At 71.2% G+C, this 114038-nt stretch carries 94 protein-coding genes (2 of these 94 cut by a window edge); 45 read left to right on the forward strand and 49 right to left on the reverse strand.

Annotated elements, in window-relative coordinates; translation table 11 throughout:
- Positions 1-1402, forward strand: the 3' portion of a protein-coding gene (locus FFT10_RS10095) for a 4Fe-4S binding protein (RefSeq protein ID WP_137732694.1). The gene continues 749 nt to the left of window position 1, outside the view; the window shows 1402 of its 2151 coding nt (coding positions 750-2151); its start codon lies off the left edge, out of view; it ends in the stop codon at positions 1400-1402.
- The gene (locus FFT10_RS10100; RefSeq protein ID WP_228027047.1) at positions 1399-2379 is read left to right on the forward strand and encodes an FAD:protein FMN transferase; all 981 of its coding nucleotides are present in this window, start codon (positions 1399-1401) and stop codon (positions 2377-2379) included. Before FFT10_RS10095 ends, FFT10_RS10100 begins: the two co-directional genes overlap by 4 nt.
- Before the next feature lie 201 nt (positions 2380-2580).
- Here the strand turns inward: FFT10_RS10100 and FFT10_RS10105 are convergent, their stop codons facing one another.
- The 5 genes from FFT10_RS10105 to FFT10_RS10125 form a co-directional block, all read right to left on the reverse strand.
- Positions 2581-3159, reverse strand: coding sequence for a hypothetical protein (locus FFT10_RS10105; RefSeq protein WP_137732695.1), 579 nt, complete (start codon positions 3157-3159; stop codon positions 2581-2583).
- Between the two features lie 920 nt (positions 3160-4079).
- Positions 4080-4970 carry a metal ABC transporter solute-binding protein, Zn/Mn family gene (locus FFT10_RS10110; RefSeq protein ID WP_137732696.1) on the reverse strand — a complete coding sequence of 297 codons (891 nt, stop codon included), beginning with the start codon at positions 4968-4970 and terminating at the stop codon, positions 4080-4082.
- A complete protein-coding gene (locus tag FFT10_RS10115) occupies positions 4967-5851 on the reverse strand; it encodes a metal ABC transporter permease (RefSeq protein ID WP_373282501.1) in 885 nt (294 codons plus the stop codon). Before FFT10_RS10115 ends, FFT10_RS10110 begins: the two co-directional genes overlap by 4 nt.
- On the reverse strand, positions 5851-6618 hold the full coding sequence (locus FFT10_RS10120) for a metal ABC transporter ATP-binding protein (protein ID WP_137732698.1): 768 nt from the start codon (positions 6616-6618) through the stop codon (positions 5851-5853). Before FFT10_RS10120 ends, FFT10_RS10115 begins: the two co-directional genes overlap by 1 nt.
- Entirely contained in the window at positions 6615-6848 is a 234-nt protein-coding gene (locus FFT10_RS10125) for a hypothetical protein (RefSeq protein ID WP_137732699.1), read from the reverse strand. Before FFT10_RS10125 ends, FFT10_RS10120 begins: the two co-directional genes overlap by 4 nt.
- Positions 6849-6917: 69 nt before the next feature.
- Here FFT10_RS10125 and FFT10_RS10130 point away from each other — a divergent pair, with 69 nt between their 5' ends.
- Genes FFT10_RS10130 through FFT10_RS10150 form a run of 5 tightly spaced genes read left to right on the forward strand, consistent with a single transcriptional unit; the run spans position 6918 to position 12604 of the window.
- The gene (locus FFT10_RS10130) at positions 6918-7340 is read left to right on the forward strand and encodes a Fur family transcriptional regulator (protein ID WP_137732700.1); all 423 of its coding nucleotides are present in this window, start codon (positions 6918-6920) and stop codon (positions 7338-7340) included.
- Positions 7337-7909, forward strand: coding sequence for a ZrgA family zinc uptake protein (locus FFT10_RS10135; RefSeq protein ID WP_137732701.1), 573 nt, complete (start codon positions 7337-7339; stop codon positions 7907-7909). Before FFT10_RS10130 ends, FFT10_RS10135 begins: the two co-directional genes overlap by 4 nt.
- Before the next feature lie 7 nt (positions 7910-7916).
- Complete coding sequence (locus FFT10_RS10140) at positions 7917-8783, forward strand: sulfurtransferase (protein ID WP_162520749.1); 867 nt, start codon at positions 7917-7919, stop codon at positions 8781-8783.
- Between the two features lie 22 nt (positions 8784-8805).
- Positions 8806-10698 (forward strand): sensor histidine kinase, encoded by a 1893-nt coding sequence (locus FFT10_RS10145; protein ID WP_137732703.1) that lies wholly within the window; start codon positions 8806-8808, stop codon positions 10696-10698.
- A 7-nt stretch (positions 10699-10705) separates the two neighbouring features.
- On the forward strand, positions 10706-12604 hold the full coding sequence (locus FFT10_RS10150) for a hybrid sensor histidine kinase/response regulator (protein WP_162520750.1): 1899 nt from the start codon (positions 10706-10708) through the stop codon (positions 12602-12604).
- On the opposite strand, the gene FFT10_RS10155 is transcribed toward FFT10_RS10150, so the two are convergent.
- The 5 genes from FFT10_RS10155 to FFT10_RS10175 form a co-directional block, all read right to left on the reverse strand.
- On the reverse strand, positions 12582-14123 hold the full coding sequence (locus tag FFT10_RS10155) for a sensor histidine kinase (RefSeq protein WP_137732705.1): 1542 nt from the start codon (positions 14121-14123) through the stop codon (positions 12582-12584). The two genes, FFT10_RS10150 and FFT10_RS10155, sit on opposite strands and share 23 nt — an antisense overlap.
- A gap of 48 nt (positions 14124-14171) precedes the next feature.
- Complete coding sequence (locus FFT10_RS10160; protein WP_162520751.1) at positions 14172-17804, reverse strand: bifunctional diguanylate cyclase/phosphodiesterase; 3633 nt, start codon at positions 17802-17804, stop codon at positions 14172-14174.
- A gap of 34 nt (positions 17805-17838) precedes the next feature.
- A complete protein-coding gene (locus FFT10_RS10165; protein ID WP_137732707.1) occupies positions 17839-18642 on the reverse strand; it encodes an alpha/beta fold hydrolase in 804 nt (267 codons plus the stop codon).
- Between the two features lie 95 nt (positions 18643-18737).
- The gene (locus tag FFT10_RS10170) at positions 18738-19220 is read right to left on the reverse strand and encodes a CreA family protein (RefSeq protein WP_137732708.1); all 483 of its coding nucleotides are present in this window, start codon (positions 19218-19220) and stop codon (positions 18738-18740) included.
- Positions 19221-19230: 10 nt separating this feature from the next.
- Positions 19231-20034, reverse strand: coding sequence for an IclR family transcriptional regulator (locus tag FFT10_RS10175; RefSeq protein ID WP_137732709.1), 804 nt, complete (start codon positions 20032-20034; stop codon positions 19231-19233).
- A 113-nt stretch (positions 20035-20147) separates the two neighbouring features.
- On the opposite strand from FFT10_RS10175, the gene FFT10_RS10180 reads away from it, so the two are divergent.
- Complete coding sequence (locus tag FFT10_RS10180) at positions 20148-20567, forward strand: VOC family protein (protein WP_137732710.1); 420 nt, start codon at positions 20148-20150, stop codon at positions 20565-20567.
- Positions 20568-20576: 9 nt separating this feature from the next.
- On the forward strand, positions 20577-21569 hold the full coding sequence (locus FFT10_RS10185; protein ID WP_137732711.1) for a 2-dehydropantoate 2-reductase: 993 nt from the start codon (positions 20577-20579) through the stop codon (positions 21567-21569).
- Positions 21570-21572: 3 nt separating this feature from the next.
- On the opposite strand, the gene FFT10_RS10190 is transcribed toward FFT10_RS10185, so the two are convergent.
- Entirely contained in the window at positions 21573-22592 is a 1020-nt protein-coding gene (locus FFT10_RS10190) for a site-specific integrase (RefSeq protein ID WP_137732712.1), read from the reverse strand.
- Between the two features lie 193 nt (positions 22593-22785).
- On the opposite strand from FFT10_RS10190, the gene FFT10_RS10195 reads away from it, so the two are divergent.
- The gene (locus FFT10_RS10195; protein ID WP_373282497.1) at positions 22786-24231 is read left to right on the forward strand and encodes a CoA transferase; all 1446 of its coding nucleotides are present in this window, start codon (positions 22786-22788) and stop codon (positions 24229-24231) included.
- A gap of 25 nt (positions 24232-24256) precedes the next feature.
- On the opposite strand, the gene FFT10_RS10200 is transcribed toward FFT10_RS10195, so the two are convergent.
- Complete coding sequence (locus FFT10_RS10200; protein ID WP_162520752.1) at positions 24257-26614, reverse strand: sensor histidine kinase; 2358 nt, start codon at positions 26612-26614, stop codon at positions 24257-24259.
- Between the two features lie 167 nt (positions 26615-26781).
- Here FFT10_RS10200 and FFT10_RS10205 point away from each other — a divergent pair, with 167 nt between their 5' ends.
- Positions 26782-26964: a hypothetical protein gene (locus tag FFT10_RS10205; protein ID WP_228027048.1), complete on the forward strand. Its 183-nt coding sequence runs from the start codon at positions 26782-26784 to the stop codon at positions 26962-26964.
- 3 nt (positions 26965-26967) lie between these two features.
- Here the strand turns inward: FFT10_RS10205 and FFT10_RS10210 are convergent, their stop codons facing one another.
- A complete protein-coding gene (locus tag FFT10_RS10210; RefSeq protein WP_162520753.1) occupies positions 26968-27786 on the reverse strand; it encodes an SDR family NAD(P)-dependent oxidoreductase in 819 nt (272 codons plus the stop codon).
- A gap of 77 nt (positions 27787-27863) precedes the next feature.
- Between FFT10_RS10210 and FFT10_RS10215 the strand changes: the two genes are divergently transcribed.
- Positions 27864-29174, forward strand: coding sequence for a M20 family metallopeptidase (locus FFT10_RS10215; RefSeq protein ID WP_137732717.1), 1311 nt, complete (start codon positions 27864-27866; stop codon positions 29172-29174).
- Positions 29171-30424, forward strand: a complete 1254-nt coding sequence (locus FFT10_RS10220) for an MFS transporter (RefSeq protein ID WP_265575335.1) — start codon at positions 29171-29173, stop codon at positions 30422-30424. The genes FFT10_RS10215 and FFT10_RS10220 overlap by 4 nt, the downstream gene beginning before the upstream one ends.
- 16 nt (positions 30425-30440) lie before the next feature.
- Here the strand turns inward: FFT10_RS10220 and FFT10_RS10225 are convergent, their stop codons facing one another.
- Positions 30441-30722, reverse strand: a complete 282-nt coding sequence (locus FFT10_RS10225; RefSeq protein WP_137732719.1) for a hypothetical protein — start codon at positions 30720-30722, stop codon at positions 30441-30443.
- A gap of 121 nt (positions 30723-30843) precedes the next feature.
- Positions 30844-31614: an SDR family NAD(P)-dependent oxidoreductase gene (locus FFT10_RS10230; protein ID WP_137732720.1), complete on the reverse strand. Its 771-nt coding sequence runs from the start codon at positions 31612-31614 to the stop codon at positions 30844-30846.
- 115 nt (positions 31615-31729) lie between these two features.
- Here FFT10_RS10230 and FFT10_RS10235 point away from each other — a divergent pair, with 115 nt between their 5' ends.
- Positions 31730-32332 carry a 2-hydroxychromene-2-carboxylate isomerase gene (locus tag FFT10_RS10235; protein ID WP_137732721.1) on the forward strand — a complete coding sequence of 201 codons (603 nt, stop codon included), beginning with the start codon at positions 31730-31732 and terminating at the stop codon, positions 32330-32332.
- A 10-nt stretch (positions 32333-32342) separates the two neighbouring features.
- Here the strand turns inward: FFT10_RS10235 and FFT10_RS10240 are convergent, their stop codons facing one another.
- Complete coding sequence (locus FFT10_RS10240; protein WP_137732722.1) at positions 32343-34883, reverse strand: zinc-dependent metalloprotease; 2541 nt, start codon at positions 34881-34883, stop codon at positions 32343-32345.
- Positions 34884-34979: 96 nt separating this feature from the next.
- Between FFT10_RS10240 and FFT10_RS10245 the strand changes: the two genes are divergently transcribed.
- The 4 genes from FFT10_RS10245 to FFT10_RS10260 all read left to right on the forward strand — a co-directional run bounded on the left by FFT10_RS10245 (position 34980) and on the right by FFT10_RS10260 (position 38667).
- Positions 34980-35414, forward strand: a complete 435-nt coding sequence (locus FFT10_RS10245) for a 5-carboxymethyl-2-hydroxymuconate Delta-isomerase (protein ID WP_137732723.1) — start codon at positions 34980-34982, stop codon at positions 35412-35414.
- 177 nt (positions 35415-35591) lie between these two features.
- Positions 35592-37142 (forward strand): methyl-accepting chemotaxis protein, encoded by a 1551-nt coding sequence (locus FFT10_RS28735; RefSeq protein ID WP_137732724.1) that lies wholly within the window; start codon positions 35592-35594, stop codon positions 37140-37142.
- Positions 37143-37238: 96 nt separating this feature from the next.
- Positions 37239-38036, forward strand: a complete 798-nt coding sequence (hpaI, locus tag FFT10_RS10255) for a 4-hydroxy-2-oxoheptanedioate aldolase (RefSeq protein ID WP_137732725.1) — start codon at positions 37239-37241, stop codon at positions 38034-38036.
- A gap of 4 nt (positions 38037-38040) precedes the next feature.
- Positions 38041-38667 carry an ABC transporter ATP-binding protein gene (locus FFT10_RS10260; protein WP_162520754.1) on the forward strand — a complete coding sequence of 209 codons (627 nt, stop codon included), beginning with the start codon at positions 38041-38043 and terminating at the stop codon, positions 38665-38667.
- Here the strand turns inward: FFT10_RS10260 and FFT10_RS10265 are convergent.
- Complete coding sequence (locus FFT10_RS10265; protein WP_137732727.1) at positions 38606-39547, reverse strand: LysR family transcriptional regulator; 942 nt, start codon at positions 39545-39547, stop codon at positions 38606-38608. The genes FFT10_RS10260 and FFT10_RS10265 overlap by 62 nt on opposite strands.
- Positions 39548-39616: 69 nt before the next feature.
- Between FFT10_RS10265 and FFT10_RS10270 the strand changes: the two genes are divergently transcribed.
- Positions 39617-40291, forward strand: coding sequence for a class I SAM-dependent methyltransferase (locus tag FFT10_RS10270; RefSeq protein ID WP_137732728.1), 675 nt, complete (start codon positions 39617-39619; stop codon positions 40289-40291).
- A 16-nt stretch (positions 40292-40307) separates the two neighbouring features.
- Here FFT10_RS10270 and FFT10_RS10275 read toward each other — a convergent pair whose 3' ends face one another.
- A complete protein-coding gene (locus FFT10_RS10275) occupies positions 40308-41021 on the reverse strand; it encodes a response regulator transcription factor (protein WP_137732729.1) in 714 nt (237 codons plus the stop codon).
- On the reverse strand, positions 41018-42646 hold the full coding sequence (locus FFT10_RS10280; protein WP_137732730.1) for a sensor histidine kinase: 1629 nt from the start codon (positions 42644-42646) through the stop codon (positions 41018-41020). The genes FFT10_RS10275 and FFT10_RS10280 overlap by 4 nt, the downstream gene beginning before the upstream one ends.
- Positions 42647-42832: 186 nt before the next feature.
- Between FFT10_RS10280 and FFT10_RS10285 the strand changes: the two genes are divergently transcribed.
- Entirely contained in the window at positions 42833-43393 is a 561-nt protein-coding gene (locus FFT10_RS10285; RefSeq protein WP_137732731.1) for a metal-independent carbonic anhydrase family protein, read from the forward strand.
- On the opposite strand, the gene FFT10_RS10290 is transcribed toward FFT10_RS10285, so the two are convergent.
- Positions 43387-44223: an alpha/beta hydrolase gene (locus FFT10_RS10290; RefSeq protein WP_228027049.1), complete on the reverse strand. Its 837-nt coding sequence runs from the start codon at positions 44221-44223 to the stop codon at positions 43387-43389. The two genes, FFT10_RS10285 and FFT10_RS10290, sit on opposite strands and share 7 nt — an antisense overlap.
- A 197-nt stretch (positions 44224-44420) precedes the next feature.
- Here FFT10_RS10290 and FFT10_RS10295 point away from each other — a divergent pair, with 197 nt between their 5' ends.
- The 4 genes from FFT10_RS10295 to FFT10_RS10310 all read left to right on the forward strand — a co-directional run bounded on the left by FFT10_RS10295 (position 44421) and on the right by FFT10_RS10310 (position 48087).
- A complete protein-coding gene (locus tag FFT10_RS10295) occupies positions 44421-45650 on the forward strand; it encodes a HAMP domain-containing protein (protein ID WP_137732733.1) in 1230 nt (409 codons plus the stop codon).
- 77 nt (positions 45651-45727) lie between these two features.
- Entirely contained in the window at positions 45728-46708 is a 981-nt protein-coding gene (locus FFT10_RS10300; protein ID WP_162520755.1) for a Bug family tripartite tricarboxylate transporter substrate binding protein, read from the forward strand.
- On the forward strand, positions 46708-47166 hold the full coding sequence (locus FFT10_RS10305) for a nuclear transport factor 2 family protein (RefSeq protein ID WP_137732735.1): 459 nt from the start codon (positions 46708-46710) through the stop codon (positions 47164-47166). Before FFT10_RS10300 ends, FFT10_RS10305 begins: the two co-directional genes overlap by 1 nt.
- A gap of 3 nt (positions 47167-47169) precedes the next feature.
- The gene (locus FFT10_RS10310) at positions 47170-48087 is read left to right on the forward strand and encodes a polysaccharide deacetylase family protein (RefSeq protein ID WP_137732736.1); all 918 of its coding nucleotides are present in this window, start codon (positions 47170-47172) and stop codon (positions 48085-48087) included.
- A gap of 335 nt (positions 48088-48422) precedes the next feature.
- Here FFT10_RS10310 and FFT10_RS10315 read toward each other — a convergent pair whose 3' ends face one another.
- From FFT10_RS10315 to FFT10_RS10335, 5 genes are all read right to left on the reverse strand, one after another.
- A complete protein-coding gene (locus FFT10_RS10315; protein WP_162520756.1) occupies positions 48423-50318 on the reverse strand; it encodes a bifunctional acetyl-CoA hydrolase/transferase family protein/GNAT family N-acetyltransferase in 1896 nt (631 codons plus the stop codon).
- An 89-nt stretch (positions 50319-50407) separates the two neighbouring features.
- The gene (locus FFT10_RS10320; RefSeq protein ID WP_137732738.1) at positions 50408-52309 is read right to left on the reverse strand and encodes a patatin-like phospholipase family protein; all 1902 of its coding nucleotides are present in this window, start codon (positions 52307-52309) and stop codon (positions 50408-50410) included.
- A 33-nt stretch (positions 52310-52342) separates the two neighbouring features.
- Complete coding sequence (locus FFT10_RS10325) at positions 52343-55774, reverse strand: ATP-binding protein (protein ID WP_137732739.1); 3432 nt, start codon at positions 55772-55774, stop codon at positions 52343-52345.
- Positions 55775-56234: 460 nt separating this feature from the next.
- A complete protein-coding gene (locus FFT10_RS10330) occupies positions 56235-56417 on the reverse strand; it encodes a hypothetical protein (RefSeq protein WP_137732740.1) in 183 nt (60 codons plus the stop codon).
- Entirely contained in the window at positions 56396-59761 is a 3366-nt protein-coding gene (locus tag FFT10_RS10335; protein ID WP_137732741.1) for an ATP-binding protein, read from the reverse strand. Before FFT10_RS10335 ends, FFT10_RS10330 begins: the two co-directional genes overlap by 22 nt.
- Before the next feature lie 736 nt (positions 59762-60497).
- Between FFT10_RS10335 and FFT10_RS10340 the strand changes: the two genes are divergently transcribed.
- Positions 60498-61418, forward strand: a complete 921-nt coding sequence (locus FFT10_RS10340) for a transglutaminase-like domain-containing protein (protein WP_137732742.1) — start codon at positions 60498-60500, stop codon at positions 61416-61418.
- A gap of 16 nt (positions 61419-61434) precedes the next feature.
- Here FFT10_RS10340 and FFT10_RS10345 read toward each other — a convergent pair whose 3' ends face one another.
- The 7 genes from FFT10_RS10345 to FFT10_RS10375 form a co-directional block, all read right to left on the reverse strand.
- Entirely contained in the window at positions 61435-63651 is a 2217-nt protein-coding gene (locus tag FFT10_RS10345; RefSeq protein WP_137732743.1) for an ATP-binding protein, read from the reverse strand.
- Between the two features lie 129 nt (positions 63652-63780).
- Positions 63781-64635 (reverse strand): Crp/Fnr family transcriptional regulator, encoded by an 855-nt coding sequence (locus tag FFT10_RS10350; RefSeq protein WP_137732744.1) that lies wholly within the window; start codon positions 64633-64635, stop codon positions 63781-63783.
- Positions 64635-65612, reverse strand: coding sequence for a Bug family tripartite tricarboxylate transporter substrate binding protein (locus FFT10_RS10355; RefSeq protein WP_137732745.1), 978 nt, complete (start codon positions 65610-65612; stop codon positions 64635-64637). Before FFT10_RS10355 ends, FFT10_RS10350 begins: the two co-directional genes overlap by 1 nt.
- A 2-nt stretch (positions 65613-65614) precedes the next feature.
- Positions 65615-66793, reverse strand: coding sequence for an acetyl-CoA C-acyltransferase (locus tag FFT10_RS10360; RefSeq protein ID WP_137732746.1), 1179 nt, complete (start codon positions 66791-66793; stop codon positions 65615-65617).
- A gap of 26 nt (positions 66794-66819) precedes the next feature.
- Positions 66820-68922 (reverse strand): 3-hydroxyacyl-CoA dehydrogenase NAD-binding domain-containing protein, encoded by a 2103-nt coding sequence (locus FFT10_RS10365; protein WP_137732747.1) that lies wholly within the window; start codon positions 68920-68922, stop codon positions 66820-66822.
- A 54-nt stretch (positions 68923-68976) separates the two neighbouring features.
- Positions 68977-70101, reverse strand: coding sequence for an acyl-CoA dehydrogenase family protein (locus tag FFT10_RS10370; RefSeq protein WP_137732748.1), 1125 nt, complete (start codon positions 70099-70101; stop codon positions 68977-68979).
- Positions 70102-70103: 2 nt separating this feature from the next.
- Positions 70104-71333 carry an acyl-CoA dehydrogenase family protein gene (locus FFT10_RS10375; RefSeq protein ID WP_137732749.1) on the reverse strand — a complete coding sequence of 410 codons (1230 nt, stop codon included), beginning with the start codon at positions 71331-71333 and terminating at the stop codon, positions 70104-70106.
- 284 nt (positions 71334-71617) lie between these two features.
- On the opposite strand from FFT10_RS10375, the gene FFT10_RS10380 reads away from it, so the two are divergent.
- The 10 genes from FFT10_RS10380 (at position 71618) to FFT10_RS10425 (ending at position 83171) form a co-directional block, all read left to right on the forward strand.
- The gene (locus FFT10_RS10380) at positions 71618-72574 is read left to right on the forward strand and encodes an ABC transporter permease (RefSeq protein WP_137732750.1); all 957 of its coding nucleotides are present in this window, start codon (positions 71618-71620) and stop codon (positions 72572-72574) included.
- Positions 72574-73455, forward strand: coding sequence for an ABC transporter permease (locus FFT10_RS10385; RefSeq protein WP_137732751.1), 882 nt, complete (start codon positions 72574-72576; stop codon positions 73453-73455). The genes FFT10_RS10380 and FFT10_RS10385 overlap by 1 nt, the downstream gene beginning before the upstream one ends.
- A gap of 61 nt (positions 73456-73516) precedes the next feature.
- On the forward strand, positions 73517-75235 hold the full coding sequence (locus FFT10_RS10390) for an ABC transporter substrate-binding protein (protein ID WP_137732752.1): 1719 nt from the start codon (positions 73517-73519) through the stop codon (positions 75233-75235).
- A gap of 44 nt (positions 75236-75279) precedes the next feature.
- Positions 75280-76986 carry an ABC transporter substrate-binding protein gene (locus FFT10_RS10395; RefSeq protein ID WP_228027050.1) on the forward strand — a complete coding sequence of 569 codons (1707 nt, stop codon included), beginning with the start codon at positions 75280-75282 and terminating at the stop codon, positions 76984-76986.
- Between the two features lies 1 nt (position 76987).
- A complete protein-coding gene (locus tag FFT10_RS10400) occupies positions 76988-78001 on the forward strand; it encodes an ABC transporter ATP-binding protein (protein ID WP_137732753.1) in 1014 nt (337 codons plus the stop codon).
- On the forward strand, positions 77991-79034 hold the full coding sequence (locus FFT10_RS10405; RefSeq protein ID WP_137732754.1) for an ABC transporter ATP-binding protein: 1044 nt from the start codon (positions 77991-77993) through the stop codon (positions 79032-79034). The genes FFT10_RS10400 and FFT10_RS10405 overlap by 11 nt, the downstream gene beginning before the upstream one ends.
- Positions 79035-79068: 34 nt before the next feature.
- Positions 79069-80376 carry a TetR/AcrR family transcriptional regulator gene (locus FFT10_RS10410; protein WP_137732755.1) on the forward strand — a complete coding sequence of 436 codons (1308 nt, stop codon included), beginning with the start codon at positions 79069-79071 and terminating at the stop codon, positions 80374-80376.
- 151 nt (positions 80377-80527) lie between these two features.
- Complete coding sequence (locus FFT10_RS10415) at positions 80528-81694, forward strand: HDOD domain-containing protein (protein ID WP_162520757.1); 1167 nt, start codon at positions 80528-80530, stop codon at positions 81692-81694.
- Between the two features lie 75 nt (positions 81695-81769).
- Positions 81770-82753, forward strand: a complete 984-nt coding sequence (locus FFT10_RS10420; protein ID WP_137732757.1) for a hypothetical protein — start codon at positions 81770-81772, stop codon at positions 82751-82753.
- Positions 82754-82775: 22 nt separating this feature from the next.
- Positions 82776-83171 carry a VOC family protein gene (locus FFT10_RS10425; protein WP_137732758.1) on the forward strand — a complete coding sequence of 132 codons (396 nt, stop codon included), beginning with the start codon at positions 82776-82778 and terminating at the stop codon, positions 83169-83171.
- A gap of 27 nt (positions 83172-83198) precedes the next feature.
- Here FFT10_RS10425 and FFT10_RS28740 read toward each other — a convergent pair whose 3' ends face one another.
- A complete protein-coding gene (locus tag FFT10_RS28740; RefSeq protein ID WP_137732759.1) occupies positions 83199-84758 on the reverse strand; it encodes a methyl-accepting chemotaxis protein in 1560 nt (519 codons plus the stop codon).
- A 217-nt stretch (positions 84759-84975) separates the two neighbouring features.
- Here FFT10_RS28740 and FFT10_RS10435 point away from each other — a divergent pair, with 217 nt between their 5' ends.
- Complete coding sequence (locus FFT10_RS10435) at positions 84976-86046, forward strand: TauD/TfdA family dioxygenase (RefSeq protein ID WP_137732760.1); 1071 nt, start codon at positions 84976-84978, stop codon at positions 86044-86046.
- 26 nt (positions 86047-86072) lie between these two features.
- Positions 86073-87278 (forward strand): acyl-CoA dehydrogenase family protein, encoded by a 1206-nt coding sequence (locus FFT10_RS10440; protein WP_137732761.1) that lies wholly within the window; start codon positions 86073-86075, stop codon positions 87276-87278.
- A gap of 13 nt (positions 87279-87291) precedes the next feature.
- On the opposite strand, the gene FFT10_RS10445 is transcribed toward FFT10_RS10440, so the two are convergent.
- The 9 genes from FFT10_RS10445 to FFT10_RS10485 form a co-directional block, all read right to left on the reverse strand.
- Entirely contained in the window at positions 87292-87654 is a 363-nt protein-coding gene (locus tag FFT10_RS10445; RefSeq protein ID WP_137732762.1) for a Zn-ribbon domain-containing OB-fold protein, read from the reverse strand.
- Positions 87654-88799, reverse strand: a complete 1146-nt coding sequence (locus FFT10_RS10450; RefSeq protein ID WP_137732763.1) for a thiolase family protein — start codon at positions 88797-88799, stop codon at positions 87654-87656. Before FFT10_RS10450 ends, FFT10_RS10445 begins: the two co-directional genes overlap by 1 nt.
- 5 nt (positions 88800-88804) lie before the next feature.
- A complete protein-coding gene (locus tag FFT10_RS10455) occupies positions 88805-89845 on the reverse strand; it encodes an AI-2E family transporter (RefSeq protein WP_137732764.1) in 1041 nt (346 codons plus the stop codon).
- Between the two features lie 26 nt (positions 89846-89871).
- The gene (locus FFT10_RS10460; RefSeq protein WP_137732765.1) at positions 89872-91281 is read right to left on the reverse strand and encodes an amidase family protein; all 1410 of its coding nucleotides are present in this window, start codon (positions 91279-91281) and stop codon (positions 89872-89874) included.
- A 52-nt stretch (positions 91282-91333) separates the two neighbouring features.
- Positions 91334-92221, reverse strand: coding sequence for a hypothetical protein (locus FFT10_RS10465; protein ID WP_137732766.1), 888 nt, complete (start codon positions 92219-92221; stop codon positions 91334-91336).
- Positions 92222-92322: 101 nt separating this feature from the next.
- Positions 92323-93936, reverse strand: coding sequence for a flavin-containing monooxygenase (locus FFT10_RS10470; RefSeq protein WP_137732767.1), 1614 nt, complete (start codon positions 93934-93936; stop codon positions 92323-92325).
- A gap of 15 nt (positions 93937-93951) precedes the next feature.
- A complete protein-coding gene (locus FFT10_RS10475) occupies positions 93952-95067 on the reverse strand; it encodes an NADH:flavin oxidoreductase/NADH oxidase (protein ID WP_137732768.1) in 1116 nt (371 codons plus the stop codon).
- A gap of 302 nt (positions 95068-95369) precedes the next feature.
- Positions 95370-96398 (reverse strand): glutathione S-transferase N-terminal domain-containing protein, encoded by a 1029-nt coding sequence (locus tag FFT10_RS10480; protein ID WP_137732769.1) that lies wholly within the window; start codon positions 96396-96398, stop codon positions 95370-95372.
- Between the two features lie 33 nt (positions 96399-96431).
- Positions 96432-97343: a fatty acid desaturase family protein gene (locus FFT10_RS10485; RefSeq protein WP_137732770.1), complete on the reverse strand. Its 912-nt coding sequence runs from the start codon at positions 97341-97343 to the stop codon at positions 96432-96434.
- Positions 97344-97419: 76 nt separating this feature from the next.
- Here FFT10_RS10485 and FFT10_RS10490 point away from each other — a divergent pair, with 76 nt between their 5' ends.
- Complete coding sequence (locus tag FFT10_RS10490; protein ID WP_373282498.1) at positions 97420-98568, forward strand: alanine racemase; 1149 nt, start codon at positions 97420-97422, stop codon at positions 98566-98568.
- Between the two features lie 40 nt (positions 98569-98608).
- Positions 98609-99457, forward strand: coding sequence for a DUF4198 domain-containing protein (locus tag FFT10_RS10495; protein ID WP_162520758.1), 849 nt, complete (start codon positions 98609-98611; stop codon positions 99455-99457).
- A 24-nt stretch (positions 99458-99481) separates the two neighbouring features.
- Here the strand turns inward: FFT10_RS10495 and FFT10_RS10500 are convergent, their stop codons facing one another.
- From FFT10_RS10500 to FFT10_RS10520, 5 genes are all read right to left on the reverse strand, one after another.
- Complete coding sequence (locus tag FFT10_RS10500) at positions 99482-100810, reverse strand: lytic murein transglycosylase (RefSeq protein WP_137732773.1); 1329 nt, start codon at positions 100808-100810, stop codon at positions 99482-99484.
- 40 nt (positions 100811-100850) lie between these two features.
- The gene (locus FFT10_RS10505; protein ID WP_137732774.1) at positions 100851-101126 is read right to left on the reverse strand and encodes a hypothetical protein; all 276 of its coding nucleotides are present in this window, start codon (positions 101124-101126) and stop codon (positions 100851-100853) included.
- 23 nt (positions 101127-101149) lie between these two features.
- Complete coding sequence (locus FFT10_RS10510; RefSeq protein WP_137732775.1) at positions 101150-102694, reverse strand: DUF4331 domain-containing protein; 1545 nt, start codon at positions 102692-102694, stop codon at positions 101150-101152.
- Between the two features lie 198 nt (positions 102695-102892).
- Positions 102893-103168 carry a hypothetical protein gene (locus FFT10_RS10515; RefSeq protein WP_137732776.1) on the reverse strand — a complete coding sequence of 92 codons (276 nt, stop codon included), beginning with the start codon at positions 103166-103168 and terminating at the stop codon, positions 102893-102895.
- Between the two features lie 23 nt (positions 103169-103191).
- A complete protein-coding gene (locus FFT10_RS10520) occupies positions 103192-104727 on the reverse strand; it encodes a DUF4331 domain-containing protein (protein WP_137732777.1) in 1536 nt (511 codons plus the stop codon).
- A 175-nt stretch (positions 104728-104902) separates the two neighbouring features.
- Between FFT10_RS10520 and FFT10_RS10525 the strand changes: the two genes are divergently transcribed.
- The 3 genes from FFT10_RS10525 to FFT10_RS10535 all read left to right on the forward strand — a co-directional run bounded on the left by FFT10_RS10525 (position 104903) and on the right by FFT10_RS10535 (position 107916).
- On the forward strand, positions 104903-105508 hold the full coding sequence (locus tag FFT10_RS10525; protein WP_162520759.1) for a PEP-CTERM sorting domain-containing protein: 606 nt from the start codon (positions 104903-104905) through the stop codon (positions 105506-105508).
- 93 nt (positions 105509-105601) lie between these two features.
- Positions 105602-106381, forward strand: coding sequence for an enoyl-CoA hydratase-related protein (locus tag FFT10_RS10530; protein ID WP_137732779.1), 780 nt, complete (start codon positions 105602-105604; stop codon positions 106379-106381).
- On the forward strand, positions 106378-107916 hold the full coding sequence (locus tag FFT10_RS10535; RefSeq protein ID WP_137732780.1) for an acetyl-CoA acetyltransferase: 1539 nt from the start codon (positions 106378-106380) through the stop codon (positions 107914-107916). The genes FFT10_RS10530 and FFT10_RS10535 overlap by 4 nt, the downstream gene beginning before the upstream one ends.
- Here FFT10_RS10535 and FFT10_RS10540 read toward each other — a convergent pair.
- A complete protein-coding gene (locus FFT10_RS10540; protein ID WP_162520760.1) occupies positions 107903-109570 on the reverse strand; it encodes a diguanylate cyclase in 1668 nt (555 codons plus the stop codon). The two genes, FFT10_RS10535 and FFT10_RS10540, sit on opposite strands and share 14 nt — an antisense overlap.
- 286 nt (positions 109571-109856) lie before the next feature.
- Between FFT10_RS10540 and FFT10_RS10545 the strand changes: the two genes are divergently transcribed.
- On the forward strand, positions 109857-110786 hold the full coding sequence (locus FFT10_RS10545; RefSeq protein ID WP_174246094.1) for an SMP-30/gluconolactonase/LRE family protein: 930 nt from the start codon (positions 109857-109859) through the stop codon (positions 110784-110786).
- Positions 110783-111838, forward strand: a complete 1056-nt coding sequence (locus tag FFT10_RS10550) for a phosphotransferase family protein (protein WP_137732782.1) — start codon at positions 110783-110785, stop codon at positions 111836-111838. The genes FFT10_RS10545 and FFT10_RS10550 overlap by 4 nt, the downstream gene beginning before the upstream one ends.
- Before the next feature lie 11 nt (positions 111839-111849).
- Here the strand turns inward: FFT10_RS10550 and FFT10_RS10555 are convergent, their stop codons facing one another.
- Positions 111850-112992, reverse strand: a complete 1143-nt coding sequence (locus tag FFT10_RS10555; protein ID WP_137732783.1) for an ATP-binding protein — start codon at positions 112990-112992, stop codon at positions 111850-111852.
- A gap of 143 nt (positions 112993-113135) precedes the next feature.
- Between FFT10_RS10555 and FFT10_RS10560 the strand changes: the two genes are divergently transcribed.
- Positions 113136-114038 carry the 5' portion of an MFS transporter gene (locus FFT10_RS10560; RefSeq protein WP_137732784.1) on the forward strand. The gene runs 297 nt beyond the window's last position, so 903 of the gene's 1200 nt are visible here — the first part of the coding sequence; its start codon is at positions 113136-113138; the stop codon falls past the right edge of the window.

A 114038-nucleotide genomic window follows, 5' to 3' on the forward strand; every position in this document is an offset into this window, starting at 1 on the left:
GCGTGACCCCGGCGGCCGCAGCTGGCCCGACGGCCCGGCGGTGGACCTGTGGATCGCCCTGGCCGGCCTGCCGCAAGCGGGGCGCAACCTGTTCGATGCGGCAGGCTGGCAGCAGGTGCGCGCCGCCCGCCAGCAGGGCCACACCGTGCTGCTGCTGCTGGACGGCGGCCGCTATCCGGTGGCGGCGAGCGCCGCACCCGATGCCGCGCGCGCCGCGGTGCTGCAGCTGCGCCAGCAGGGCCGGCTGTTCACGCTGCAGCCGCTGGCCTGGACCGGCGGCATGGCCTTGTCGGGCAGCCGCTCGGGCGTGCCCCGCGATGCGGTGCCGCGGCTGTTCACCGTCGCCCCGGCGGCCGATGGCACCCGGCTGGATGCCGAGCAGCCGCTGGACCTGCTGCTGGCGGTGCAGCGTGGCGGCACCGAGCCGGGCAGCGCCGTGCAGGTGGCGGTGCAGCGGCCCTTCGCGGTGCCCGAGGTGGCCACCTGGCGGCCGCAGCCCGAGCGGCCGGCCTGGCAGGCCGGCTGGGCGCGGCGCACGGTCGATCTGGCGATCCTGGCCACCGGCCTGGTGGTGCTGGTGGTGGCGCTGGCCCGCCAGCGCTGGCTGACCGCGCGGCCGGGCCGGCTGGCGGTCTTCCGCACCGGCTACCTGCTGTTCACGCTGGGCTTCATCGGCTGGTGGGCGCAGGGGCAGCTCACCATCGTCTCGGTCACCGCCGCCATCGAGGCCGGCGTGGCCGGCCGCGCGCTGGACTTCCTGCTCACCGACCCGGTGGCCCTGTTGCTGTGGGCCTTCACCGGCGTCACGCTGCTGGTGTGGGGGCGCGGCACGTTCTGCGGCTGGCTCTGCCCCTTCGGCGCGCTGCAGGAGCTGGCCAGCCAGCTGGCGCGCCGGCTGGGCCTGCGCCAGCGCCCGCTGCACCGCCGGCTGGACCAGCGGTTGAAGTGGTTGAAATACGGCGTGCTGGCCGTGCTGTGCAGCGGCGCCGCGTTGGCCGCCGGCTGGACCGACACCGCGGTGGAGGTGGAGCCGTTCAAGACCGCGATCAGCCAGACCTTCCAGCGCGACTGGCCCTACGTGGCCTGGGCGCTGGCCTGCGTGGGCGCCAGCGTGCTGGTGTTCCGCGGCTACTGCCGCTACCTGTGCCCGCTGGGCGCGGCGTTGGCGCTGCTGGACGGGCTGCGGCGCTGGGCCTGGATCCCGCGGCGGGCCGAGTGCGGCACGCCCTGCCAGACCTGCCGCCACCGCTGCGGCTACCAGGCCATCACCCCGGCCGGCCAGGTGCAGTACGCCGAGTGCTTCCAGTGCCTGGACTGCGTGGCCATCCACCAGGACGCGCAGCAGTGCCTGCCGCTGTTGCAGCAGGCGCGGCGGGTGATCCCGATCGGGGTGGTGCGGTGAGCGGCACCCGGCGCCAGTGGCTGCGCTGCGCCTTCGGTCTCGGTGCGGCCCTGGGTGCCGGCCTGGGGATGGCGGCCACCGGCCTGCAGTGGCGCGAGCGCGCGTTGCTGGGCTTCGGCACCACGCTGTGGCTGCGCGCCGGCCATGCCGATGGCGGCCGGGCCGATGCCGCGCTGGATACCGCCGTGGCCCGTCTGCGCCACCTGGAGGCGCAGTGCAGCCTGTTCAATCCTGCCAGCGCGCTGTGCCGGCTGAACCACGACGGCCAGCTCGACGATCCCGACCCGGCGCTGGTCGACCTGCTGCGGCAGGCGCAGGCGGTGTCGGCGCGCTGCCAGGGCGCCTTCGACGTGACGGTGCAGCCGCTGTGGGCCGCCTGGCAGCAGGCCAGCGGCGCCGGCCGCGTGCCGACGCCAGCCGAGCTGGCCGCAGCGCGTGCCCGGGTGGACTGGCGCGCGCTGCAGGTGGCGCCTCGGCGCATCCGCTTGGTGCGGCCGGACATGGCGGTCACCCTCAACGGCATTGCCCAGGGCTACGCGGCCGACCTGGCGCGGCAGGTGCTGCAGCAGCACGGCATCGGCCACGCGCTGCTGGACACCGGCGAATGGGCGCCGCTGGGCCAGTCACCGGATGGCCAGCCGTGGCAGCTGGGCCTGGCCGACCCGCGTGACAGCGCCCGGCTGCTGCGCCAACTGCAGGCTGGCGGCCGCGGCATCGCGGTGTCGACCGATGCCACGCTGCGCTTCGGCGCCAGCCACCGTGACCACCACATCCTCGATCCGCGCAGCGGCCGATCGCCGCCGCACCTGGCGGCGGCGGTGGTGGCCGCGCCCAGCACCACGCTGGCCGATGCGCTGACCAAGGTGCTGTTCATGGGCACGCCAGCCCAGGCGCTGGCGCAGGCGCGCCGCTGGGGCGTGGACGTGGTGGTGGTCGACAAGGCCGGGCGGGTGCAGGCCAGCGCCGGCTGGGGGTGAATCAACGCGTCACGCTTGCGGGCGCTTCAGCTTCAAGTTGGGAGCATGTTTGGGGATGGTGCCGCCGGCTCGACGACGTTCCAGAGGCGCCGCTCGCCGGTGCCTGCAACCGGCCAACCGCTGACGTCTGGTGCGGCGGTCAGAGGCGGACACTTGATGTCTAGCAAGCGCGCGTCGCCTCCCGCAGCCCAAGGCAAGGCCTCAGCGCAGGCTTGTTTCCAGGGCGGCGTCCCACTCCGGCGGTGGTGAGGTCCGCTTGTTGTGCTTGGGCGTCCAATGGTTGATGCCCCAACTGTAGAGCCCGAGCGCGAAGGATGTCGGCGCACGGTCAGGCTCGTGGCTTTCCCACCCTTTCAGGCCGGACCAGACGAGCATTCGCAAGGCCCGTGCAATTCGCTCGGGCTTGTCCAGGAGTTGGCGATGCAGCTCATACGCCGCGCCATAGGCATGCCTGTTCGTGTAAACCCAACCCTCCGAGTCATGGGCAAAGCCATTGATGTCCATCCAGTGCAGAAAGATGGTTTTGCAGCAAATCGACACCTCAGAGTCAGTCCAGAGGGTCGCTGCTTGAGCAGCGGTAATGCTGGGCGGGCCACCATTCGTCTTCGATGCGGGGAAGTCGACCGGAAGCAGCCAGTCGAGCAATTCCGGCCGTTCAAGAAACTCCTGCGGCGGTGTCTCGAGCAACTGTCGGTAGGTCATCCCGCAGGCCAACGTCGCCCGCCCGCCCCAGAAGTCCCGGATAACCTTCAGATTGCAATCTTCGATGGCAAAGTTCATTGCGTGAGTCTTAGGTCAAGGTCAAGTCAGCATAGCCGCCGAAGCGGCCCGCCGCTCAGGCATCCCGTGTTGAACGAACTCGCCGCGCATTCCCCCGCCTGGTGCCGCCTGCCGCCCGGGGCGGCATCAAGGCAAAGCCGACGGCTCAGGCGGTGGGTCAAGCGACGCTGAAAAGGTCTGCTCGGGACAAAGAACCTGGACGCTTTCGGGGCAAATGTGCAGGTTCGGCTCAATTTCAGCCTGCCTTACCTTTCACGACTTGAAGCGCTGCCTCGGCAATATCGCATGCTCTCCGGCTACCGCCCCCGAGCCTACAGGCCTCAGTGTGCGCAATGAAGCCGGCCGCGTGCTTCTGCACCAGGCGGTACAGCGTGGTCTGCTTAGGGCGGTGGCGTTCGTAGTGCGGCGGGGCGCCGTCCGGCGCCCTCTGAGGCGTTCGGCCGACGGCTTGCACGCGAGGCTCCTGAGGTGGTGAGCTCGGAAGGTCTCAAGCTGCGCACGACGTCGCAATCGCCCTGTCGGGCGCCAATCTACTAGTGCCAACTTGCGGATGCCTACCTTCGGGTGGTTACCGCAATGCCGCCGCCGGCGTTAGTACCGACCAGGCGAGATACTCTGAAGCGGCTGGCCGTGTACGACCGGAACTGGCCCGGTCTGTGAGGTCACGAACGGCCGCTTCGGAGACGTTGAACCCGAAAAAGTGGGTCCGAGCGTCGGAGCTGCTTCGGAGAAGCTTGACGGGCAGGAATGGGTCGAATGCACGCATCGACCAGCGCAGTTGGCCTTCAAGAAAGCTGTCGCCTGCAAGCTGCAGTCAACGTCTGGGCCACCGCCGCGCACAAGCCAGGCTCAGACCACCAGCACCGTGCTGCACCTGCCAGGCAAGGCGCCTGCTGGCAGGTCAACTGCCCAGGGCCGGCTCAGCGGCCGGCCGTCAACGCCGCCAGCAGCGTGTCGGCGTTGTGCGCCATCAGCTTCAGGTAGGTGTCGGCGCGGCTGCCGGGCGGCGACAGCGCGTCGCTGTACAGCGTGCCGCCCACGGTGGCGCCGGCCTCGCGGGCGATGCGCTCGACCAGCCGCGGATCGCTGATGTTCTCGACGAACAGCGCACGCACCTTCTGCGCCTTCAGCTGGCGGATCAGCCGCGCCACGTCGGCGGCCGAGGCCTCGCCCGCGGTGGTCCAGCCCTGGGCGGCGCGCATGTCCAGGCCCCAGGCATCGGCCATGTAGCCGAAGGCATCGTGCGAGGTGACCAGCTTGCGCTCGCCCGGCGGGATGGCGGCCAGCCGGCCGCGCACGCTGGCGTCCAGCGTGGCCAGGCGGGTGGTGTAGTCGGCGGCGCGGGCATTGATGGCGCCGGCCTGGGCCGGCCGTGCCGCCACCAGCGCGGCGCGGATGTTCTCCACATAGCGCTGCGCCGCCTCCAGGCTCTGCCAGGCATGTGGATCGGTGGTCTTGCCGATGCGCCGCACGTTGATGCCCTGGCTGGCCACCACCACCGGCGCCTTGCTGCCGGAGGCCCGCACCAGCCGGTCGATCCAGCCCTCGAAGCCCAGGCCGTTGACGACGATCAGGTCGGCCTTGGCCAGCCGCTGCGCATCGGCCGGCGCCGGGGTGAAGGCATGGGCGTCGGCATCCGGGCCCACCAGGGCATGCACCGACACGGCGTCGCCGCCCACCTGCGCCACCATGTCGGCCAGCAGGCTGAAGCTGGCCACCACCTTCAGCGGCTCGGCAGCCCTGGCAACCGTGGCGAAGGCGGGCAGGGCGCAGGCGATCAGGGCCTGGCGGCGGGTCAGCAACGGGGTCATGCGGCGCGGTGGCGGTGGGCGGTGAAGAAGCGGGTGCGCAGGCTGTCACGCGTGCCGATGCACAGCGAGACCAGGTACACCGCGCCGGCCAGCAGCACGATGGCCGGGCCCGAGGGCAGGCCGAAGTGGTAAGACAGCAGCAGCCCGCCGTAGCCGCAGGCCGCGGCAATGCCGCAGGCGATGGCCGACAGCCGGGCCACGCTGTGCGCCCAGCAGCGCGCGGCGATGGCCGGCAGCATCAGCAGGCCCACGGCCATCAGCGTGCCCAGGGCCTGGAAGCCCGCCACCAGGTTGGCCACCAGCAGCACCAGGAACAGCTGGTGGTGCAGACCGCCATGGCCGCCCACCGCGCGCAGGAAGCCGGGGTCGAAGCACTCCACCAGCAGCGGCCGCCACACCAGGGCCAGCACCAGCAGGCTGGCGCTGGACACGCCGGCCACCAGCAGCAGCGCCGCGTCGTCCACCGCCAGGATGCTGCCGAACAGCACCCGCATCAGGTCGACGCTGTTGCCGCGCAGCGAGATCAGCATCACCCCGGCGGCCAGCGCGATCAGGTAGAAGCCGGCCAGGCTGGCGTCTTCACGCTGGGCGGTGAAGCGGGCCACGCCGCCGGCCAGCGCGGCCACCGCCAGCGCGGCGATGAAGGCGCCCAGGCTCATCGCCGGCAGGCTCAGACCCACCAGCAGGAAGGCCACCGCCGCGCCAGGCAGCAGGGCATGGGCCATCGCATCGCCGGCCAGGCTCATGCGGCGCAGCACCAGCAGCGTGCCCACCGGGCCGCAGCTCAGGCCCAGGGCCAGGCAGGCCACCAGGGCCCGGCGCATGAAGCCGAACTCGATGAAGGGCTGGACCAGCGCCCCATGGACAGCCGCGCCCAGCATCATGCGGCGATCCGCGGGCCGGGGAGGGCGGCTGCGCTGCCGGGCGCCTCGCACCAGGGCGCCTGCGCCTCCCAGTGCTCGGCCTGCAGGCGGGCGCGCTGCAGGTGCTGCGGCTGCAGCACCTCGGTGGTGGCGCCCCAGGCGATGGGTTCGCGGGCCAGCAGCAGGGTGTGCGGGAAATGCGCCCGCACCTGGGCCAGGTCGTGCAGCACCGCCACCACGGTGCGGCCCTCGGCATGCCAGCGGTGCAGCAGGGTCAGCAGATCGGCGGTGGTGCGCTCGTCGATGGCGTTGAATGGTTCGTCCAGCAGGAGTACCGGCGCGTCCTGCAGCAGCAAGCGGGCGAACAGCACCCGCTGGAACTGCCCGGCCGACAGCTCGCCGATGGCCCGCCGCTCCACGCCGGCCAGGCCCACGGCGGCCAGGGCCTCCAGTGCCTGGGTGCGGTGCGCGGCGCCGCCGGCACGCCAGGCACCCAGCCGGCCCCAGTGGCCCAGCATCACCACATCCAGCACGCTCACCGGAAAACTGCGGTCGATGTCGGCCTGCTGAGGCAGGTAGGCGATGCGGCCGGCCAGGCCGGCGGGCAGGCCGATGCGGCCGGTGCTGGGCGCGATGCGGCCCATCAGCCCGCCCAGCAGCGTGCTCTTGCCGGCGCCGTTGGGGCCGACGATGGCCGTCAGGCTGCCCGGCGCGAACTGGCCGCTGAGGTGGTGCACCGCAGGGCGGTCGCGGTAGCAGAGGGTGACGTTGTCCAGCGTGATCATGCGGGTTCGCCCAGGGCCCAGGCCACGGCCAGCCACAGCAGGGCCAGCAGGCCGGCCACGCCGAGCAGGCGGGTGCCGACGCCGGCCATCAGCAGGCTGGGCAGCATGGCGCGCAGCGGGGCAGCCGCGGGCGCAGGAGGGTGGTGGTGGTCGCCTTGGCCGGGCCCATGGGCATGCGCATGGGTGTGCACATGGGCCGCGGGCGTGGCCGAAGCCGCTGGACGTGACACGCGGGGCCTGTCTTGATGAAATCGCTTTCTCAATATCGTACCATGCAGGGCTGTTGCACACTGCTGCCCATGGAACGATCGACCCGCCAGCGCAGCGCCATCCGCGCCGCCATCGACGCTGCACAGCGCCCGCTGTCGCCGCAGGAAGTGCTGGCCGCCTCGCAGGCGGCCGTGGCCGGCCTGGGCCTGGCCACCGTCTACCGCAACCTGAAGCTGCTGGTCGAGGCCGGCGAGATCCAGCAGGTGACGCTGCCCGGCGACAGCGCCCGCTACGAGCCGGCGCGCCAGGCCCACCACCACCACTTCCAGTGCACCCGCTGCCAGCGGGTGTTCGACGTGCACCACTGCCCGGGCGACATGGCGCACATGGCACCGGCCGGCTTCCTGGTCGAGGCGCATGAGCTCACGCTCTACGGCTGCTGCCAGGACTGTGCGCCGCCGGTGCGCGGCAAGCCGGTGCGCGTGCCCATTCGATCAGGAGGCCCCGCATGACCCCCCGCCGCATCCGCCGCCACGCTGCCCTGGCGCTGGCCCTGTCCGCCCTGCTGGTGGGCGCCGCCCAGGCCGCCGGCGCCCACCAGCATGGCGTGGCCGCGCTGCAGGTGGTGGTCGACGGCAACAGCCTGACCGTCAGCCTCGACAGCCCGCTGGACAACCTGCTGGGCTTCGAGCGCGGCCCGCGCACCGAGGCCGAGCGCAAGGCGGTGCAGGCCATGGCCCAGCGGCTGCGCAACGCCGGCACGCTGCTGGTGCCGGCCGCCGCGGCCCAGTGCCAGCTGCAGGGCGTGGATCTGGCGTCCGACGTCATCGCCCCGGCCCTGCTGGCGGCCACGGCCGCAGCCACCACCGCCGCGGCACCGGCCGCCGCCGGCAGCGGTCATGCCGACCTGGAGGCGGGCTTCCGCTTCCAGTGTGCGCAGCCGCAGGCGCTGAAGGCGCTGGACGTGGCCGGGCTGTTCCAGGCCTTTCCGCGGCTGAAGCAGCTGGATGCCGCGCTGGCCGCACCCGGCGTGCAGCGCGGCGCCAAGCTGCGGCCGAAGCAGGCCACGCTGGCCTGGTGAGGTCGCGATGCATCCGCTGATCAGCACCCAGGCCCTGGCCGACCGCCTGGCCGCGGCGCCCGGTGGCCGGCCGCTGCGGCTGTTCGACGTCACCACCCACCTGCGCCCGGCCACGCCCGGGCCCTGGGCGGTGGAAAGCGGCCGGGCCGACTACCTGGCCGCCCACATCCCCGGCGCCGCCCACATCGATCTGCAGGCCGCGCTGTCGGACACCGCCTCGCCGCTGCGTTTCACCCAGCCAGGGCCGGCGCGGCTGGCCGCTGCCTTTGCCGCGGCCGGGCTGGGCGACGGCGACGACTGCGTGCTCTACAGCAGCACCAACGCCATGTGGGCCACGCGGGTGTGGTGGCTGCTGCAGTCCATCGGCGTGGCGGCGCAGGTGCTCGATGGCGGCCTGCCGCTGTGGCGTGCCGAAGGCCGGCCCGTCGTCACCGATGCCAGCACCTACCCGCCGGCGGCACCGTGGACACCGCGCCCGCAGCCGGCACGCTGGGCCGACAAGCAGGACCTGCTGCTGGCCATCGGCAACCAGCGGGTGTGCACGCTCAATGCGCTGTCCGAGGCACTGCATGCCGGCACCGCGCCCATCCACTACGGCCGGCCGGGCCACATCCTGGGCAGCGTGAACCTGCCCTACAGCGCGCTGCTGGATGGCCACGGCCGCTTCCTGCCGGCCGAGCAGCTGCGCACGGCGCTGGACGGTGTCGGCGCGCTGGGCGCCGCACGGGTGCTGTGTTATTGCGGCGGCGGCATCGCGGCCACGGTGGATGCGATGGCGCTGACGCTGGCGGGCCACGCCAACGTGGCGGTGTACGACGGCTCACTGCAGGAGTGGGCGGCCGATCCGGCGCTGCCGATGGACACGGTGCCGTGATGCGGGCAGAGCCCGACTGCCGATGATCCTGCGCCCGCGACTCCAACCGTATGCCATCGCCAGCCTCGCCTGCCTGACCCTGATCGGGTCGGCCGCCTACGACCTGTACCGGGAACGGATGCAGGCCGTCCAGACCGCCCGTGGCCAGACTGCGGCGCTGGTGCGTCTGCTGGAAGAGACCGCACACCAGCTGTTCCGGCGCGCCGATGCCGAGCTGGACCTTCTGGCGCAGAACCCGGCCCCCGCACGCGGCGTGCTCCCGTCCGACGGCTTCCTGCACTCGGCAGGTCCGGCCGGGGTGGGCGCCGGCACCGACGCTGCATGGCGCACACGCCTGGAACAAGGCCGCGCCGGCGTGCTCCAGGTCGACCGCCTGCGGCGGGATGCCGACGGCCGCTGGCGCCTGGCGATCGGCAAACGCGTGCCGCCGGCATCCGGCGCGGACGGCGTGGCCTGGCAGGCGCAGCTCGACCTGCAGCCATTGCAGCGCCTGCTGGACACGGCCGACACCCGCAACAACGGCTTTGCCACGCTCTTCACACGCGACGGCTGGCTGCTGGCCACGGCGCCGCGCAACGACGCCCTGCCGCTGCGCAATTGGGGCGACGCGCCCATGTTCACGCAGCACCTGCCGCGCGCACCGAACGACACCGTGCAGCAGGTCGTGGTGCGCGATGGCACCGAGCGCCTCTACAGCTACCGCACCGTGCGCGACTTCCCGCTGGTCATCTCGGCCGGCATCTCCCTGACCGACGCGCTGGCAGCCTGGCGCCAGCGGGTGGCCTGGCATGGCGTGCTGCTCGGGCTGGTGTCGGTGGCCTTCTTCGCCGGCGCCTTCGGCATGTCACGCACCATCCGTCGCCGCGAAGAAGTGCAGCAGGCGCTGGTCGATGCGCGTGTCGACGCCGAGCGCAGCGAAGCCTTCTTGCGCACCCTCACCGACAACCTGCCGCTGCGCATCGCCTACTTCGACACGTCGCTGCGCTACCGCTTCGCCAACCGCACGCAGTGCCAGGATCTCGGCCTGCCGCGCGAGCGCATCCTGGGGCACACGCACGAAGCGCTGACCGGGCACGCCGCGACGGACCCGCTGGCATCGGCCATCGCGCTGGCGCTGCAGGGCGAGGCGCAGAACCTCGAGATCGAGGAGACCGACGCACGCGGTCATCGGGCACTGGCCACCCTGCTGGTGCCCGAACGCGACGCCAGCGGCCGTGTCGCCGGGCTCTATGCCGCCAGCCTGGACATCACCGAACGCTTCGCGCAGCGCCGCCGGCTGGATGCCGCCCTGCAGGAGCGCGAGACCCTGCTGCGCGAGGTCTACCACCGGGTGAAGAACAACCTGCAGGTCATCCAGAGCCTGCTGCGCCTGCAGCGCCGCAACCTGGCCGACCGCGCGGCCCAGGAGGCGCTGGACGAGAGCGCCAGCCGCGTCCGGGCGATGGCGCTGGTGCATGAGCGGCTCTACCAGTCGGCATCGCTGGAGGCCGTGTCCCTGCGCGACTACACGCTGGAGCTGCTGCAGTACCTGGACGAGACGCTGGGTGCCAGCGCCCGCGGGGTGCGGTTGCAGGCCGATGTGGTGGTGTTCGAGGCCCGGATCGAGGCCGCCATCCCCTACGGCCTGCTGGTCAACGAACTGGTGAGCAACAGCCTGAAGCATGGCTTCGCCACCGGCGCCGGCGGCACCGTGCAGCTGACGGTGGAGCGCGCCGACCGCGGCCTGCGCCTGACGCTGCAGGACGATGGCGCCGGTCTCCCCGCAGGCTTCACGCTCGGCGCCGATGCGTCCATGGGCCTGCAGCTGGCCGCCAGCCTCGCCGCGCAGCTGGGCGGCAAGCTCACGGCGCACAATGACGGCGGCGCCGTCTTCACCACGGCCATGCCTGCGTTCGCCAAGCCCGACCACGACTGACCCACCTGTGAACCCGTCCATCCTGATCGTCGAAGACGAAGCCATCGTTGCGCTGGATCTCAAGCTCCAGCTCCAGGACCTGGGCTACCTGGTGGCCGGCATCGCAGGCAGTGCCGCCGAGGCGGTGGCTGCGGTGCAAGAACACCGACCGAGCCTGGTGCTGATGGATGTGCGCCTGCAGGGGCCGGGCGATGGCATCCAGGCGGCCGAACAGATCCAGCGCGAGCGGCCAACGCCCCTGATCTTCCTCACTTCGCACAGCGATGCCGACACCGTGCAGCGCGCGGCCCGCACGGCACCCTATGGCTACCTCACGAAGCCGTACCAGCTCAAGGAGCTGCGGGCAGGCATCGAAGTGGCGCTGACCAAGGCGCGGCTGGAACGGCAGCTGCGCGAGGCCGACCGCTGGTTTGCCAACACCTTGCAGTGCGTGGCCGATGGCGTGGTGGTCACCGATCTGGAGGGGCGGATCCGGTTCCTGAACCCGGCCGCCGAGAGCCTGACGGGCTGGCCCAGCGAAGATGCCGCCGGGCGCCAGGTGGAAGACGTCGTCCAGCTGCAAGGCAGCGACGACGGGCTGGCAGAGGCCGCGTCGGCCCTGGTGCGCGGCGTCATCGCGGAGGGCCGGCCCAGGCCGGTCGCGCATGGCCGGCGGCTGCAGCGCCGGGAAGGCTCCGAGCGGGTGGTGGACAACAGCGCCGGCCCCGTCCGCACGGACGATGGCCAGCCGCTGGGGGCGGTGCTGGTGCTGCGCGACGCGACCGAGCGCCTGGCGCACGAAGCCCAGCTGCGCGCCAGCGAGGAACGTTTCCGCAGTGCCTTCGACCTGGCGCCGCTGGGCATGGCGCTGGTGTCCTTCGACGGCCGCTTCCTCCAGGTCAACGATGCGCTGTGCCGCCTGCTGCGGCTGCCGCGCGAACAGCTGCAGAGCGGCAGCCAGGTCGACCTCACCTTCGCGGCCGACCGCGAGCACGAGGCCCGGCGCCTGCACGAGCTGGCGGCGGGCCAGGCCCTGGTGGTGCAGTTCGAGAAGCGCTACCTCCGGCCGGCACCGCAGGAGCCGGTGTGGACGCTGGTCAGCGTCTCCCAGCTCAACGACGGCCCGAATGCGACCTGCCACCTCTACCAGGTGCACGACCTGAGCGAGCAGAAGCAGGCCGCCGAGCACCTGGCCGAACTGGCGCAGGAGCGCATGCGCCGCGAAGCCAGCGAGCTGGCCAGCGCGCACAAGAGCGAGTTCCTGTCACGCGTCAGCCACGAGATGCGCACGCCGCTCAATGCGGTGATCGGCTTCGCGCAGCTGATGCAGATGGGCAACGCGGCGCTCGAACCCCAGCAGCTGCGGCTCTACGTCGACCACATCCGCAGCGCTGGCGAACATCTGCTCGGCCTGGTGACGGACCTGCTCGATCTGAACCGCGCCTCGCAGGGCTCGCTGCAGCTGGATCTGCAGCCCACGCCGGTGGTCCGCGCCGTCGAGGACACCCGCATGCTGCTCGAAGGTCTGGCGCAGTCGCATGGCATCACGCTGTCGGCCGCTGTCCCCGCCGGCCTGCAGGTGCTGGCCGATGCGCAGCGCCTGCGCCAGGTGTTGTTGAACCTGGGATCCAACGCCATCAAGTACAACCGGCAGGGCGGCCAGGTGCAGGTGGCGGCGCAGGCCGATGCCACCGGTGGCGTGACCATCACCGTGCAGGACACCGGGATCGGCATGACGCCGCAGCAGCTGGAGCGCCTGTTTCAGCCCTTCGACCGCCTGGGTGCCGAGCGCACGCGCGTGGAGGGCACCGGTCTCGGGATGGTGATCTGCAAGGCACTGGTGGCCGAGATGAACGGCACGCTGCGGTTGACGAGTCAGGCCCGCGTCGGCACCACGGTCACCGTCACCTTGCCTGCAGCGGGCTGACCACCGGCTGCGGCGCGGCCACCAGCCTCGGCAGGGCAGCGCTGAACCGCGCGCCCGGGGCCGATGTCGCTTGCAGCCGACCGCCGAGTTGCGTCACCAGGGCGCTGGCCAGCTGCAGGCCCATCGAGGACGGCGCCTGGACATCGAAGCCCGCCGGCAGGCCCAGGCCATCGTCGGCGATCGACAGCACCGGCACACCGTCCTGCAGCGTCAGCTCGATCTGCACCCGGCCGGTGGTCCGGCCGATGAACGCGTGCTCCATCGCATTGGTCACGAGTTCGGTCAGGATGAGGCCGTATGGAATGGCGCTGTCGGGCTGGCAGTGCAGGTCCAGCACCTCGGCCTGCAGCGACACGCCGTGCCGTGACGCGCCGGTGGCTTCGTCGATCTGCCGCAGCAGATCGGCCGTGTACCCGCGCAGCGGCAACGAGCCCAGGTCGCCGGCCTGGTACAGCCGCTCGTGCACCATGGCCATGGCCCGGACGCGGCGCGAGCTGTCCTGCAGAGCGCGCTGTGCCTGCGGATCGGCCAGGCCGCGCTGCTGCAGGCTGAGCAGGCTCTGCACCATCTGCAGGTTGTTCTTGACGCGGTGGTAGACCTCCTTGAGCAGCGTCTCGCGCTCGGCCACGGCCGTGCGCAGGCCGTCTTCGGCCAGGCGCTGCTCGGTGATGTCCCGGCCCACCGACTGGATCGCCTGCACCTCGCCGTCGGCCCCGAGCAGAGGGCGGTTGACCCACGACACCCAGCGCGCCTCGCCCGCCGCGGAGCGCATGCGGTTGACGCCGGACGCCGCCGCCCGGCTCTGCCGTGTCGCGGCCAGGTGCATGGCAACCGCGGGACGATCGGCATCGGCGACGAAGTCGAGCAGGTTGCGGCCCGCCATGTCCTGCGGCGCCAGGCCGAAGTGGTGCGCATAGGCCGCGTTGACGAAGCGCAAGGTGCCGTCCGGGTCGGCCACCGAGATCAGTTCGCTCTGATCCTCCACGATGGCGCGGTAGCGGGCCTCGCTGGTGGCCAGCGCCTGCACCGCTTCCAGGCGGGTACGCCGGTCGGCCAGCGCCAGGCTGGCGATGTGGGCCAGGCCGACCAGCACGCTGCGCTGGCCGGGCGTCAGCTGCCGCGGCTGGCGGTCGATCACGCACACCGTGCCGATGCGGTGGCCGCCGGCCACCTCGATGGGCGCGCCGGCGTAGAAGCGGATGTCCGGCCGGCCGGTCACCAGCGGGTTGTCGCAGAAGCGTGGGTCGGCCTGGGCGTCGGTCACCTCCAGCACGGCAGTCTGCTCGATGGCATGGTGGCAGAAGGCCACCTCGCGCGGCGTCTGGGTGACGCCGGGCAGCCCGATGTTGGACTTGAACCACTGGCGGTCCACGTCGACCAGCGACACCAGCGCGATCGGCACCTCGCACACCTGCGCCGCCAGCGCGGTGATGGCGTCGAACACCGGCTCGGGGGGCGTGTCCAGCACCGCCAGCGCGTTCAGCGCGACCAGGCGGCGTTCGTCGTCCAATGCGTCCATGGGGCGCGATTCTGGCCCCGCGTGCACGCCTTTGGCAGACCGGGCAGCTCAGGCGCCGGCCGGCATCAACGGCGACAGCAGGCCATCGAGCGGCTCCGGCCGGTGGATCAGGTTGCCCTGGGCGGCATCCACGCCCAGTTCGAGCAGGCGCAGGCGCACGTCGTCTCGCTCCACGTGCTCGGCCACGGTGGTCATGCCAACCACGCGCGCCACGTCGACGAAGCAGCGCACGGCCGCGTCGTCCAGCGGGTCCTCCAGCAAGTCGACCACGAACTGGCCGTCGATCTTCAGCACATCGACCGGCAGGCTCTTCAGGTGGCCGAAGGACGAGCCCGCGCCGCCAAAGTCCTCCAGCGCCACCTGGACGCCACGCGAACGCATGTGCGCGATGAACTGCGTCGCGTCGGCCAGCTGGGCCACGGCCGCGGTCTCGGTGATCTCCAGGCCGATGCAGCGGCAGATGGCCGGGCCGGCGCGGTCCAGCAGGTCGGCCATCCAGGCGTGGAAGGCGTGGTCGCCCACCGAGCGGCCTGACAGGTTCACGCTGAGGCGGTCGATCATGGCCAGCGACGGCAGCGCGCACAGCCGCAGCACCAGCGCCTCCAGCACCCAGCGGTCGATGCGGGTGGCCAGGTGCAGGCGCTCCGCAGCCGGCAGGAACAGCCCGGGCAGCGTGACCGAGCCGTCGCCGTTGTCCATGCGCAGCAGCACCTCGGCCCGCAGGCCTGGCTGCGCGCCCTTCCATGTCTGGATGCGCTGCGCATGGAGCAGGAAGCCGGTGTCGTCGAGCGCGCGCTCGATGCGCCTGGACCACTGCCCCTGGGCCTGGCGGGCCTGCAGCTCGGCATCGCTGTCGAACCAGGCGTGCACCCGGTTGCGGCCGGCCTCCTTGGCGGCGTAGCAGGCGCTGTCGGCCGCCTGCTGCAGGGCCGCCACGCTGGTCCAGCGCTGGTCGATCGGCACCAGGCCGATGCTGGTGCCGACGCGGAAGCGGCGCTCGCCGTGCACGAAGCGGAACTGGTCGACGCGTTCGCGGATCTTCTGCGCCACCTGCATGGCCTGGTCGTGGCTGCAGTGTTCCAGGATGACGGCGAATTCATCGCCACCCAGCCGTGCCACGGTGTCGCGCCCGCGGATGGCGTCGGCCAGCAGCTTGCTCACCTGTTGCAGCAGCCGGTCGCCCTCGGCGTGGCCGCAGGCATCGTTGACCTGCTTGAACTGGTCCAGGTCGATGTAGAGCAGTGCGTGGTGGCTGCCTTCTTCCTGCGCATGGCGCAGCGCGCGTTGCAGCCGGGCCTCGAATTCGGTGCGGTTGACCAGGCCGGTCAGCGCATCGTGCGTGGCGCGGTGGGTCAGTTCGCCGCGCAGGCGCCGCTGCTCGCTGACATCGTGGAAGACCAGAACCACGCCCAGCACGTCGTCCTGCGGGCCCAGGATGGGCGCCGCCGAGCCGTGCACGCCGACCTCGGTGCCGCTGCGCGCCAGCAACAAGGTGTGGTCGGCCAGGTCGACCGTGCGGTGCGAGGCCAGGCACGAGGCCACCGGGTCGCGCACCACTTCGCGCGTCTGCTCGTGCACGGTGTGGAAGACCTCGGGCATCGGCCGGCCCTGCGCCTGCGCCGATGCCCAGCCGGTCATGCGCTCTGCCGCCGGATTGAGCCAGCTGACCCGGCCTGCGGCATCGGTGGTGATCACCGCGTCGCCGATGGACTGCAGCGTCACCCGCATCAGCTCGTGCTGCCGCGCGAGCTGTGCGCTCAGCGCCTGCATGGCGGTCACGTCCCAGCTGACACCCACCAGCGCCAGTGCCTGGCCATGGTCGTCGCGGGTGATGCGGGCGGCCACGCGCATGTGGTGCGTGCCATCGCTGCGCACGACGCGGAACTCCGCCTCCAGCCGGCGCTGGCGTGCCAGTGCCAGCTCCACGGTCCGTGCCAGCGCCGCGCGGTCATCGGGATGCACGTGCAGCGACCACAGGTCGGTCGGCACATGCTCGCGGCCTGCCGGCAGCTCGTACTGGCGCACCAGCAGGCTGTCGGCCGTCAGCCGGCCCGCTGCCAGGTCGATCTCGAAGACGGCAATGCCGCCGCTGTCGGCCGCCAGGGCCATGCGCTGGTGGGCGGCCTGCAGCGCGCGGCGGTGCTCGACCGCCTCGGTGATGTCCTGCACGGCTCCCAGCAACCGGGAGGGGCGGCCGCCGTCGAGCTCGACCTGGCCCACCGTCCGCACGACGATGCGGCTGCCGTCGGTGCGGATGAGCGGTGCCTCGACATCCCAGCGGCGGCCGTCGCTGATGGCCGCCTCGAAGGCGCCGCGCATCATCGGCCGCGCCTGCGGGGCAAAGAAGGCGATGGCGGATTCCAGGTCGGGCAGGAAATCGTCGGGCACGCCATGGATGCGGCGGGTCTGCGGCGACCAGCTGAGCTGGCGCGTCGCCAGGTCCAGCTCCCAGCCGCCGACCCCGCCCACCTCGCCGGTGCGGTTGAGCAGGGCCTCGCTGCGGCGCAGGGCCTCGTCCCGGCGCTTGCGATCGCTGATGTCGATCTGCACGCCGAACATCCACTCGGGTCGGCCGTCGGGCGTGCGGGAGACGAGGCGCCCCCGGTCCTCCACCCAGATCCAGTGCCCGTCCCGGTGGCGCAGGCGCACGTCGGCGATGTAGGCATCGCTGTGCCCGGCGAAGTGCTCGCGCAACAGTTGCCGCGTGTGCGGCAGTTCGTCCGGATGCGCGAGCCCGGCCCGGAACTGGTTGTGCACCGGTCCCAGTTCCTCGGCGGTCCAGCCGATGATGGCGGCCCAGCGCGCATTGACGATGACCTCGCCGGTCTGGACGTTCCATTCCCAGGTGCCGGCCCGCGTGCTGTCGATGAGGTTGTGCAAGCGATCGCGTTCACGCTCCAGCGCGAACCGCGCCTGCTGCAGCGCCTGCTGGGTGGCCTTCATCTCGGTCACGTCGCTGGCATGCACGAAGAAGCCGACCACCTGGCCGTCGACAAGGTCAGGCAGGTAGTGCACGACGAGGTGGCCGATGCTGCCCCCGGGGCGGGCCAACTCGCGTTCGAACCGCTGCTCCTGGCCCGCCAGCACGCCTTCCACCCAGGGCCGGTACTGCGCGAACACCTCGTCTCCGAGCAAGTCCTGCAGCGTCGACCCGAGCAGGGCACCCGGCGCGCTGCTGAACCAGGCCTCGTAGGCCGGGTTGGCGAAGCGGCATCGCAGCGCCCGGTCCCAGTAGGCGACCAGTCCGGGAATGGCATCGGTGATGCCCTTGGTGAAGCGCTGGCTGGCTTCGAGGGCGATGACGGCCGACTCGGAGCGGTTGCGCTGGGCGACCAGTTCGGCTTCGAAGCGGTGCCGCTCGCGCGCCGGGAACAGCGTCCAGATGTAGGCGGCCGCGCCGTCGTGCGTGCCCAGGCGGCCGTTCAGCAGCACCGGCACGGCCTCGCCGGCCTCGGTCTTGACCGGCAGCTGGATCTCGACCACCTGCCCCGTGCGCAGCAGTGTCGGCCAGACATGGGTCTGGACGAAGATGCGGCTGGCCGGCGGCAGCAGGTCGTTCATCGGCGCGCCCAGCCAGCGGGCCCGGCTGTGGCCCACCAGCGCCACCAGTTCGGCGTTCAGGTCCAGCAGGCAGCCGCCTGCGTCCGTGACGACCACGGCGCAGGGCAGTTGGTCGAGCATGCGCATGGGCCTGGGGTCGTCCTGCATCGTCGGGTCAGGCTGGCGCCAGCAAGTCCTGCATGGCGTCGATGACCAGGTCGGGGTTGCTGAGGTGGGCGCAATGCCCGGCCACGTCGAGCACCCGCAGCCGGCTGCCCCGCAGATGGGCGTGCAGGTAGTCGCCCACGCCCAGGGGGGCCAGGCTGTCGCTGCGGTTCTGCAGGATCAGCGCGGGGCGCGTCACGCGCGGCAGGTCTGCCCGGTTGTCGGCGAAGAACGTGGCGCGTGCGAACACCTTGGCCGCCACCGGATCGGTCGAGCAGAAGCTGTCGGACAGGGACGCCGCCACCGCGCCGGCGCCTGCCGGTCCGGCCACGATGGGCGCCAGGGTCTGGGCCCAGCCCATGTAGTTCTGGTCCATCAGCGCGAGCAGCCCCTCAAGATCTTCGGGCTCGAAGCCGCCCATGTAGGCGGGTGGATGGTTGAGGAAGCAGGGCGACGGGCCGACCAGCACAAGCCGATCGAACAGCGCGGGGCGTGCGATCGATGCCAGCAGGCCGATGCTGCAGCTGACCGAGTGGCCGACGAAGGTCACGCCGGCGGTCAGGCCCAGCGCATCGCAGACCTCGAGCAGGTCCTGTGCATAGCCGTCCAGGCTGGCATAGCGCCGGCGATCGAAGGCCGACAAGTCGGACTTGCCGCTGCCGACGTAGTCGAACAACACTTGCCGGTGCGTGGAAGCAAAGGCCGGCGTGACCAGCCGCCACATGTCCTGGTTGCAGCCGAAACCGTGCGCGTACAGCAAGACCGGGCCACGGTCGCCCAGTTGCTGCACATGGTTGCGTTTGATGATGTCCATCCATCTCCTCCAGTCGGCTGGTGCAGGCTGCCGGCGATTGTGGCGTGATCCCCGCGCATGCGGCCCGCGCGCGCGGCGCCTGCGCCAGCAACGCCCTAGCGCAGCGGGATGGGCAGGCTGCGTTCCACCGACACCGCCGTCACCGCGTTCTGCGGGCTGCCTTCGATGACGCGGTCGCTGTAGGTCAGGTAGACCAGGGCATTGCGCTTGGCGTCCACCATGCGCACCACCCGCAGCCGCTTGAAGACCAGCGAGGTGCGCTCGGTGAAGATCTCGTCCTGCTGGCGCAGCGGCTTGGCAAAGCGGATCGGGCCCACCTGGCGGCAGGCGATGCTGGCCTCGGCCTTGTCCTCGGCCAGGCCCAGGCCGCCCTTGATGCCGCCGGTCTTGGCGCGCGAGACATAGCAGGTCACGCCCTGCACATCGGGATCGTCGTAGGCCTCGACCACGATCTTGTGGTCCGGGCCGATCAGCTTGAAGACGGTGTCGACCTCGCCGATGGGCTCGGCCGCGAGGCCGCCGGCGCTGGCCAGTGCCAGCAGTGCAAGCGGGAAGAGGGCGGTCAGGCGTGCGCGCATGGCGTGGCTTTCAGGACGTGGGTGCGGAGGTGGCAGGCTGCCAGCCCAGCCGTGCCGATGCGGCCTGGCCCGCCTGGCGCAGCAGGGCGGCCAGCGGGCCGTCCCAGCGGGTGTCGAGGGCGGCCGAGGGGCCGATGGCAGTGAGCGCCAGCATGATCTGGCCGCGGTGGTCCAGCACCGGCGCGGCCAGCGCGCTGACACCGGCCACCACGCCACCGTCGGCCCGCGCCAGGCCCTGGGCGCGCACCTCGGCCAGCGTGCCGGCGACGAACTGCGCCCAGCTGGGCAGGCTGCGCGCGCCGGCGGCGCGGCGCTCGGCCTCGTACAGCGGCTTGGCCGCATCGCCCAGCCAGGCCGCGAACAGCTGGCCCGAGGCGGTGCCGGTGATCGAGAACACCGTGCCGTGGCGCATGTTGATGTGCACCGCCGCCGGCGATTCGGCCAGCCGCACGATGGTGGGGCCGTGCGTGCCCCACACCGCGATGGCCACGGTGTGGCCGCTGGCGCTGGCCAGGTCCTCGATCAGCGGCGTGGCGATGCGCACCGGGTCGGCCTGCTGCAGGCTCATCAGCCCCAGCTGCAGCGCCAGCGGGCCCAGGCCGTAGCGGCCGCTGGCGCGGTCCTGCTCGACCAGGCCGATCTTGCCGAAGCTGACCAGGTACGGATGGGCCTTGGCCGCGGCCATGCCGGCGGCGGCGGCCAGGTCCTTCAGCGGCAACGGCCGACCGGCATGGGCCAGGGCCCGCAGCAGCTGGCCGCCGACCTCGATGCTCTGGATGCCGCGCTGGGCGGGGCTGGGGGCGGGCGGGGTCACGGTGCGGCGGTGGGCGGACAGCAAAGGAGAGCCCGCATTGTGCAGGCCAGTCCAGACCGGTCTGGCGGCGCCATGCAGAATGCCGGGCACTGCAACCGCATCCACTGCCCGCCATGTCCACGCCGCTCTTCCACCTGGCCTTCCCCGTCCACAGCATCGCCGCGGCCCGCGCCTTCTATGGCGACCTGCTGGGCTGCCCCGAGGGCCGCAGTTCCGACAGCTGGGTCGACTTCGACTTCTACGGCCACCAGGTGGTGGCCCACCTGTCGCCCGACGAGTGCAAGCTGGCGGCCACCGGCGAGGTGGACGGCGACGCGGTGCCGGTGCGGCACTTCGGCACCATCCTGCCGATGGCCGAGTGGGAAGCGCTGGCCGCCAAGCTGCAGGCAGTCGGCACCCGTTTCATCATCGAGCCGCATGTGCGCTTCAAGGGCGAGGTGGGCGAGCAGGCCACGATGTTCTTCCTCGATCCGTCGGGCAATGCGCTGGAATTCAAGTCGTTCGCCGACATGTCGCAGGTGTTCGCCAAGTAAGGCGTGGCGATGAAGGTCTGCATCTACGGCGTCGGCGCCATCGGCGGCTTCATCGGCGCGCGGCTGGCGGCGGCCGGCGGCTGCAGGGTCAGTGCGGTGGCGCGTGGCGACACGCTGGCCGCGCTGCAGCAGCACGGCCTGCGGCTGCGCCAGGGCGGCGCGCTGCTGACGGCGCCGGTGCAGGCCAGCGACGAGCCGGCCACGCTGGGCGTGCAGGATCTGGTGGTGATCGCGGTGAAGGGCCCGGCGCTGGGCGCGGTGGCCGCGCGCATCGCGCCGCTGATCGGCCCGCAGACCCTGCTGCTGCCGGCGATGAATGGCGTGCCCTGGTGGTTTGCAGCCGGCGCACCGGCGCTGGGCACCGCGCCGCTGGCCAGCATCGACCCTGGCGGTCACATCGCCGCGGCCCTGCCGCTGGCGCAGGTGATCGGCTGCGTGGTGCATGCCAGCACCTTCACGTCCGCGCCTGGCCTGGTGGAACACAAGATGGGCCAGGGGCTGATCCTCGGCGAGCCGCTGGGCGGTGTGTCCGACCGGGTGCAGGCCCTGGCGGGCCTGCTGCAGCAGGCCGGTTTCGACGCCACGGCATCGGCCGATGTGCGCCGGGACATCTGGTACAAGCTGTGGGGCAACATGACGATGAACCCGCTGACGGCGATCACCGGTGCCACGGTCGACAAGGTGCTGGACGACCCGCTGACCCGCGCCTTCGTCTCCCGGGCCATGGCCGAGGCGGCCACCGTGGGCGCGATGATCGGTTGCGCCATCGACCAGACGCCCGAGGACCGGCACCAGGTCACCCGCAAGCTGGGCGCCTTCAAGACCAGCATGCTGCAGGATGTGGAGGCCGGCCGGCCGATCGAGCTGGACGCGCTGGTGACGGTGGTGCAGGAGATCGCCCAGCGTGTGGGCGTGACTACGCCGAACATCGATGCGCTGCTGGGCCTGGCCCGGCTGCATGGCCGGATGCGCGGGCTGTACCCCGAGGCCGCGCCGGCCTGAGCCTCAGACCGGCCAGGGCCGGGCGCTGCTGGCCTCGTTGCGGGCCGCACTGGGCCAGCCGGCCAGCACATGCTGGTAGCGCAGCATCACCTGCGGATCGGTGATCCCCAGCCAGCCGGCCACGGTGTCGGCGCCATGGCCATGTTGGAGTTGGCGCAGCGCGAAGCTGTGGCGCAGCGGGAACGAGCCGCCACCGGCATCGGGCAGGCCGGCATCGGCCAGCACCCGTTGCGCAGCCACGTACTGCGCCACCTTGCCCCAGGGCTTGCCGCTGCGCGTGGAGGGCAGCAGCCAAGGTCCGCCGATGCCTTCGGCCGCGCGCCGGGCCAGCCAGGCGCCGAGCACCGCACCGGCCCAGTCGGCCAGCGGTGCGCTGTGCGCTGGCGCGCTGCCGTTGGCTGCGACCGCCAGCTGCCAGCGCGGGCCGTTGGCGCCGGGCTGCCGCGCGGCGTCATCCAGCCGCAGTGCCCGCACATCGCCCGGCCCCAGGCCGCCGCCCAACATCAGCGCCGCGGCACAGCGGTCGCGGCTGGTCTGCCAGCGGCCGTCGACGGCCTGGGTGAGCAGGGCCTGCAGCTGTGCCACCGCGGTCGGCAGCAGATGCAGCGGTGGCTCCGACTGCGCTGCCGGCTGGCCGGCGGGCAGCGCGGCGGCGCGCCCGGCAGGTGCGCTGCGGACCAGTGCCAGGGCCTGGGCAGGCCCGGCCGATGCCTGCTGCCGGCGCCAGGCTTCGTGCGTCTGCACCCGCCGCACCAGGCTGAGCAGCCGCTGCTGGTAACGCGGCGTCAGCAGGCCATCGGCCAGCTGCTGGCCGTGGCGGCTGGCCAGGTAACGCAGCAGCTGCTCGCCATGCAGGTCGGCCAGGCGCAGCCGGGGGCGCTGCGCGGTGCACCAGGCGCTCAGCGCCTGCCACATCGCGCGGTACACCGCCTCCGAGCTGCCGCGCCGAAGCCGGCCTGCCACGCGTTGGTGCGCCAGCCAGTGGTCGAAGGCTTGTGCGAGGGGCGGCGCCGGTTGGGACATGCTGAGAATTATGAACTAACGCCAGCCAAGCCGGATCGTGCAGGTTTCGTCAATGCTTGGCTTTTGGAGGGCGTGGTGTTGCCCGTTGGGCTGTTGCGTCCATATCGCGTTAGTTCATTTTTAAACGGGCCTGTCAGGCCGCACAATCCTTCCCTCTCAGCACAGGCCCTGCGCGCACGCCATGCAGACATCCTTGCCGCATACCAACGCGCCCTCCGAGACGGCGCTGGCCGCGCTTTGGCGTGACGCCGGACTGCCCGCCACGCCACTGGCCTGGGCCAGCCTGCCGGGGCAGGGCCAGGTGCTGCCTTCGTCGTTCGACGTCGCCACCGCGGCACAGGCCGGCATCGGCGCGGCGGCGCTGGCCGCTGCCTGGCTGTGGCACTGGCGCACCGGCCAGGCACAACAGGTGCGGGTCGACCGCGCCCAGGCCACGGTGGAGTGTTCAGGCGCCTTCAGCATCGACGGTCACGCACCCGACCTGTGGGACAAGCTGTCGGGCCTGTATGCCTGCGGTAGCGCCGCCGGCCAGCCAGGGTGGGTGCGGGTGCATGCCAACTTCGCCCACCACCGCGATACCGCCTTGCAGGTGCTGGGCCTGCCGCCCGGCCCCGACACCGACCGCGCCGCCGTCACCCAGGCCCTGCAGGGCTGGACCGCCACCGACTACGAACAGGCAGTGGCCGATGCCGGCGGGGTGGTGGCCGCCGCCCGCAGCTTTGCCGATTGGGATGCCCATCCGCAGGCCCGGGTGCTGGCCAGCCAGCCGGTGCTGGCCATCACGCCGATTGCCGGTGGCGACGCGCCCCCGCACCCCTGGGCAGCGCTGTCGACCCCACCGAACGGCGACGCCCAACCGCTGACCGGCCTGCGCGTGCTGGACCTCACCCGCATCCTGGCCGGCCCGGTGGCCGGCCGCTGCCTGGCGGCCCATGGTGCGGATGTGCTGCTGGTCAACGGCCCGCACCTAACCAACATCGCGGCCATCGCCGACACCAGCCGCGGCAAGCTGTCCACCCAGATCGATCTGCGCACCGAGGCCGGCCGCGCAGCGCTGCAGGGCCTGGCCAGCCAGGCCCATGTGTTCCTGCAGGGCTACCGCCCCGGCGCGCTGGCGGGCCATGGCTTCAGCCCGGAGGCACTGGCGCAGCGGCACCCGGGCATCGTGGTGGCCAGCCTGTCGGCCTATGGCGACAGCGGCCCCTGGGCCGGCCGCCGCGGCTTCGATTCCCTGGTGCAGACAGCGACCGGCTTCAACCTGGCCGAGGCCGCCGCCGCAGGCAGCACCACCCCCAGGGCCCAGCCGGTGCAGATCCTCGACTACACCGCCGGCCACCTGCTGGCCTTCGGCATCCAGGCGGCGCTGTGGCGCCAGGCCACCCAGGGCGGCAGCTGGCAGGTGCGCGTCACACTGGCTGGCGTGGCCAACTGGTTGCGTGCGATGGGGCAGGACGCCAGCGGCCTCGCCGCCCGGGCGCCCGATGCCGAGGTCTGGATGGACGACAGCGACAGCGGCTTCGGCCAGGGCGGCCCCGGCCGGCTGCGGGCGCTGCGCCATGCCGCCTGGCTGTCGGCCACACCACCGCGCTGGCGCCGCCCGTCGATGCCGCCGGGCAGCCACCCGGCCGCCTGGCCCTGAGGCGGCCGGGCCGGCTGCCGCGGCGTCAGCCGGCGGCGGGCACCTGCTGCAGATGCAGCGTGAACGTGGCGCCGTCGCCGACCACGCTGTGCACCGTGATGTCGCCACGCAGCGCCTGGGCCAGCATGCGGGCGATCGACAGACCCAGGCCATGCCCCTCCACGCCGCTGAACTCGGCGCCCAGGCGGTTGAAAGGCTGGAACAGCGCCGCCTGCTGCAATGCAGTGAGCCCCGGCCCGGTGTCCTGCACCTGCAGGGCCAGCCGGCCGCTGCCGTCGGCGGGCACCAGCTGCACCTGCACCCGGCCACCGGGCCGGTTGTACTTGATGGCGTTGGACAGCAGGTTGATCAGCACCTGGCGCAGCGGCGTCGGCTCGGCCAGCACCCAGGGTGCCGGCTGCGGCGGCAGCGGCAGGGACAGCGCCACGCCCCGTGCCTGGGCCAGCGGCTCGCACAGGGCCACGCAGTCGGCCAGCAGCGGCCACAGCGCCACCGGCTGCAGCGCCGGCCGATGGCCGGCCTCCACCTGGGTCAGGTCCAGCACCTGGTTGATCAGCGACAGCAGGTGCTGACCGGCATGCAGCACATGCTGCACCTTGTCCTTGCTGGCCGGCGGCACCTGCGGGTCCATCAGCACCAGCTCGGAGAAGCCGTTGATCGCATTCAGCGGTGTGCGCAGCTCATGGCTGACGCGTGACAGGAAGGCCGACTTCGCCGCACTCGCCGCCTCGGCGGATTCCTTGGCCTGGCGCAAGGCCTCGGCCTCGCGCTCGACGGTCACGTCGACGAACGCAACGATCACCCGCTGCAACTGGCCGCCGGCGTCGAACTGCGGGTAGCCGGTGACCATCACCCAGGTGTGCGCCTGTGGCGGCATGTCGGCGCCCAGGTCAGCGGCGATGCCCAGCAGCAGCGGCGGCAGCGGTTCGCGGCTGCGCAGCAGGCGGCTCACCGGGTAGGCCGGCGGCGGCAGGCGCTGCCCTTGCGCGTCAACGAAGCACCAGGCCGGGTCGGCCACGGTGCGGCCCGCCATCTGCGCCGGGCTCAGCCGCAGCAGGCTGCTGGCGCGGTCATTGAACACCTCGATGGCGCTGTCGGGCAGGTGCGTCACCACCGCCACCGGCAGGTTCTGGATCAGCGTGCGGTACTGCTGCTCGCCGGCCTGCAACTGGGCGCGGGCGGCGGCATTGGCCGCCACCATGCGGTTGAACTCGCGCGCCACCTCGGCCATCTCCCGCGGGCCGGTCTCCTGCGCACGGCGGCTGTCGTCGCCGGCGGCCACATCGCGGGCGGCGCTGGCCAGCCCCTGCATCGGCGCGGCGATCGCCCGGCCCACCCGCCAGGCCGCCAGCCCGGCGCACAGCAGCATCAGCAGGGCGGCGGCCAGCGCGCGGTTGCGGGTGGCGCGGTAGCCCTGCAGCGTGTCGTCCTCGGGCAGCGAGGCCACCACCACCCAGTCGGTCAGCGGCACCGGCCGCATCGAGAACAGCCGCCGCGAGCCGTCGAAGCCGGTCTCGACGAACTGCCGCACCTCGGCATCGCCGCGGCCGGCCGCGGCGTCCCGGCGCAGCTGGTCGACCAGCCTGGCCACGCTCTCGACGGCAACCTTGCCCACCCGCGCCTCCTGCTGCTGCGACTGCAGCACCACCCGGTTCCGGCCATCGACCACCGCCACCCGGGCCTGCGGCGGCAGGCGCGCAAACAGCCGCTGGTGCAGCTGCTTCAGATCCACCGGCGAGACCAGCAGCCCCTCTGCCTGGCCATTGGCCGAGACCACTGCATGGGTCAGCCGCACGGCCCAGGGTTGCTGCACCGTGCCGGGGTGCACGCCGCTGACGCGAAAGCCCGGCTGCTGCACCGCCTGCTGGAACCAGTCGGACGCCGCCACCACGGCCCGCGGGGGCGGATTGGCCAGCTCGGAGCAGACCGAATCGCCATTGGTGCGCCGCAGCGCCAGCGCCTTGTACGACGGCAGCACCGCGCGGAAGTCGCGGAACAGCGGATCGCAGTCGGCGGAGTCGAGCGCCCGCACCTTGGGCCGCGCCGCCACTGCCGCCAGCATGGCCTGGGCGTCCTGCACCACCCAGCGCAGGGCCTCGGCGGTGCCGCCGGCCATCAGGTCGGCCTGGGCGTAGGCGTCGCGCATCGCGATCGCGCGCAGCTGCACCAGGTACCAGGCGGTGCCGGCCAGCGCCGGCAACAGGCCGATGCCGATCAGCAGCCACAGGCCGGTGCGCAAGCCGGGCAGCCGGCGCGCCGCAGGGTGCGTCCCGGCAGCACCGACAGCGGGCCGTGCCGCCGCCAGCGCCGTCTCCAGCGTGAGCGCGCCGCCAGACCATGCAGGCGTGGCATCGGGCACTGCAGGGTCAGGCAACTCGGGCATCGGCCGATCCGGCTGCAAGCGCTGCCGACGTCTCCCATGCCATTGCAGCAGCGCACCATGGCCGGCCCAGTATGGCAGAGCAGGGCGCGCTGCGGGCCTCTTAAACTGGCGCGATGCAGTGGTGGCGAACCTGGTGGGCACGGCGGCGTGGCGCAACGGCGTCGGCAGTGCCATTGAGCGATCGCCAGCAGGCCCAGGCCCTGATCGCCGCCATCGACCGCGGCGGCTTGCCGCTGAACCCGGCGCGGGTCAACCAGATCGCCCGCGGCCTGGGGCTGGAGGTGTCGGCCCGCGCGCCGATGGAGCAGACCATCGAGCGCATCCGCCAGGCACTGGCGCGCTGCGGCTGAGGCTCACACCATCAGCATGCCGCCGTCCAGCAGGATGGATTGGCCGGTCATGCCGTCGCTCTCGGCCGATCCCAGGTAGACCGCCAGGTGGGCGATCTCCTGCGGCTGCAGGAAGCGCCGCAGCGGCACCCGCGCCTTGCCGTTGGCCAGGATCTGCTCGAAGCTCAGCCCGGTGATGGCGCTGTGGGCGCTGAAGTTCTGCAGCATGTCGGTCTCGACGAAGCCGGGGCAGATGGCGTTGATGCAGATGCCCAGCGGGCCCAGCTCCACCGCGGCGCAGCGGGTCAGGCCCACCAGCGCATGCTTGCTGGCGTTGTAGGCGCTCTGGTTCATCGAGCCGCCCTTGCCGGCGGTGCTGGCGATGTTGACCACCTTGCCCGCGCCCTGGGTGCGCATCTGCCGCAGGCTCAGCTGCAGCACATGGAAGGCGCCGTACAGGTTCACCTGCATCACCCGGTCGAAGTCCTCGGGCGTGGTGTCGAGCAGCGTGGCGGCGTGGTACACGCCGGCGTTGTTGACCAGCACGTCGATGCCGCCCAGGCGGGCCACCATGGTGTCGATCATCACCTGCACCGCAGCACGGTCGGCCACGTCCAACGCCAGCGCCAGCACCTCGGCGCCGCGGGCCTCGGCCTGGGCACGGGTGTTGGCCAGGCCGTCCAGTGTGGTGGCAGCCAGGCACAGGCGGGCGCCTTCCTCGGCATAGCGCAGTGCGATGGCCTGGCCGATGCCGCGGCTGGCGCCGGTGATCAGCACACGGCGGCCGGCCAGGCGGCCGGGGCGGGGTGTCGCCGGGGGTGTCGCGGAAGTGAATGCCGTCATGGAACGATCCTGGGAAGGTGGGCGCAGGGCTTGCATGATGCCCAGCGGACCCACCACCAGCCACCCGAGGACACCCGATGGACGCGCAGACCCTGAACCCCCTGACCGAGCAGCAGATCCTGGATGCGGTGGCGGCGCTGCAGCCCCAGTCGGTCGCCCTGCTGGCCGAACTGGTGGCCCAGCCGTCGCTGCTGGGTGACGAGGCCGGCGCCCAGGTGCTGATGGCGCGCGAGTTCGCAGCGCTGGGCCTGCGCGTGCATGAGTTCGAAGTCGACCAGGCCAAGATCCAGGACCACCCCGGCTATTCGCCGTCGATCCTGCACTATGCCGGCCGGCGCAACGTGGTCGGCATCCACCAGCCGGCCGGGCCGGTGCGTGGCCGCAGCCTGATCCTCAACGGCCACATCGACGTGGTGCCGGTGGGCACCGACAGCCTGTGGTCCAGCCCGCCGTTCGCGCCGCGCATCGAAGGCGATCCGCTCAGCGGCAAGCTCTACGGCCGCGGCGCGGCCGACATGAAGGCCGGCATCGTGGCCTACACCCAGGCCTTCCGCGCGCTGCAGGCGCTGGGCTACGAGCCGGCGGCGCCGGTCTACCTGCAGAGCGTGGTCGAGGAGGAATGCACCGGCAACGGCGCGCTGGCCTGCCTGGTCGAGGGTTACACCGCCGACGCGGCCATCATCCCCGAGCCGTTCGAAGGCGTGATGAGCGCGCAGATGGGCGTGATGTGGCTGACCATCGACGTGCACGGCCTGCCGGTGCATGCCTCGGTGGCGCACACCGGCATGTCGGCCATCGGCTATGCCCAGCAGATGGTGGAGTGGCTGAAGGAGCTGGAGACGGCCTGGAACCGGCCGTCCGCGCGCCATGCCTGCTATGCCGGCCACCCGCATCCGATCAACTTCAACCTGGGCAGGATCAGCGGTGGCGAGTGGACCAGCAGCGTGCCCACGCACTGCCGGGTCGACATGCGCCTGGGCTTCTATCCCGGCCGCACGCCGGCCGAGGTGCGCGCCGAGGTCGAGGCCCACCTGGCCGCCAGCCATGCCCGGCACCCCGGCAATGCCAGCCTGAAATACAGCATCACCTACCAGGGCTTCCAGGCCCAGGGCTGCGTGGTCGACATCGGCGCACCGGCCATCCAGCAGCTGCTGCAGGCCCACCGCGACATCGCCGGCACCGACGCGCCGCTGAACGCCACGCCGGCCACGACCGACGTGCGCTTCTTCCACCTCTACGGCCAGATCCCCAGCACCTGTTACGGGCCCAACGGCTCCGACATCCACGGCATCGATGAATGGGTGTCGCTGTCCAGCATGCAACGCGTCACCGCGGTGCTGGCGCTGTACATCGCGCGCTGGTGCGGCCTGAACCGGCGGGCCGCTTGAGCGCAACAGCCACCGGGCTGCGCAGCCTCCAGCCCGTCTGGGCGATCCTGCTGGGCGCGGCCACCGTGCTCAGCCTGAGCCTGGGCCTGCGCCAGAGTCTGGGCATCTTCATGCCGCCGATCACCCAGGGGCCGCAGTCCATCGGCATCACCGTGGCGCAGTTCACCGCCGCGGTGGCGGTGCAGAACCTGGCCTGGGGCCTGCTGCAGCCGCTGGCCGGCGCCTGGGCGGCGCGGGTGGGGTTCCGGCCGCTGATGGTGGCCGGCGCCGTGCTGTACGTGGCCGCATTGGTGCTGCTGGCCAGCGCGCAGGGCCTGCTGGCGGTGGTGCTCAGTGCGGGCGTGATGATCGGCGCGTCGCTGGCCTGCACCGGCTCGGCGCTGACGATGTCGGTGGCCACGCGGGTGGTCTCGCCGGCCAACCGCAGCCTGGTGCTGGGCATGGTGTCGGCGGTGGGCTCGCTGGGCGCGATGATCGCCGCGCCCATCGGCCAGATGCTGGCCGCCGACCACGGCTGGCGCTGGGGCGTGGCCGGCTTCGCGATCCTGTCGCTGGTGATGATTCCGGCCGCCTGGGTGGCCGGCCGGGCCGACAAGGTGCCGCTGCCCGCGCCGGTGGCCGGCACGGCCGATGGCGGCTCGGCCATGCAGGCGGTGCGCCAGGCGCTGCACAGCGTGTCCTTCCTGGTGATGGCCGGTGCGTACTTCGTCTGCGGCATGCAGCTGGTCTTCCTCACCACCCACCTGCCGGCCTACCTGGCCATCTGCGGCATGGACCCGATGCTCAGCGCCCAGGCGCTGGGCATGATCGGCGCGTTCAACGTGCTGGGCAGCCTGTTCTTCGGCTGGGCCGGCGGACGCTGGAACAAGCAGGTGCTGCTGGGCCTGCTGTACTGCACCCGCTCGCTGGTGCTGGCGGCCTACTTCGTGGCGCCACCCACGCCCGCCAGCACGCTGGTGTTTGCCGGCGTGATGGGTTTCCTGTGGCTGGGCGTGGCGCCGCTGGTGGCCGGCAGCGTGGCCGAGATGTTCGGCCTGCGCTGGCAGGCCATGATCCAGGGCGTGGCTTTCTTCAGCCACCAGATGGGCAGCTTCCTGGGCGCCTTCGGCGGCGGCCTGCTCTACACCTGGCTGGGCAACTATGAACTGGCCTGGCGGGTGGGGGTGGGGCTGGGCTTGTTCGCCGGGTTGGTGCAGATGGCGGTGGCCATCGGGCGACCACCGGCGGCGGGCCGGCTGGCGCCGGCCTGATCAACCGCGCCCAGATTCAGGCCTGGGCCATGTAGACGTCGTCCAGGCTCACATCGTGCAGCCGCAGGCGGCGGCCGGTGGCCACCAGGCCGAGCTGCTCCAGCGCATCGGCCGCGCGGTTGTAGTCGTCCAGGCCGAAGGCGCGGGCGACGCGGTAGACCTGGCCGTTGCGGGCCAGGATGCCCAGGTTCAGGGCGATGCCGCCGCCGGTCAGCAGATCGGCGCCGGGCCGCAACGCCTGCACGATCTGGGTGTCGTTCGGCAGCGGCGGGATGTGGTCGATGACCCAGGTGTGCATGGTGTTGGTGCCTCCGTGCATGGGCTGTGGTGCTGGCCGGCCTGTGGGCCCGCCATCCGCACACAGCCAAGCCAGTTTCGGGCCAGCGCCACGCCTTGGGTTGTGACCAACCGCACAGGTTTCAGGTGCGCAGCGTCAGCCCGCCATCGGCCACCAGGCCGTGGCCGGTGATGAAGTCGGCCTCGTCGCTGGCCAGCAGCAGCACCGAGCGGGCCATGTCGATCGGCTGGCCCAGGCGGCGCAGCGCGGCCTTCTTGGCCCAGATGGCGGCGATCTTCTCGTCGGCGAAGCTCTTGGCCGTCATGCCGGTGTGGATGGCGCCGGGCAGCAGGTAGTTCACCGTGATGCCGTGCTTGCCCAGTTCCAGCGCCAGGGTCTTGCTGAGGCCGGCCACCGCATGCTTGCTGGCGGTGTAGGCACTCAGGCCGATGTCGGTGCGCTCGGCCATCACGCTGGCGGTGTTGATGATGCGGGCGCGGCCGGTGATGGCCGCCCGTGCCCGCAACGCCGGGATGGCGGCGCGGCAGAGCCGGAACACCGCCCGGGTGTTGACGCTGAACACCCGGTCCCATTCGGCATCGGTGCTCAGCTCGCCCAGCGCGTTGTAGGACACGCCGGCGTTGTTGAACAGGATGTCGAGCTGGCCGCCGCCGGCCTGCAGCGCGGCGGCCACGATGGCCTCGGCCGCGCCGTCGGCCGCCACGTCCTGCGCCAGGGCATGCACCCGGTCGACGCCGGCATGCGCAGTGTCGATGGCACTGCCCGGGCGGTCGACGGCCAGCACGGTGGCACCTTCGGCGGCAAACAGCTGGGCGGTGGCGCGGCCGATGCCCGAGGCCGCGCCGGTGACGATGGCGACCTTGCCGGCCAGGCGTTGCAGTGCAGCAGTCATGGGTGTCTCCGGTGGATGTTGTCGCTGCAGTGTGCGGCGCCGGCACCTGCGGGTTCTTGCACCCAGGTGACATGCCGCGGCCGTTCACAATCGGCCATCCACCCGAGGAGCCCGCATGCCCGCCACCGTCGACTACTACTTCGCCACCGTCTCGCCCTGGGCCTACCTGGGCCATGCCCGCTTCGTGGCGATGACCCGGGCGGCCGGTGCCACGGTGCGGGTCAAGCCGGTGGACTACGGCGAGATCTTCCCGGTCTCCGGCGGGCTGCCACTGGCCAAGCGGGCACCGCAGCGCCAGGCCTACCGGCTGGTGGAACTCAAGCGCTTCAGCGACTTCCTCGGCATCCCGCTGCATCCGCAGCCGGCCTTCTTCCCGGTCAATGGCAACCCGGCCGCCCACCTGATCCTGGCGACCGATGCTGCGCTGGGCAGCGCCGCCGCGCTGGACCTGGCCGGCCGGGTGGGCACCGCCATCTGGGCGCAGCAGCGCAACGTGGCCGATGCCGAGGTGCTGGCCGCCCTGGTGGCCGAGGCCGGCCTGCCGGCCAGCCTGCTGGACGCCGCCGGGCTGGAGGCCGCCGCAACGCGCTACACCACACTCACCGCCGAGGCACGCGACCTGGGCGTGTTCGGCGCGCCCACCTACGTGATCGACGGCGAGCTGTTCTGGGGCCAGGACCGGCTGGACTTCGTGCAGCGGCGGCTGCAGGCGGGCTGACCCGCGCCTGTCACACGCCCAGCCTCACCAGCCGCCCCACCTGCACCGCCATCTCGGCGTAGTGCAGGCGGTCGCTCTCGATGGCGGCGCTGCGTGACGCGGCCTCCAGCCGCGCCTTCAGCCCCGGCAGGCTGCCGCGCAGCCAGGGGATGAAGACGGTGTCGTCACCGGTCTCCACCAGCGCCCGGGCTGCGAAGCCGCTGACCGGCAGTTCGGCCTGCAAGGCCCTGGCCTGCGCCGCTTCGGCGGCGCTGCCGCCCTTGGCCCAGGCGGTCAGCAGGGTGCGGGCCGCGTCGATGTAGCCACGCTGCAGGGCGCGGTGGGTGGTGCTGGCCGACCTCAGGTTGCCCCACACCGCCGCCGCCACATCGCGCCCGAAGTCCAGTGACGAGTAGGCCGCGGCATCGCGGCGCTTCTGGCTTTCCAGCAGGGCCACGTTGGGCCCGGTCACCAGGTCGGTCACCAGGCTGGCCTGCACGCGGTCGATGCCGCGGTAACCGCCGTAGGTGGCCACCCGCTCGACCACCGCCGGCGCCGCATACGGCTCCAGCGAGGCCGCGCCCTCGCCCAGCAGGTACTGCACCGCCTGGCGCTGCTCGGCCGCGGGCACCAGGCGCGCGGTGGGCCCTTCGCCCGGCGCGATCGGCTGCAAGGCGCCGCCGACCAGGCGGTTGACCGACTTCAGCAGCGTCAGGTGGCGGCCCAGCACCACCTCGTAGGTGGACGCGTAGAGCGTGGCATCACCGCCGGTGCCGGCGTCCAGCCGGCCCAGCGAGCGCAGCAGGTTGGCCACGCCGAGCCGGGTGGCCTGCAGCCGCTCGGCGCCGGTGTTTTCGGTCTGCACCCGCGGGTCGCGGCCGAAGCGGTTGATCAGGTCGCCGGATTCCTCGCTGCCGTAGAACAGCTGGCGATCGCGGGTGAAGGTGTCGGCGAAGGCGGCCAACTCACGCTGCTCGCTCGCCCGGTCGGTGCCGAACACGCCGTAACCGTACTTGATGGCGGCGATGTCGTAGGGCCCCAGCACGCTCCACAGCTGCGTGATGCCGTCGCCCGGCTGTGCCACCTGGTTGAAGCGGCCGTAGGCCATGATCGAGCTGTTGGGCCCGAAGCGGTTGGCGAAGGACGGCGTGCGCATCTGCATCACCGAGTGCGCGGTCGAGGCGATCTGGTTGTGCATCAGGCCCAGGGTGTGGCCCACCTCGTGGGCCACGATGTAGCCCATCAGCGCACCGGCCTTCTCGGTGCTCAGCGGCAGGGTGGGCGCGGCCGGGTCGACCCCCGAGCCGCCGAACAGCGACCAGTAGTACTGGCTGAAGAAGTCGATCACCGAGGGCCAGATGTGGATGTGTGCCGACAGCGTCTCGCCCGAACGCGGGTCGACCACATGCGGCCCCATCGCATTGACCTTCTCCTCGGGCACCCAGCGGATGACGTTGATCGACACGTCCTCGGGCGACCAGTTCGGGTCCTGTGCCGGCGTGGGTGCGTCCAGCACGCGGATGGCGTTGGAGAAGCCGGCGGCCTCGAAGGCCGGCAGCCACTGCAGCACGCCGGCGGTGATGTGGGGCTTCCAGCGCTCGGGGATGCCGGGGCCCAGGTAGTAGGTGATGGGCTTGACCGGGTCGCTGACCGCGGCGGCCGGGTTGGCCTTCTCGAGGCGGAAGCGCGAGATCACCACCTGCCGGGCCACCGCGACGCCACGCGCGGATTCGAATTCGCTGAACGCGTTGGGGAAGTAGCCCACCCGGATGTCGTAGGGCCGCGTGGCCATCGGCTTCTCGGGCAGGAACATCAGCGAATGGCCCAGCACCACCGACACCGGCTGCGGCCCGGCCGCCGGTGCCGCCGGATAGGCCGCCAGGTAGGTCAGGTGCGAGCGGATGTTCAGCGCGTCGCCACGCACCCGCACCAGGTCGATGTACGACTTGCTCGGGTCCACCGCCGCCACCAGGCCACCGGTGCGGGCCACCACCATGCGGCCGGTGACGGCCGGGATGTCGCCGGAGAAGGTGGTGGTCAGGTCGACCAGCAGCGTGCCGTCGTCCTTGGCGCCCAGGATCGGGAAGCTGGCGATCAGCGGCCCGGTCTCGGTGCTGGAGATGGCCACGTCGATCGGCCGGATCTTGGCGTCGCGCGGCGCCGCGCCGGGCACCGCACCCGGCGTGGCCGGTGGTGCCGGTTCCGGCGCACCGGCGCGGCGTTTCTGCGTGCCGCCCAGGTCGCGCACATGCACCAGGTTGCCGATGCGCTCCAGCCGCACCAGGGTGTTGGTGACTTCCAGCGAGTCCACCACCACGCCCGGCGGCAGCGACACCGCCTCGGTGTACCAGAGCATCGGCTGGCCCAGCGCGGCAGGCGGCAGTTCCAGCAGGAGGTTGCCGCCCACCCGGTAGGCGGTGACGCGGCCGCTGCCGATGCGCTCGGCCGCCTGCATCAGCTTCTCCAGGTCGGGCGGCGCGGCGGCCTGCCCCTGGGCCTGGACGGACGCCACGGCCAGGGCGAGGCAGGCCGCTGACCACAGACGCAAGAGGGAGACGGCGGGACGCTGCATCGTGGCACCTGTGACGGACGGTGGCAGGGGTGGCGCGGTTGACCGTCGATCATCTTAGCCACTACATTGCTCATGTCTGAGTGATTCCGCTGCGCCATGCCCCATCTGGTCATCCTCTACACCGGCAACCTCGACGCGGTGACCGACATGAGCACGCTGTGCCGCCGCCTGGCCGACGCGATGCTGGCGGTGCGTGACGAGGCCGGCCGCCCCGTCTTCCCGACCGGCGGCACGCGGGTGTTGGCCTATCCGGCGCCGCACTTTGCGGTGGCCGATGGCGGTGCCGCCGGCCAGGCCGCCGGCCTGGGCAGCGACTACGGCTTCGTCTACCTGAACCTGCGCATGGGCCGCGGCCGCAGCGCTGCGGTGCATGCCGACGCGGGCCGCCGGCTGGAAGCGGTGGCCAAGGACCACTTCGCGCCGCTGCTGGCCACCCGCCCCGTGGGCGTGACCCTGCAGATCGACGAAGGGCCCGAGGTCTTCGACGCCAAGAACAGCTCGCTGCACCCGCTGTTTGCGCCGCGCACCTGACGCCGGGGCCGTTCCCGGCAGCCATGTCGGGAATTCTTGACAACTGCATCACGCCTGACTGCGCCAGCCAGCTTCAGCCCGCGCGGCGGCAGGCCGACACCCCGGCGAGCGAGGCCATCGCGACGCAGCCGTGGTGGTTGCTGATGGCCCGCCACCCATCCGCGGACGACCGACCACATGCCAACAGCCCGACGCAACAGCCTGGCGCAGCGCCTCTACCTCACCTGCGCCACCCTCATCCTCACCATGTTCGGACTGGCCATCACCGTCTGGGTGCTGCTGGACTCCGAGGCCGAGCATGCGCAGGCGGTCGTCGACAACCGCGTGCCACAGCTGCAGCGCATCGCCGAGATCGAGCTGACCGTGACCCGCACCTCGCTGCAGCTGCGGCATGCCATCCTGGCCCGCAATCCGCAGGAGCTGGAGGCCACGCTGGCCGACATCGCGGCCAAGAAGGACTTGCTGGAATCCACGCTGAAGGAATTCGGCGACGCCATGACCACCGACGCCGGCCGCGAAGCCTTCAAGCCCCTGCCCGCGCTGATGCAGGCCTTCTGGGCCGTCGGCACCCAGAACCTGCAGCTCATCCAGGCCGGCAAGAAGGACGAGGCCTTTGCCTATCTGGTGGACAAGACCATCCCCGCCCGCAACCAGCTGCTGACACCGCTGGGCGCCGAGAAAAAGCGCCAAGGCACCCGGATGGCGCAAGAGGTGGTGGCCGTGGCCGACGAGGCCCGCTTTGCCCGCAATCTGGTGCTGGGCGTGGTGCTGGCGGTCTCGGCCGGGCTGCTGGGTCTGGTGGCCTACCTGGTGCGGGTGCTGCGGCAGCTGGGCGCCGAACCGGCCACGTTGCGACAGGTGGCCGACACGGTGGCCGCCGGTGACCTGTCGACCACGATCACCCTGCGCCCGGGCGACACAGGCAGCACCCTGGCGTCGCTCAAGCGCATGTCGGACAGCCTGGCCAGCACCGTGCGGGCCGTGCGCCACAACGCCGAACAGGTGGCCACCGCCAGTGTCGAGATCGCCCAGGGCAACCTGGATCTGTCCGGCCGCACCGAGCAGCAGGCCAGCGCACTGCAGCAGACCGCCTCCACGATGGCGCAGCTGGGCACCACCGTGCGCCACAACGCCGACCATGCCAGGCAGGCCAACCAGCTGGCGCAGGAGGCCTCCGCGGTGGCCCAGCAGGGCGGCGACGTGGTCGGCAAGGTGGTGAGCACCATGCAGGGCATCCAGGACAGCAGCCGCGAGATCGGCGACATCATCAGCGTCATCGACGGCATCGCCTTCCAGACCAACATCCTGGCATTGAACGCCGCGGTGGAGGCGGCGCGCGCCGGCGAGCAGGGCCGCGGCTTCGCGGTGGTGGCCGGTGAGGTGCGCAGCCTGGCCCAGCGCAGTGCCGAAGCCGCCAGGCAGATCAAGACGCTGATCGGCCGCAGCGTCGAGCAGGTGGAGCAAGGCACGGCCCTGGTGGGCGAGGCGGGCAAGACCATGGGCGAGATCGTCGGCTCGATCCAGCGGGTGCGCCACATCGTGGCCGAGATCTCCTCGGCCAGCGCCGAGCAGCAACAGGGCGTGCAGCAGGTCGGCCAGGCCGTCAGCCAGATGGACCAGGCCACGCAACAGAACGCGGCGCTGGTGGAAGAGAGCGCGGCATCGGCCGATGGCCTCCAGCAGCAGGCGCAGGCGCTGGTGCAGGCGGTGGCGGTGTTCAAGGTCTGACGCCGCGCGGCCGGCAGGCTGCCTGGCGCCAACGCGGCGCTACCATGCGGCGCACGTCGCAGCCACCCTTGAACGCGCCAACACGCGTCCCGTCCCATGCAGATGCCGCAGAACACCTTCAAGGCCGCCCTGGCCGCCGGCCGGCCGCAGATCGGCCTGTGGGTCGGCCTGGCCGATGCCACCGCCGCCGAGGCCCTGGCCACCACCGGCTATGACTGGCTGCTGCTCGACGGCGAGCATGCACCCAACGACCCGCGCAGCATCCTGCAGCAGCTGCGCGCAGTGGCGCCTTATCCGGTGCAGCCGGTGGTGCGGCCGGTGATCGGGGATGTGGCCCTGGTCAAGCAGTACCTGGACATCGGTGCGCAGACCCTGCTGGTGCCGATGATCGACACCGCCGAACAGGCCGCGCTGATGGTGCAGGCCATGCGCTATGCGCCGGCCGGCATCCGCGGCATGGGCGCGGCGCTGGCACGGGCCTCGCGCTACAACCAGGTCGAGGGCTACCTGGCCCAGGCCGATGCGCAGATGTGCCTGCTGGTGCAGGCCGAGACCACCACCGCCATCACCAACCTGCGGGCCATCGCCGAGACCGAGGGCGTGGACGGCGTGTTCTTCGGCCCGGCCGACCTGTCGGCGTCGATGGGCTATCCCGGCCAGCCCGGCCACCCGGCCGTGGTCAAGACCATGCTGGACGGCATCGCCACCGTGCGCGCGGCCGGCAAGGCGCCGGGCATCCTGATGACCGACCCGGCCGAGGCCCAGCGCTACCTGGATGCCGGCGCGCTGTTCGTGGCCGTGGGCGTGGACACGCTGCTGCTGGTGGCTGCGGCACGCAGCCTGGTGCAGCGCTTCCAGGGCGGCACGGCGGGCGCGGCCAGACCGGGGTCTTGAGCGCATGCCGGCCGTGCTGCAGGCAGAGGGCCTGGAACTGCGGTTCGACGGCGAGCCCCAGCCGCTGCTTGCCGCGCTGCGCTTCAGCCTGTCGGCCGGCACGCATGGGCTGGACGGCGAGTCCGGCAGCGGCAAGACCAGCCTGCTGCGCGGCCTGGCCGGCGCCCAACCGCTGGCTGGCCGGCTCTGGCTGAACGGCCAGCCGATGCCCGCGGGTCTGGCAGCGCGCCAACCGCTGGTGTGGTGGGCCGATGCGCAGGCGCCCGGCTTCGACGCCCTGACGCCCGACGGCCTGCGGCTGGTGCTGCAGCAGCGCCACGGGCCGATCGACGCCGCCGCCTGGCAGCGCCATGTCGACGGCTTCGGCCTGGCGCCGCATGCCTTCAAGACGCTGCACATGCTGTCCACCGGCATGCGGCGCAAGGCCGTGCTGGCCGCCGGTCTGGCCAGCGCCTGCCCGCTGCTGCTGCTGGACGAGCCCTGCGGCGGCCTCGACGCGTCGGCCATCGCCTGGCTGGTGCAGGCGCTGAACGACCGCGCTGCCCAGCCGGGCTGCGCCGCGCTGGTGGTCAGCGGCCGCTGGCCCGCCGGGCTGGCGCAGGCGGGGCAGGTGCTGCTGCCGGGGGGCTGAGGGGCTGCGGCAGCAGGGCATCGGCCAGCAGGTCGAACACCAGGCGGATGCGTCGGGCGGTGCGCAGCTCGCGGTGCGTCACCAGCCAGATCGGAAACACCACCGGCGGCACGTCGTCCAGCACCTGCACCACGCCAGGCGTGGCGCGGCCGATCTCGACCATCATCGCGCCGATGCCCAGGCCCTGGCGCACCAGCGCCCAGTGGGCCATGGTGTTCTCGGCATAACAGCTGAAGTTGGCGTCCGACAGCGGCAGGCCGTGCTGGCGCAGGTAGCCCAGGTAGCGGCCGGCGCGGTCGCTGCCGACGAAGGCATGCTGCGCCGCCTGGGCGGCGGTGCGCGGGTGGCCGTGCTGCTGCACCCAGGCCGTCGACGCATAGAAGCCGGCCTGGGCATCCCGCACGAAGCGGCCGATCAGGTCGGGCTGCGCCGGCCGCAGATGGCGCACCGCGATGTCGGCCTCGCGCCGGCGCAGGTCGCTCAGCGCATCGGAGGCGACCAGATCGATGACGATGCCCGGTGCCTGCTGGCGCAGCCGCAGCAGCACCGCCGGCAGCAGGTGGGCGGCCACCGCCTCGCTGGCCGAGATGGTGACCACGCCGTCCACCGCCTGCGACTGGCCAGTGGCGGCCAGCCGCAGGTCCTCGGCCGCGGCCCCCATCACGCGGGCATGCTCCAGCAGCGCCAAGCCGGTGGCGGTGGGCACCAGGGCCTTGCCGCCACGCTCGAACAAGGTCACGCCCAGCTGACGTTCGATGGCCGCCACCTGGCGGCTGAGCGTCGGCTGGGTCAGGCCCAGCTTGCGCGCGGCGGCCGAGAGCGACCCGGCCTCCGCCGTTTCCAGAAAGGCCTTGAGCTGGTTCCAGTCGGGTTGATCCATACGCTGCTGCATGGGTGGCTTGCGATTCTCGTGGATGCCAGATTCTTCATGCATGCATAGTATGCTGCCATGCCCTTGACCACCTCCACCCGACCCGGGCTCACCGCGCCTGCCCAAGCCCAGGCCCGCTTCTGGGACCGCATGGCCCGCCGCTATGCCGCCGCCCGCATCGCCGACCCGGCCGGCTACGAAACCACGCTGCAACGCGTGGCCGCACTGCTGTCGCCCGCGCAGTCGGTGCTGGAGATCGGCTGCGGCACCGGCACCACCGCGTTGCGGCTGGCCGGTGGCACGCGGCGCATGCTGGCCACCGACGTGTCGGCCGCGATGATCGCCATCGCCCGCGACAAGCTGGCCGCACAACCGGTGCCGCAGCTGCGCTTCGGGCTGGCCGGCGCCGAGGATGCCGCCGACGGCGCCGTGCACGACACGGTGCTGGCCTTCAATGTGCTGCACCTGCTGCCCGACCTGGACACGGCGCTGCCCGCCATCCTGGCGGCGCTGAAGCCGGGCGGCCGCTTCATCTCCAAGACGCCCTGCCTGCGCGAGATGCACCCGGCCGTGCCGCGCCTGCTGGTGCCGCTGCTGCGCGCGGTGGGCCTGGCGCCGCCGGTGCTGGTGTTCGATGCCGCGCAGCTGCAGGCCAGCCTGGTGCGCCAGGGCCTGGTGATCGAGGCGGTCGAACGGCATGGCAGCGGCCGCAAGGACATGCGGGTGTTCATCGTCGCCCGCAAGCCGGCCTGACACCGGCCCGCCTGGTTCAGGCGGCCGGGGGTGCTTCCAGCCGGTAACCCAGCCCGCGCACGGTGTGGATCAGCGGGCGCTGGCCGTCGGCCTCGATGCGGGCGCGCAGCCGGCGGATGTAGACATCGACCACGTTGGTCAGCGGGTCCTCGCTGGTGCCCCAGACGCTGGCCAGGATGCGCTCGCGGCTGAACAGCCGGCCGGGCGCGCGCATCAGCAGTTCCAGCAGCGCCAGCTCCCGGGCCGTCAGCGGCAGCGGCCGGCCGGCGCGGCTGGCCTGCATGCGCTCCAGGTCCAGCACCAGGTCGGCCACCTGCAGCCGGCTGGCCGGCCGGGGCCGCTGCACCCGGCCGCGGCGCGCCAGCGCCTCCAGGCGCGCCAGCAGCTCCTCGAACTCGAAGGGCTTGCAGAGGTAGTCGTCCGCGCCCAGCCGCAGGCCGGCGACACGGTCCTCCAGCGCACCCTGGGCGGTGAGCATCAGGATCGGCAGGTCGACTTGCTCGGCGCGCAGGGCCTGGCAGATCTCCAGGCCGCCCATGCCGGGCAGCATCAGGTCGAGCAGCAGCACGGTGCAGGTGCCGTCGGCCTGCGCCTGGCGGGCCGCCTCGCGGGCCATGGCCAGGCCGCCAGGGCCATCGGCCGCGCGCTGGATGTGGTGGCCCTCGGCGCGCAGGCCGCGGCACAGGAAGTCGGCGATGCGGTCGTCGTCCTCGACGATCAGGATGTTCATGCGCTGCGTTCCAGCCTGGCCGCCCGCGGCGCCTCGGCGGCCACGGCCGGCAGCAACAGGCGGGCGGTGGTGCCCTGGCCCGGGTTGCTGTGCAGCTGCACCTGGCCGCCATGGGCCCGTGCCAGCGCCTGGGCGATGGCCAGGCCCAGGCCGCTGCCCTCGGGCCGCTGGCGGCGCGCCGCCTCGCCGCGGAAGTGGCGGTCGAAGACCTGCGCCAGTTCATGTGGCGGGATGCCGATGCCATCGTCGGCCACCTCGACGCAGCACTGCGGCGCGCCCGGCGCTGCAGGCAGCAGGTGCAGGCGCACCTCGGCCCCATCGGGCGAGTAGCGCACCGCGTTGTCCAGCAGGATCAGCAGCAGCTGGCGCAGGCGCTGCGCATCACCCAGCACGGTGCAGCCACCGGCCGGCAGCGGCCCGGCCTGCAGCCGCACGCCGCGGCCAGCGGCCAGGGCGCCGGCCTGCAGCAGCGCCTCGCGCACCAGGTCGGCCAGGTCCAGCGGCTGCCGGACCAGCGACATGGCATCGATGTCGCTGCGCGCCATGGCCAGCAGGTCGTCGATGACCAGCGCCAGCTGGCGTGCGGTGTCGACGATGCGGCGCAGCGCCGCCTTGTAGTCCTCGGCCGGGCGGTCGGCGCCGCGCAGGGTGATCTCGGCCTCGCCGCGGATGGCGGTGGTCGGGGTGCGCAGCTCGTGGCTGACGTCGGCAAACAGCTGCCGGCGGCGCAGGTCGGCCTGGCCCAGGGCCTGCAGGGCCTCGCGCAGTTCGGCCGTGCGGGCATCCACCTGCGCCTCGAGCTGCTGGCGCTGCGCAGCCTCGCGGACGCGGTGCTGCTCCAGCTCGGCCGCCATCGCATTGACGCTGCGCGCCACGGCCGAGAACTCGTCGGCACCCTCGAGCGGGATGCGGTGCTGCAGTTCGCCCTGGCGCAGCCGCAGCGCGCCATCGCTCAACAGATCCAGCGGTCGGCGCAGCGCCCGCGTGAAGTGCAACGCCGCAGCCACCGCCAGCACCGCCAGCGTGGCGGCCATGGCCAGCCAGAGGCCGCGCATCCAGGCCAGCGTGGCATCGGCCGCCGCCCGCTCACGCGCCACCGCCGCGGCCTCGCGCACCAGGCTGTCGGCGATCAGCTGGCGCACATCGCGGCCCTGCGAGCGGTCGAACACCCCCGACAGCGCCTGCCAGGCCTGCTGGGCATCGGCGCCCGGGGCCAGCGGCTGGGCGGCATTGACGGCGCGTTCCAGGTCGACGACGCTGTCGCGCAGCACGCCCAGCGCGTCCTGGCGGCGCAGATGCTCGCCGCGGGTGGCCGGGCTGTCGTCGAGCGTGACGGCCTGTGCCGCCAGCACCTGCAGCCGGTCGAGCGTGGCGCGCATGTCGCGCTGCAGCCGCTCGCGCGCCGCAGGGTCGGCGCCGGCGCCCTGCTGCCGCTGCGCCACCCAGGTGCGCAGGCGCTGCTTGGTGGCCGACAGCTCGACGAACCCGGTGCGGATGTCGCTGGCCACGCGGCCACGCTCCACCTGGCGCTCGGCCACGCGCAGGGCCGCCGCTGCGCCCAGGCCTTCGGCCACGGCCACGGCGGCCAGCAGGCCCAGTGCGATCGACAGTCGGCGGCGGAACATGGCCAGATTGTGGGCGCGCGCCGGGCCGCTCCCGGCGTTTCATCTGGCGTTCATCTGGCCGTCAGCGCCGGCTCATCTGCGGTTCAGCCGGCGTCCACCTGCAGCGGTTGCAATGCCTGCCATGCCGGGGCCGCGGGGCCACCGGCAGATCCACACCCCCCCCCGCCACCAAACTGGAGTACCCCCATGCACACCACCATCCGCAACCTGGCCGTCCTGGCCCTGGCCGCCGCCACGCTGCCCGCCATCGCCAAGGGCGTCGTCGTCAACCAGGCCATCAGCGAAGCCGAGGTGCTGGCCGCCCAGCAGGCCTGGTGCAAGGCGCTGGTCGACATCTCCACCGTGGGCGCCAAGGAGGGCCAGCCCGCCGCCAAGGCCCTGGCCGAGAAGGTGATCGACGGCGCCTATGCCTACCAGTTGGGCACCGTGCTGTTCAAGCCCACGCTGACCGTCAACCCGCAGACCTTCCGCACCACCCGCGCCGGCGCGCTGGCCTACTTCGTGGGCGGTGACACAGCCTTTCCCAAGGACACCGGCTTTGCGCTGAAGGGCTGGACCCAATGCCAGCCGGTCAATGCCGCCGTCTTCATCGCCGGCGACAGCGCCACCACCATGGGCAAGGTCAACATCACCGGCCAGGACGGCAAGGTGACCACGGTCGACAAGACCTGGAAGTTCGTCAAGGACGATGCCGGCAAACTGCGCATCGCCGTGCACCACTCGTCGCTGGAGTACGCCGGTCAGTGACCTGACCCGGCGGCGCCCAGGCCGAACAGCGCCGCCACCGCCGCCTGGTACTGCGGCTGGCCCAGGCCGTTGGTGCTGTGGTGCGAGCCGCCTTCGACCAGCACCCAGCGCTTGGGCGCGGGCGCCCGCTCGTAGAGCGCGCGGCCCAGGTCGGGTGGGATCAGGCTGTCGTTGCTGCCGTGCACCACCAGCACCGGCGCCTTCACCTGGCCGATGCGGCTGGCCGCGTCGAAGCGCTGGGTGATCAGCGGCGAGACCGGCAGCCAGCCCCACTTGAAGTTGCGCACCACGTCCGGGATCGACGGGAAGCTGCCCTCGACCATCAGGCCGGCCAGATCCGGCACCTCGGCGGCCAGCCGCACCGCGATGGCGCCGCCCAGCGAGTGGCCGAACAGGTAGCGCCGCGCCTGCGGCTGCTGCTGCGCCAGCCACTGCCAGGCGGCCTGCGCGTCCTCATGGGCCAGGTCCTCCGACGGCAGGCCGGGGCTGCTCTGGCCGAAGCCGCGGTAGTCGATGCCCAGCACCGAGAAGCCCAGCTCGTGCATGCGGCGCATGCGGTGGGCGCTGCCGCGCACATCCCAGCGGGCGCCGTGCAGGTACAGCAGCACCGGCGCGTCGGGCCGCGGCTGCGGCAGCCACAGGCCATGCAGGCGCACCGGCTGGCCGGTCTCGGCCGAGCGGAACGGGATCCACACATCGTCCATGCCCTGGGCCGCGGCCAGGCCGCCGGACCAGGTGCGGTCACTGGGCTGGAAGATCCAGGCGCGCTGCTTCTCGTCCAGCGTGGCGCAGCCGCTGGCCAGGCCCAGCACGGCGGCCACGGCCAGCACGGCAGCGGCGCCGCGGCGGCGCCAACGGGGCCGGCGATCGGCCGGCCTGACGGAGCGGGGTGGTGTGGCTGTCATCGCTTTGCATCGTCGCATGACCCCCGGCAGTGCGGGGTCATCGGCCGCAGATGCACCTGCGCGCCACACGGGTGATCATCCGACCATAGCGGCCGGCACGACGCCGCGGCAGGAGGCAGGGCATGGCACATCCAGCAAGCGCAGCGCCGGGCAGCTTCGAGCAGTCGTTCATGTTCCACATGATCCGCGACTTCTTCCTGCTGCTGCTGGTGGTGGCGGCGGTGGAGCTGGCGATCCGCTATGCGGTGCTGCGCTACAACTTCGCCCAGGGCGAGCCGGCGCGGGTGGACCGCGCGGCCGAGCAGCTGGCCAACGATGTGCGCTCGATCATGCTGAACTCGGGCGGGCCGACTGCGGCGCAGACGGTCTACCCCATCCTGAACCGCAACTTTGCCGACCTGGGGCTGGCCATCGCGGTGCTGCCCTCGGCCGTCACCGTGGAGTCGATGCGCACCACCCGCAACATGGAGGCCCAGGGCCTGCCGGCGCGCTGGGTGGCCGGCGAGCACCGCGAGGCCAGCGTGGTGATGAAGGCCGAGCAGTTCTGCCTGGGCTGCCATGTGAAAGCCAGCGTGGGCGATGTGCTGGGCACGGTGACGGTGCGCAGCTACCTGGAGCGCAAGGAGGCCGCGTGGTGGCAGGAGGTGCGGCTGACCGCCGGCGCGCTGAGCCTGAAGATCCTGGTCCACACGATCCTGCTGTTCGGCCTGATGAAGGTGCGCATGGCGCCGCTGCTGACGCTGCGCGCCACCGTCAGCAGCCTGGCGCGCGGGGTGATGGACCTGTCGCCGCGGGCCGCCGTGAACAGCGGCGACGAGTTCGGCGAGCTGGCGCGCGATCTCAACCACTTCCTCGACCGCATCACCCAGGTGGTCGGTGACCTCGACCGCATCCTGGCCGAGGTGCTGGCGGTGGGCGAGCGCCTGGGCGCGCTGAACCGCCACCTGGAGCGCCAGCTGGAGGGCCTGCGCGACAACGCGCTGCGCACCATCGGCGAAGGCGCCCAGCGCGGGCTGGACACCCAGCTGGTGGCGGCGCGTGAATCGGGCGCCTTCGGCGCGCTGGTGCAGACGCTGGACGCCCTGGCCGACAACGGTGCGATGTTCGGCCATGCCGGTCCGGCGCTGCGCGCCCAGCTGGAGCGGCTGCGCGACAGCTTCGGCGCGGTGTCGGGCGCACTGCAGGCCATGGCGCCGCCGGTGATGGTGGCCGATGCCCAGGCCGCCGAGTACAAGGCCTTCGCCCAGAGCCTGCGCGAGATGGCCCTGCTCGAAGCCACGATGCAGAAGGTGGCCGAGAGCGGGCAGCAGGTGCTGCAGCGGCTGGCCGCAGGGCAGGGCAGGGCGGGCTGAGCCGGGCGGGCCCAGCCCGAAGGGCGGCGCTGGCATCCGTCTTGCTGACGTCCCGGCTCCCACCCATGGAGCCATCGATGAAGCGTCGCACCGTCCTTGCCGCAGGAGCCTCCCTGCTGTCTGCCCCCGCCTTCGTGGGAGCCCAGGCCGCCTGGCCCAGCCGCGGGCCGATCAAGCTGGTGGCCCAGTTCCCGCCCGGCGGCCTGGTCGACGTGGTCTCGCGCCTGATGGCGCCGCACCTCAGCCAGGCGCTGGGGCAATCGGTGGTGGTGGAGAACCGGCCCGGTGCCGGCGGGCTGATCGGCACCGACTACGTGTCCAAGCAGGCGGCCGACGGCTACACCCTGCTGGTCAGCCATGCGGCGGTGCATGTCTACGCCGCCGCGACGCGGCGCACCATGCCCTTCGACGCGGTGGCCGACTTCACCCACATGGGCCTGCTGGTGGAAGCGCCGATGGTGCTGGTGGTGCGGGCGCAGTCGCCCTTCCAGACGCTGGCGCAGTATGTGGACGCGGCACGGAGCAAGCCGGTGCGCTACGGCACGTCCGGCATCGGCTCGGCCAACCACCTGTACGGCGAGCTGCTGAAGATCGAGGGCAAGGCGCCCAACCACGACCATGTGCCCTACCAGGGCAGCGCCCCGGCCATGCAGGACCTGCTGGCCGGCAACATCGAGAGCGTGTTCGATCCCATCACCACCAACGTGGCCACGCTCAAGGCCGGGCAGCTGCGGGCGCTGGCCGTCAGCACGCCCAAGCGGCTGGCGGCGCTGCCCAACATCCCCACCTTCGCCGAGCTGGGCTACGGCAAGCTGACCGGCTCGCAGTGGCTGGGGCTGTCGGCACCCAAGGGCCTGCCGGCGCCGATCGCGGCCAAGCTGTCGTCGCTGATCCCGGAGATCCTGGCCAAGCCCGACGTGGCGGCCCGCCTGGAAGAGCTGCAAACCCTGCCCCGGCAGCCGCAGCTGATCGGCGATGATTTCTCCAAGCTGGTGCGCGCGCAGATCGATGAGTGGCGTGCCGTCGCCCGCGCCTCCAATGTGGAAGTGATCACCTGATGACTGCACCCGATGCCCCCAGCACGCCGGCCGCGGTGGTGGATGAATTCCTGCGCCTGATCATGCTGCCCGACCCGGTGGCCGCCCGGCGCTACACCGCGCCGGGCCTGGCCATCCGCTTCACCGGCGGCCGGGCCATGGCCGACCCCACCGAGTGCACCGCCTTCAACAAGGGCCGCTATGCCTGGGTGAAGAAGCGCATCGAACGCACCGAGACGGTGTCGGCCATCCAGGTGCATGGTGCCCAGGCTGGTGCATCCGCCACGCCAGCGGACCCGGAAGAGACCGTGGTCTACAGCCTCGGCACCCTGTATGGCGAATGGCCCGACGGCACGCCGTTCGAGGGCAACCGCTACGTGGACCGCTATGTGGTGAAGCACGGCCTGATCACCCACATGGACGTGTGGAACGACAGTGCCGAGTGGTTGATGGTGCGCGCCGGCCTGGCCACGCTGTAGCCGATGCCGGCCCAGTACCTCGGCCCGCTGCCCGACCACGGCCGCTTCGACTACCTGCCGATCACCCGCCGCCCGCGGTACCGCTGGCCGGGCGGCGCGGGCCTGGCGGTCTACCTGGGTTTCAACCTCGAGCATTTCGCCTTCGGTGAAGGCATGGGCGCGGGCATCGGCCCCGGCAGCCCGCAACCCGACGTGCTGAACTTCAGCTGGCGCGAGTACGGCAACCGCGTCGGCGCCTGGCGCTGCCTGGACCTGTTCAGCCAGCTGGGCATGCCGGCCGCCGCACTGATCAACACCGCGCTGTACAGCCACTGCCCCGAGCTGGTGGCCGCCTGCGTGGCCCGCGGCGACGAGCTGGTGGGCCACGGCCACAGCAATGCCGAGCGGCAGGGTGTGCTGGCGGAAGCCGACGAGCGCGCGCTGCTGCTGCACTGCCGGCAGCAGATGCAGCAGCACAGCGGACAGGCGCCGGCCGGCTGGCTGTCGCCGTGGATCTCTGAAAGCGTGCACACGCCCGACCTGCTGGCCGAGACCGGCTATGCCTACACGCTGAACTGGTGCCACGACGACCAGCCGCTGCCGATGCGCACACGCGGCGGTGCGGCGCTGTGGTCGGTGCCCTATCCGCAGGAGCTGAACGACATCCCGATGGTCATCGCCCGGCAGATGGACGGCAAGGACTTCGCCCAGCTGATCATCGACAACCTGCAAGAGATGCTGGACCAGACCCGCGCGCCCGATGCGCCGGCGCTGGTGATGGGCATCGCCCTGCACCCGTACATCGTGGGCCAGCCCTACCGCCTGCGCCACCTGCGCCGGGCGCTGCAGGCGGTGGCGGCGGCGCGGGATGCCGGCGAGGTGTGGATGACCACGCCGGGCGCCATCTGCGGGCATGCGGCGAAGGTGGCTGGACCGGGCTGAGGCGCCTGCACCGGGCGTTGGCGGTGTCACGCTGGATGGGTGTCAGCCAGATGCAAAGCGGGTAATCGACGAGGGCGGCGTTCGGACAGGAGCAGCCGTTCGCCATGGGCTTCCAACGCGACACGCCATGATGCGGTGACGGACAGCCTTGTGGCGATGCGTCAGGACTGCGTGCATGCCCAACGCGGCCGCGATCAATCCGGCAACAAACTCCCGAATTCAATTCCTTGACGACCAGCCCTGCCCTCCGCCGGCTTGGCCCGGCCATTTGCGACCAATCGGCAGTCCACCGTGCGCCTTGACCAAGGCGCGCACAGCGTCTGTCGATGGTTCCACTATTCAAACATCGTCGTCACGCGCACCACATCGCCTTCAGGGACGACTTGCACCTTGCCAGTACTCGCGCGAGCAAGGCGAATCATCTTTTGGTTGGTGGGCAGGATCTCGGCCATGAATCCCTGCACGCCCCTCTGACTGGCGTGCTCCCGAAGACGCTGCTGCAGCGCGGCGCCCAAGCCTTTGCCCTGCCAATCAGGGTGCACCATGAAGGCCGTCTCGGCGATGCGCGTGGCAGGGTCGACGAAATAGCAGGCGTGGGCGACCACCCGTGGGTGCTCGCGCGTACCCACCGCTGCCACGAACGCCACTTCAGTCTCCAGGTTCAGGTTGCAAAGGCGTTGCGCGTCGGACAGCGACAAGCCCCTGACATGGCGGAAGAAGCGTGTGTAGACGTCACGCTCTGGCAGTTGATGGAAGAGTTCGCGTATGGCGACATCATCGGTGCTCAGCGCCGGGCGCAGCAGCAACGGCGGGCACTGGTCCAAGACCACTTCGCGCTCTTCGGCCACCGGGTAAGCCTGCAGATGCTTCAACTGCTGTTCTGGGGGCAACCAGCCGACTTGTTGGGCCTGCGTCCACAACTCCGCACGAAACTTCGGGTGGGCGAGGTGAATGAGGGCGGTCACGCGCTCTCGCAACGACTTGCCAAACAAGTAGGCAATCCCGTACTCGGTGATGACATAGTGGATGTCACTTCGGGAAATCGTCGCGGTCTCGCCCAAGTCAAGGGTCAGCTTGATCTGCGAACGTTGACCATCGGATGTTGTCGAGGCCAAACACACGATGGCTTTGCCACCAACCGATCGAGACGCACCTTGCAGGAACTCGGGCTGCGCCACCAAACCGCCGTACACCATCCCTTCGAACTGGTCCAGGCAGACTTGGCCAGTCAGGTCCAAAGCAAAGGCCTGAATCACCGACACCAGCTTGTGCTGGGCGGCCAGGACAGCTGGGTCACACACGGTTTCAAGGGGCTGAAACACGAAGAGCGGATTGCGGTCGATCAGTTCAAACAGTCGCCGGGATCCTCTTGCGAAGCTGGCCACCACCTTTCCCCGGTTCTGGCTCTTCATGCGCCCGTTGATGACGCCACTTTCAAGCAGCGGCACGATGGCGTCGGTGATGACGTCGGAGTGGATGCCGAGGTCCCTGTGAGCGGTCAGGCGCTCAAGCGCTGCAACGGTGAAGCGACCCAGACCGACCTGCAGGGTTGCGCCATCTTCGATGACGCTACTGATGTACCGCGCGATGGCCTCAACGACCTCGCTGCTCGCAACGGGGTGGTGGTATTCGATCAACTGGGCCGGCACCTGCACCCAATGGTCGATGTCGTCCATGCGGATCGCACTGTCGCCCATGGATCGCGGCATGGCGGGGTTGATCTCCGCCAGCACCAACCGCGCCTTCCTCACCGCCGCGGGAATGACATCCACCGAAACGCCAAGGCTGACCCACCCGAATTCGTCGGGCGGCGAGACCTGGATCATGGCCACGTCGACCCGCACGCGCCCGTTGGCAATGAGCTCGGGCAACCGTGCCGCCGACAGCGGCACGTACTCGCACAGCCCTTGGCGCACTGCGGCGCGCACGTCATTGCCGACGAAGAAGCTCCTGTGGCGGTAACGACTGGTGCAGTTCCCGTCGTCGTCGTGAGGCACCGCACCGTCGGTCAAAAAGTGCAGCAACTCCACATCGCGCTGGCAAGGCATCAAGCCCTCCAGCGCTGCCACCAGCGTCCGCGGGGTGGCGCATCCAGTGCCAACGAACACGTGCTCACCGTGCCGCACCAGGCCGGCGGCCTGCTCCGCCGTCAGACGCTTGGCGGCGTACCTGTTGATCCAGGCCGGCTCCACACCGGCGGGGTGTGCAGTCGCAGGTTCCTTGGCCGGCATTGGCCTGTCGCTCGACATCTTCGCATCACCCCCTGCCATCGAGCGCAATCCCGCAGCCGCACGCAGAAGCCACTGTGCCGGGCCTCCGCTCACAGCGACTCCAGCCTGCGCAGCAACTCGGGCTCGGCTCGGGACAGCACGGCCTGCGCATGTTCATAGCCCTGCTCGACGATCTTGTCGAAGCGATTCCACTGCATCATTCCCACACCTGACATGACCGGGTTGAAATACAAGTCCACATCGGCCAACGACGCCTTCCGCCGCGACTGGCTGTAGAGGGTAGTGACGTTCATCAGATACGCCGTGAGGCTGGGCAGCTTGAACCGCCGGCGCGCCCGGGGTCGCAAGCGATCCAGGGCCAGCCGCCACCAGGGCGGCATGTACTCGAAGTCGAGTTGGCGCACCTGACTGTTGCCGAGGTCCACGCCGATGACCATGCCAACGCCGCGCTGTGCCCGCATCACATCCACAGGGAAGTTGTTCAGGGTGCCCCCGTCACAGAGCAGATCGCGGTCACGAACGACCGGCGGCAGCGCGCCCGGGATGGCGATGCTCGACTTCAACGCGTCGAGCAGCGGCCCGCTGCGCAAATGCTCTTCACGGGCCCGGGTGTAATTGGTCGCGACGCAGAAGTAGGACTTCCACAGTTCCTCGATGGCGCCATGCGCGCCCAGCAACTCGCGCAAGGCGCCGGACAACACCCGATTCAGCCGCTGCCCTCGGATCAGCGACATGATCGGCAACGGGTTGATGTCGCTGGTTGGATTGCGGGCAAACGCGCGTCTCGCCAGCGCGGTGACCTGATCCGGCGGCTGGTCTGCCGCAACCAGCGCAGCCATCAACGCGCCGATGCTGGTGCCGCCTACCCGATCAACGGGAATGCCGCGTTCGTGGAGCGCCTGCAGCACGCCCAGGTGTGCGAAGCCGCGAGCCCCGCCGCCACTGAAGACCAGTCCCACGCCGTGACGGCTTTGCAGGCGCGCAAGGCGTTGGAAGTCGCGTGCATCGGACAGGCGAACATGCACATGATCGGCCACGGGACGCCGCTTCAGCCACTGGCCAACCTGACCCGGTGCCACCCGCTGCGGGCCGTGCAACAGCACCAGCACCTCGGCCACTCCGGAACGCGGTGGCCGGTCAAGTGGGCCGGCCCGCTCGGTGGCATGCAACTCGGGCGCCTGCGCGGCGTCGGCCACCAGCAGCAATTCGTCGCTGTGCCGGATGCAGCGTCGCGTCCATGCACTGGGCCCATCTTCACCCACCAGAATCAGAAAGTCTGCATTGGTCTCCATCTCGTCGAGGAGCAGTGCCACCAGACGGCTCGCCTCGGAACCTTCCTGTTGCAGGCTCAATCCTTGGGCTTGCAACTCCGCATTGATGGCAGCGCTGTCGACGCAATGCACGCGGCCGAATGTCATCAGCGCTTCTGCCAGTCGTCGACCAAAGGCCGCGATGTCGACGCCGTTGCTGATCGGCAGCAACCCCATCGTGACCGGCCGCGCGTGGACGGGCGCCGGGTGTCGGTTGAACAGCCGGCGCATCAGCTGCCGTGTCAGCGCCGCCGACACGCGAGGATTGAGACTGTCGAGTTCATCGAACGACTGCCGGCTCAGCTTGACCAGCACGCTGTCACGGGTGGCCACGACGGTGGCAGCGCGTGGTTCACCAGTCAGCAGGCTCATTTCGCCGAAGACTTGCCCGCGCGCCAGTTCTCGAACCAGGCGCTGTTCGTCGCGCTCGTCGCGGCGGTAGGCGCGCATGCGCCCGCTGACCAACATGTAGAGCGCGTCGCCGGATGCGTCCTGCTCGATCAAGGTCACGCCGCCGGCCACGTCCACCCATTCCAGTCGGTGGCGAAGCAGTAGCAGCGTCGGCTCGTCGAGGTCACCGAAGTTGGTGCTCAGCAGGTTCTGGAGCAGGCGCTCGTGGTGGGTGGAGCGGTTGGTCGATAGGTGCATGGGTTGCAGGAGGAGCTTGGCGATCACCGTCACCGCAGCGCAGCTGAGCGCGCCAGACGGCCGCCGTCAAGTCGATGGTGCATCGGTGTTGGCCAGGGCAGGCGTGGCCGCGGCATCCAGTAAATGGCTGGACCATGCAACCACGATCTCGCTGTGCACGGGAATGTTGTGCAGGAAACTTTGGCGCAGCGAGGGGTCGGCAATGGCCTCGGCCTGCCTCTCCAGCGCGGCATGCGCACGCTCCAGCCAGTCGGCGGCGTGACGGTCATTCGCGCGGGCAAGTGTTTGGTAGCAAACCCACTCGACCAGACGCGGGCGCATGCAGCGGTGCAGGGTGCGGCCGGCCGACATGGCATCCAGCGTGGGGGTCAATGCTGCAAGCGCCGCGACCACGTCGCCTTCAGCCAGCGCGACCTCCGCAAGACCAGCCACGGCGTCATGCGGGCGCGGCGGATCCATTCGCAGCCCGACTTCCGTCGCCTGTCGATACGTCTGCCGCGCCGCCGCATGCAGGCCCAAGACCAGTTCGGCGTCGCCCACCCTCAGCAGCGCCTCCAGCTGCAACTTGGGTGCCCTGGCTTCGATGATGATGTCAAGCCCCTCGCGGGCCAAGGCGAGTGCCCGATGGGCGTCCCGCCGCAAGAGGGTGACCTCGGACAAGTCGCACAGCGCAACACCTTCCGCCAGGCGGTCGCCATTCGCGCGCAACAGATGGAGCGCCTCGACCAGTCCGCGCTCGGCCAGTTCAAGATCGCCCAGCCGCAACTGGGCCGCCCCCAGGTTCAACGCGGCGATCGCTGCATTCACCCGATCCCCGGTCTCGCGCAGGACGCGCAGGCTATCCATCGACAGATTCCGAACGCTCACCAGATCGCCGCGTATCTCCGCAGCGCTCACGAGGGAGTTCAGCAACCGCCCCTCGATGCCGGTCAATCCCAGTCGACGTGCATCGGCCAGGCCTTGCTCGGCCAGCGCGCAACCGGCATCGATATCCTGACGTTCCATCGCCACGAAAGCAAGCAATCGAAGTGACTGCAGTCTCAGGGCGTCATCGCCAGCCCGGGTGGCACAGGCCATGCCGCGACGAGCCGCGCTTTCCATCTCCACGATGTCATCCCTGCGCATCGCAAAGACGCCGCAACGCCATGCTGCTTCGGCGCGAAGCCTGTCATCCCCGAGCGCCTCGGCCAGTTGCGTCAGCGAGTCCAGATCGGCCGTCTGCTCGACGTGGCGAGCCTGCAAGCCCAGCGTGATCTCGCGAATGCGAAGCAACTGCCAGCGTCTGGTGGCGTCATCGGTGGGATCAACCTGTTGGCGATGATCTGGCGTGGCACGCATTTCGTCCAGCAGTGCCAAGGCCCGCGCCACGTGTTCCAGCACACGCTCGTGGGCCATCAGCTGCGCAGCTTGCTGGGCCGCCTTCGCATGAAACTCCGCAGCGCCGGCCCGATCTCCTGCCAGCTCGAAATGCGCTGCCGCCAATCCAAACAGGTCACCCGCCCGCAAGTCGCGCCCTGCCGCCAGACCCGCAATCCACTGCGCCACCCGCGCGTGGCCTTCGCGCCGGGCGCGTTCGAGCACCGTGTCGTAGGTCACTTGGTACAGCAGGTGGTGACTGAAGGCGTACTCGCGCAGACCATCCAACAGCGTGCCCGACTCCGCCGCGATGCGCCGCAGCGCGAGCTGGCGCCGCACCAGCGCGGGCAGTTCGTCTACAGCTCGGGCATCCACGGCCGCCAGCGCTTGGTCCCAGAAGACCGCGCCCACCACGCTGGCCAGCTGCAGTGCCTGCTTCTCGGCAGCGGGCAGGCTGTCGAGGCGGGCCTGCAGCACACCGGTCAACGTGGATGGCACCTGGGCGACCAGGAGCCGGTCGCCGACCACCCGCCATCGACCGTCCGCAGCCGCGTCCGTCTGAATGGCGCCCTGGTCGATGAACATCTTCACCAGTTCTTCCATGTAGAAGGGGTTGCCTTCCGCGCGGCCGGTCAGCAGGTCCTGCAGGGCCACCGGCACCTGGGGCAGCTTCTTGAGCAACTCGATCGCCAACGCACGGCTGTTGTCTGCGCCTAGCGGAGCGAGGTCGATGCGTTGATGGACGGCACCTGTTCCGTACCAGTCAACGCTCTGCTCGAAAAGCGTGGGCCGCGTGAAGGCCAGCAGCAGCAGCGGCACGTCCTTGTTTCGGTCGACCAGCTGGCTCATGAACTCCAGCGTCTCCCGGTCGGCCCAGTGCAGGTCTTCGATCTGCAGCACCACCGGGTGGCCGTGCGCCGCCGCCATGCGCCTGAAGACCTGCACCGCGGCATGCAGAGCCCGGCTGCGGATCTGCCGTGCGTCGTCGACGATGCCACGGATGTGGCGGCTGTCTTTCCACTCGATGCCGATCAGATAGCCCAGCAGGTGGGCATGGGCCTCGGCCAGATCCGGGCCGTCGTCGTGCAGGAACAGCGGCACGACGCCGTCCTCCATCTTCTGGCGCGCCGCCTGCACCGTGTCGTCGTCGCTGATCTGGAACCGCCACGCGAAGATGTCACGCAGCAGACCATAGGCCTGCAGCGGGGTTTGCGGCGTCGCCCGCCCGCGGAACAGCACGAAGCGCTCAGGCCGCGCTTCGCTCCAGGCGGCGAACTCGTCCAGCAGGCGGCTCTTGCCGACGCCGGCTTCGGCCACGACGGTCACCGCGGCGAGCCGGCGTTCCTCGAACAGGCGCAGGAAGGCCGCCTGCAGCGCCTGCAGTTCCGTGTCGCGTCCGATCATCCGGGTGGCCACCCCCTCGATCCCCCGCGTGACGATGCGGAAGGAACGCGGCTTGGTGCGCTGCACCAGATAGGTTTGCAGGGGCGCGGCAACGCCCTTGACCTGGATGGGATCCTGCGCTTCCACATCGAACAGACCGCGCACTTGGGCGTAGGTGTCCAGGCTGATCCGCACGGTGCCAGGCGGTGCACTTTGTTCCATGCGCGCCGCGATGTGCACGGCCGCACCCACCGCGGTGTTGTCGGCCTCAACGCCGGCGCCCAGCGCAACGTCGCCGGTGTGCAGACCCACGCGCACGGCGAAGTCGGCCAGGCCATGCGCGCGCTGCACCTGCGCAGCGTGCTCCCGCCCGGACGCCACGATGGCCAGGGCTGCGCGCACAGCGCGTTCACCGTCGTCCTCGCGTGCAGCATCCATGCCGAAGACAGCTTTCACGCCATCGCCGGTGAAGCGCAGAACGCGGCCTTGGTGCGCTTCGACCAGGGATGCCATGCGCCGCAACACCTGGCTGAGCAGGTCCAGGGTTTCCTCCGGACCCAGGGCTTGCGCCAGCACGGTGGAGTTCACGACATCGGCGAACAGCACCGTCACCTGGCGGCGCTGCAGGCCGGCGGGCCGCAGCAGGGCGGCCAGCTGCAACCTGAGCGGCGCCACCGCGACATCGACCACTGCATCGCCGAGCAGCGCTCTCTGCCCTTCGATCGCCGAAATGGCGGCTTCCAACTGGTCCGGATCCACGCTCAACCCCGCTGCCCCCCGTGCTTCTTGCTTTGGTGGGGCCCGGGGCAAGCGGCCCCGCGACAGCGCGTCGGCAAGTCGGAGCGTTCCCGGCCCGTCGTCGCGCGCCGGCCCGAAGCGAGCTCTGCAGGCCGACAGGGCATAGTCCAGGCCGGTTGGTCACAGTTGACCTGGCACGTTCCGAGGCCACCTCGCAACTTGCACCTCGGATACTGAAGACCGAGACTGCGTGGCTGGTCCTCGGAGGTCTGGGCGGCGGCTGTCACGACGTCAACTGCAGGAAATTTCTGGATGAGACTGCTTGGCGTGAGCGTGTGGAAAACGGCTTCGAAACAGGGATCCAGCCTCGCTCGGGTTGACTGTAACCAAAGCACACGCATGCCGCCGACGTTGGCACGCTCCAAGGCGCCCGTCGCACCGCTCCACCCCAGGGTCTCATGGTTGGCGGAGGACGAACAGTTCACCAGGCGCTGCGTACCGCGCTCGTCACGCGGGTCGGTGGCCACGGACCGACATGCAGCGCGTCGCCCGGCGTGCCTTGCTTCATCAGGGTGGCGCCGCCGGCCATGTCCACCCCTGCAACCCGGTGGCGCAGCAGTTCCAGCTGTGGTGTGTGTGTCTTCAGCGCGCGCGGGCGTCCCACGCGGCCACGATTTCGCGGTGGTGGGGGATGTTGTTCAAGAAGCTCTGGCGAAGCGCGGTGTCCTCGATCGTGTGAACCTGTCCCATCAGCGCTGTGTGCGCGCGGACCAGCCAGACATCAGCGCGCGGATCCCGGGCCAGCGCCAGGGCCCGGTAGCAGATCAGCTCGATCTTTCTCTCCGCCGTACCGTCCAACGTCTGTCCTGCAGCCACCCGGTCGAACACCGATTGCAGCGCGGCGAGCGCGGCCTCCGTGTCGCCCTCCAAGATGGCCACGGCAGCCAATCCAGCGCAGGCGTCGTACTGGAAGGGATCGTCGATGTCAGCCGCCAGCGTTCTAGCCCGTGTGTACGCCTGACGAGCGGCGACGAATCGACCGGCAGCCAGTTCGGCCGCGGCCAGCCGAATCCAGCCGTTGATCTCCTCGACGCTGCCCTGTGTGGTGACTGCAATGTCCAGGGCCTGCTGCGCCAGTGTCAGCGCCTGCGTCGCCTCGCCTTGCCACAGCGCCAACTCCGACAGCTTGCCCAGGGCGCTGCCCAACATTGCCCGGTCGCCAATGGCAATCAGCAGCTTGATCGCAGCGTCAAGCTCCCGTCGGGCCTGCGCTAGCGCGCCCAGGTTGGCCCAGCCCCCCCCAAGATTCGACAGACTGATCGCTTCGTTGACTTGGTCGCCTGCTTCACGGTACTTCCGCAGCATGTGCAAGTCCAGCGCGAGCCGCCCCGCCGCGTCACCTTGCATGTTGGCGGCGACCGACAGCGCGTTGTAGAAGCGGGCCTCCAGACCATGCAACCCCAGACTGCAGGCCTCGGATGCGCCCTTGGTTGCCAGCGCCTTGCCTGCATCGATCTGGTCCTGCATGATGAGTGCGGCCGCCAGCAGCCGCAGCGCGTGCAAGCGAAGGCTGTCGTCAGCGGCCCGTTTCGCACAGGCCAGGCTCCGGCGCGCGGCGCGCTCCGTTTCGGCCCAGTTGCCCATGCGCAACCACCGAATGGCTTGGCGCTGAGCCGACTCTGCACGCCGGCGGTCGTCATCCAGCGCCTCGGCAAGTTCCGCCAGTGCGTCCAAGTCGGCAGACTGTTCGGCACGGCGGCCCTGCAGATGCAGCGTCATCTCGCGGGCACTCAAGAGCTGCCAGCGTATCGCGGCCTGCCCGCGCTGCCGCTCGGGCTGCAACTTCGCCAGCAGCGCCAGCGCCCTGACCACATGGTCCTGTACGCGGTCATGCGCGAACCGCTCCGCGGCGTCTTCCGCCGCGAGGGCGTGGAACTCGGCGGCCTTGACCTCGTCGCCCGCTTGCTCGAAGTGGTCAGCGGCAAGTCCCAGCAGGTGGCCAGCATGCAAGCCGCCTTTGGCGCTGACGCCCGCGAGCCACCGGGCCACCTTGGCGTGGCCTTCCCGCCGCTCGCGCCTCAGCACGGTGTTGTAGGTCACTTGGTGCAGCAGGTGGTGGCTGAAGGCGAATTCACGCATGCCATCCAGTAGCGCGTTGAACTCGGCCGCTGTCCGGGGCATCGCCAGCTGGCGCCGCCCCAGCGCCGGTAACAGCTCGACGGCTTGGGCATCGATGGCCGCCAATGCCTGATCCCAAAACACCGCACCCACCACGCTGGCCTGCTGCAGCGTGCGCCTTTCGTCGACAGGCAGCCCGTCCAGGCGCGCCTGCAGCACGCCAGTCAGGGTGGACGGCAGCTGGGAGACGAGCAGCTTGTCGGCGTCGACCCGCCACATTCCGTCTGAGCTGGCATTCGTCTGGATGGCGCCCTGGTCGATGAACATCTTCACCAGTTCTTCCATGTAGAAGGGGTTGCCTTCCGCACGGCCGGTCAGCAGGTCCTGCAGGGCCACCGGCACCTGGGGCAGCTTCTTGAGCAACTCGATCGCCAACGCGCGGCTGTTGTCTGCGTCTAGCGGAGCGAGGTCGATGCGTTGATGGACGGCACCTGTTCCGTACCAGTCAACGCTCTGCTCGAAAAGCGTGGGCCGCGTGAAGGCCAGCAGCAGCAGCGGCACGTCCTTGTTTCGGTCGACCAGCTGGCTCATGAACTCCAGCGTCTCCCGGTCGGCCCAGTGCAGGTCTTCGATCTGCAGCACCACCGGGTGGCCGTGCGCCGCCGCCATGCGCCTGAAGACCTGCACCGCGGCATGCAGAGCCCGGCTGCGGATCTGCCGTGCGTCGTCGACGATGCCACGGATGTGGCGGCTGTCTTTCCACTCGATGCCGATCAGATAGCCCAGCAGGTGGGCATGGGCCTCGGCCAGATCCGGGCCGTCGTCGTGCAGGAACAGCGGCACGACGCCGTCCTCCATCTTCTGGCGCGCCGCCTGCACCGTGTCGTCGTCGCTGATCTGGAACCGCCACGCGAAGATGTCACGCAGCAGACCATAGGCCTGCAGCGGGGTTTGCGGCGTCGCCCGCCCGCGGAACAGCACGAAGCGCTCAGGCCGCGCTTCGCTCCAGGCGGCGAACTCGTCCAGCAGGCGGCTCTTGCCGACGCCGGCTTCGGCCACGACGGTCACCGCGGCGAGCCGGCGTTCCTCGAACAGGCGCAGGAAGGCCGCCTGCAGCGCCTGCAGTTCCGTGTCGCGTCCGATCATCCGGGTGGCCACCCCCTCGATCCCCCGCGTGACGATGCGGAAGGAACGCGGCTTGGTGCGCTGCACCAGATAGGTTTGCAGGGGCGCGGCAACGCCCTTGACCTGGATGGGATCCTGCGCTTCCACATCGAACAGACCGCGCACTTGGGCGTAGGTGTCCAGGCTGATCCGCACGGTGCCAGGCGGTGCACTTTGTTCCATGCGCGCCGCGATGTGCACGGCCGCACCCACCGCGGTGTTGTCGGCCTCAACGCCGGCGCCCAGCGCAACGTCGCCGGTGTGCAGACCCACGCGCACGGCGAAGTCGGCCAGGCCATGCGCGCGCTGCACCTGCGCAGCGTGCTCCCGCCCGGACGCCACGATGGCCAGGGCTGCGCGCACAGCGCGTTCACCGTCGTCCTCGCGTGCAGCATCCATGCCGAAGACAGCTTTCACGCCATCGCCGGTGAAGCGCAGAACGCGGCCTTGGTGCGCTTCGACCAGGGATGCCATGCGCCGCAACACCTGGCTGAGCAGGTCCAGGGTTTCCTCCGGACCCAGGGCTTGCGCCAGCACGGTGGAGTTCACGACATCGGCGAACAGCACCGTCACCTGGCGGCGCTGCAGGCCGGCGGGCCGCAGCAGGGCGGCCAGCTGCAACCTGAGCGGCGCCACCGCGACATCGACCACTGCATCGCCGAGCAGCGCTCTCTGCCCTTCAAGAGCAGCAATGGCGGCTTCCAATTGGCTTGGGGCGGCACTCAACGTCCCGGGTCTCCGCTCTTCTTGGTGGAGGGATGCCCAGGGTGAGCTGCCTGCTCAGAGCCTGTCCCAACGCCGGTGAATCCTCCGCCCGTGGTCGTGTGCAACGCTGAGGCTTGGTTTGCAGACCCAAAGGGCGCCATTTGGGCCGATTGGTGGTGGATGAGCAAACAATGGCCGAGGCTGTCGCCTGAGTGGTTCCTCGCGCATGGAGGACGGCGGCTGCGAGGCTGGTACTTCGGGGTAGGGACGACGGCTATCACGACGTTGAAGTCACGAAACAACAGACTGAGACTGATCAGCGTGCGCCGTTGGCGACAGCCATGCAAACGGTGGTCCAGCCTCCCACGCTTGGAATGTACCCAAGTCTCATGGACGACGCGGGTGGACCCCAACCGAAAGTCCGGCTCTGGGCTCTACCCCAGGCGTGGACAGCTCGCCAGGGACGGGTCGCCGGTGAGTGCGACTGGCCGCCTCTTGGCGCTCCAATGCCGCCAGGCCCCCCAGCGAGCTGCTTTGCAGCGCCTCGATTCACTCCTCAGGGTCGATTCCAGCCGGAGAGCCCCACCCACCGCCCTCCGCAGACCAGTCACCCCGCAGCAGGCCAGCGTCCAAACCCCCGCCAGGACGGCGGCCTGTCCTACCCACGCTCGGCCGGCGCGCCGATGCCCGACACGCCCGCGGCGGGCTGCAATGGCGCCATCCCATTCCACGCTGCGTCTGTCGCCCGGCCCCACCCATGTCCGCCATTCCGTTTGCCACCAGCCTCAACGCCCCCAACAGCCCCAGCCACACCGGCTCCGGCGCCGCAGCGCAATCGCCGAGTGCGGTGATCTACACCCAGCGCGCCACCGTGCCCGACATCCCGGTGCAGCAGACCTTCGACATCGACTGCCAGCTGCAGTACGACGTGCGCGGGCCGTCCGACTTCCTGTTCCAGATCCATGCGCAGCAGGGCGTTGACCAGACCGTGCTCAGCGAATCCCTGGTCATCACGCCCAACCTGCCCCGGCATGTGTTCGCCGACCCGAACATCGGTCACCGCTTCCTGCGCCTGCATGCCGACAATGGCCTGTTGACACTGCACTACCAGGCCCGCGTGCAGCGCACGGTGCAGCCGCTGGATCCGCTGGCCGCCGAGCTGGCCATCGCCGACCTGCCCGACGACCTGCTGCACAACCTGAACCCGACGCGCTACTGCGAATCCGATGCGCTCAGCCAGGTCACGCAGCAGCTGTTCGGCCAGCTGCCGCGCGGCCTGCGCCGGGTGCAGGCGGTGGTGGAATGGATCCACCAGAACATCCACTACCAGATCGGCACCTCGAACGCGCTCACGACGGCGCGCGATGTGTTCAACCAGCGCGCCGGTGTCTGCCGCGACTTCGCCCACCTGGGCGTCACCTTCTGCCGGGCGCTGAACATCCCGGCGCGGCTGGTGGTGGGCTACGCCAGCTTCGATGATCCGCCGCCCGACTTCCACGCGGTGTTCGAGGCCTACCTGGGCGGGCGCTGGGTGCTGTTCGACGCCACCCACATGTCGCCGATCGACGACGTGGTGCGCATCGCCACGGGCCGCGATGCCAAGGACGTGGCCTTTGCCACCATCTACGGCCCGGCCACCATGCTGTCGATGGCGCCGCTGGTGCGCAAGCTGGCCTGACCGGCGATCGGGCTGCTCAGCCCGGCGGCCGCTCCAGCGCCGCGCGCACCGCACGGGCCAGCTCGGCACGCCGGTAGGGCTTGGGCAGCAGCGGCAGCCCGGCATCGGGCCGGCCGGGCTGGGCGAAGGCGTCCTCGGTGTAGCCGGAGGTGAACAGCACCGGCAAGCCGGGGCGCAGACGGCGGGCGGCATCGGCCAGCTCACGGCCCGACAGGCCGCCCGGCATGATCACATCGGTGAACAGCAGGTCGAAGGCCTGGCCCTGCTCGATCAGGCGCAGCGCGTCCACGCCGTTGGCCGCCTCGACCACCCGGTAGCCCAGGGCCTGCAGCTCGGCGCTGGCCAGCAGGCGCACCAGCTCGTCGTCCTCCACCACCAGCAGCGTCTCATGGCCACCGCGCACCGCAGCGGGCGGCAGGGCTGTCGCGGCAGCCACCGGGCTGCTGGCGCGCGGCAGGTCCAGCTGCACCGTGGTGCCATGCCCGGGCTCGGAGCTGATGCCGATCTGCCCGCCCGACTGCCGCACGAAGCCATACACCATCGCCAGGCCCAGGCCGGTGCCCTTGCCCTTTTCCTTGGTGGTGAAGAAGGGCTCGAACACCCGCTGCAGATCGTCCGCAGCAATGCCGCTGCCGGTGTCGGACACGCGCAGGCGCACATAGTCGCCCGCTGGCAGGTCGGCGTCGCCCGGCTGCAGTGTCAACCGGCTGGTGTGCAGCGTCAGCCGCCCGCCGGACGGCATCGCGTCGCGGGCGTTCAGGCACAGGTTGAGCAGGGCGCTCTCCAGCTGCGTGGCATCGACCATGGCCGGCCACAGCTGCGGCGCGCCGTCGACGGCGATCTCGATGTGTTCGCCCAGGGTGCGCTGCAGCATCGGGTGGATGGCCATGACCAGCTGGTTGACATCGACCGCGCTGGGCGCCAGCGGCTGCTGGCGGGCATAGGCCAGCAGCTGGCGGGTCAGCACCGCACCACGCTCGGCGGCGCCGATCAACATGTGCAGGGCTTGCCGGCGCTGCGCCGCATCCAGGCGGTCGCCGGCCAGCAGGTCGGCATGGCCCAGCACCACGGTGAGCAGGTTGTTGAAGTCATGGGCCACGCCACCGGTGAGCTGGCCCACCGCCTCCAGCCGCTGCGACTGCGACAGCCGGGCATGCAGCGCCCCGATGTCGGTGCGCTGGGCCTGCAGCGCCGCGGCGGCCTGGTTCAGCGCCGTGGCCAGCGTGCCCAGTTCGCCGCGCGGCAGCGGCCCGTCCACCCGCGCCTGCAGGTCGCCGCTGGCCAGGCGGCCGGCCATGCCGGTCATGCGGGCGATGGGCCGCCGGATCGCCCGCTCGGCCATCCACCACACCGTCAGGAACAGCGCGGCAGCAAAGGCGGCGTACCAGGCGGCGTCGCGCCGGAAGCGCTGGTCGGCAGCGGCGACGATGGTGGCCTCGGGTGCGCCAGCCAGCACCCGCAGGCCGGCCGGCGCCAGCGCACGCACATCGGCCCGCGCCCAGACATGGCGCTGGCCATCGGGCATCACCACCTCGGTGGTGCCGGCCTCGCGCGAGGCCGCCGCAAACTGCCCCAGTGGCGTGCCGGCCAGCTGCATGCCGCCCTGCAGGCCGGTGCCGTCGGCCGGCGACACCGCCAGCACCTGGCCGTTGTCGTCCAGCAGCAGCAGGCGGCGGCCGGCGGTGGGCTGGACCGCCGGACGCATGGCCCGCGCCAGATCGAGCGAGGCCAGCAGCACGAAGCGCAGGCTGGCATCCGGCGTGCGCACCGGGTAGGCCACCTGCAGCACGGCGCGGCCGGTCAGGCGGCCGAAGGCCGGTTCCAACACCACCGCCTCGCTGCTGCTGCGGGCACGCTGGAAGTAGCCCCGGTCGTTGAGGTCCAGTTCGCGGCCGCTGCGCAGCGAATCGCAGAACAGCCGGCCGTCGGGGTTGATGGTGAGGATGCCGGTGTACTGCGGATGGGCCTCGCGCACCTCGGACAGGAAGGCCGAGCAGGCGGTGCGGTCCGGCTGCACCAGGACACTGGCACGGGCCAGGCCGAACTGCAGCTGGGTGGTGGCCAGGATGCGCTGGCGCAGGTCCTCGGCCTGCGCCTGGGCCAGGGCCGCCAGGCGCTGCCCGTCGGCAGCCACCTGGGCGCGGCGGTCGTCCTGGAAGCGCAGCAGTGCCAGCAGTGCGGGCAGCAGCGTGGCCAGCAGCGCCACCATCAGCAGTCGTGCGCGGATGCTCAAGCGCGGGCTCTCCAACGGCCCCGGTGTCCTGCAGCACGACCGCAGACGTGATGCCGGCGCGCCAGGAACCGGGGCCATGCATCATACGCAGGGCCGCTGACCTGCCGCGTCAGCGGCGCGGCAAGCCGATCAGGCGCCGGACGTGTCCAGCATCAGCTTGCCACTGGCCACGTCGGCCAGCTTCTGCGGCAGCAGCACCTCGATGCGGCCATGGCTGCCGCCCAGCACACCCAGCGCCTGCAGCTGGCGCAGCACGCCGTTGATGCGCTGGCGGCTGGCGCACAGCAGGGCCGCCAGGTCACCCTGCGTGAGCGACAGCTCGATCAGCCGCGCCTGCGTGGGCACCACACCCATCACCGGCGGCCGGCCGAACTGCTTGAGCAGGCGCTGCAGCTTGATGGCCACGCGCTGGCTCAGCGGCAGGGTCTGCAGCTCTTCCAGCCGGCGGAACATGTGGCGCAGGCGGCGGCAGTCGAGCTGCAGCAGCGCATGGCGCAGCTCGGGCTGGCTGTTGAGCAGCTGCTGCAGGCTGGCCAGCGGCACCAGCAGCACCGTGCTGTGCACCTGGGCCACGATGTCGAGATCGACCGGGCTGTGGTCGATCAGCGCGATGTCGCCGTACCAGTCACCGGGGCCCAGCAGTTCCATGGTGAAGGCGCGGCCATCGCGCCAGCTCGTGGCCAGGCCCAGCGCGCCGCTGGCCACGCCCACCCATTCGGTGGCCACCGCGCCACGCTCGACCAGGCGCGCGCCGCGCTTGACATGCTGCACCCGGGCCTCGGCCAGGATGGCCGCCCGCAGGCTGGCCGACAGGCCGGCGAACCAGGCGCCGGATTCGATGCGCTGGCTTTCCACCGGGCGCAGGCCCGGCAGCAGCGGCGCGCGCGAGACCACCGGCGGCACCGGCAGGTGCGCCGGCGGCGGCCGCAGCGTGCCCGGGTGGGGTTGGGGATGCAGGGCACGCTGGGGAAAGACGTAGGCCATCACTGCTCCACACGGATGTTGTTGTCCGCCGAGAGCTTCTTCCACTTGGCGATTTCCTGGCGGAAGAAGTCGGCGAAGGCCGGCTGGCTCATGACCTGGTAGACACCGCCGGCATTGGCCAGGATGTTGGTCAGCTCGGGCGTCTGCATCGCGGCCACCAGCGCCGCATGCATCTTGGCCACCATCGGCGCCGGCGTGCCGACCGGGTAGAAGAAGCCGCTGAAGGACGGCAGCGACAGCTCGGGGTGGCCCACTTCGGCCATGGTCGGCACGTTGGGGTACCGGGGCAGGCGCTGCGGGCCGTACACCGCCAGCGGCACCAGCTTGCCGGCGCTGACCAGCGGATCGATCTCGCTGAAGAACGCGGCGGTGAAGTCGACCTGGCCGGCCGCCGCATCCTGCGCCGCCAGCGCCGCCGCCTTGTAGGGCACGTTCAGCAGCTTGACCTTGGTGGCCCGCGCCAGGGTGTCGCAGGCGAAGTGCGCCACCGAGGCATTGCCGCCGGTGCCGCAGGTGCGCTCGGCCGCCACGCCCTTGGCAACGGCCTCGGCGAAGGTCTTGGCGCCGACATGGACGCCCGCCACCAGGGTGGGAAAGCCCATCGTGCCCAGGGCGATCGGCAGGAAGTCCTTCAGCGGGTCGTAGCGCACCTTGCCGCCGGCGCCGGGAAACAGCACCAGCGGGTTCATGCCGCCGTAGTACATGGTGTAGCCGTCGGGCGGCGCCTGGGTCAGCGCCTCGGCCGAGATCGTGCCCGAGGCGCCACTGCGGTTCTCGATGACGAAGGTGGCCTTCATCGCCGGGCCGACGACGTTGGTGTAGCGCCGGGCCCAGATGTCGTTGATGCCGCCGGCCGGGCCGTCGACGATCAGCTTGATCGGCTTGTTGGGGTAGTCGGCCTGGGCGTGGACCGATGGCACGGCCAGGGCCGCAGCACCGACGAGCAGGGCGAGCGAGAGAGACAGGCGACGGCGCATGATCAGACCACCTCGAAGAGACCAGCGGCACCCTGGCCGCCACCGATGCACATCGTCACCACGACGAACTTGGCGCCGCGGCGCTTGCCCTCGATCAGCGCGTGGCCGGTCAGCCGTGCGCCCGACACGCCGTACGGGTGGCCCACCGCGATGGCGCCGCCGTTGACGTTGAGCAGTTCATCGGGGATGCCCAGCTTGTCGCGGCAGTACAGCACCTGGCAGGCGAAGGCCTCGTTCAGCTCCCACAGGCCGATGTCGGACACCTTCAGCCCGGCGCGCTGCAGCAGCCGCGGCACGGCGAAGACCGGACCGATGCCCATCTCGTCGGGCTCGCAGCCCGCGATGGCGAAGCCGCGGAAGATGCCCAGCGGCTGGATGCCCAGCTGCTCGGCGCGCTTGCCGTTCATCACCACCACCGCGCTGGCGCCGTCGGAGAACTGGCTGGCATTGCCGGCCGTGACGATGCCGCCCGGCAGGGCCGAGCGCAGGCCGCTCACCGCCTCCAGCGTGGTGTCGCCGCGGATGCCCTCGTCGCTGTCGATGGTGACTTCCTTGCGGGTGAGGCGGCCGCTGGCCTTGTCGACCACGCCCATCACCGTGGTCATCGGCACGATCTCGTCCTTGAACTTGCCGGCCTGCTGGGCGGCAAAGGCCCGCTGCTGGCTGCGCACGCCGTATTCGTCCTGAGCAAGCTTGGGGATGTTGTAGCGCTGGATCACCTGTTCGGCGGTCTGCAGCATGTTCCAGTACAGCGTGGGCTTGTGCTCCATCAGCCACGGGTCCACCCGCATGTGCTTGTTGGCCTCGTTCTGCACGCAGCTGATGGATTCGACACCGCCGGCCACGATGGCCGGGCAGCCTTCGGTCAGCACGCGCTGGGCTGCCAGGGCGATGCTCTGCAGGCCCGACGAGCAGAAGCGGTTGATGGTGAGGCCGGCGGTGGTGACCGGCAGGCCGGCACGCAGGGCGATGGCGCGGGCGATGTTGCCGCCGGTGGTGCCTTCACCGAAGGTGCCGCCCATGATGCAGTCTTCGATTTCAGCCGGATCGATGCCGGCGCGGGCCACGGCATGCTGGACCGCATGGCCGCCCAGGGTGGCACCATAGGTCATGTTGAAGGCGCCCTTCCAGCTCTTGGCCAGGCCGGTGCGCGCGGTGGAGACGATGACAGCGTCGGTCATGGTGTGCCTTTGTCGGATCAGTCGGTTCAGTTGAAGGTCTTGCCTTCGTCGGCCAGGCGCACCAGCAGCGGCGCCGGCTGCCAGGACGGATCGGCACCGGGCTCGGCCGCAAAGCGGCGCAGTGCGCGCACCACGTTGGCCAGGCCCACGGTGTCGGCATACAGCATCGGGCCGCCGCGGTGCAGCGGGAAGCCGTAGCCGTTGAGGTAGACGATGTCGATGTCCGACGCGCGGGCGGCGATGCCTTCTTCCAGGATGCGCGCACCTTCATTGACCAGCGCGAACATGCAGCGCTCGACCACCTCGTCGTTGCTGATCTTGCGCGGCGTGATGCCGTTGGCGGCGCGGTAGTCGGCGATCAGCTGCTCGGTCACCGGATCGGGGATCGGGTCGCGCTTGCCGGCCTCGTAGCGGTAGTAGCCGGCGCCGGTCTTCTGGCCGAAGCGGCCGGCCTCGGCCAGCTTGTCGGCCACGCTGGGCTTGAGCTCGACCCCGGCCTCGGCGGCCTTGCGCTTGCGCGTGGCCCAGCCGATGTCCAGGCCCGCCAGGTCACCCATGCGGAACGGGCCCATGGCCATGCCGTAGCCCTGCAGCGCGCCGTCGATCTGCTGGGGCAGGGCGCCGGCATTCAGCAGGCCCTGGGCCGCCGCGCCATAGCGCGCCAGCATGCGGTTGCCGATGAAGCCGTCGCACACGCCCGAGACCACGGCGATCTTCTTGATCGTCTTGGCCACGGCCATGCTGGTGGCCAGCACATCGGGTGCGGTCTTGGCGCCGCGCACCACCTCCAGCAGGCGCATCACATTGGCCGGGCTGAAGAAGTGCAGGCCCACCACATCCTGCGGACGCCTGGTGAAGCCGGCGATGGTGTCGACGTTCAGGTAGCTGGTGTTGGACGCCAGGATGGCGCCGGGCTTGCACACCTTGTCCAGTGTCTCGAACACCGTCTTCTTGACGTCCATGTTCTCGAACACCGCCTCGATCACCAGGTCGACATCGGCGAAGCCGTCGTAGCTCAAGGTGCCGGTGACAGCGGCCATGCGCTGCTCCACCTGCTCGGGCTTGAGCTTGCCCTTCTTCATGGTGTTCTCGTAGTTGCGGCGGATGGTGGCCAGGCCCTTGTCCAGCGCCTCCTGCTTCATCTCGAGCAGCACCACCGGGATGCCGGCATTCAGGAAGTTCATCGTGATGCCGCCACCCATGGTGCCGGCGCCGATCACGCCCACCTTCTTGATCGGCCGCAGCGCGGTGTCGGCCGGCAGGTCAGGGATCTTGGCGGCCGCACGCTCGGCCATGAAGACATGGCGCAGGGCCTTGCTCTCGGGGCTGGCCATCAGCGAGAGGAAGCCCTCGCGCTCGACCGCCACACCCTTGTCGAACGACTGGCCCACGCTGGCGGCCACCGCCTCCAGGCACTTCATCGGCGCGGGGAAGTGCTTGCTCATCGCCCCCACGGTGTTGCGGGCGAACTGCAGGAAGGCCTCGGCCTGCGGATCGGTCACCTTGCGGTCGCGGGCACGCACCGCGGGCAGCTTGCGCTCGATCACCTCTTCGGCAAAGGCGATGGCGCCGGCCGTCAGGTCACCGTCGATCACCTTGTCGACCAGCGGCGTGCCGGCGAACTTGGCGGCAGCCACCGGCGCACCGCTGACGATCATGTTCAGCGCCGCCTCGAGGCCGATCAGCCGCGGCAGGCGCTGCGTGCCACCGGCGCCGGGCAGCAGGCCGATCTTCACCTCCGGCAGGCCCAGCTGCGCATCAGGCGCCGCCACGCGGAAGTGGCAGCCCATGGCCAGTTCCAGCCCACCGCCCAGACACTGGCCGGCGATGGCGCCGACCACCGGCTTGGGGTTGTTCTCGAGCAGGCCGATCACCACGCGCAGGTTCGGCTCCTTGGCGCCCTTGGACGTGCCGAACTCGGTGACATCGGCGCCGGCCGAGAAGGCGCGGGCGGTGCCGGTCAGCACGATGGCCTGCACCGCCGGGTTGGCATTGGCCACGTCCAGCGCGTCGGCAATGCCCACGCGCAGGTCGTAGCCGAGGCTGTTGACGGGCGGCCGGTCCATGGTGAGCACGGCCACGGCGCCTTGCACGCGGACGCTGACGCAGGTGTTGCCAGGGGTGGTCATGGTGTTTCTCTTTCGCAGGGAAGTTCAGTCGTGGAAACGTGAGCGTGCATGCGGTCAGTAACCGACATGTGAAGCGAACGCGTGGGTGTGGAAGTGCTGGTCGCCCCACAGCTCGTTCAACACCCGGGCGCGCTTCATGAAGAAGCCGATCTCGAAGGCATCGGTCATGCCCATGCCGCCGTGCATCTGCACGCCTTCCTGCACCGCCGTGGTGGCGGTGCGGCCGGCGCGGGCCTTGGCCACGGCGATGGCCTTGCCGGCAGTGTGGATGTCGGCATCCAGCGCCTGCTGGGCGGCGATCAGCGCGGCGCGGCTGATCTCCAGGTCGGCATACAGCGTGGCAGCGCGGTGCTGCAGGCCCTGGAACTCGCCGATCAGCTTGCCGAACTGCTTGCGCTGCTTGATGTAGTCGATCGTGCGGGCGAACACCTCGTCGGCCAGGCCCAGCAGCTCGGCCGCGGCGGCGCAGCGGCCGGCATCCAGCGTGGCGGCCAGGGTGGCGGCGCCGGTCTCGGGCGTGCCCAGCAGCGCATCGGCCGGCAGCCGGACCGACTTGAACTGCAGCCGCGCCGCGTTGTGGGCATCGACCATCACCGTGCGCTCGACCTGCACGCCGGCCATGCCCGACGGCACCAGGAACAGACCGGTGCCGGCATCGCCCACGCGGGCGGCGACGATGAACAGGTCGGCCACATGGCCATCGAGCACCAGCGCCTTGGCGCCGTCGAGCACCCAGCCGCCACCGTCGGCACGTGCCGTGGTGGCCAGCTGCTGCGGGCGGTGCTTGCCGCCTTCGTCCACCGCCAGCGTGGCGATCGCCCGGGCGGTGGCCAGCTTGGGCAGCCAGGCGGCCTGCTGGGCCGCGCTGCCGGCCAGCGTGAGCGCCGTGGTGGCCACGATGCCCGAGGCCAGCAGCGGGCTGGCACACAGCTGGCGGCCGATCTGGTCCATCAGCACGCCGGCTTCCACATGGCCCAGGCCCAGGCCGCCATGGGCCTCGGGCACCAGCACGCCGGTGTAGCCCATCTCGGCGAACTGCGCCCATAGCGGGCGGCTGAAACCGTCGGCATCGGCGCTGTCACGCAGCTGGCGCAGCGCCTTGACGGGGCTCTGCTCCGAGAGGAAATCCCGCGCGCTGTCGCGCAGGGCGGTCTGGTCGTCGGTCAGGGTCAGCGCCATGCTCACGCTCCAGGCAGTTCAAGAATGCGCTTGCTGATGATGTTCAGCTGGACCTCGCTGGTGCCGCCCTCGATCGAGTTGGCCTTGGTGCGCAGCCAGGTGCGGGCCCGGTCGCCATGGCGGGAGCGGTCGCTCTCCCACTCCAGGGCGTCGGCGCCGAACACCGCCATCATCAGTTCCCAGCGGCGCTTGTTGAGTTCCGCGCCGTAGTACTTCAGCATCGACGGCAGGGCCGGGTGGGCCTGCTTGCCGCGGGCGAGGTCACCGGCGCGTTCCATCATCAGCCGGAAGGCCGCCTCGTCGACCTCGAACTCGGCGACCTGGGCCCGCAGCAGCGGGTCGGCCAGCCGGCCCTGGGCGTCCAGGCCGATGGCGGCGGCCGCCTGCAGGCCGAGCGGCCTGGCGGCGGCGCGGTCGCCGATGCTGCCGATCATTTCGCGCTCATGGCCCAGCAGGTACTTGGCGACATCCCAGCCCTTGTCCTGCGTGCCCACCAGGTTGCGCTTCTCGACCCGCACGTTGTCGAAGAAGGTCTCGCAGAACGGGCTGGCGCCGCTGATCAGCAGGATGGGCTGGGTGCGCACGCCCGGGGAGGCCATGTCGAACAGCACGAAGCTGATGCCGTTGTGCTTGCTCTCGGTGCTGGTGCGCACCAGGCAGAAGATCCAGTCGGCCTTGTCGGCATAACTGGTCCAGATCTTCTGGCCGCTGACCAGGAAGTGGTCGCCCTGGTCCTCGGCCCGGGTGGCCAGGCTGGCCAGGTCGGAGCCGGCATTGGGCTCGCTGTAGCCCTGGCACCAGCGGATCTGGCCGCGTGCGATGGGCGGCAGGTGCTCCAGCTTCTGCGCCTCGGTGCCGAACTTCAGCAGCGCCGGGCCCAGCATCCAGATGCCGAAGCTGTTGAGCGGGCTGCGGCAGTTCAGTGCGCGCATCTCCTGCGCCAGCACCTTGGCCTGCAGCGGCGTCAGGCCGCCACCACCGTAGGCCTTGGGCCAGGTGGGCACGGTCCAGCCGCGTTCGGCCATGCGCTCCAGCCACTGCTGCTGCGCCGGCGAGCTGAAACGGAACTTTCGGCCGCCCCAGCACACATCGTCCTCAGTGGCCATGGGCTGGCGCATCTCCGCCGGGCAGTTGGCCAGCAGCCAGGCCCGGGTTTCGGCCCGGAAACCAGCCAGATCGGGGGTGTCGCCGGTGGTGCCGGCAAGGGTGTCGGCGGCGGAGGAGTTGGCCATGCGCAGGGTGTCTCCAGGTGGTGGCCGGCCAAGTGTCCGGGGCGGCCCAGGGTACAAACCCTGTTTTCGAAACTGTAGCCCACCCGCCCGTCCTCCGGGTGACACCCCGGGAAAACGATAGCGTACCCGGGCTTCTATCTCGGCGCATCATGGTGGCCACAGCCGGCGGCACGCATCGCCGGCAGACTGGAGACAAAGCCCATGTTGCACACCGGGTTTGTGCGTTCTTGCGCAAGGGTTCTGCACGTCTTGGCGGCCGCTGGCCGGCGGGCACGGGGCGGCTGATGCGCAGCTACGTCATCCGCCGCCTTCTGGCGCTGCTGCCCACGCTGATCCTGGCCAGCATCATCGTGTTCGTCACCGTGCGGTTGATCCCCGGCGACGTCATCGACCTGATGCTCAGCCAGAACGACGTGGCCGCCGACAAGAAAAGCCGCGAGCAGATCATTGCCGCGCTCGGCATGGACAAGCCGATGTGGCAGCAGTACTTCCACTGGGTCTCGGCCATCGTGCTGCATGGCGACCTGGGCAACTCGCTGTGGCAGGGCACGCCGGTCACCGAGCACCTGCGGGCCCGCCTGCCGGTCACCTTCGAGCTGGGGCTGATCGCGCTGGTGGTGGGACTGATCATCGCGCTGCCCATCGGCATCTACTCGGCCGTGCGGCAGGACACCGCGGGGGATTACCTGGCGCGCAGCTTCTCCATCCTGCTGCTGGCCGTACCCAGCTTCTGGCTGGGCACGATGGTGGTGGTGTTCCCGTCGATCTGGTGGGGCTGGTCGCCGTCGGTCGACTACGTGGCCTTCTTCGCCAACCCGGCGGGCAACCTGTCGCAGATGCTGCTGCCCGGCATCGTGCTGGGCGCGGCGCTGTCGGCCGTCACGATGCGGCTGACCCGCACCATGATGCTGGAGGTGCTGCGCCAGGACTACATCCGCACCGCCTGGGCCAAGGGCCTGGGCGAGCGGCTGGTGATCGTGCGGCATGCGCTGCGCAACGCGATGATCCCGGTGGTCACCCTCGTGGGGCTGCAGGCGCCGCTGCTGATCGGCGGGGCGGTGATCATCGAGCAGATCTTCGTCATCCCCGGCATGGGCCTGCTGCTGCTGGATGCGGTGCAGCAGCGTGACTACCCGATCATCACCGGCGTGTTCCTGGTGGTGGGCGTGGCGGTGATGCTGATCAACCTGCTGGTCGACCTGAGCTACGGCTTCCTGGATCCGAAGGTGAGGATGCGCTGATGAGTGCGGTACTTCCCCTGCCCGCTGCCAAGCGGCGCAGCAACAGTTTCCTGGCACGGCTGTGGCGCGACAAACCGCTGGGCGCAGTGGGCGGCCTGGTGCTGCTGCTGTTCGTGGTGGTGGGCGTGTTCGCGCCCTGGGTCGCCCCGTACGACTACAACGAGATCGCGCCGCTCGACCGCATGCAGGCGCCCAGCTGGGCGCACTGGTTCGGCACCGACAACCTCGGCCGCGACGTGCTCTCGCGCTGCATCTACGGCGCCCAGCTGTCGGTGATCATCGGCTGCTCGGCCGCGGCGCTGGCCACACTGATCTCGGGTGTCATCGGCATCGTCAGCGGCTACTTCGGCGGCAAGATCGACATGGCGGTGCAGCGCTTCGTCGATGCCTGGATGAGCTTCCCCGACCTGATCGTGCTGATCGTGGTCGTCAGCGTGCTCGGCCCAGGCATGCCGCAGATCATCTTCACGCTCGGTCTGCTGCTGGGCATCGGCGGCTCGCGCATCGTGCGCTCGGCGGTGGTGTCGGTGCGCGAGCACATGTATGTGCATGCGGCGCAGAGCATCGGCGCGGGCACGCTGCGCATCCTGTGGCGGCATGTGCTGCCCAATGTGCTGCCGCCGATCATCGTGCTGTTCACCACCCGCGTGGGCTCGGTGATCCTGGCCGAATCGGGCCTCAGCTTCCTGGGCCTGGGCGTGCCGCCACCGGCACCCACCTGGGGCTCGATGCTGTCGGGCAGCGGCCGCACCTACATGTTCCAGGGCCCCTGGCTGGCGCTGGCGCCCGGCCTGTGCCTGACGGCCGTGGTGTACGCCACCAACGTGTTCGGCGATGCGCTGCGCGACTTGCTGGATCCACGCATGCGCGGCACCCGCTGATTGCGGCACCAAGACCAAGAAGACCAGCCCGCCTGCGCGGGCCCACAACGAGGAGACACCCATGGTCCGTCTGCAGTTCCCCCAACGCCTGGTCTGCGTGGTCGCCGCGGCACTGGTGGCCACGTCACCGGCCTGGGGCCAGGCCAAGCCGGCCGCTGCGCCGGCCGAGAAGCCGCAGTACGGCGGCTCGCTGAGCATCGGCAATGTCTACTACACCGTCTCGCCGCTGAGCTTCGACGCCGCTGACTGGCCCTGGAAGCACAACCAGGACACCGGCCTGGTCTATGAGCAGCTGATCGCTGCCGACCTGAGCAAGGCCAAGCGCAATGGCGGGCCGTTCCCCTTCCAGAGCGACGCCTACCTGCCGCCGCAGGGCCAGCGCGGCGAGCTGGCCGAGAAGTGGGAGCTGAAGCAGAACCCGTGGCGGCTGGAAGTGCAGCTGCGCAAGGGCATCATGTTCCCGGCCAAGCAGGGTGTGATGGCCGCGCGCGAGATGACCGCCGAGGACGTGGTCTACAGCTACGACCGGCTCAACAAGAGCCCGAAGAAGATCGCCGGTTACTTCGACCACGTCGAGAAGGTCGAGGCCACCGGCAAGCACACGGTGGTGTTCACCTACAAGCACTACAACGCCGAGTACGACTACCGCTTCGGCTGGGGCTACTACTCGGCCATCATGCCCAAGGAGGTGGTGGCCGCCGGCGCGCAGGACTGGAAGAACATGAACGGCACCGGCCCGTTCATGGTCGACAACTACATCCAGGGCAATTCGCTGTCGTTCAAGAAGAACCCGAACTACTGGGACAGCGAGACCATCGGCGGCCAGCCCTACAAGCTGCCCTTCGTCGACGGCATCACCTACCGCTTCATCAAGGATGAGGCGACGATGCTGACCGCCCTGCGCACCGCCAAGGTGGATGTGCTGGAGTCCATCCGCTGGAGCGCGGCCGACGAACTGCGGAAGAACGCGCCCAAGCTGCAATGGAACAAGGTGCTGGCGATGGGCGGCATGTTCGTCGCGATGCGGGTCGACCAGAAGCCGTTCGACGACATCCGCGTGCGCCGCGCGCTGAACATGGCGGTCAACAAGCCCGAGATCATCAAGACCTACTGGGGCGGCAATGCCGAGATGCTCGGCTTCCCGATGCACCCCACCTGGACGGGCTACTACGAGCCGCTGTCGGACATGCCCGAATCGGTGAAGGAGCTGTTCGTCTACAACCCCGCCAAGGCCAAGCAGCTGCTGGCCGAGGCCGGCTACCCCAACGGCTTCAGCTTCAAGACCCAGACCACCTCGGCCTCCACCGACAACGACCTCCTGGCCATGGTGGCCGCCTACCTGGCCAAGGTGGGCGTGAAGATGGAGATCCAGGTGATGGAGTACCCGGCCTACATGTCGGCCATGGGCACCAAGACCAATGCCCCGGGCTACTTCATGTTCACCGGCGCCACCAACCCGACGACGTCTCTGCGCAAGAACTTCGTCAAGGGCCAGTACTGGAACCCGTCGCAGTGGGCGGATCCGGAGTTCGACAAGAAGATGGCCGAGGTCTATGCCGAGCCGGACGAGCGGGTGCGCCAGATCAAGGTCAAGCTGATGACCCGCGAGATCCTGGAGAAGGCGCCGCTGATCTTCCTGCCCAACGCCTACAGCTACACCGCCTGGTGGCCATGGGTGAAGAACTACGGCGGTGAGCTGCGCGCCGGCAGCGAACGGCCCAACCCGATCCATGCCCGCATGTGGGTCGACCAGGACCTGAAGAAGAAGCTCGGCTTCTGAGCGGGCGCAGCCCGCGGCGCCACACCACCACCGAGGAGACAGCCATGAAGATGCTTGCAATCGCGGCCGCAACCCTGCTGGCCCTGTCGGGCGCTGCCCAGGCGCAGCCCAAGCCCGCCACCGCACCAGCCGCGGCCGAGAAGCCGCAGTACGGCGGCGCGCTCAGCGTGGCGAACGTGTACTACACGATCTCGCCGCTGACCTTCGATTCGGCCGACATGGCTTGGAAGTTCAACCAGGACACCGGCCTGGTCTATGAGCAGCTGTTCGTGGCCGACCTGTCCAAGGCCAGGCGCAACGGCGGCAAGTACCCGTTCGTCTCGGATTCCTTCCTGCCGCCCGACAGCCTGAAGGGCGAGCTGGCCGAGAAGTGGGAACTGAAGCAGAACCCGTGGCGGCTGGAGGTGCAGCTGCGCAAGGGCATCCAGTGGCCGGCCAAGCCCGGCATCATGGCCGCCCGCGAGCTGGTGGCCGACGACGTGGTCTACAGCTTCGACCGCGTCAACAAGAGCCCCAAGAAGATCCCGACCTACTGGGACCATGTCAGCCGCATCGAGGTGACGGGCAAGCACAGCTTCACCATGCACTTCAGCAGCTACAACGCCGAGTGGGACTACCGCTGGGGCTGGGGCTACTACTCGGCCATCGTGCCGAAAGAGGTGATGGAGGCCGGCGCCAAGGACTGGAAGAACGTCAGCGGCACCGGGCCGTATGCCCTGACGAACTACGTGCAGGGCAACCAGATGACCTTCACGAAGAACCCGGCCTACTGGGACAGCGAGACCATCGGCGGCGCGCCCTACAAGCTGCCGTTCGCCGACACCATCACCTACCGCTACATCAAGGACGAGAGCACCGCGCTGACGGCGCTGCGCACCGGCAAGATCGACATCATGGAAGCGGTGCGCTGGAGCGCGGTGGACGAGCTGAAGAAGAGCGCGCCCAAGCTGCAGTGGAACAAGATCATCAGCAACAACGGCAGCTACATCACGCTGCGCATGGACCAGAAGCCGTTCGACGATGTGCGGGTGCGCCGGGCGCTGAACATGGCGATCAACAAGCCCGAGATCATCAAGGCCTACTACGGCGGCAATGCCGAGATGCTGGGCTTCCCCATGCACTCCAGCTGGGGTGGCTACTACGAACCGCTGGCCGAGATGCCCGAGTCGGTCCGCGAGCTCTACACCTTCAACCCGACCAAGGCCAAGCAGCTGCTGGCCGAGGCCGGCTACCCCAACGGCTTCAGCTTCAAGACGCAGACCTCCTCGGCCAGCCTGGACAACGACCTGCTGGCGCTGATCGCCGCCTACCTGGCCAAGGTGGGGGTGAAGATGGAGATCCAGGTCATGGAGTACTCGGCCTACCTGTCGGCCATGACCACCAAGACCAATGCCGCGGGCTACTTCCTGCAGGCCGGCCTGAACAACCCCACCACCTCGCTGCGCAAGACCTTCGTCACCAAGCAGACCTGGAACCCGTCGCAGCACAGCGACCCGGAGTTCGACAAGAAGATGGCCGAGGTCTATGCCGAGCCCGACGAGCGGGTGCGCCAGATCAAGGTCAAGCTGATGACGCGCGAGATCCTGGACAAGGCGCCGCACATCTTCCTGCCCGTGCCGCATGTCTACACCGCCTGGTGGCCGTGGGTGAAGAACTACGGCGGCGAGCTGCGCGCAGGCGCCGACCGGCCCGGCCCGATCCATGCCCGCGTGTGGATCGATCAAGAGATGAAAAAGAAGATGGGCTTCTGACATGGCTGCACCGCTGCTCGAGGTCAAGAACCTCACCACCCGCTTCCGCACCGAGCGGGGTGAACTGACCGCCGTCGACGACGTCAGCTTCAGCGTGCAGCCGGGGCAGACGCTGGCCATCGTCGGCGAATCGGGCTCGGGCAAGAGCGTCACCGCGCTGTCGCTGATGCGGCTGATCCCCGATCCGCCGGGCCGCATCACCAATGGGCAGCTCCTGTTCGAGGGGCAGGACCTGCTGAAGCTCAGCGATGCCGAGATGCGTGCCATCCGCGGCGACCGCATCGCGATGATCTTCCAGGAGCCGATGAGCAGCCTGAACCCGGCGCTGACCGTGGGCATGCAGATCGCCGAGCCGGTGAACCTGCACCGCAAGATGCCCTGGACCCAGGCCTACGAGGTGGCCAAGGGCCTGCTGGGTAAGGTGCGCATCCCCGATGCCGCCAGCCGCCTGCAGACCTGGCCGCACCAATACTCGGGCGGCATGCGCCAGCGCACGATGATCGCGATGGCGCTGGCCTGCCAGCCCAAGCTGATCATCGCCGACGAGCCCACCACCGCGCTGGATGTGACGGTGCAGGCCCAGATCCTGGACCTGCTGAAGGAACTGACCCGCGAGACCGGCGCCGCGCTGATCCTGATCACCCATGACCTGGGCGTGGTGGCGCGTTACGCCGACCATGTGGCGGTGATGTACGGCGGGCGCATCGTCGAGCAGGCCGAGGCCGGCGCGCTGTACGCCAGCCCGCGCCACCCCTACACCCGCGGCCTGCTGGCCTCGATCCCGCGGCTGGACAGCCATGCCGGCCAGCGCCTGGTGCCGATCCAGGGCCAGCCACCCGACCTGGCCCGCCTGCCGCCGGGCTGCGCCTTTGCACCGCGCTGCCAGCATGCCGATGCGCAGTGCAGCGCCAGCCGGCCGCTGCTGCGCATGGTGGAGCCCGGCCACCTGGCCGCCTGCCACCACGACCACGCCATCGACGCCGTCCTCCAGCCCGCCCAAGCCCATGCCGCCTGACACCGCCCCCCTGCTGCAGGTCGACAACCTGAAGGTGCACTTCCCGCTGCCGGCCGCCGGCCTGCTGCGCAGATCGGCCGGCGCCGTCAAGGCGGTGGACGGCGTGTCGTTCAGCCTGAACGCCGGCGAGACGCTGGGCCTGGTGGGCGAAAGCGGCTGCGGCAAGAGCACCACCGGCCTGGCGGTGCTGCGCATGCAGCCGGTGACCAGTGGCCGCGTCATCTTCGAAGGCGCCGACATCACCACCCAGCAGGCCCGCACCGGCACCTTCCGCCGGCGCATGCAGATGGTCTACCAGGATCCGTACGGCAGCCTCAACCCGCGCATGAAGGTGCGGGATCTGGTGGGCGAGCCGCTGCAGGTGCACGGCATGGACAAGAACCCCGGCGAGTACCAGGACCGCATCGCCGGCCTGCTCAAGACCGTGGGCCTGCTGCCCGACATGGCCGACCGCTATCCGCATGAGTTCTCAGGCGGCCAGCGCCAGCGCATCGGCATCGCCCGCGCACTGGCGCTGGAGCCCAGCCTGATTATCTGCGACGAGCCGGTGTCGGCGCTGGACGTGTCGATCCAGGCCCAGGTGGTCAACGTGCTGCAGGAGCTGCAGGAGCGCCTCGGCCTGGCCTACCTGTTCATCGCGCATGACCTGGCCGTGGTGCGCCACCTCAGCCACCGGGTGGCGGTGATGTACCTGGGCCGCATCGTCGAGATCGCCAGCCGGGACGACCTCTACCGCGCGCCGCTGCACCCGTATACCCAGGCCCTGCTGTCGGCGGTGCCGGTGGCCGATCCGGTGGTCGAGCGGGCGCGCCAGCGCATCGTCGTGCAGGGCGAGGTGCCCAGCGCGCTGAAGCCGCCGCCGGGCTGCCGCTTCCACACCCGCTGCCCGCATGCCATGGCCAAGTGCCGCACCGACGACCCGCCCTTGGCCGACCTGAGCCACCTGGGTGCCGGCCGGGCGGTGGCCTGCCACCTGCACACCGTGTCGGCCCCGGTGTCGGCCGGCTCGACGGCCCTGGCGGCCGCCGCCTGAAACCCGGCCCGCCCAGCCGCCGAAAGCCGCCCGCATGCAGCCGTCGGTCCCCGGCACCACCCTGCCGCCACCGACCGCCCGCTTCCAGGAGAAGCGCGAGGTGCTGCTGGACGCGGCGGCCCGCCACTTCAACGCCCAGGGCGTCAAGGGCGCCACGCTGGGCGAGATCGCCGCCCAGGTGGGCCTGGTCACCACCAGCCTGACCTACTACTACCGCAAGAAGGAGGACCTGGCCACCGCCTGCTTCCTGCGTGCCATCGCGGCGCACGAGGCGCTGGCCCGGCAGGCCCAGGCAGAGGCGCCGGCGGCCACGGCGGCGGCACGGGTGCTCTGCTTCCTGCAACTGCATGCCCAGCTGCTGGCCGGCATGGACAGCGGCAGCCAGCCAGCGCTGATCGGCTTTGCCGACATCCGCGCGCTGCCCGAAGCCCAGGCAGCCAGCGTGTTCGCCGCCTACAACGGCATGTTCCGCCGCGTGCGGGCGCTGCTGGACGGCCCGGAGACCGCCGCTCTGGGCCGCGACGACCTCAACGCCCGCGCCCACCTGCTGCTCTCAGCCGCCCACTGGCTGCGCGCCTGGGTGCAGCGCCATGCGGTCGATGACTATCCCCGCGTGGCCCAGCGCCAGGGCCAGCTGCTGCTGCAGGGCCTGGCGGCCGCCGGCGTGGCCTGGCCTGACGCGACCAGCCTGGCCCCGCTGGGGCTGGACGCGGTGGCCGCGGCTGCGCTGCACCCGGCCGGAGCGAGCACCGGCAACCACACGGCCGACGACCACACCGCCGATGCCTTCCTGCGCGCGGCCACCATGCTGGTCAACGAGCAGGGCTACCGCGGCGCCTCGGTCGAGCGCATCTCGGCCCGGCTGCATGTGACCAAGGGCTCGTTCTACCACCACAACGAGACCAAGCACGACCTGATCACCGCCTGCTTCGACCGCAGCTTCGCGGTGGTGGGCCAGACGCTGCGCGCCGCCGCCGGCGCCCCCGGCCCGGCCTGGCAACGGGCCTGTGCGGCGACGGACGCGCTGGTGCGCTTCCAGCTGGGGTCGCAAGGCCCGCTGCTGCGCACCAGCGCCACCAGCGCCCTGCCCGACGAACCCCAGCGCGCCCATGTGCGCCGCCAGCTGCAGCAGCTCACCGGCGTGATCGCCGGCCTGCTGGTCGACGGCCTGGAAGACGGCAGCCTGCGCCCGCACGACCCGGCCATCGCCGCCCAGCTGCTGTCCTCGGCGATCAATGCCGCGGCCGAGCTGCAGCGCTGGGTGCCGGGCATCAGCCCGGCCACCTCCACGGCGCTCTACACCCGGCCGGCCCTGCTGGGCCTGCTGTGCAGCGCCGGCTGACGGCGCGCAACCGCAGCCGGACCACGACGACCCAAGCGCTCGCGCGGGGCGTGCCCACACCGTCACCGCTTCCGGCTTTCTTGCGCCGCCGCGCTCAAGCCGGCCGTGTGGCGGGCGATATCCAGCCATCGTTGTACTCCCGCCCCGCGCCATGGCCCTGATCCTGCTCTCGCTGTTGCTGCTGGCTGCCCTGGCCGGCGGCTTCCTGCTGTGGCGCAGCCGTGCCCGGGTGGCGGTCCCGGCCGCGCCCGCCCGGCCGCAGCGCACGCCGCTGCCGGCCGCGGCACCGGCCAGTGTGGGCGCCGCACCGCGGCCCCCGGTGGCGGCCGCGGCCAACCCGCCGCCGCCGCTGGTGCTGCCGCCGGCCCTGGTCGGCAGCTTCCGCTGGCTGCTGGCGGACGATCTGCCCGGCCCGCAGCGCCAGGCGCTGACCGAGGCCATGGCCAGCATCCGCCGGCCGCCGGCGGCGGTGCACCAGATGCTGTCGCCGCAGTTCCTCGACCGCGCCAGCTCGCAGGCCCTGAGCGACCTGATCAGTGGCGAGGCGCAGATCGCCGCCAAGGTGCTGGCCAGCGTCAATGCGCCGCACCACGGCCTGTCGCGGCCGGTGTCGAGCATCGGCCAGGCCATCACCTTCCTCGGGCTGAACACGGTGCGCAGCATCTGCCTGCGCGACCTGCTGGACGATTCCTTCCCGCACCGGCCGGCGGCGCTGCGGCAGACCACGCGCGAGCTGTGGAACGCCAGCGCGCTGGCCAGCGAGCTGTGCAGCCGGCTGGCCGCGCGCCTGGGTCTGGCCGACAGCGGCACGCTGGTGGCGCAGACGCTGCTGTCCTTCCTGGGCCACCTGGCGATGTCCACGCTGCTGGCTGCCAAGGACGAGGATCCGGCCTCCACCGGCCCGCTGCTGGCGCGCACCGCGCGCGCCCAGGCGGCGCTGGGCCTGGGGCCGGCCGAGCTGGGTGGCCTGCTGCTGCAGGCCTGGGGCCTGCCGGACCCGATCATCGACGGCGTGCGCGCCATCGACCGGCTGCTGGTCGTGCCGGCCGGCGGCCGCGATGCCGAGACCCACCAGCGCCTGGCCCTGGCCCACCTGTGCGCCCGCATCGGCGAGCAGCTGGCCTGCAGCAGCGCCAGCCCGGCCAGCGCGGCCGGCCTGGCCGGCCTGGCCATGGCGATCACCGACGCCGAGGAGAGCTACCACCTGCGCGAGCACCTGGCTGCGCCGATGTTCGCGCGGCTGCCCGAGCTGCTGCTGTCGGCCGACCTGGCGCAGCCGCTGCTGGCGCTGCAGCAGGGCATGCGCGGCCCGCGCTGATCCCGCCGGCCGGCGCGGGCGGCGCCGGCATCGCAGAATGGGCGGGTCGCCTTGCCACCGATCGGGGCCCGCCGCATGCCGCCACCACCGCTCACCCACCATCAGATCCTCGGCCTGGTCGAGCCCTTCACCCGCAGTGGTCGGCAGGTGGACCTGGCCGCCAGCGACCGCCTGGCCCGCCGCCTGCACTTCAAGCCGGTCGCGCATGCCGCCAGCGGCAACACCCCGGCGCTGACCGAGACGCTGCAGCTGGAATGCCATGAGAGCGGCAACCACCGCCTCACCCGCCAGCTGCGCCCGGTCGATGGCCCTGCCGCCACGCTGCAGGCCATGGGCACCGACCTGGCCCGCCTGCTGGCCCAGGTGGATGCGGTGGCGCCGCCGCAGCACTTCAGCGCCGGCCCCGGCTGGCAGGTCGCCCGCAGCTACGACCTGGTGCCCAGCGCCCATGCCGGCCCGCCGGTGCTGACCTTCCGCCACGGCGAGGCCTGGGTCGACGGCCTGCACTTCAGCCTGGCGGTGATGGATGTGAAGAACGTGGCCGGCGACATCACGCTGCGCCCGGCACCCGGCGAACGCCTGGCCCTGCCCGAGGATCTGCTGGCGGTGATGGGCTGGAACTGGGTGCGTCTGGTGCCGGCCACCGATGGCTGGACCAGCAAGCTGCGCCTGCGCGGCCGCGGCCCTGGGCGCACCCAGGCTGCCGAACGGGCGCTGGACCAGGCCGCCCGCCACCTGGCACAGGTGCTGGCCACGCCGCCGGCAGCGTTCCACAGCCGCTGGCGCGCGGCCCGCTGGGGCGTGGTGCTGCGGCGCAGCATCCCCACGCTGACGGCCGTGGGGCTGGTGGTCGGCGCGCTGCTGCTGCCGCACATCACCGGCAACGAGCTGTCGGGCGTCTGGATGGCCCTGCACTACCTGCCCATCGCCATCCTGGCGCTGAGCTTCACCATGCAGGAGCTGGCGCGCTTCGAGATCCCGCCGCTGCCGCGGCGGCTGAAGGCGGCGCACTGGCGCAGCGGGCCGGCAGCCGCCCTGGCACCGGCCAGCGCGCAGTGAGCCACCAGACAGGCGCCCACCGATGTTCTCGCACCTCTTCACCGGCGTTCACGACTTCGCCCGCGCCTTCGCGTTCTACGACGCGGTGACCGGCGCGCTGGGCCTGCAGCTGCGCTTCAACCAGCCCGACCACGGCTGGGCCGGCTGGCAACAGCCCGGCGGCGGCCGGCCGCTGTTCGTCATCGGCCGGCCCTACGACGGCGAGCCCCACCACCCGGGCAACGGCCAGATGGTGGCCTTCCTGGCGCCGACGCGGGCGGTCGTGCGGCAGGTGCATGCCGCGGCGCTGCAGCATGGCGGCAGCTGCGAGGGCCCGCCCGGCCTGCGGCCTCACTACCACCCCGACTACTACGGCGCCTACTTCCGCGACACCGAGGGCAACAAGGTCTGCGTGGCCTGCCACGGGCCGGAGGCCTGACGCCCGGGCCCCGCCAACCCGGGACGGTCAGTCCTGGGCCAGCCGGAAGGCGCCCACCGCATCGGCCAGGCGCCCGGCCTGGTCGCGCAGCATGGCGGCGGCGGCGGCGCTTTCTTCCACCAGCGCGGCGTTCTGCTGCGTGCCCTGGTCCAGCGCGCTGACGGCCGCGCCCACCTGGGCGATGCCGCTGGTCTGTTGCCGTGCGGCGCCGCTGATCTCGGCCACCAGCGCATTGACGCGGCCGAACTGGGCCACGATCTCGCCCATGGTGGCGCCGGCCTCGGCCACCTGGCGGCTGCCGTCGGCCACCTGGGTCACGCTGCTGGCGATCAGGCCCTTGATCTCACGGGCGGCATCGGCGCTGCGCTGGGCCAGGCTGCGCACCTCGGCCGCCACCACGGCGAAGCCGCGGCCCTGCTCGCCGGCGCGCGAGGCTTCCACCGCCGCATTCAGCGCGAGGATGTTGGTCTGGAAGGCAATGCCGTCGATCACGTTGGTGATGTCGGCAATGCGGCGGCTGGCGTCCTCGATCTCGGCCATGGTCGCCACCACCTGGTGCACCACCGCGCCGCCACGCTCGGCGGCCTGGCTGGATTCGGCCGCCAGCGTGGTCGCCGTCTCGGCATGCACTGCCGTCTGCTGCACGCTGTCGGTGACGCCGGCCATGCCGGCGGCGGCGGCCTGCAGGCTGCTGGCCTGCTGGCTGGTGCGCTCGGCCAGATCCTGGTTGCCGCTGGCGATCTGGATGCTGCTGCTGGCCACGCTGTCGGCGCCATGGCGGATGGTGACCACGGTGTCGTGCAGGCGGTCGCGCATGCCTTCGAGCGCGGCGGCCACGCTGCCCTGGCAGGTGGGCGGCTGGTCGAAGCGGGTGGCCAGCGCGCCATCGGCGATGCGCTGGGCGAACCGGCGCAGCTGGTCGGGCTCGGCGCCCAGGCGGCGCAGCAGGCCATTGGCAAAGCGCAGCCCCAGCCCCAGCAGCAGCGCCACCATCGCCGCGGCCACGCCACCGGCCAGCAGGCGGTCCTGGGTGATCAGTGCATCGCGCTGGGCCAGGCGGCGGCCGGCACCGGCCTCGATCAGCGTGCCCAGCTGGTCCAGCCGGGTCTCCAGCTGCTTGAAATCGGCTTCGAAGCGGCTGCGCAGCGCCGGCACGGTGGCCTGGCCGCTCAGCGCCGCGTCGACCAGGGCCTGGGCGGCGCCCAGGTAGGCTTCGAGCACCGGGCGCAGGTCATCGGCCATCTGCTGCACCGCGGCATCGTCGGCATGCTGGACGATCTGTTTCTGCGCCTCGACCAGGGTGCGCTGCATGTCGGCCAGCTCGGCACGCACGGCGGCCTGCTCGGCCGAAGCCGCCTGCGGGCCGGCGAGCAGGGCGCCGCGGGTGGTGGCCAGCAGGCCGTCGTGCACCATGTCCACCTGCAGCACCGCCCGCACCAGCTGCACATCGCCCAGCAGCTGGTCGGACAACGACTGGCTGTGCTGGATCTGCTGCTGGGCCAGGCCACCGAGCAGGGCGGCGCCGGCGCTGGCGATGGCGACGAACAGCAGCACGCTGCCGCGCACGGTCATGGATCTGGGGGACATGGGGACACTCCTGGGACAGCGGGGATGCGCGCGCCAGTCGGCATCCGGCCGCCAACACGCTGCCAGGCTTATCGGAGCGGCTGCAATCGACATGACCCCCGGCAGGCGGTGGAGATCTCCCGACAGGCCGCTGCGTGCAATCCAGCACGGCGCGCGGCGCGCACCGCTGCGCCGCCGGGGACAGACAGCCGCCGTGGCCCGCTCCTACAGTGGCCGCATGCAAGACACCACATTGCCGCCGCTGCAGCAGGGCCCGCAGATCTGGCTGGGCCCCGAGATGGCCGCCCGCAGCGACTGGATCGTGCCGCTGTCGTCGGCCGAGATCGCCGAGATTGCCGCGGCTGCCGAACCGCTGGCCGACCGCGGCGCCGACATCGCCGCGCTGACCGCGGCCGACTTCCCGCTGCCCACGCTGGCGCCGCGCCTGGCAGGCCTGCAGCAGCAGGTGCTGGAAGGCCGCGGCTTCGTGCTGCTGCGCGGCCTGCCGGTGGACCGCTGGCCGCTGCGGCTGAGCGCCACCGCCTTCTACGGCCTGGGCCTGCACCTGGGCAGCGCCGTCAGCCAGAACGCGCAGGGCCATGTGCTGGGCCATGTGCGCGACCTGGGCCTGAAGAGCGACGACCCGCGGGTGCGCATCTACCAGACCGCCGAGCGCCAGACCTTCCACACCGACAGCTGCGACATCGTCGGCCTGCTGTGCCTGCAGGCGGCGAAGGCGGGCGGCCACTCGGCCCTGGTGAGCACCGGCGCGGTGTGGAACGCAGTGCTGCAGCAGCGGCCCGACCTGGCCGCCGCGCTGCTGCAGCCGGTGGCGACCGACCGCCGTGGCGAGGTGCCACCCGGCCAGCAGCCGTTCTTCACCATCCCGGTGCTGAACTGGTTCGACGGCCAGCTGTCGGGCATCTACCACCGGTCCTATGTCGATTCGGCCCAGCGCTTTGCCGATGCGCCGAAGCTGACGCCGCTGCAGCGCGAGGCGCTGGACCTGTTCGACAGCCTGTGCAACAGCCCGGCGATGCACTTCCTGATGACGCTGCAGCGCGGCGACATCCAGCTGGTGCACAACCACACCCTGCTGCACGACCGCACCGCCTTCACCGACTGGCCCGAGCCCGATCGCCGACGCCACCTGTTGCGGCTGTGGCTGGCGCCGGCCAACGCCCGGCCGCTGCCGCCGGTGTTCGCCCAGCGCTATGGCAGCGTGGTGCCGGGCGCCCGTGGCGGCGTGCCGCCGAAGAACGGCCAGCTGGTGGCCCCGCTGTCGCCCGACGGCGGCACGGTCGGTTGATCTCCCTTCCCAACCAGGAACCCGCGATGTCCTATGACCCCAGCCCCAAGGTGCAGGCCCTGCAGCAGCGCCTGCTGGCCTTCATGGACCAGCACATCTATCCCAACGAGGCCCGCCATGCCGAAGAGGCCGAGCGCCTGGGCCCCTGGGCGGTGCACCCGGTCATCGACACCCTGAAGCCACTGGCCCGCGCCGCCGGGCTGTGGAACCTGTTCCTGCCGGAGAGCGCCCACGGCGCCGGGCTCACCAACCTGGAATACGCGCCGCTGTGCGAGATCATGGGCCGCAGCTTCCTGGCGCCCGAGGTCTTCAACTGCAGCGCGCCCGACACCGGCAACATGGAGGTGCTGGCCCGCTACGGCACGCCAGAGCACCAGGAGCGGTGGCTGAAACCGCTGCTGGCCGGCGAGATCCGCAGCTGCTTCGCGATGACCGAGCCCAAGGTGGCGTCCAGCGACGCCACCAACATCGAGAGCTCGATCGTGCGCGACGGTGACGAGTACGTCATCAACGGCCACAAGTGGTACACCACCAACGCGACCGACCCGCGCTGCAGGATCGCGATCTTCATGGGCAAGAGCGACCCCGACAACGCCGACCGCCACCGGCAGCAGTCGATGGTGCTGGTGCCGATGGACACGCCGGGCGTGAAGGTACTCCGCCCGATCCCGGTGTTCGGCTTCTACGGCATGCCCGACCGGGCCAGCGAAGTCACCTTCACCAATGTGCGGGTGCCGGTGTCGAACATCCTGCTGGGCGAGGGCCGCGGCTTCGAGATCGCGCAGGGCCGGCTGGGGCCGGGCCGCATCCACCACTGCATGCGGCTGATCGGCATGGCCGAACGGGCGCTGGAAAAGATGTGCCAGCGCACCAGCACCCGGGTGGCCTTCGGCAAGCCGGTGTCGGAGCAGGGCGTGACGGTGGAGCGCATCGCCGAATGCCGCATCGCCATCGAGCAGGCCCGCCTGCTGACCCTGCATGCCGCGCACCGCATGGACACCGTGGGCAACAAGGTGGCCAAGGCCGAGATCGCGATGATCAAGGTGGCCGTGCCGGCGATGGCCTGCAAGGTGGTCGACTGGGCCATCCAGGCCCACGGCGGCGGCGGCACCAGCAACGATTTCGGCCTGGCCCATGCCTACGCCATGGCCCGGGTGCTGCGCCTGGCCGACGGGCCGGACGAGGTGCATCGGCAACAGCTGGGGCGGATGGAGCTGAAGAAGTACCGCTGAGCGGCAGCCCGGATCAGGCCGGGACGAACCGCAGCAGCGCCGTCCCCGCCAGCGTGACGGCAATGGCCCGCACCCGCTGGTTGATGGCCAGCCCCGCAGCCCCGTGCGCCATCAGCCGCGGGCCCTCGTCCAGGTCGACCAGCACCAGGGTGTAGGGCGCCAGCGCGCGCCAGGCCTCGGTGGGTGCGCGGTGCACGGTGCTGACGGCGTACACCGTGCCGGTGCCGGCGGCATCGCACCAGGCCAGCCGGGCGCTGCCGCAGCCGGTGCAGGCGAAACGCTGGCCGGTCAACGCCGTGCCGCAGGCAGTGCAGCGCTGGTGGCGCAACACACCGGCGGCCAGGCCCTGGACGAAAGGGGACGCGGTGGGGTCCATCAAGCCTCCCGGGTCAGCACCAGGCTCACGTGGGACGACATCACGCCGCCATCGGCATGCACCAGGGCATGCGTGGCCGGCCGGGCCTGGCGGTCACCGGCCCGGCCGCCCAGCTGCAGCACCGTCTCCACCGCGTGGGCCATGCCACCGGCCACGCCGCAGTGGCCGTAGCTCAGCAGGCCGCCGTGCAGGTTCAGAGGCAGATCACCCTGCGGGCCGAAGACACCGGCCCGCGCCATCGCCGCGCTGCCGCCGCGCGGCGCGATGCCGATCTCCTCCAGCAGCATCACCAGGGTGATGGTGAAGGAGTCGTAGATGCCCAGGTGGCCGATCTGCGCCAGCGCCACGCCGGCCTCGGCCAGGGCGCACTGCGCCGCCTCGGCCGCGCCGCAGGCCAGCACGTCGGCCATGGCGCTCAGGTGCTGGTGGCGGTGGGCCTGGCCGGCACCGCGCAGCACCACACGCACACCGGGCCCGGGGTCGGCTGCCACCACGAAGGCCGCCGCGCCATCGCTGATCGGGCAGCAGTCGGCCAGCTTCAGCGGCGTGGCGATCGGCTTGCTGGCCAGCACATCGGCCACCGTCAGCGGGCTGCGCAGCTGGGCGCCGGGGTGGGCCTGGGCATGGCGGCGCATCAGCACCGCCAGCTCGGCCAGATCGGCTTCGGTGGTGCCGGTGGCATGCAGGTAACGGCTGGCCATCAGCGCGTAGTAGGCCGGCACCGAGGCGCCGTTGGGCACCTCCATCTCGGCATCGCCCACCTGGGCCAGGGTCTGGATGGCACTGTCGCGGGCCTGGCCGCTCAGGCGGTTCTCGCCGGCCAGCACCAGCACCCGCCGGCAGCGGCCGCTGCGCACCAGGTCGCCGGCCAGCATCAGCAGTGCCGCGCCGGTGGCGCCGCCCAGTTGCACGCTGTGCGCGTAGGCCGGCCGCAGCGCCAGGCGCTCGGCCACCAGCGTGGACAGCATCAGGTGCGGCAGTGTGGTGGCATAACCGCACAGCAGGCCGTCGATCTGGCCGCGGGCCAGGCCGGCATCGTCCAGCGCCGCCTGGGCAGCCTGGGCCATCAGGCCGATGGCGGTGCTGCCATCGTGCCGCCCGAAAGGCGTGCAACCCACGCCGGTGATGTTCGGCAATGCGGCCATGCTGCTCAGGCGCGGTCAGGGGCGGTGTGAACCACGATGTGCCAGGCGGCGATGAACATCGCCGCAATGGCCGGCCCCACCACGAAGCCGTTGAGCCCAAACACCGACATGCCGCCCAGCGTGGCGATCATCACCACGTAGTCGGGCAGCCGGGTGTCCTTGCCCACCAGGATGGGCCGCAGCAGGTTGTCGACCAGGCCGATCACCAGCACGCCCCAGGCGGTGAGGCCGGCAGCCTCCGCCCATTGGCCGTGCAGCGCGAACCACGTCGCCACCGGGGCCCAGACCAGGGCCGCGCCCACCGCCGGCACCAGCGACAGGAAGGTCATCAGCACCGCCCAGAGCAGCGCACCCTGCACGCCCAGCACCCAGAAGGCCAGGCCACCCAGCGCGCCCTGGGCCACCGCCACCAGCAGGCTGCCCTTGACGGTGGCGCGCACCACGGTGGCGAACTTGCTGCCCAGCGCCCGCTGGTGGGCCGCTGCCAGCGGCAGACCGGCGGCGATGGTGCGCACCAGGGCTTCGCCGTCGCGCACCAGGAAGAAGGCCAGGTACAGCGTGATGGCCAGGCTGGTGAGGAAGTCGAAGGTGTCCAGCCCGATGCCCAGCGCCCGGGTGGTGATCAGCTGTGCGGCCTGGGCCACGGCCGCCGTCATGCGGCGCTGCAGGCTGTCGAAATCGGCCACGCCGAAGCGCTGCAGCAGGCTGGCCACCCAGTCGGGCAGGGTGTTGAACAGCCGGCGCACCGCCAGCTCGGGCTGCCAGGCGCCGCTGTCGATCTGCTGGTAGACCACCGCCGCCTCGCGCGCCAGCGATGCCGCCACCAGCGTCAGCGGCAGCACGCCGATCAGCAGCACCGCGCCCAGCACCAGGCCGGCGGCCACGTTGCGGCGCCCGCCCACCCGCGGCAGCAGGCGGCGGAACATCGGCATGAAGATCAGGGCGATGATCACCGCCCACAGGATGGCGCCCCAGAAGGGTTGCAGGATCCAGCCCAACGCCAGGGCGCAGGCCAGCAGCAGCAGGACAGGCAGTCGGGAAGCCATGCAGGGGTCAGATGGAGACAGACTGCTCAGCGCGGATCGATCGGCGTCATCGGCGGCTGCCGCGCCTCGATGACGGCGGCGGCGTCGAGCACCAGGTCTTCGCGGAAACGCGGGCCGATGAGCTGCACGCCCATCGGCAGCGCGCCGGCCAGGCCGGTCGGCACCGACACGGCGGGCAGCCCCAGCACCGGCACCGCGAATTGCGACTCCTGCGCACGCAGCACGGCGGCCATGGATTCGGCGCTGTCCACATCCCGGCCCCAGGCGAAGGGTGGCTCGCCGGAGACCGGCGTCAGCACCAGCGGGTAGCGTTCCAGGAACAGCTGCCAACGCCGCACCAGGGTGGACCGCTTGGCCAGGGCCAGCAGGTGGGCGGTGTGGTCCAGCGCCGGCGAGGCGGCCAGCATCCAGCCGAAGGACCGGCGCACACCCTCGTCGCCATGGGCCTCGATGGCCGGCCACATGAAGCGGCGCGCCTCGTCGTTGCCCATCAGGTTCCACAGTTCGTGGGCCTCGGCCAGGCTGGGTGGCTCGGTCTCTTCCACGGTGTAGCCGGCGTCGGCCAGCCAGGCACCGGCCTGGCGCACCGCGGCCACCACCGCCGGGTCGGCCGGCTGGCCGTTGCAGCACACCGTCATCGCCACCCGCAGCGGCCGGTCCGGGGCCGGGCCGGTGAGCGGTGCGGGCACCCACCAGGGGTCGCGGGCATCGCCGGCGCTCATGGCCTGCAGCGCCAGGCGCACATCGACCACCTCGCGGGCCAGCGGGCCCTGCACCGACATCATCGCCATCGACAATGGCCGCTCGGCCTGGGCGCTGGGCAGGAAGGCCGGCACGCGGCCGAACGACGGCCGCAGGCCCACCACGCCGGTGCAGTAGGCCGGGTAGCGCACCGAGCCAGCCAGGTCATTGCCATGGGCGATGGCGCCCAGACCGGCGGCCACCGCCGCCGACGCGCCGCCGCTGGAGCCGCCCGGCGTGTGGTCGGCCGACCAGGGGTTCAGCGTGCGGCCGTGCAGCGCGTTGTCGGTGAACCAGCGCACCGAGAACGCCGGCGTGTTGGTGCGGCCGATGATGACGGCGCCGGCGCGGCGCAGGTTGGCCACCACCGGGCTGTCTTCGGGGGCGATGTTGTCGCGGTAGGCCACCACGCCGTTGGTGGTGGCGCGGCTGGCCACGTCGACATTCACCTTGACGGTGACCGGCACACCGTGCAGCACGCCCAGCGGATCGCCGCGGCGGCGGGCGGCATCGGCGGCGCGTGCGGCGGCCAGGGCCTCGTCGGCCATCACATCGACCACGGCATTCAGGCGCGGATTGACATCGGCCACCCGGGCCAGGCTGGACGCGACGGCTTCCTGCGCCGAGATGGCGCCGGTGCGGATGGCGGCGGCCAGGCGGTGTGCCGGCCAGCGCCAGAGAGCTTCGTCAGACAAGGGGAACCTCCAGGTCAGGGTTGCGGTGGCCGCTGCAGCGGTGCAACGGCAGTCAGGCCAGCGTGAGCTTCATGCCGCCCACATCGAAGCGCAGCGTCAGCGTGGCGATGCGGTCTGCGGCGCCGCCCAGCGGCTCCTCGTCCATGCCGCTCAGCAGGCATCCCGTCAGCTGCACGCTGGCCAGCGTCTTCTTCAGCGCGGCGTCGAGCAGGTCCACCTGCAGCGCGAGGCCGTCGCGCTCGTCGATGCTGCCGTCGGCCACCAGCTTGTGCACCCAGGCGCGGGCCGCCTCGGCCCGGCGGGCGCTGACCGTGACCACCAGCTCGCCCAGCTGGCGCTGCACCATCTGCGGGTCGCGGTAGCCGCCGTTGAAGCGGTCCTGGGCCCAGCCCACCTGCAGCGTGGGCAGTTCCACCATGGTCACGGCATCGTCGCCAAACGGCAGGCCGACAAAGCGGAAGTTGCTGGCCATCAGCGGCCGGCGGCGGCTGGTGCCGCTCTTGAGCTTGCCGCTCGATGGTGCATCGTCCACACCGGCGACCAGCCAGCGCAGCGTCAGGCTGAGGGCACGCCTGCCGGCGCTGGCGTCCAGCACCGGCCAGGACAGCCCCGAGATGCAGGCGCCGCGGAAACCGATGCGGCGGCGGGCATTGAAGTTCATGTCCCCCACCAGCAGCGCGCCGTCGCGGGGCGCCATGTCGCCGGCCAGCGCCGCGCCCAGCCAGTCGACCAGCGGCCCCGGTTCCAGCAGATCGAACTCGGCCGCCATCTCGCCCAGGGTCACCTGGGCGCTGCGGCGCACCACCATCTCGCGGCCGGTCGGCTGCGTGGCCATGTCGACGCGCAGGCTGGCCGGCTGCGCGCTGCGCAGGGGCCCGGCTGCCGCGCCGTCAAGTTCCAGGAACAATGCGCCGGTGGCGCTGGAAACAACAGTGGCCATGGGCGGCTCCGCCGTGGTGGAGCGGCCAGCATAACAAGCACCCGGCAGGGTGGCGACCGGGTTTGTCAGGGCCGGCGCGGGCGTTGGCCGCAGGGGCGAGCTCAGCAAGACGCCGGCGTCAGCGAGAAGCCGGCATAGCCCTGCTGCTGCACCTCGGCGCACTTCTGCACATAGGCCGGAAAGCCGAACAGCGGCATGAAGATGCGCGGCTTGCCCGGGATGTTGGCGCCCAGGTACCAGCTGTTGCAGCCCAGGTAGATGGTGCGGGCGGCCACCGCATTGACATGGGCCACCCAGGCGGCCTCGGCCTCGGGCGTGGCCTCCAGCGTGCGCACGCCGCGGGCATCGAGATCGGTCACCGTGTCGGCGATCCATTGCACCTGGTGCTCGATGGCGACGATCACGTTGGTGAAGGCGGCGGTGGCGCCCGGCCCGGTCAGCGTGTACAGGTTGGGGAAGCCCGACAGGCACAGGCCCAGGTAGTTCAGCGGCCCGGCCCGCCAGTGCTGCTGGATGCTGCGGCCGCCGCGGCCGCGCAGGTCCAGCCGCAGCATGGTGCCGGTCATCGCGTCGAAGCCGGTGGCCAGGATCAGCGCATCCAGCGTGTGCTCCTCGCCGCCGGCCAGCACGCCGGTGGCGGTGAAGCCGTCGATCGGCGTCGTCTGCAGATCGACCAGCCGCACGTTGGGCCGGTTGAAGGTGGCGTAGTAGCCGGTGTCCACGCACAGCCGCTTGCAGCCGATGGGGTGGCTGGGGCACAGCGCGGCGGCGGTGGCCGGGTCGTGCACGATGCTGCGGATCTTGTTGCGCACGAACTCGCCGGCCAGTTCATTGGCCGCCGGGTTGACGATCAGGTCGTTGAAGGTGCCCAGCAGGCCGAAGCCGCCGATCTGCCAGCGCTCCTCGAACATGCGTTCACGTTCTTCGGCCGACACCGAGAAGGCCGAGAAGCCATTGGGCGGCAGCATGGACCCGAAGCCGCCCATCATCTTGCGGTTGCGTTCGCGGAAGGCGGGGTAGTCGGCCTTGACCTGGGCTTCCAGCGCCTTGTCCAGCGGGCCGTTGTGGGCCGGCACCGCATAGGTGGGCGTGCGCTGGAACACGGTGAGCTGCGCCACCTGCGGCGCGATGGTGGTGATGGTCTGCACGCCCGACGAGCCGGTGCCGATCACGCCCACCCGCAGGCCGGTCAGGTCGACCGGCTCGTGCGGCCAGGCCGCCGTGTGCAGCACCCGACCCTTGAAATCCGAGAGGCCGGGAAAGTCGGGCTGGTTGGGCGTGGACAGCGGGCCGGTGGCCAGCACCAGGTGGCGCGCCGACCAGGAGCGGCCGTCCTTCGCCGCCACCTGCCAGACCAGCGCGGCCTCGTCCCAGTGCGCCGCGGCGATGCGGGTGTCCAGCAGGATGCCGTCGCGCAGCGCATAGCGGTCGGCCACATGGTTGGCATAGGCCAGCAGCTCAGGCTGGGCGGCATAGCGCTCGGTCCAGCACCAATCCTGCTGCAAGGCATCGTCGAAGCCGAAGCTGTACTCCAGGCTCTGGATGTCGACCCGCGCGCCGGGGTAGCGGTTGTGGTACCAGGTGCCGCCCACGCCCCCGGCGGCTTCCACCACCAGCGCGGTCAGCCCGCGCTGGCGTGCGGTGTGCAGCATGTACAGGCCGCCGAAGCCGGCGCCGACGATCAGCAGGTCAATGGGAGCGGGCGTGTGGGTCATGCGGAGGTTGCTCGTCTAGCGTTGGCCGATGCGGGCATCGCCGAACAGGTGGGTCATGCCACGCGGCTGGCTGCGCCAGTACTGCTTCGGCGCCTGCACCTGCGCGCCCAGTGCGGCGGCGGCATGCCAGGGCCAGTGCGGGTCGTAGAGGATGCCGCGGGCGATGGCCACCGCATCGGCCTGGCCGCTGGCGATGATGTCTTCGGCCTGCTGCGGCTCGGTGATCAGGCCCACGGCGAGGGTGGGCAGGCCGGCCTCGCGCTTGATCTGTGCGGCCAGGTGCACCTGGTAACCGGGGCCGATGGGGATCTGCTGGCGCGGCGACACGCCGCCCGAGCTGACGTGGATGAAATCGCCGCCCAGGCGCTTGAGTTCCTGCGTGAAGGCGACGCTGTCATCGGGGCCCCAACCGCCGTCCACCCAATCGGTGGCCGACAGGCGCATGCCCACCGCCACGCCGGCCGGCACGGCGGCGCGCACGGCGCTGAACACCTGGAGCGGGAAGCGCATGCGGTTGGCCAGGCTGCCGCCGTAGGCATCGGTGCGCTGGTTGGCGATCGGCGAGAGGAACTGGTGCAGCAGGTAGCCATGCGCCGCATGCAGCTCGATGGCCTGGAAGCCCAGGCGCACGGCGCGGCGGGCGGCGGCGACGAAGTCGTCCTGCACCTGCTGCAGGCCGGCGTCGTCGAGCGCGGCGGGCGGCAGTTCACCATCGCCGTGGGGCAGGGCGGATGGCGCCTGCGCCAGCCAGCCGCCCTGGTCCAGCGGGATCTGCTGGCCGCCGTCCCAGGGCGTGTGGCTGCTGGCCTTGCGGCCGGCATGGCCGAGCTGGATGGCCAACGGCATGGGGGTGCCGGTGTGGCGCACGGCTTGCAGCACGCGGGCCAGGGCGGCCTCGTTGGCGTCGTTGTACAGGCCCAGGCAGCCTGGGGTGATGCGGCCTGCGGCGCTGACAGCCGTGGCCTCGACGATCAGCAGGCCGGCGCCGCTGAGCGCCAGCCGGCCCAGGTGGATCAGATGCCAGTCGGTGGCATTCCCGTCAACGGCGCTGTACTGGCACATCGGCGCGATGACGATGCGGTTGGGCAGGTTCAGCTGGCCGAGCGCGAGGGGGGTGAAGAGCTGGGGCATGGTTGCAGTGTGCACGGGCTGGGGCACCTGCGCTGTCACCAGGCGGTCGCCTTTGGGCTCGTTGCGGACGTTTGGTTCTGCGCGATCGCGCCGGGCCGGGTGGGCCTGTTTTGCTCCATGTCCCCCGTCCTACACGCCGCAAGCGGCGCATAGGACTCCTCCCCTACTTCCGCAAAACAGGCCCACCCGCCCCGACGCTCAGCCACCACTGTGACCTTCTCCGAGCGCGGAGACGGTGGCTGGCCTCGTCCTTGCGCCAGTCAAGGCGTGTCCGCAAAGAGCCCACAGCCGCCAAGCCCACGCTAAGCCGGCACAAACAGCGCTTCGCAGCCGGTGCCTGCGAGCGCTGCATCCACCTGGGCGCGCGCATCGGGCAGCAGTGCGGCATGGTCGCGCCGCAGCCACGCCAGGCACTTGGCCTGGTAAGGGAACGCCTGCTGCACCCAGGGCTGGCCATCCACCGTGGTCTGCAGTTCACTCTGGCCAGCGGCCAGCGCACGGGCGTTGGCCAGCAGCAGCGGCGCGTACAGGCGGCCCACCTCGCCCAGCATCGCCTGCACGCTGGCGGGCAGATGGGAAGGATCCAGCCAGCCGCTGTCGGCCACCTCCAGGCCCGACAGGTCTTCCATGCGACCGGTCCAGGCCATCACCCGCGGCGCGGTGGCGCTGGCCAGGGCCATCGGCGTGGGGTCGAACTGCACCAGCTGGGTGAGCTGGCCGAACATGCCGAAATCGCTGGCGCCCGGGCGGCTGCCCATCAGGAACGGATGCTGGCGGAGGTGGTCCTCCAGCGCCAGCAGCACACGCTGGTAACCCGCCTCGATCACCGGCGCGGTGGTGGCGTTGCTGCCCACGTAGCGCAGCCGCGGCACCTGGCGGCCGCTGACCAGCGCCGCCGTCTCGGCCAGGGCCGCGTCGTCCTGCGGCGCACCGCGCCAGCTGGCCAGCACCCGCATGGCCTGGTGCTCGTCCGCCTTGTAGGCCCAGCGGTAATGGAACATCGCCTTGGTCAGCCACTCGTCGGCAAAGTCTTCCAGCAGCGCATCGATGAAGGCCAGCGCCGGGTCGGGCGGCACTGCGGCGCGGCCGGGGTGGTCGGCCTCGAAGCGGCGGATCAGCGGCGTGGAATCGGTGACCGGCTGCAGGGTACCGCCGGCATCGGGCAGGTAGAACGTGGGCAGCAGCCGCGGCTTCGCCTCCGGCAGGCCCGGGATGCCGGTGCTGCTGTGGGTGTAGCGGTAGGGGATGTGCCGGTAGCGCAGCAGCGCCAGCATCTTGCGGGTGTAGGGCGAACCATGCACGCCGTAGAGCTGCAAGGGGGCGGTGGACATGGCAGCTCCTGGTGGCGGCGGTGGTGGATCGGCCTAGTGCGGCGCGGCCAGCCGCATCACCGCCAAGTAGCCGGGCTGCACCTCCATGCGGGCGGTGGTGCCGGCGGCCTGCAGCAGCGCATGGGCCTTGGGCAGCTGCCAGCAGGGCAGCTGGGTGAACAGGTGGTGCTCGCTGTGGAAGTTGACCCAGTAGGGCGCGATCAGGGCGCGCTCCAGCCAGCCGGCACGGGTGGTGCGGGCCTGGCGCAGCGGATCGGGCTGGTCCACCGGCACCAGCGCATGCTCGGCGATGTTGCGCAGACGGGTGACCAGCGGCAGCCAGGTCGCCATCGGCAGCAGCCACAGCAGCAGCCACAGCCACCACCAGCCGGCGGCGGCCAACACCGCGAAGCCCAGCGCGTTGGCGATCACGAAGTGCCGGTCATGGCCCGCGAAGGCACTGGCGCCATCGCCGCCCGCGGCCTTGCTGCTGCGCTGCAGGAAGGGCTGGATGCGCTGCTTGTAGAAGGTCTGGCCGCTCAGGTCGCGCCACATCTTGCGGCGCAGCGAGGTGCGGCTGATCGGGAACGGCGCCGACAGCACCAGGTCCGGATCCTCGGCCTGCTGCACATAGCGGTGGTGCTGCAGGTGGTAGGGCCGGTAGGCCTTCAGCGTGGGGGCGCACAGCCAGTGGCCGACCCAGTCGTTGACGGCGCGGTTGGGGTGCAGCAGGCCGTGGGCCGCGTCGTGCATCAGGATGGCCAGGCCCAGCTGGCGGGTGCCGACCACCATCACGCACAGCGGGATCAGCCAGGGCCAGCGTGCACCCACCAGCATGGCCAGGCCGATCGCGCCCCAGCAGTGCGCCACCAGCCACAGCCCGCGCCAGGGCGACTTGGCCGACAGCCGGCGCCACTGGTCGGGCGTGAAGTGGTCTTCGGGGCGGGCACGGGGGGCAGCGGCCATGGTGCGCGGATTGTGTTGGCGACCGGCCTGCGCGGGCGTCGCGCAGATGACGGCCGGCATGGCGACAATCCCGGCCATGCACCCCCTCGACATCCTCGACACGCCCGCCGCCGTGCTGGACGTGGCACGCCTGCAGCACAACCTGGCGCACATGCAGCAGCGCATCAGTGCCCTGGGCGTCGCCCTGCGTCCGCACATCAAGACCAGCAAGTGCCTGGCGGTGGTGCAGCAGCAGCTGGCGCTGGGCGCGCAGGGCGTCACCGTGTCGACGCTGAAGGAGGCGCAGCAGTGCCTCGCCGCAGGCATCACCGACATCACCTACGCAGTGGGCATCGCGCCGGCCAAGCTGCCGCAGGTGCTGGCGCTGCGCCGCCAGGGCGCGCAGCTGACCATCCTGACCGACAACCTGGCCAGCGCGCAGGCCATCGGCAGCTTCTGCCAAGTGCAGGGCGAGGCCATCCCGGTGCTGATCGAGATCGACACCGACCAGCACCGCAGCGGCGTGGCGCCCGAGTCCGGCCTGCTGCTGGACCTGGGCCGCGCCCTGCACGCCAGCGGCTGCCTGGCGGGCGTGCTGACCCATGCCGGCGCCAGCTACCAATGCAACACCCCCGCCGCGCTGCAGGCCATGGCCGAGCAGGAACGTGCCGGCTGCGTGCGCGCCGCCGAGCGCCTGCGCGCCGCCGGCCTGCCCTGCCCGGTGGTGAGCGTGGGCTCCACGCCCACCGCGCTGTCGGCCACCCGGCTGCACGGCGTGACCGAGGTGCGTGCCGGCGTCTATGCCTTCATGGACCTGGTGATGGCCAACGTGGGCGTGTGCAGCGCCGACGACATCGCGCTGAGCGTGCTGGCCACGGTGATCGGCCACCAGGCCGAGCGCGGCTGGGCCCTGGTCGACGCCGGCTGGATGGCGATGAGCCGCGACCGCGGCACCCAGTCCCAGGCCTGCGACTACGGCTACGGCCAGGTCTGTGACGCCGACGGCCGCCTGCTGCCCGGCTGGGTGATGTCCGGCGCCAACCAGGAGCACGGCATCGTCGGCTTCGACGCCGCCAAGCCCGGCGCGGGCGCGGCCCCGGCCGATGTGGTGCAGGCGCTGCCGGTGGGCACGCGCTTGCGCATCCTGCCCAACCATGCCTGCGCCACCGCGGCGCAGTTTGCCGGCTACCACGCGCTGCAGCGCGACGGCACGCTGGCCGACTGGCCGCGCTGGAACCACTGGTAGCCGGTGCATCCGGTCCCTGCCTGCCTGCGTAACCGAGACCATGACCGCCACCTCCCTGCCAAGACCCCGGCGCCATTGGCTGGCGCTGTTGCTGCTCACCCTCGCCGGCGCGGCCCAGGCCCACGACACCTGGTTTGCGCCGCAGCCCCCCGGGCCCGCAGGTGAGCTGGTGCTGGCGCTGGGCACCGGCGACCGCTTCCCGCGCCAGGAAACCGCGCTGGACAAGGCCCTGATCCAGGCCAGCGGCTGCCACGCCCGCGGCAGCGCCGCCACGTCCACCGGCCCGTTGCAATGGCTGGCCTACCGGGATGACGCGGTGCTGCTGCGCGCCGCCGCAGCGCAGGATGCCGGCACCCGGCTGAGCTGCTGGCTGCAGGCGAAGCCGCTGGCCGTCGACCTGGACGACCGCATCGTCCAGCTCTACCTCGACGAGATCCGCGCGCTGCCGGCGGTGCGTGAGCGCTGGGCCGCGCTGCAGGCGCGCGGCGTGCGCTGGCAGGAGCGGTATGTGAAGAACGCCCGCATCGAGCTGCCCGCCGCCACGCCTGGCGCCGCCACTGGCGGCCTGCCCGGGCAGGCGGACGGCGCGCCCGGGCTGGACCTGCAGGCCGACATGCCGGCCGGCCCGCTGCGCGCCGGCGACAGCCTGCGGGTGCGGCTGTTGCGCGACGGCGCGCCGCTGGCCGGCCTGCCGCTGGCGCTGCGCAACGACACCAGCCCGGTGACGCTGTGGCACCGCAGCGATGCCGACGGCTGGGTCACGCTGACGCTGCCGCTGGCCGCACGCTGGCTGCTGACCGGCGTCGACCTTGGCCCCTCGGCCACCGCTGCCGACGGCTGGGACAGCCGCTTCGTCAGCCTGCACCTCGAGGCGCTGCCGCGGCGCTGAGCAACCCGGCCGCGTGCTGCGCCGTCACGGCGCGGCAGTCAGGCGCTGCAGCAAGTCCAGCGTGGGGTGCCCGTCGGCCGGCATGCCGATGCTGCGCTGCAAGCCACGCAGCGCCGCCCGCGTGGCCGGGCCCAGCAGGCCGTCGGGCGTGCCGCTGTCGAAGCCGCGGGCGTTCAGCGCGGTCTGCAGCGCCAGCACCTGGGCCCGGCTGAGCGCCGGTTGCTCACGCGGCCAGGCGGCCTGCACGCCGGGGCCGCCGGCCAGGGCCTGCGACAGCAGGCCGACCGCCAGCGCATAGCTGGTGGCATTGTTGTAGCGCAGCAGCGCCCGGAAATTGGCACCCACCAGGAAGGCCGGCCCGCGCACGCCGGCCGGCAGCAGCACCATCGCATCGGCCAGGACCGGCAGCGGTTGGCCGTCCACGGCCTGCAGGCCCTCGGCCGCCCACTGGCTGGCCGGCTGCCGCACGCTGGCATCGGCGCGGCCGGCGTCGAAGCCGGGCGGCAGCCGCACCTCGGCGCCCCAGGGCTCGCCGGCCTGCCAGCCGGCGTGGGCCAGGAAGTTGGCGGTGGATGCCAGCACATCGGGCAGGCTGCCCCAGATGTCGCGCCGGCCATCGCCGTCGGCGTCGACCGCATGGGCCAGGAAGCTGGTCGGCAGGAACTGCGTCTGGCCCATGGCCCCGGCCCAGGAGCCGACCATGCGCGCGCGCGGGATGTCGCCCTGCTGCAGGATGCGCAGCGCGGCGATCAGCTGGCTGCGCGCCCAGTCGGCGCGCCGGCCGTCGAAGCCCAGCGTGGCCAGCGCGTCGATGGTCGGCAGATCGCCGGTGTTGGCGCCGTAGTCGCTCTCCATGCCCCAGATGGCCACCAGCACCTCGGCGGGCACGCCGTACCGGGCGGCGGCGGCATCGGCCTCGGGGCGCAGCTGGGCCAGCCGGGCCTGGCCGCCGGCCACGCGCCGGGCGCTGACGCTGCGGTCCAGGTAGTCCCAGACCGTGCGGTTGAACTCGGGTTGGGCGCGGTCCAGCGCCACCACCCGCGGAATGTGGCGCACATCGGCCAGGGCGCTGCGCAGGGTGTCGTCGGCAATGCCGGCGGCACGGGCTGTGGCGGCGAAGTCGCGCACCCAGGCGCTGAATGCGGCCGGCTGCGCGGCCGCTTCCGGCGGCATGGCCGGGGGCAGCACCGCGGCCGTGACCGGCGCAGCGCCGGTTGGCGCCGGCGGCGTCCGGCCGGGTGCCGGATGGGGTGCTGGATCGGGTGCGGTGGCGCAGGCGGCCAGCAGCAGGGCCGCCAGGCCCAGGCTGGTCAGCCGCAGGCGGGCACAGGTTGGGGCGGCGGTGCAGGGCATGCCGCGATTGTCCCGTGCCCGCCGCAGCGGGCCGCCGCGGTCAGTCCACCGGCAGCGGGCTGTCGATCTCGCTGAGCGGCGCCGAGGCCGCATTCAGCATCAGCGGCGCCGCGGTCTCGCTGTTCGCGGTGTTGGCGACCAGCTGGGCGGCGAACTCGGTGTAGGCGCGCACGGAGGCGGTGGCGCTGTCGGGCACGGTGTCCGTCGGCGTGGTGGGCGGCGCGGGCGTCTCCGGGTGGTCATTGCTGCCGCCGCCGCAGGCGGCGAGCAGGGCAGCCGCCGCAGCGGCCACCCCCAGGCGAATCAGGCGTTGCATGGCGTGGTTCTCCTGGGTGTGCATCACTTGCTGCCCGGCAGCGGGGTGTTCAGGTACGGGAAGCCCGGCAGCAGCGTCACCACGGCCTGGTCGACCGCGTCATGCAGCGAGAACGCGGTGCTGCTCAGCGGCACCTTGGCCGGCGTGCAGTCGGTGCCGAAGCCCAGCGCGTTGGTGGTGCCGTTGGCCACGCACAGGCCGCCCATCACCGCCACCAGCGAGATGTCGACCACGTCGTCCTTCGGCCGGCGGCCGTTGGGGTAGCCGGCGTTGTCGTTGCCACCGGCCAGGATGTTGCCGACGATGCCCAGCCGGTTCTGCTGGGCAAAGGCCACCGGCGGGATGGCGGTGTTCAGCCGCAGCATCTCGGCGCCGACCACGTTCCTTGGCTGGTTCACGCCGGCGATGCCGGTCAGGAAGGTGGTGACCAGGTCGTTGCGCGGGAAGTTCGTCGGCGCGATGTTCGGCAGGGCCAGCGCAATCTCCAGCAGCGCCGGCAGGGTGGGGTTGGTCACGTAGTCGATGAACTGGCCGTCGCCCGTGGGGGCCGAGGCGTTGAACTTGTCCTTGTCCTTCAGGCCGATCACCACCTCGTTGACCAGGGGCATGCCCAGGCGCGAGACCTGCACCCAGGCGCCGCCGGGCTTTTCACTGGCCTGGTGGGCCGACGCGGGCCGCGGGTTCAGCAGCCGCGCCTGGCGCAGGCTGGCGGTGGTCCAGCCGCCGATCACGTCATCGCCGGTCTCGCCGGCCTTCAGGCAGCTCTTGTGCACCTCCAGGGCCAGCGTGGTGACGTTCTTGTCGCCGATGGTGTTGGGCGCGGCATTGATCAGCTCCGGGTTGGTGATCACACCCACGGGTGCGTTGACCAGGTCGAAGATGGTGCCCAGGTTGACGGCGAACGGATCCTGCCGCTGGCCGACGAACACCTTGGCCGGCATGGCGCAGCCGGGAATGTTGACGGTGTGGATGTGCTTGGCGGCGTAGCCGGCGTAGTCGGGAATGGTCTTCACGCCGATGTTGTCGACCGGCTTGTCGAACTGGGTGGCGCCGCCGCTGGCGTTGGTGGCCAGACTGGCCGTGCCGGTGCGGCGGTCGCCGCGCACCACTGTCAGGGTGAACTTCTCGGACAGGTTCAGGCTGGCATCGCGCACGTTCGCCACCTGGCCGGCCTGGATCAGCGGGATGGCCACGTTCTTGCCGCCGATGGGCAGCGTCACGCCGGCGCCGGCGTTGGCCAGGGTGTTGGTGAAGCGGAACTGGAAGGTCAGGTCTTCCTTGGCATCACCGTTGTTGTCGACATGGATCTCGTACAGCGCATTCGGATCCATCGCGAAGTAGTTCGGGCCGCCGTAGGCGTCCTGCAGCGGCACGTAGTTCGCGATCAGCGTCACATGGTCGTCGCGGCCGGCTTCATAGCTGCGGAACATGTAGAAATCCGTCGCGTCCACCTTGGGCACGGTGGTGATGAACGGCGCTTCGCGGTGGCTGGACGCACCGACGGGGCCGACGGCTGCCATCAGCAGGGCAGCCAGCAAAGGGGTGAACGCGAACGACGGCTTGGTCATGACAAGTCCTCGGAGGAGCAAGTGGTAGGGACGTGGTGAGGTGACTGCGCAGCCCCTTCGACTGCTGATCCGGGGTGCGGGGAATCTAATCGACCCCCCCCTAATTCAAGGGGGTCGTATCCCGCGCATTTCCGTGAACTAGGTCGCATCCCCGCCAACACGCTGGGGTCAAGGTTGGCGGGGGCGCCAGGGACCGGCTCAGTGCACCGGCAGCGGGCTGTCGGTGTCGCTCAGCGGCGCGGATGCCGCGTTCAACATCAACGGCGCCGCGGTCTCGCTGGTGGCGGCGCTGGTGGCCAACTGGGCGGTGAACTCGGTGTAGGCGCGCACCGAGGCAGTGGCGCTGTCGGGCACGGTGTCCGTCGGCGTGGTGGGCGGCGCGGGCGTCTCCGGGTGGTCATTGCTGCCGCCGCCGCAGGCGGCGAGCAGGGCAGCCGCCGCAGCGGCCACCCCCAGGCGAATCAGGCGTTGCATGGCGTGGTTCTCCTGGGTGTGCATCACTTGCTGCCCGGCAGCGGGGTGTTCAGGTACGGGAAGCCCGACAGCAGCGGCACCACAGCCTGGTCGACCGCGTCGTGCAGCGAGAAGGCGGTGGCCCCCAGCGGCACCTTGGCCGGCGTGCAGTCGGTGCCGAAGCCCAGCGCGTTGGTGGTGCCGTTGGCCACGCACAGGCCGCCCATCACCGCCACCAGCGAGATGTCGACCACGTCGTCCTTCGGCCGGCGGCCATTGGGGTAGCCGGCGTTGTCGCTGCCACCGGCCAGGATGTTGCCGACGATGCCCAGCCGGTTCTGCTGCGCAAAAGGAACCGCCGGGATCGCGGTGTTCAGCCGCAGCATCTCGGCGCCGACCACGTTCTTCGGCTTGTTCACGCCGGTGATGCCGGTCAGGAAGGTGGTGACCAGGTCGTTGCGCGGGAAGTTCGTCGGCGCAATGTTCGGCAGGGCCAGCGCAATCTCCAGCAGCGCCGGCAGCGTGGGGTTGGTCACGTAGTCGATGAACTGGCCGTCGCCGCCGGGCACCGAGGCGTTGAACTTGTCCTTGTCCTTCAGGCCGATCACCACCTCGTTGACCAGGGGCATGCCCAGGCGCGAGACCTGCACCCAGGCGCCGCCGGGCTTCTCGCTGGCCTGGTGGCCGGACGGCGGCATCGGGTTCAGCAGCCGCGCCTGGCGCAGGCTGGCACTGGTCCAGCCGCCGATCACGTCGTCGCCATTGGTCAGGCAGCTCTTGTGCACCTCCAGCGCCAGCGCGGTGACGTTCTTGTCGCCGATGGTGTTGGGCGCGGCATTGATCAGCGCCGGGTTGGTGATGACGTTCACCGGTGCGTTGACCAGGTCGAAGATGGTGCCCAGGTTGACGGCGAACGGATCCTGCCGCTGGCCGACGAACACCTTGGCCGGCATGGCGCAGCCGGGGATGTTGACGGTGTGGATGTGCTTGGCAGCGTAGCCGGCGTAGTCGGGAATGGTCTTCACGCCGATGTTGTCGACCGGCTTGTCGAACTGCGTGGCGCCGCCGCTGGCGTTGGTGGCCATGCTGGCCGTGCCGGTGCGGCGGTCACCACGCACCACGGTCAGGCTGAAGCGCTCGGCCAGGTTCAGACTGGCATCACGCACATTGGCCACCTGGCCGGCCTGCACCAACGGAATGGCCACGTTCTTGCCGCCGATGGGCAGCGTCACGCCGGCGCCGGCGTTGGCCAGGGTGTTGGTGAAGCGGAACTGGAAGGTCAGGTCTTCCTTGGCATCACCGTTGTTGTCGACATGGATCTCGTACAGCGCATTCGGATCCATCGCGAAGTAGTTCGGGCCGCCGTAGGCATCCTGCAGCGGCTGGTAGTTGGCGATCAGCGTCACGTAGTCGGAGCGGCCAGCCTCGTAGCTGCGGAACATGTAGAAGTCGCTGGCGTCCACCTTGGGACTGGTGGTGATGAACGGCGCCTCGCGGTGGCTGGACGCGCCCACAGGGCCGGCAGCGGCCAGCAGCAGCGCAGCCATCAGCGGCGTCAGGGCGAAGAAGGGCTTGGTCATGGGATTTCCTCAAGGTGGAAGGGTGGCGAGAACCCCCACTTACGCGGTCCGTCCGGCAGCGGATGCAGCCCCGGATGCAAAGCCCGGCAAAATTCTTTTGTCGTGCGATGCGTGCTGCAGTTGCATCCGATCCGCGGGCGGGCACGTATCGCGGGAACCCAACTGGAGATCCGCCATGCACCCACTGCCTGCCATCACCCGCTTCCTGCGCACCGCCACCCTGGCTGCGCTGCCCTGGTTCGCCCTGGCACCTGCCGCGCAGGCGGGCCCCTTGGTGTTTGCACCCTTTGCCGGCAGCGGCAATGCGGTGCTGTTCGATGCCAGCACCGGCGAAGGCGGCTGGGTCGGATCGGTGGTGCAGACCCCTGACCCGGGCGTGGCCGTCCCGCTGGACTTCGTCAGCGTGGTGTCCTTCCAATTCGATGCGCTGACGCGGATGCTGAGCGGCCAGTTCGAGTTCACCCGCAGCACCGATCTGGGCGCCACGCTGTTCGGCCAGGTGACCGGCAGCACCACCGATGCCGACCTGTTCAACCTGGGCGGGCAGCTGGCGCTGGACTACACCATCCGCGGTGGCACCGGTGACTTCGCCGGCGCCAACGGCTTCGGGCTGTCGTTCCTGACCTACGACCCGGCCGGAACGCTCGACAACTACCTGGAAGACGGCCTGCTCGTCTTCGCCGTGCCCGAACCGGGCTCCCTGCCGCTGCTGGCCGGTGCACTGGGCCTGCTGGTGGTGCTGCAGCGCCGCCGCGAAGCGCCGCAACGCCTGCAGCGCTGACGGCTGGCGCCCCTCGTCGGATCGGACGATGGGCGCGCAGCGGGGGGCTGCTTACGATGCCCGGTCCATCCAAGACCCGAGGAACGCCCGCCCATGACCGCCCCCGCCGTGCTGATCGAGAAGCTGCCCGACCATGTCACCCTGGTCACCATCAACCGGCCCGAGGCCCGCAATGCCGTCAATGGCGACGTGGCCGCCGGGCTGGATGCCGCCATCACCCAGACCGAGGCCGATGTCGACTGCTGGGTGGTGATCCTCACCGGCGTGGGCAACGACGCCTTCAGCGCCGGCGCCGACCTGAAGGCGGTGTCCAGCGGCAACGGCCACCTGCTGCGCACCGAGCGCGGCGGCTTTGCCGGTTTCGTGACCGCGCCGCGCAGCAAGCCCTGGATCGCCGCGGTCAACGGCCCGGCACTGGCCGGCGGCTGCGAGCTGGCCCTGGCCTGTGATCTGCGTGTGGCCGTGCCCGAATCCCGCTTCGGCCTGCCCGAGGTCAAGCGCGGCCTGATCGCGTCGGCCGGCGGCCTGTACCGCCTGCCGCGCGCGCTGCCGCAGGCGGTGGCGCTGGAGATGATCCTGACCGGCGACCCCATCCCCGCCGAACGTGCGCATGCGCTGGGCATGGTCAATGCGCTGGCGCCGCGGGACCAGCTGCTGGCCACCGCCCAGGCACTGGCCGCGCGCATCACCGTGAACGCGCCGGTGTCGGTGCGCCACAGCCTGAGCGTCGCCCGCCAGTCGCAGGACCTGAGCGATGCCGAGCTGATGGCCGTCTCGCAGACCGCCCAGGCCGCCAACATGACCAGCGAGGACTTCAAGGAAGGCCCGCGCGCCTTCATCGAGAAGCGCGCCCCGCGCTGGACGGGCAAATGAGCTGGCAGGACCGGCTGCCGGTGCTGGTCGGCGTCGGCCAGATCACCCAGCGCGAACCAGACCCGCGGGCCGCGATGGGCCCGCTGGACCTGATGGCCGCTGCGGCCAAGGCAGCGGCCGAGGACAGCGGCGCCGGCCCGGCGCTGCTCGCCGCGCTGGACCAGCTGACGGTGATCCGCCTGTTCGCCGACACCAGCCCGCGCTTCGTCAGCCCCTTCGGCAAGCAGACGAATCCGCCGGTCAGCGTGGCGCGGCGCCTCGGCGCGGACCACGTGCGCCAGCATGTCTACACCTGGCCCGGCGGCAACATGCCGCAGTACTGCCTGAACCGGCTGGGCGAGGCCATCACCCGCGGCGAGGTGGAGGCGGCCATGGTCGTCGGCGCCGAGGCGCTGTCCACGCAGAAGGCGGCGCAGCGCCAGGGCGTGGCGCTCGACTGGGCCGAGGACCTGGGCGGCACGCACCACACCTGGGGCGTGTCGCGCCGCGGCTGGTCGGACCTGGAAGACCGCCATGGCGCGCGCGCGGCGATCACCATGTACCCGATGTTCGAGCATGCCATCCGCGGCCGGCTGGGCCGCAGCGTGGCCGATCACCAGGCGGCCATCGGCACGCTGCTGGCGCGCTTTGCCGCGGTGGCCGCCGCCAACCCGCTGGCCGACCGGCGTGCCGGCTACGGCGCGGCGCAGATCAGCACGCCGGCAGCCGACAACAAGTTCATCGCCCACCCGTACACCCGGCTGATGAGCGCCAATGCCTTCATCGACCAGGGCGCGGCGGTGGCCATGACCAGCGTGGCCAAGGCCCGGTCGCTCGGCATTCCGCCCGACAAGTGGGTCTACCTGCACGGCTGCGCCGACGGCCACGACCACTGGCATGTCACCGAACGGCGGGATCTGCATTCCTCACCGGCGATGCAGCAGGTCTTCGCCCAGGCCTTCGACATGGCCGGCTGCACGCTGGCCGACATCGGCGTGCTCGACATCTACAGCTGCTTCGCCAGCGCGGTGGAAGTGGCCTGCGACGCGCTGGGCCTGGCCCAGGACGACCCGCGTGGCCTCACCGTCACCGGCGGGCTGCCGTACTTCGGCGGGCCGGGCAACAACTACGTGACCCACAGCATCGCCGAGATGGTGCAGCGGGTGCGGGCCCGCCCCGGCGTCAAGGGCCTGGTGACGGCCAACGGCAACTACCTGACCAAGCACTCGGCCGGCATCTACAGCACCGAGCCGCCGGCGCGGCCGTTCGCGCCGGCCGATCCGGCGCTGCTGCAGGCCCGGCTGGATGCGATCCCGCGTCCACCGCTGGTCGAGCTGGCCGACGGCGCGGCCACGGTGGAGAGCTACACCGTCAGCCACGACGGCCAGGGCCCGGTCAACGCGGTGGTGATCGGCCGTCTGGGCGACGGCAGCCGCTTCATCGCCAACACGCCGGCCGATGCGGCGCTGTGGCAGGCCATGCAGACCGAGGACTTCCTCGGCCGCCGTGGCCAGGTGGCCAACGACGGCCGCATCAACCGCTTCACGCCGGCCTGAGCGGCGGAGCGGTCGCCGGGCCAGTGTCGACCTCCACCCGGCCGCGGCCGGCCTGCTTGCCGCGGTACATCGCCTGGTCGGCACGGCGCAGCAGCGATTCCAGCGGCTCGGGCTGCTCCACATAGGCGCAGCCGGCGGTCAGGCCCAGCGGCAGGTCGGCCCGCTCGGGCAGCAGCGGCGTGGCCAGTGCATCGACCAGGTTGCGGCCCAGGGCCTGCGCCTGGGCAGGGTGGTGCAGGCCCTCGGCCACCAGCACGAATTCATCGCCGCCCAGCCGTGCCAGCACATCGCCCGGGCGGATGCGGCTGCGCAGCCGGTCGGCCAGCGCGGCCAGCAGCCGGTCGCCCACCGCATGGCCATGGGCGTCGTTGACGGCCTTGAAGCCATCCAGGTCGATCATGTAGACCGCCAGGCCGTGGCCCGGCCGGGCGCGGGCCAACGATTCCTGCACCACCGCATCCAGCCCGCGGCGGTTGGGCAGCAGCGTCAGCGGGTCGGTCTCGGCCAGGTTGCGCAGGTGGCCGGCCTCGCGGGCCGCATGCTCGGCGCGGGCCAGGCGCTCGCGCTGGCGCAGCACCACCACCTGCAGGAACAGCAGCAGGTCCAGCACCGCGGCGATCTGGAAGGCATGCAGGGTCAGCGGCTGCGCCGGCAACCGGCCGTAGGACACGCCCATCAAGGTGAACACACCCAGGTAGTAGCCCAGCCAGGCCAGCAACAGGTACACGCCGGTGGCATCGCCCAGCCGCACCCGCGACCAGGCCCGCGACAGCGCCAGCAGCGCCGGCAGCATGCCCACCGTGCCGGCCACCGCGCTGACCCCGGCGATGCCGATGGCGTCCACCGCGAACAGCAGCGCCGTGGCCAGCATCACCGCGGCACCCAGCCGCATCGTGGTGCTGAAGCCGCGCCAGCCGGCCTGGTCGCGCAGCACCGCCTCGGTGTAGAGGAAGCTGGCGCACTGCGCCAGCAGCGCGGCCATGCCGGCGCCATGGCGCAACGCCCAGGCATGGCCCGGCCACAGGAACTGCGCTGCCAGGCCGAACTGCGCCAGCGACACGGTCAGCGAACAGGCCACCATGAAGGCGTACTTCAGGTGCAGGCTGTCGCGGTGCCACCAGGCCTGGCCCAGGCTGTAGGCCAGCAGGGCCAGGCTCAAGCCGGCCAGCAGCGCCTGCAGGGATTGCGCAGCCAGCGTGTTGTCGATGTAGGGGCCGGGCTTGCTCATGCGCAGCGGCAGGATCAGCGGCGCCTCCGATCGCGCGCGCAGCAGCAGCACCAGGTCCTGCCCGGCCGGCAGCGTCAGCCGGGCGGTGGGCACGCGGGCGCTCAGCCGCTCCAGCGCGCCGATCTGGCCGGCGGCCAGCACCGCGCCACGGGCATCCAGCAGGTGGTAGGACAGGTGCTGCACCGAGGCATGGTCGGATTCCAGGATCCACTGCCCGTCCGAGCTGGCCGGCACCCGCAGCGGCACCGCCAGCCAGACCGCACCGCGCTGCAGGCCGAGCGTGCCCGGCTGCGTGGGCGGCTGGCTGAACTGCCGCAGCCGCTGGTGCGCGCCGGCCAGGTCGAGCCGGCCGTCAGCGTCGGGCAGCCAGCGCACCGCCGGCCACAGCGGCACCACGCCCGCGGCGTCGTCGAGCACTGCCGGCACGGCCGGTGCGGCCTGCGCCCACGCAGTGCCGCCCAGCAGCCAGCCAAGGATCAGCAGCAGGAACCAGCACCACCACCGATGCAGGCTGCCGCGGCCACCACCGGCCCTGAGCCTGCCCGTCCATCCACCCACCGCATGCAACTCGCTGCCCTTTCGTGCCTGTCCTGGCGTGATGGCTGCATTCTGCCGGCGCCGGGCGGTGCACCGCACCGCGCTGTCACCTGCCATACGCCGCCGCACCCGGGCCCGGGTCTATGCTGGCCGATCCAACCTGGAGGAGAGCCCGATGAAGGTGCGTGAAATCGCCAGCGGCCTGCAGTTCCCCGAGGGCCCGGTGGCCTTGTCCGACGGCTCGGTGCTGGTCGTCGAGATCGCCCGAGGCACGCTGAGCCGGGTGACGCCGGACGGCCGCATCCATGTCGTGGCCGACCTCGGCGGCGGCCCCAATGGTGCGGCCATCGGGCCCGACGGCGCGGTCTATGTCTGCAACAACGGCGGCTTCCGCTGGCACACCGAGGCCGACGGCTGCCTGCGCCCGGTGGCCCAGGCCGACGACTACTCCGGCGGCCGCATCGAGCGTGTGAACCTGGTCACCGGCCAGGCCGAGCGGGTCTGTGACAGCGTGGAAGGGCGCGCGCTGCGCGGCCCCAACGACATCGTCTTCGATGCCCAGGGCGGCTTCTACTTCACCGACCTGGGCAAGGGCCGAGAGTTCGACATGGACATGGGCGCGGTGCACTACGGCCATGCCGACGGCCGCGCGGCCCACGTGGTGGCACGGCCGCTGCTCACGCCCAACGGCGTGGGCCTGTCGCCCGACGGCCAGACCCTGTACTACGCCGAGACCGCCGGCGCCCGGCTCTGGGCCTACGACATCACCGCCCCGGGCCAGGTGCAGAAGCACGCCTGGCCATCGCCCAATGGCGGGCGTCTGCTCACCGCATCGCCGGGCGGGGGGCTGCAGCGCTTCGATTCGCTGGCGGTGGACGCGCTGGGCAACATCTGCGTGGCCACGCTGATGCACGGCGGCATCAGCATCGTCTCGCCCGACGGTCGGCTGGTCAGCCATGTGCCGCTGCCCGACCGCATGACCACCAACCTGTGCTTCGGCGGCCCGGGGCTGCGCACCGCGTATGTCACGCTGTCGGGCACCGGCAAGCTGATCGCCATCGACGACTGGCCGATCCCCGGCCTGCCCCTGCACTTCAACGCATGACCACGACCACCGATCCCGGCGCGCCGTCCATCGGCGCGGTGCGCAGCAACCAGCAACTCGACCAGCCGGCGCTGGAAGCCTGGTTCCGCGCCCATGTCGACAACCCGGCCGAGCCGCTGCAGCTGCAGCAGTTCCAGCGCGGCGCGTCCAACCCCACCTACCTGCTGAGCGCCGGCACCCGGCGCTGGGTGCTGCGCAAGAAGCCGCCCGGCACGTTGCTGGCCAGCGCCCACCAGGTGGACCGCGAGTTCCGTGTGATGCAGGCGCTGGGCGGCATCGGCTTCCCGGTGCCGCGGGTGCGGGCCTACTGCGACGATGCGTCGGTCATCGGCACCGCCTTCTACGTGATGGACTTCCTGGAAGGCCGCATCTTCCGCGATGCCCGGCTGCCCGGCATGGCGCCCGCCGAACGTGCCGCCATCTACGACGACCTCAACGCCACGCTGGCGCGGCTGCACCAGGTCGATGTGGCCGCCATCGGCCTGGCCGACTACGGCCGGCCCGGCAACTACTTCCAGCGCCAGATCGACCGCTGGATCAAGCAGTACCGCGGCGCCGAGACCGAGACGATCCCGGCGATGGAACGGCTGATGGCCGAGCTGCCAGGCCGCATCCCGCCCGGTGACGAGACCGCCATCGCCCACGGCGACTACCGGCTGGAGAACGTGATGTTCCACCCCACCGAGCCGCGGGTGATCGCGGTGCTCGACTGGGAGCTGTCCACCCTGGGCCATCCGCTGGCCGACATCGCCTACGGCTGCATCCTCTACCACTCCGACAGCGAGAGCTGGGGCACGCTCAAGGGCCTGGACTTCCGCGCCGCCGGCATCCCCGACGAGGACGCGTACGTGGCCGCCTATTGCCGGCGCACCGGGCGGGCCAGCATCCCCGGCTTCAACGTCTACCTGGCGTTCTCGATGTTCCGGCTGGCGTCCATCGGCCAGGGCGTGTTCAAGCGCAACCTGGTGGGCATCGGCAATGCGCCGGCCTCGCGCGACAACAGCCACACCCACCACCTCGCCAGCACGGCCTGCGCCATCCTGGACCGCTGACGCGCGCAGCCTCAGGCCGGCAGCATGCCGGCCTGCTGCATCAGCTCGGCCAGGAAGCTGTCTTCCAGCGCATAGACGCCGCGGGCGGCCTTCCAGACCAGGGCCTTGTCCTGCAGCGCCACCAGGGCCTGCTGGACGTTGTTGGTCTCGGGCTCGACCTTGGCATCGGGCGCGATGGTGGCCAGCGTGGCGCGGTAGCGGTCCATGGTCTGCGCCTCGAACGGCGCATAGCCGGCGCCACTGGCGGCCAGCACCCGCAGCACAGCCGACTGCAGCGGCGTCAGGCTGTGCACCACGCGCAAGGCCTCGTGATTGCTGGCACGCACCTGTTCCTGGATCAGCTGGTGCAGGCGCTGGGCAAACTGGCCGGGGCGCACGGCCAGGTCATACAGCAACGCATCGACCGCGCCGCCCAGGATCTCCGGCCGGAAGGCCGCCGCGCTGAACCACTGGTAGACCTGGTCCGCGTCCAGTTCCTGCCGGAACGGCAGGTGGCTGATGAACCAGGCGATGTAGTCGGGCCCCAGCGGCGGAAAGTTGACCAGCGGCGCGCCGAAGAAGGCCTGGTCCTTGCTGTTCCGCAGCATGGCCAGCTTGTCGCGGTTGGAGCCGGTGGCCACCACCCGCAGGCCGTGGTGGGCGCTGGAATTGAGCTCGTCGCGCGCGGCCTTCAGCGCGAACAGCGCATTCGCGCCGGCCTCGCTGGTGATGGCATGCTGGGCTTCGTCGACGATCAGCACCGTCATCGCCTGGGCCTCGTCGGACAGCGCCGCCAGCGCGGCGCTGAGGCTCACCCCCTGGGCCAGACCCACCCGGTCCAGCGAGAAGGCCAGGCCGCCGACGCTGACCTTGTCCAGCCCGCTGCTGCGCGCCAGCCGGGTGACCACACCCTCGCGCTGGGCCAGGGCCGCGCGGATGGCCGCGACGATCACGTCGCCGGGGTCGGCCGTCTTGTCGGCCCACAGGTCGGCATAGATGACGACGGCGCCGCGCCGGGCCAGTGCGGGGCGCAGGTCTTCCCGCAGGAAGGTACTCTTGCCGGTGCGCCGCGGCGCGGCCAGGAACAGGCCGGAGCCCGAGGCCGAGGTGGCCGGCGCCGCCAGCAGCCGGGCGGCCAGGTCGTCGGCCAGGGCCTGGCGGGGGAAGATGGTCACGGCGGGGTCGCGGCGGGCAGCCGCAGGTTGGCATTACAGGCAATTATAGTTGTCTATAGTGCGCAGCAGGCCAACACGGCGCTGCGGGCACGGCTGTCACCGGTTCTGGCCAGAATGCGCCGCCGACCCACCGCCGTCCCGCCATGCCTTCCTCTGCCCCCGGCCGCGCTGCCGAACCGCCCGCCAACCCGGTGCTGTGGCTGATCCCGGCGGTGTACTTCCTGTTCGTCGCCGGGGAATTCGCCACCATCACGTCGATCGCCCTCACGCTCACCGAGCGCGGCGCCAGCGCGCTGCGCGTGGGCGTGCTGGTGTCGGCGCTGTGGCTGGGCATCCTGGCGGCCAGCCTGCGGGCCCATGCCTGGATCGCGCGGCATGGCCATGGCCGGGTCTTCGTCGGGGCGATGGTGGTGTCCCTGGTCAGCATGGGCTCGATGGCACTGCACCAGCGCTACGACGCCTGGCTGCCGGCGGCGGTGGTGCTGGGCATCGGCGGCGGGCTGGTGTGGGTGGCTGGCGAGAGCTGGCTGGCCGAAGCTGCACCGCCGGCGCGGCGCGGCCTCTACGTCGGCCTGTTCGAGACGGCCGTGGGCCTGGGGCTGATGGCCGGCCCGGCCCTGGTCCCGCTGGCGCTGTGGCTGCAGGCACCACCCATCGTGCTGGGCACCGGCCTGATGCTGGTGGCGCTGGGGGTCTCGCTGGCGCTGCTACGGGCACCGCGTCTGGCCATGCACGACACGGTGGCGACTGGCGATGCCACCACGCCAGACCCCGGCGGCGACTGGCGGGCGGTGGCCCTGCCGCTGGTCATGCTGGCGGCGCTGAGCGGCCTGATGGAGAGCGGCATCTCGTCCCTGCTGCCGTCGATCGCGATGCGGCTGGACTTCAGCATGGCCGCCGCGGCAACGCTGGGCGCGGTGATCGGCGCCGGCAGCGCGCTGCTGCAGAGCCCGTTCGGCCTACTGGCCGACCGCACCGGCATGGGCCGGGCCATGGCGCTGGCCTGGCTGCTGGTGGTGGCCAGCCTGGCGGCCCTGGTGGCCGGC

This window comes from Pseudaquabacterium pictum, from assembly GCF_005403045.1.
Classification (GTDB): Bacteria; Pseudomonadota; Gammaproteobacteria; order Burkholderiales; family Burkholderiaceae_C; genus Pseudaquabacterium; species Pseudaquabacterium pictum.

What these genes read in the sequence shown, in the direction of transcription:
- FFT10_RS10370 (WP_137732748.1), bottom strand. Translation starts at nt 70,101, where the DNA reads ATGGCGCTGACCCTGACCGACGACCAGACCGCCCTGCGCGACAGCGCG.
- FFT10_RS28735 (WP_137732724.1), top strand. Translation starts at nt 35,592, where the DNA reads ATGCCAACAGCCCGACGCAACAGCCTGGCGCAGCGCCTCTACCTCACC.
- FFT10_RS10265 (WP_137732727.1), bottom strand. Translation starts at nt 39,547, where the DNA reads ATGGATCAACCCGACTGGAACCAGCTCAAGGCCTTTCTGGAAACGGCG.
- FFT10_RS10355 (WP_137732745.1), bottom strand. Translation starts at nt 65,612, where the DNA reads ATGCGCCGTCGCCTGTCTCTCTCGCTCGCCCTGCTCGTCGGTGCTGCG.
- FFT10_RS10155 (WP_137732705.1), bottom strand. Translation starts at nt 14,123, where the DNA reads ATGGACGCATTGGACGACGAACGCCGCCTGGTCGCGCTGAACGCGCTG.
- FFT10_RS10305 (WP_137732735.1), top strand. Translation starts at nt 46,708, where the DNA reads ATGACTGCACCCGATGCCCCCAGCACGCCGGCCGCGGTGGTGGATGAA.
- FFT10_RS10230 (WP_137732720.1), bottom strand. Translation starts at nt 31,614, where the DNA reads ATGACTGCTGCACTGCAACGCCTGGCCGGCAAGGTCGCCATCGTCACC.
- FFT10_RS10510 (WP_137732775.1), bottom strand. Translation starts at nt 102,694, where the DNA reads ATGACCAAGCCGTCGTTCGCGTTCACCCCTTTGCTGGCTGCCCTGCTG.
- FFT10_RS10180 (WP_137732710.1), top strand. Translation starts at nt 20,148, where the DNA reads ATGTCCACGCCGCTCTTCCACCTGGCCTTCCCCGTCCACAGCATCGCC.
- FFT10_RS10185 (WP_137732711.1), top strand. Translation starts at nt 20,577, where the DNA reads ATGAAGGTCTGCATCTACGGCGTCGGCGCCATCGGCGGCTTCATCGGC.
- FFT10_RS10135 (WP_137732701.1), top strand. Translation starts at nt 7,337, where the DNA reads ATGACCCCCCGCCGCATCCGCCGCCACGCTGCCCTGGCGCTGGCCCTG.
- FFT10_RS10530 (WP_137732779.1), top strand. Translation starts at nt 105,602, where the DNA reads ATGACCGCCCCCGCCGTGCTGATCGAGAAGCTGCCCGACCATGTCACC.
- FFT10_RS10465 (WP_137732766.1), bottom strand. Translation starts at nt 92,221, where the DNA reads ATGGCCACTGTTGTTTCCAGCGCCACCGGCGCATTGTTCCTGGAACTT.
- FFT10_RS10270 (WP_137732728.1), top strand. Translation starts at nt 39,617, where the DNA reads ATGCCCTTGACCACCTCCACCCGACCCGGGCTCACCGCGCCTGCCCAA.
- FFT10_RS10480 (WP_137732769.1), bottom strand. Translation starts at nt 96,398, where the DNA reads ATGTCCACCGCCCCCTTGCAGCTCTACGGCGTGCATGGTTCGCCCTAC.
- FFT10_RS10310 (WP_137732736.1), top strand. Translation starts at nt 47,170, where the DNA reads ATGCCGGCCCAGTACCTCGGCCCGCTGCCCGACCACGGCCGCTTCGAC.
- FFT10_RS10445 (WP_137732762.1), bottom strand. Translation starts at nt 87,654, where the DNA reads ATGGACCCCACCGCGTCCCCTTTCGTCCAGGGCCTGGCCGCCGGTGTG.
- FFT10_RS10120 (WP_137732698.1), bottom strand. Translation starts at nt 6,618, where the DNA reads ATGATCACGCTGGACAACGTCACCCTCTGCTACCGCGACCGCCCTGCG.
- FFT10_RS10550 (WP_137732782.1), top strand. Translation starts at nt 110,783, where the DNA reads ATGACCACGACCACCGATCCCGGCGCGCCGTCCATCGGCGCGGTGCGC.
- FFT10_RS10280 (WP_137732730.1), bottom strand. Translation starts at nt 42,646, where the DNA reads ATGTTCCGCCGCCGACTGTCGATCGCACTGGGCCTGCTGGCCGCCGTG.
- FFT10_RS10535 (WP_137732780.1), top strand. Translation starts at nt 106,378, where the DNA reads ATGAGCTGGCAGGACCGGCTGCCGGTGCTGGTCGGCGTCGGCCAGATC.
- FFT10_RS10130 (WP_137732700.1), top strand. Translation starts at nt 6,918, where the DNA reads ATGGAACGATCGACCCGCCAGCGCAGCGCCATCCGCGCCGCCATCGAC.
- FFT10_RS10435 (WP_137732760.1), top strand. Translation starts at nt 84,976, where the DNA reads ATGCAAGACACCACATTGCCGCCGCTGCAGCAGGGCCCGCAGATCTGG.
- FFT10_RS10295 (WP_137732733.1), top strand. Translation starts at nt 44,421, where the DNA reads ATGGCACATCCAGCAAGCGCAGCGCCGGGCAGCTTCGAGCAGTCGTTC.
- FFT10_RS10500 (WP_137732773.1), bottom strand. Translation starts at nt 100,810, where the DNA reads ATGCCCTGCACCGCCGCCCCAACCTGTGCCCGCCTGCGGCTGACCAGC.
- FFT10_RS10160 (WP_162520751.1), bottom strand. Translation starts at nt 17,804, where the DNA reads ATGCTCGACCAACTGCCCTGCGCCGTGGTCGTCACGGACGCAGGCGGC.
- FFT10_RS10145 (WP_137732703.1), top strand. Translation starts at nt 8,806, where the DNA reads ATGATCCTGCGCCCGCGACTCCAACCGTATGCCATCGCCAGCCTCGCC.
- FFT10_RS10495 (WP_162520758.1), top strand. Translation starts at nt 98,609, where the DNA reads ATGACCGCCACCTCCCTGCCAAGACCCCGGCGCCATTGGCTGGCGCTG.
- FFT10_RS10225 (WP_137732719.1), bottom strand. Translation starts at nt 30,722, where the DNA reads ATGCACACCTGGGTCATCGACCACATCCCGCCGCTGCCGAACGACACC.
- hpaI (WP_137732725.1), top strand. Translation starts at nt 37,239, where the DNA reads ATGCAGATGCCGCAGAACACCTTCAAGGCCGCCCTGGCCGCCGGCCGG.
- FFT10_RS10140 (WP_162520749.1), top strand. Translation starts at nt 7,917, where the DNA reads ATGCATCCGCTGATCAGCACCCAGGCCCTGGCCGACCGCCTGGCCGCG.
- FFT10_RS10520 (WP_137732777.1), bottom strand. Translation starts at nt 104,727, where the DNA reads ATGACCAAGCCCTTCTTCGCCCTGACGCCGCTGATGGCTGCGCTGCTG.
- FFT10_RS10285 (WP_137732731.1), top strand. Translation starts at nt 42,833, where the DNA reads ATGCACACCACCATCCGCAACCTGGCCGTCCTGGCCCTGGCCGCCGCC.
- FFT10_RS10375 (WP_137732749.1), bottom strand. Translation starts at nt 71,333, where the DNA reads ATGGCCAACTCCTCCGCCGCCGACACCCTTGCCGGCACCACCGGCGAC.
- FFT10_RS10385 (WP_137732751.1), top strand. Translation starts at nt 72,574, where the DNA reads ATGAGTGCGGTACTTCCCCTGCCCGCTGCCAAGCGGCGCAGCAACAGT.
- FFT10_RS10515 (WP_137732776.1), bottom strand. Translation starts at nt 103,168, where the DNA reads ATGCAACGCCTGATTCGCCTGGGGGTGGCCGCTGCGGCGGCTGCCCTG.
- FFT10_RS10165 (WP_137732707.1), bottom strand. Translation starts at nt 18,642, where the DNA reads ATGGACATCATCAAACGCAACCATGTGCAGCAACTGGGCGACCGTGGC.
- FFT10_RS10365 (WP_137732747.1), bottom strand. Translation starts at nt 68,922, where the DNA reads ATGACCACCCCTGGCAACACCTGCGTCAGCGTCCGCGTGCAAGGCGCC.
- FFT10_RS10350 (WP_137732744.1), bottom strand. Translation starts at nt 64,635, where the DNA reads ATGGCCTACGTCTTTCCCCAGCGTGCCCTGCATCCCCAACCCCACCCG.
- FFT10_RS10485 (WP_137732770.1), bottom strand. Translation starts at nt 97,343, where the DNA reads ATGGCCGCTGCCCCCCGTGCCCGCCCCGAAGACCACTTCACGCCCGAC.
- FFT10_RS10245 (WP_137732723.1), top strand. Translation starts at nt 34,980, where the DNA reads ATGCCCCATCTGGTCATCCTCTACACCGGCAACCTCGACGCGGTGACC.
- FFT10_RS10340 (WP_137732742.1), top strand. Translation starts at nt 60,498, where the DNA reads ATGTCCGCCATTCCGTTTGCCACCAGCCTCAACGCCCCCAACAGCCCC.
- FFT10_RS10260 (WP_162520754.1), top strand. Translation starts at nt 38,041, where the DNA reads ATGCCGGCCGTGCTGCAGGCAGAGGGCCTGGAACTGCGGTTCGACGGC.
- FFT10_RS10505 (WP_137732774.1), bottom strand. Translation starts at nt 101,126, where the DNA reads ATGCAACGCCTGATTCGCCTGGGGGTGGCCGCTGCGGCGGCTGCCCTG.
- FFT10_RS10455 (WP_137732764.1), bottom strand. Translation starts at nt 89,845, where the DNA reads ATGGCTTCCCGACTGCCTGTCCTGCTGCTGCTGGCCTGCGCCCTGGCG.
- FFT10_RS10170 (WP_137732708.1), bottom strand. Translation starts at nt 19,220, where the DNA reads ATGCGCGCACGCCTGACCGCCCTCTTCCCGCTTGCACTGCTGGCACTG.
- FFT10_RS10475 (WP_137732768.1), bottom strand. Translation starts at nt 95,067, where the DNA reads ATGCCCCAGCTCTTCACCCCCCTCGCGCTCGGCCAGCTGAACCTGCCC.
- FFT10_RS10390 (WP_137732752.1), top strand. Translation starts at nt 73,517, where the DNA reads ATGGTCCGTCTGCAGTTCCCCCAACGCCTGGTCTGCGTGGTCGCCGCG.
- FFT10_RS28740 (WP_137732759.1), bottom strand. Translation starts at nt 84,758, where the DNA reads ATGTCCCCCAGATCCATGACCGTGCGCGGCAGCGTGCTGCTGTTCGTC.
- FFT10_RS10425 (WP_137732758.1), top strand. Translation starts at nt 82,776, where the DNA reads ATGTTCTCGCACCTCTTCACCGGCGTTCACGACTTCGCCCGCGCCTTC.
- FFT10_RS10470 (WP_137732767.1), bottom strand. Translation starts at nt 93,936, where the DNA reads ATGACCCACACGCCCGCTCCCATTGACCTGCTGATCGTCGGCGCCGGC.
- FFT10_RS10360 (WP_137732746.1), bottom strand. Translation starts at nt 66,793, where the DNA reads ATGACCGACGCTGTCATCGTCTCCACCGCGCGCACCGGCCTGGCCAAG.
- FFT10_RS10215 (WP_137732717.1), top strand. Translation starts at nt 27,864, where the DNA reads ATGGACGCGCAGACCCTGAACCCCCTGACCGAGCAGCAGATCCTGGAT.
- FFT10_RS10110 (WP_137732696.1), bottom strand. Translation starts at nt 4,970, where the DNA reads ATGACCCCGTTGCTGACCCGCCGCCAGGCCCTGATCGCCTGCGCCCTG.
- FFT10_RS10450 (WP_137732763.1), bottom strand. Translation starts at nt 88,799, where the DNA reads ATGGCCGCATTGCCGAACATCACCGGCGTGGGTTGCACGCCTTTCGGG.
- FFT10_RS10235 (WP_137732721.1), top strand. Translation starts at nt 31,730, where the DNA reads ATGCCCGCCACCGTCGACTACTACTTCGCCACCGTCTCGCCCTGGGCC.
- FFT10_RS10420 (WP_137732757.1), top strand. Translation starts at nt 81,770, where the DNA reads ATGCCGCCACCACCGCTCACCCACCATCAGATCCTCGGCCTGGTCGAG.
- FFT10_RS10380 (WP_137732750.1), top strand. Translation starts at nt 71,618, where the DNA reads ATGCGCAGCTACGTCATCCGCCGCCTTCTGGCGCTGCTGCCCACGCTG.
- FFT10_RS10395 (WP_228027050.1), top strand. Translation starts at nt 75,280, where the DNA reads ATGAAGATGCTTGCAATCGCGGCCGCAACCCTGCTGGCCCTGTCGGGC.
- FFT10_RS10190 (WP_137732712.1), bottom strand. Translation starts at nt 22,592, where the DNA reads ATGTCCCAACCGGCGCCGCCCCTCGCACAAGCCTTCGACCACTGGCTG.
- FFT10_RS10240 (WP_137732722.1), bottom strand. Translation starts at nt 34,883, where the DNA reads ATGCAGCGTCCCGCCGTCTCCCTCTTGCGTCTGTGGTCAGCGGCCTGC.
- FFT10_RS10105 (WP_137732695.1), bottom strand. Translation starts at nt 3,159, where the DNA reads ATGAACTTTGCCATCGAAGATTGCAATCTGAAGGTTATCCGGGACTTC.
- FFT10_RS10410 (WP_137732755.1), top strand. Translation starts at nt 79,069, where the DNA reads ATGCAGCCGTCGGTCCCCGGCACCACCCTGCCGCCACCGACCGCCCGC.
- FFT10_RS10400 (WP_137732753.1), top strand. Translation starts at nt 76,988, where the DNA reads ATGGCTGCACCGCTGCTCGAGGTCAAGAACCTCACCACCCGCTTCCGC.
- FFT10_RS10525 (WP_162520759.1), top strand. Translation starts at nt 104,903, where the DNA reads ATGCACCCACTGCCTGCCATCACCCGCTTCCTGCGCACCGCCACCCTG.
- FFT10_RS10200 (WP_162520752.1), bottom strand. Translation starts at nt 26,614, where the DNA reads ATGCCCGAGTTGCCTGACCCTGCAGTGCCCGATGCCACGCCTGCATGG.
- FFT10_RS10275 (WP_137732729.1), bottom strand. Translation starts at nt 41,021, where the DNA reads ATGAACATCCTGATCGTCGAGGACGACGACCGCATCGCCGACTTCCTG.
- FFT10_RS10210 (WP_162520753.1), bottom strand. Translation starts at nt 27,786, where the DNA reads ATGACGGCATTCACTTCCGCGACACCCCCGGCGACACCCCGCCCCGGC.
- FFT10_RS10545 (WP_174246094.1), top strand. Translation starts at nt 109,857, where the DNA reads ATGAAGGTGCGTGAAATCGCCAGCGGCCTGCAGTTCCCCGAGGGCCCG.
- FFT10_RS10315 (WP_162520756.1), bottom strand. Translation starts at nt 50,318, where the DNA reads ATGCCGGCCAAGGAACCTGCGACTGCACACCCCGCCGGTGTGGAGCCG.
- FFT10_RS10490 (WP_373282498.1), top strand. Translation starts at nt 97,420, where the DNA reads ATGCACCCCCTCGACATCCTCGACACGCCCGCCGCCGTGCTGGACGTG.
- FFT10_RS10405 (WP_137732754.1), top strand. Translation starts at nt 77,991, where the DNA reads ATGCCGCCTGACACCGCCCCCCTGCTGCAGGTCGACAACCTGAAGGTG.
- FFT10_RS10300 (WP_162520755.1), top strand. Translation starts at nt 45,728, where the DNA reads ATGAAGCGTCGCACCGTCCTTGCCGCAGGAGCCTCCCTGCTGTCTGCC.
- FFT10_RS10440 (WP_137732761.1), top strand. Translation starts at nt 86,073, where the DNA reads ATGTCCTATGACCCCAGCCCCAAGGTGCAGGCCCTGCAGCAGCGCCTG.
- FFT10_RS10115 (WP_373282501.1), bottom strand. Translation starts at nt 5,851, where the DNA reads ATGCTGGGCGCGGCTGTCCATGGGGCGCTGGTCCAGCCCTTCATCGAG.
- FFT10_RS10415 (WP_162520757.1), top strand. Translation starts at nt 80,528, where the DNA reads ATGGCCCTGATCCTGCTCTCGCTGTTGCTGCTGGCTGCCCTGGCCGGC.